The 113,655-nt window shown below is 61.0% G+C and carries 105 protein-coding genes, 2 tRNA genes and 1 pseudogene; 48 read left to right on the top strand and 60 right to left on the bottom strand.

Features of this window, described 5'->3' with window-relative positions:
* Positions 1-118: 118 nt before the first annotated feature.
* Genes BM321_RS13625 through BM321_RS13610 form a run of 4 tightly spaced genes read left to right on the top strand, consistent with a single transcriptional unit; the run spans position 119 to position 2,322 of the window.
* Positions 119-865 carry a 2OG-Fe dioxygenase family protein gene (locus BM321_RS13625; protein WP_092330112.1) on the top strand — a complete coding sequence of 249 codons (747 nt, stop codon included), beginning with the start codon at positions 119-121 and terminating at the stop codon, positions 863-865.
* Between the two features lie 13 nt (positions 866-878).
* Positions 879-1,316, top strand: a complete 438-nt coding sequence (locus tag BM321_RS13620) for a GNAT family N-acetyltransferase (protein WP_175534928.1) — start codon at positions 879-881, stop codon at positions 1,314-1,316.
* Positions 1,313-2,026, top strand: a complete 714-nt coding sequence (locus BM321_RS13615; RefSeq protein WP_092442841.1) for an AzlC family ABC transporter permease — start codon at positions 1,313-1,315, stop codon at positions 2,024-2,026. Before BM321_RS13620 ends, BM321_RS13615 begins: the two co-directional genes overlap by 4 nt.
* Entirely contained in the window at positions 2,005-2,322 is a 318-nt protein-coding gene (locus tag BM321_RS13610) for an AzlD domain-containing protein (RefSeq protein WP_072409143.1), read from the top strand. The genes BM321_RS13615 and BM321_RS13610 overlap by 22 nt, the downstream gene beginning before the upstream one ends.
* On the opposite strand, the gene BM321_RS13605 is transcribed toward BM321_RS13610, so the two are convergent.
* On the bottom strand, positions 2,239-3,165 hold the full coding sequence (locus BM321_RS13605) for a LysR family transcriptional regulator (RefSeq protein WP_092442840.1): 927 nt from the start codon (positions 3,163-3,165) through the stop codon (positions 2,239-2,241). The two genes, BM321_RS13610 and BM321_RS13605, sit on opposite strands and share 84 nt — an antisense overlap.
* Before the next feature lie 333 nt (positions 3,166-3,498).
* On the opposite strand from BM321_RS13605, the gene BM321_RS13600 reads away from it, so the two are divergent.
* A complete protein-coding gene (locus tag BM321_RS13600) occupies positions 3,499-3,909 on the top strand; it encodes an MbcA/ParS/Xre antitoxin family protein (protein WP_072409138.1) in 411 nt (136 codons plus the stop codon).
* Positions 3,909-4,586, top strand: a complete 678-nt coding sequence (locus BM321_RS13595) for an RES family NAD+ phosphorylase (RefSeq protein WP_092330132.1) — start codon at positions 3,909-3,911, stop codon at positions 4,584-4,586. The genes BM321_RS13600 and BM321_RS13595 overlap by 1 nt, the downstream gene beginning before the upstream one ends.
* A 56-nt stretch (positions 4,587-4,642) precedes the next feature.
* Here BM321_RS13595 and BM321_RS13590 read toward each other — a convergent pair whose 3' ends face one another.
* The 16 genes from BM321_RS13590 to vapB all read right to left on the bottom strand — a co-directional run bounded on the left by BM321_RS13590 (position 4,643) and on the right by vapB (position 17,812).
* Positions 4,643-6,250 (bottom strand): methyl-accepting chemotaxis protein, encoded by a 1,608-nt coding sequence (locus tag BM321_RS13590; RefSeq protein ID WP_092442839.1) that lies wholly within the window; start codon positions 6,248-6,250, stop codon positions 4,643-4,645.
* 279 nt (positions 6,251-6,529) lie between these two features.
* Complete coding sequence (locus tag BM321_RS13585; protein WP_092442838.1) at positions 6,530-7,435, bottom strand: LysR family transcriptional regulator; 906 nt, start codon at positions 7,433-7,435, stop codon at positions 6,530-6,532.
* A gap of 6 nt (positions 7,436-7,441) precedes the next feature.
* Entirely contained in the window at positions 7,442-8,644 is a 1,203-nt protein-coding gene (locus BM321_RS13580) for a low temperature requirement protein A (protein ID WP_092442837.1), read from the bottom strand.
* 74 nt (positions 8,645-8,718) lie between these two features.
* Positions 8,719-9,492: an SDR family oxidoreductase gene (locus tag BM321_RS13575; protein ID WP_092334259.1), complete on the bottom strand. Its 774-nt coding sequence runs from the start codon at positions 9,490-9,492 to the stop codon at positions 8,719-8,721.
* A gap of 212 nt (positions 9,493-9,704) precedes the next feature.
* A complete protein-coding gene (locus BM321_RS30890) occupies positions 9,705-10,058 on the bottom strand; it encodes an Abi family protein (protein ID WP_256573433.1) in 354 nt (117 codons plus the stop codon).
* Positions 9,988-10,404 (bottom strand): Abi family protein, encoded by a 417-nt coding sequence (locus BM321_RS30885; RefSeq protein WP_256573431.1) that lies wholly within the window; start codon positions 10,402-10,404, stop codon positions 9,988-9,990. Before BM321_RS30885 ends, BM321_RS30890 begins: the two co-directional genes overlap by 71 nt.
* A 269-nt stretch (positions 10,405-10,673) precedes the next feature.
* A tRNA-Thr gene (locus BM321_RS13565) sits at positions 10,674-10,749 on the bottom strand.
* Between the two features lie 75 nt (positions 10,750-10,824).
* Entirely contained in the window at positions 10,825-11,649 is an 825-nt protein-coding gene (locus tag BM321_RS13560; protein WP_092442836.1) for an FkbM family methyltransferase, read from the bottom strand.
* A gap of 331 nt (positions 11,650-11,980) precedes the next feature.
* The gene (locus BM321_RS13555) at positions 11,981-13,213 is read right to left on the bottom strand and encodes a methyltransferase (protein ID WP_092442835.1); all 1,233 of its coding nucleotides are present in this window, start codon (positions 13,211-13,213) and stop codon (positions 11,981-11,983) included.
* A complete protein-coding gene (locus BM321_RS13550; RefSeq protein WP_092333570.1) occupies positions 13,194-13,883 on the bottom strand; it encodes an ABC transporter permease in 690 nt (229 codons plus the stop codon). The genes BM321_RS13555 and BM321_RS13550 overlap by 20 nt, the downstream gene beginning before the upstream one ends.
* Complete coding sequence (locus tag BM321_RS13545; protein WP_092442834.1) at positions 13,880-14,575, bottom strand: ABC transporter permease; 696 nt, start codon at positions 14,573-14,575, stop codon at positions 13,880-13,882. Before BM321_RS13545 ends, BM321_RS13550 begins: the two co-directional genes overlap by 4 nt.
* 78 nt (positions 14,576-14,653) lie before the next feature.
* The gene (locus BM321_RS13540; protein WP_092442833.1) at positions 14,654-15,406 is read right to left on the bottom strand and encodes an ABC transporter substrate-binding protein; all 753 of its coding nucleotides are present in this window, start codon (positions 15,404-15,406) and stop codon (positions 14,654-14,656) included.
* Positions 15,407-15,419: 13 nt separating this feature from the next.
* Positions 15,420-16,193, bottom strand: coding sequence for an ABC transporter ATP-binding protein (locus BM321_RS13535; protein WP_014336086.1), 774 nt, complete (start codon positions 16,191-16,193; stop codon positions 15,420-15,422).
* A gap of 301 nt (positions 16,194-16,494) precedes the next feature.
* Positions 16,495-16,995: a hypothetical protein gene (locus tag BM321_RS13530; protein ID WP_092442832.1), complete on the bottom strand. Its 501-nt coding sequence runs from the start codon at positions 16,993-16,995 to the stop codon at positions 16,495-16,497.
* Between the two features lie 167 nt (positions 16,996-17,162).
* Positions 17,163-17,582 (bottom strand): type II toxin-antitoxin system tRNA(fMet)-specific endonuclease VapC, encoded by a 420-nt coding sequence (vapC, locus tag BM321_RS13525; RefSeq protein WP_092333576.1) that lies wholly within the window; start codon positions 17,580-17,582, stop codon positions 17,163-17,165.
* The gene (gene vapB / locus BM321_RS13520) at positions 17,582-17,812 is read right to left on the bottom strand and encodes a type II toxin-antitoxin system VapB family antitoxin (protein ID WP_092333578.1); all 231 of its coding nucleotides are present in this window, start codon (positions 17,810-17,812) and stop codon (positions 17,582-17,584) included. The genes vapC and vapB overlap by 1 nt, the downstream gene beginning before the upstream one ends.
* A 183-nt stretch (positions 17,813-17,995) precedes the next feature.
* On the opposite strand from vapB, the gene BM321_RS13515 reads away from it, so the two are divergent.
* The gene (locus BM321_RS13515) at positions 17,996-18,445 is read left to right on the top strand and encodes a hypothetical protein (RefSeq protein ID WP_092442831.1); all 450 of its coding nucleotides are present in this window, start codon (positions 17,996-17,998) and stop codon (positions 18,443-18,445) included.
* Between the two features lie 8 nt (positions 18,446-18,453).
* On the opposite strand, the gene BM321_RS13510 is transcribed toward BM321_RS13515, so the two are convergent.
* From BM321_RS13510 to BM321_RS13470, 9 genes are all read right to left on the bottom strand, one after another.
* The gene (locus tag BM321_RS13510) at positions 18,454-18,900 is read right to left on the bottom strand and encodes a hypothetical protein (RefSeq protein ID WP_092333582.1); all 447 of its coding nucleotides are present in this window, start codon (positions 18,898-18,900) and stop codon (positions 18,454-18,456) included.
* Between the two features lie 40 nt (positions 18,901-18,940).
* Positions 18,941-21,175: an ATP-binding protein gene (locus BM321_RS13505; RefSeq protein WP_092442830.1), complete on the bottom strand. Its 2,235-nt coding sequence runs from the start codon at positions 21,173-21,175 to the stop codon at positions 18,941-18,943.
* The gene (locus tag BM321_RS13500; RefSeq protein ID WP_092442829.1) at positions 21,172-21,777 is read right to left on the bottom strand and encodes a biliverdin-producing heme oxygenase; all 606 of its coding nucleotides are present in this window, start codon (positions 21,775-21,777) and stop codon (positions 21,172-21,174) included. Before BM321_RS13500 ends, BM321_RS13505 begins: the two co-directional genes overlap by 4 nt.
* A 74-nt stretch (positions 21,778-21,851) precedes the next feature.
* Positions 21,852-22,913: a PDDEXK nuclease domain-containing protein gene (locus BM321_RS13495; protein ID WP_092442828.1), complete on the bottom strand. Its 1,062-nt coding sequence runs from the start codon at positions 22,911-22,913 to the stop codon at positions 21,852-21,854.
* Between the two features lie 191 nt (positions 22,914-23,104).
* Positions 23,105-23,512, bottom strand: a complete 408-nt coding sequence (locus BM321_RS13490; protein ID WP_092442827.1) for a hypothetical protein — start codon at positions 23,510-23,512, stop codon at positions 23,105-23,107.
* Positions 23,513-23,673: 161 nt separating this feature from the next.
* Positions 23,674-23,749, bottom strand: a tRNA-Phe gene (locus BM321_RS13485).
* A 102-nt stretch (positions 23,750-23,851) separates the two neighbouring features.
* The gene (locus tag BM321_RS13480; protein ID WP_092201180.1) at positions 23,852-24,124 is read right to left on the bottom strand and encodes an oxidative damage protection protein; all 273 of its coding nucleotides are present in this window, start codon (positions 24,122-24,124) and stop codon (positions 23,852-23,854) included.
* Positions 24,121-25,188 carry an A/G-specific adenine glycosylase gene (mutY, locus tag BM321_RS13475; protein WP_072409095.1) on the bottom strand — a complete coding sequence of 356 codons (1,068 nt, stop codon included), beginning with the start codon at positions 25,186-25,188 and terminating at the stop codon, positions 24,121-24,123. Before mutY ends, BM321_RS13480 begins: the two co-directional genes overlap by 4 nt.
* Positions 25,185-27,410: an AsmA family protein gene (locus BM321_RS13470; RefSeq protein WP_092442826.1), complete on the bottom strand. Its 2,226-nt coding sequence runs from the start codon at positions 27,408-27,410 to the stop codon at positions 25,185-25,187. Before BM321_RS13470 ends, mutY begins: the two co-directional genes overlap by 4 nt.
* Positions 27,411-27,829: 419 nt before the next feature.
* Between BM321_RS13470 and BM321_RS13465 the strand changes: the two genes are divergently transcribed.
* The 6 genes from BM321_RS13465 to hisF all read left to right on the top strand — a co-directional run bounded on the left by BM321_RS13465 (position 27,830) and on the right by hisF (position 32,833).
* On the top strand, positions 27,830-29,491 hold the full coding sequence (locus BM321_RS13465; RefSeq protein WP_092442825.1) for an OFA family MFS transporter: 1,662 nt from the start codon (positions 27,830-27,832) through the stop codon (positions 29,489-29,491).
* Between the two features lie 296 nt (positions 29,492-29,787).
* Positions 29,788-30,381, top strand: coding sequence for an imidazoleglycerol-phosphate dehydratase HisB (gene hisB, locus BM321_RS13460; protein WP_003186751.1), 594 nt, complete (start codon positions 29,788-29,790; stop codon positions 30,379-30,381).
* Positions 30,381-31,019: an imidazole glycerol phosphate synthase subunit HisH gene (gene hisH, locus BM321_RS13455; protein WP_092442824.1), complete on the top strand. Its 639-nt coding sequence runs from the start codon at positions 30,381-30,383 to the stop codon at positions 31,017-31,019. Before hisB ends, hisH begins: the two co-directional genes overlap by 1 nt.
* The gene (locus BM321_RS13450; protein WP_092201172.1) at positions 31,019-31,273 is read left to right on the top strand and encodes a DUF2164 domain-containing protein; all 255 of its coding nucleotides are present in this window, start codon (positions 31,019-31,021) and stop codon (positions 31,271-31,273) included. Before hisH ends, BM321_RS13450 begins: the two co-directional genes overlap by 1 nt.
* A 42-nt stretch (positions 31,274-31,315) precedes the next feature.
* Positions 31,316-32,053 carry a 1-(5-phosphoribosyl)-5-[(5-phosphoribosylamino)methylideneamino]imidazole-4-carboxamide isomerase gene (gene hisA / locus BM321_RS13445; RefSeq protein ID WP_060739613.1) on the top strand — a complete coding sequence of 246 codons (738 nt, stop codon included), beginning with the start codon at positions 31,316-31,318 and terminating at the stop codon, positions 32,051-32,053.
* A 9-nt stretch (positions 32,054-32,062) separates the two neighbouring features.
* The gene (gene hisF, locus BM321_RS13440; protein WP_092333596.1) at positions 32,063-32,833 is read left to right on the top strand and encodes an imidazole glycerol phosphate synthase subunit HisF; all 771 of its coding nucleotides are present in this window, start codon (positions 32,063-32,065) and stop codon (positions 32,831-32,833) included.
* A gap of 29 nt (positions 32,834-32,862) precedes the next feature.
* Here hisF and BM321_RS13435 read toward each other — a convergent pair whose 3' ends face one another.
* Positions 32,863-34,374: a trypsin-like serine peptidase gene (locus BM321_RS13435; protein ID WP_092442823.1), complete on the bottom strand. Its 1,512-nt coding sequence runs from the start codon at positions 34,372-34,374 to the stop codon at positions 32,863-32,865.
* A gap of 215 nt (positions 34,375-34,589) precedes the next feature.
* Between BM321_RS13435 and BM321_RS13430 the strand changes: the two genes are divergently transcribed.
* Positions 34,590-35,336 (top strand): substrate-binding periplasmic protein, encoded by a 747-nt coding sequence (locus BM321_RS13430; RefSeq protein ID WP_092442822.1) that lies wholly within the window; start codon positions 34,590-34,592, stop codon positions 35,334-35,336.
* 329 nt (positions 35,337-35,665) lie between these two features.
* On the opposite strand, the gene BM321_RS13425 is transcribed toward BM321_RS13430, so the two are convergent.
* The 4 genes from BM321_RS13425 to gpmI all read right to left on the bottom strand — a co-directional run bounded on the left by BM321_RS13425 (position 35,666) and on the right by gpmI (position 40,832).
* Entirely contained in the window at positions 35,666-36,445 is a 780-nt protein-coding gene (locus tag BM321_RS13425; RefSeq protein ID WP_092442821.1) for a divergent polysaccharide deacetylase family protein, read from the bottom strand.
* 1 nt (position 36,446) lies between these two features.
* Complete coding sequence (locus BM321_RS13420; protein WP_092442820.1) at positions 36,447-37,763, bottom strand: S41 family peptidase; 1,317 nt, start codon at positions 37,761-37,763, stop codon at positions 36,447-36,449.
* Between the two features lie 32 nt (positions 37,764-37,795).
* Positions 37,796-39,088 carry a murein hydrolase activator EnvC family protein gene (locus BM321_RS13415; protein ID WP_060739609.1) on the bottom strand — a complete coding sequence of 431 codons (1,293 nt, stop codon included), beginning with the start codon at positions 39,086-39,088 and terminating at the stop codon, positions 37,796-37,798.
* Between the two features lie 214 nt (positions 39,089-39,302).
* Positions 39,303-40,832: a 2,3-bisphosphoglycerate-independent phosphoglycerate mutase gene (gpmI, locus tag BM321_RS13410; protein ID WP_092201163.1), complete on the bottom strand. Its 1,530-nt coding sequence runs from the start codon at positions 40,830-40,832 to the stop codon at positions 39,303-39,305.
* Positions 40,833-40,984: 152 nt separating this feature from the next.
* On the opposite strand from gpmI, the gene BM321_RS13405 reads away from it, so the two are divergent.
* From BM321_RS13405 to secB, 3 genes are read left to right on the top strand one after another with little or no spacing between them, the layout of a single operon-like run.
* Entirely contained in the window at positions 40,985-41,398 is a 414-nt protein-coding gene (locus tag BM321_RS13405; RefSeq protein ID WP_092201161.1) for a rhodanese-like domain-containing protein, read from the top strand.
* A 2-nt stretch (positions 41,399-41,400) separates the two neighbouring features.
* Positions 41,401-41,655 carry a glutaredoxin 3 gene (gene grxC / locus BM321_RS13400; protein ID WP_092333608.1) on the top strand — a complete coding sequence of 85 codons (255 nt, stop codon included), beginning with the start codon at positions 41,401-41,403 and terminating at the stop codon, positions 41,653-41,655.
* Between the two features lie 39 nt (positions 41,656-41,694).
* A complete protein-coding gene (gene secB / locus BM321_RS13395) occupies positions 41,695-42,177 on the top strand; it encodes a protein-export chaperone SecB (RefSeq protein WP_060739605.1) in 483 nt (160 codons plus the stop codon).
* 159 nt (positions 42,178-42,336) lie between these two features.
* Here secB and BM321_RS13385 read toward each other — a convergent pair whose 3' ends face one another.
* Positions 42,337-42,792, bottom strand: a complete 456-nt coding sequence (locus BM321_RS13385; protein WP_092442819.1) for a tRNA (cytidine(34)-2'-O)-methyltransferase — start codon at positions 42,790-42,792, stop codon at positions 42,337-42,339.
* Between BM321_RS13385 and BM321_RS13380 the strand changes: the two genes are divergently transcribed.
* The gene (locus BM321_RS13380) at positions 42,791-43,231 is read left to right on the top strand and encodes a hypothetical protein (protein ID WP_092442818.1); all 441 of its coding nucleotides are present in this window, start codon (positions 42,791-42,793) and stop codon (positions 43,229-43,231) included. The genes BM321_RS13385 and BM321_RS13380 overlap by 2 nt on opposite strands.
* A 553-nt stretch (positions 43,232-43,784) precedes the next feature.
* Here BM321_RS13380 and ntrC read toward each other — a convergent pair.
* From ntrC to glnA, 6 genes are all read right to left on the bottom strand, one after another.
* Positions 43,785-45,221 carry a nitrogen regulation protein NR(I) gene (gene ntrC, locus BM321_RS13375; RefSeq protein WP_060739603.1) on the bottom strand — a complete coding sequence of 479 codons (1,437 nt, stop codon included), beginning with the start codon at positions 45,219-45,221 and terminating at the stop codon, positions 43,785-43,787.
* A complete protein-coding gene (gene glnL, locus BM321_RS13370) occupies positions 45,218-46,303 on the bottom strand; it encodes a nitrogen regulation protein NR(II) (RefSeq protein ID WP_014336111.1) in 1,086 nt (361 codons plus the stop codon). Before glnL ends, ntrC begins: the two co-directional genes overlap by 4 nt.
* 253 nt (positions 46,304-46,556) lie before the next feature.
* Positions 46,557-47,180 (bottom strand): DUF4124 domain-containing protein, encoded by a 624-nt coding sequence (locus BM321_RS13365; RefSeq protein ID WP_092442817.1) that lies wholly within the window; start codon positions 47,178-47,180, stop codon positions 46,557-46,559.
* Entirely contained in the window at positions 47,177-47,695 is a 519-nt protein-coding gene (locus BM321_RS13360; protein ID WP_092442816.1) for a DUF4124 domain-containing protein, read from the bottom strand. The genes BM321_RS13365 and BM321_RS13360 overlap by 4 nt, the downstream gene beginning before the upstream one ends.
* Positions 47,696-47,894: 199 nt before the next feature.
* Positions 47,895-48,458, bottom strand: coding sequence for a chorismate mutase (locus BM321_RS13355; RefSeq protein ID WP_092442815.1), 564 nt, complete (start codon positions 48,456-48,458; stop codon positions 47,895-47,897).
* Between the two features lie 120 nt (positions 48,459-48,578).
* A complete protein-coding gene (glnA, locus tag BM321_RS13350; RefSeq protein ID WP_092253219.1) occupies positions 48,579-49,985 on the bottom strand; it encodes a type I glutamate--ammonia ligase in 1,407 nt (468 codons plus the stop codon).
* 328 nt (positions 49,986-50,313) lie between these two features.
* On the opposite strand from glnA, the gene thiI reads away from it, so the two are divergent.
* Together thiI and typA are read left to right on the top strand one after the other, a co-directional pair.
* Positions 50,314-51,768: a tRNA uracil 4-sulfurtransferase ThiI gene (gene thiI, locus BM321_RS13340; protein WP_092333622.1), complete on the top strand. Its 1,455-nt coding sequence runs from the start codon at positions 50,314-50,316 to the stop codon at positions 51,766-51,768.
* Between the two features lie 138 nt (positions 51,769-51,906).
* Complete coding sequence (gene typA / locus BM321_RS13335; RefSeq protein WP_072407441.1) at positions 51,907-53,727, top strand: translational GTPase TypA; 1,821 nt, start codon at positions 51,907-51,909, stop codon at positions 53,725-53,727.
* 224 nt (positions 53,728-53,951) lie between these two features.
* Here the strand turns inward: typA and BM321_RS13330 are convergent, their stop codons facing one another.
* Positions 53,952-54,389 (bottom strand): YkgJ family cysteine cluster protein, encoded by a 438-nt coding sequence (locus BM321_RS13330; RefSeq protein ID WP_092442814.1) that lies wholly within the window; start codon positions 54,387-54,389, stop codon positions 53,952-53,954.
* A gap of 251 nt (positions 54,390-54,640) precedes the next feature.
* On the opposite strand from BM321_RS13330, the gene BM321_RS13325 reads away from it, so the two are divergent.
* The 5 genes from BM321_RS13325 (at position 54,641) to BM321_RS13305 (ending at position 64,229) form a co-directional block, all read left to right on the top strand.
* Positions 54,641-57,091, top strand: a complete 2,451-nt coding sequence (locus BM321_RS13325) for a glycogen/starch/alpha-glucan phosphorylase (protein WP_092442813.1) — start codon at positions 54,641-54,643, stop codon at positions 57,089-57,091.
* A 289-nt stretch (positions 57,092-57,380) separates the two neighbouring features.
* Positions 57,381-61,004 carry a DUF2339 domain-containing protein gene (locus BM321_RS13320; protein ID WP_092442812.1) on the top strand — a complete coding sequence of 1,208 codons (3,624 nt, stop codon included), beginning with the start codon at positions 57,381-57,383 and terminating at the stop codon, positions 61,002-61,004.
* A complete protein-coding gene (locus tag BM321_RS13315) occupies positions 61,001-62,383 on the top strand; it encodes a DUF3999 domain-containing protein (RefSeq protein ID WP_092442811.1) in 1,383 nt (460 codons plus the stop codon). Before BM321_RS13320 ends, BM321_RS13315 begins: the two co-directional genes overlap by 4 nt.
* 235 nt (positions 62,384-62,618) lie before the next feature.
* Positions 62,619-63,629, top strand: a complete 1,011-nt coding sequence (locus tag BM321_RS13310) for a class 1 fructose-bisphosphatase (protein ID WP_092173410.1) — start codon at positions 62,619-62,621, stop codon at positions 63,627-63,629.
* Positions 63,630-63,632: 3 nt separating this feature from the next.
* Complete coding sequence (locus tag BM321_RS13305) at positions 63,633-64,229, top strand: DUF924 family protein (protein WP_092333630.1); 597 nt, start codon at positions 63,633-63,635, stop codon at positions 64,227-64,229.
* Between the two features lie 113 nt (positions 64,230-64,342).
* Here the strand turns inward: BM321_RS13305 and BM321_RS13300 are convergent, their stop codons facing one another.
* Positions 64,343-66,235 (bottom strand): methyl-accepting chemotaxis protein, encoded by a 1,893-nt coding sequence (locus tag BM321_RS13300; protein ID WP_218190452.1) that lies wholly within the window; start codon positions 66,233-66,235, stop codon positions 64,343-64,345.
* A 283-nt stretch (positions 66,236-66,518) separates the two neighbouring features.
* Between BM321_RS13300 and BM321_RS13295 the strand changes: the two genes are divergently transcribed.
* Positions 66,519-66,773: a hypothetical protein gene (locus BM321_RS13295; protein WP_003186715.1), complete on the top strand. Its 255-nt coding sequence runs from the start codon at positions 66,519-66,521 to the stop codon at positions 66,771-66,773.
* Positions 66,774-66,804: 31 nt separating this feature from the next.
* Positions 66,805-67,374 carry a lipocalin family protein gene (locus BM321_RS13290; RefSeq protein ID WP_092201136.1) on the top strand — a complete coding sequence of 190 codons (570 nt, stop codon included), beginning with the start codon at positions 66,805-66,807 and terminating at the stop codon, positions 67,372-67,374.
* A gap of 120 nt (positions 67,375-67,494) precedes the next feature.
* Here the strand turns inward: BM321_RS13290 and BM321_RS13285 are convergent, their stop codons facing one another.
* Positions 67,495-68,859, bottom strand: coding sequence for a formimidoylglutamate deiminase (locus tag BM321_RS13285; protein WP_092442809.1), 1,365 nt, complete (start codon positions 68,857-68,859; stop codon positions 67,495-67,497).
* A gap of 143 nt (positions 68,860-69,002) precedes the next feature.
* Here BM321_RS13285 and hutC point away from each other — a divergent pair, with 143 nt between their 5' ends.
* The 17 genes from hutC to mdoH all read left to right on the top strand — a co-directional run bounded on the left by hutC (position 69,003) and on the right by mdoH (position 90,670).
* The gene (hutC, locus tag BM321_RS13280) at positions 69,003-69,713 is read left to right on the top strand and encodes a histidine utilization repressor (RefSeq protein ID WP_170842365.1); all 711 of its coding nucleotides are present in this window, start codon (positions 69,003-69,005) and stop codon (positions 69,711-69,713) included.
* Positions 69,710-70,279 carry a HutD/Ves family protein gene (locus BM321_RS13275; protein WP_092442808.1) on the top strand — a complete coding sequence of 190 codons (570 nt, stop codon included), beginning with the start codon at positions 69,710-69,712 and terminating at the stop codon, positions 70,277-70,279. The genes hutC and BM321_RS13275 overlap by 4 nt, the downstream gene beginning before the upstream one ends.
* A 396-nt stretch (positions 70,280-70,675) precedes the next feature.
* The gene (hutU, locus tag BM321_RS13270) at positions 70,676-72,364 is read left to right on the top strand and encodes a urocanate hydratase (protein WP_039592729.1); all 1,689 of its coding nucleotides are present in this window, start codon (positions 70,676-70,678) and stop codon (positions 72,362-72,364) included.
* A 151-nt stretch (positions 72,365-72,515) separates the two neighbouring features.
* Positions 72,516-73,982 (top strand): purine-cytosine permease family protein, encoded by a 1,467-nt coding sequence (locus BM321_RS13265; RefSeq protein WP_092442807.1) that lies wholly within the window; start codon positions 72,516-72,518, stop codon positions 73,980-73,982.
* A 70-nt stretch (positions 73,983-74,052) separates the two neighbouring features.
* The gene (locus tag BM321_RS13260) at positions 74,053-75,021 is read left to right on the top strand and encodes an ABC transporter substrate-binding protein (protein WP_092328775.1); all 969 of its coding nucleotides are present in this window, start codon (positions 74,053-74,055) and stop codon (positions 75,019-75,021) included.
* 71 nt (positions 75,022-75,092) lie between these two features.
* Positions 75,093-75,944, top strand: a complete 852-nt coding sequence (locus tag BM321_RS13255; RefSeq protein WP_003196893.1) for an ABC transporter permease — start codon at positions 75,093-75,095, stop codon at positions 75,942-75,944.
* The gene (locus BM321_RS13250; protein ID WP_092442806.1) at positions 75,941-76,771 is read left to right on the top strand and encodes a quaternary amine ABC transporter ATP-binding protein; all 831 of its coding nucleotides are present in this window, start codon (positions 75,941-75,943) and stop codon (positions 76,769-76,771) included. Before BM321_RS13255 ends, BM321_RS13250 begins: the two co-directional genes overlap by 4 nt.
* Before the next feature lie 170 nt (positions 76,772-76,941).
* On the top strand, positions 76,942-78,465 hold the full coding sequence (gene hutH / locus BM321_RS13245; RefSeq protein ID WP_092442805.1) for a histidine ammonia-lyase: 1,524 nt from the start codon (positions 76,942-76,944) through the stop codon (positions 78,463-78,465).
* A gap of 128 nt (positions 78,466-78,593) precedes the next feature.
* Positions 78,594-80,126 (top strand): histidine ammonia-lyase, encoded by a 1,533-nt coding sequence (gene hutH / locus BM321_RS13240; RefSeq protein WP_092442804.1) that lies wholly within the window; start codon positions 78,594-78,596, stop codon positions 80,124-80,126.
* Between the two features lie 110 nt (positions 80,127-80,236).
* A complete protein-coding gene (hutI, locus tag BM321_RS13235; protein WP_092328785.1) occupies positions 80,237-81,439 on the top strand; it encodes an imidazolonepropionase in 1,203 nt (400 codons plus the stop codon).
* 10 nt (positions 81,440-81,449) lie between these two features.
* Positions 81,450-82,253, top strand: coding sequence for an N-formylglutamate deformylase (gene hutG / locus BM321_RS13230; RefSeq protein WP_092328787.1), 804 nt, complete (start codon positions 81,450-81,452; stop codon positions 82,251-82,253).
* A 246-nt stretch (positions 82,254-82,499) separates the two neighbouring features.
* On the top strand, positions 82,500-83,447 hold the full coding sequence (locus tag BM321_RS13225) for a choline ABC transporter substrate-binding protein (protein ID WP_092328792.1): 948 nt from the start codon (positions 82,500-82,502) through the stop codon (positions 83,445-83,447).
* Positions 83,448-83,591: 144 nt separating this feature from the next.
* Entirely contained in the window at positions 83,592-84,503 is a 912-nt protein-coding gene (locus BM321_RS13220; protein ID WP_256573430.1) for an alpha/beta hydrolase, read from the top strand.
* Between the two features lie 105 nt (positions 84,504-84,608).
* Complete coding sequence (gene pip / locus BM321_RS13215) at positions 84,609-85,580, top strand: prolyl aminopeptidase (protein WP_072407409.1); 972 nt, start codon at positions 84,609-84,611, stop codon at positions 85,578-85,580.
* The gene (gene dtd / locus BM321_RS13210; RefSeq protein ID WP_092201114.1) at positions 85,577-86,014 is read left to right on the top strand and encodes a D-aminoacyl-tRNA deacylase; all 438 of its coding nucleotides are present in this window, start codon (positions 85,577-85,579) and stop codon (positions 86,012-86,014) included. The genes pip and dtd overlap by 4 nt, the downstream gene beginning before the upstream one ends.
* 320 nt (positions 86,015-86,334) lie before the next feature.
* Positions 86,335-88,107 (top strand): glucan biosynthesis protein G, encoded by a 1,773-nt coding sequence (locus BM321_RS13205; protein ID WP_092442875.1) that lies wholly within the window; start codon positions 86,335-86,337, stop codon positions 88,105-88,107.
* Positions 88,100-90,670 carry a glucans biosynthesis glucosyltransferase MdoH gene (mdoH, locus tag BM321_RS13200; protein ID WP_092442802.1) on the top strand — a complete coding sequence of 857 codons (2,571 nt, stop codon included), beginning with the start codon at positions 88,100-88,102 and terminating at the stop codon, positions 90,668-90,670. Before BM321_RS13205 ends, mdoH begins: the two co-directional genes overlap by 8 nt.
* Before the next feature lie 91 nt (positions 90,671-90,761).
* On the opposite strand, the gene BM321_RS13195 is transcribed toward mdoH, so the two are convergent.
* Positions 90,762-91,688 (bottom strand): CgnE/CgnB domain-containing protein, encoded by a 927-nt coding sequence (locus BM321_RS13195; protein WP_092442801.1) that lies wholly within the window; start codon positions 91,686-91,688, stop codon positions 90,762-90,764.
* Between the two features lie 431 nt (positions 91,689-92,119).
* Between BM321_RS13195 and BM321_RS13190 the strand changes: the two genes are divergently transcribed.
* A complete protein-coding gene (locus BM321_RS13190; RefSeq protein WP_092442800.1) occupies positions 92,120-93,268 on the top strand; it encodes a PheS-related mystery ligase SrmL in 1,149 nt (382 codons plus the stop codon).
* A gap of 126 nt (positions 93,269-93,394) precedes the next feature.
* On the opposite strand, the gene BM321_RS13185 is transcribed toward BM321_RS13190, so the two are convergent.
* The 11 genes and pseudogenes from BM321_RS13185 to ubiE all read right to left on the bottom strand — a co-directional run bounded on the left by BM321_RS13185 (position 93,395) and on the right by ubiE (position 102,997).
* Positions 93,395-93,736, bottom strand: coding sequence for a DUF6124 family protein (locus BM321_RS13185; protein WP_092328803.1), 342 nt, complete (start codon positions 93,734-93,736; stop codon positions 93,395-93,397).
* Between the two features lie 1,172 nt (positions 93,737-94,908).
* Complete coding sequence (locus BM321_RS13180) at positions 94,909-96,825, bottom strand: methyl-accepting chemotaxis protein (protein WP_092442799.1); 1,917 nt, start codon at positions 96,823-96,825, stop codon at positions 94,909-94,911.
* 131 nt (positions 96,826-96,956) lie between these two features.
* On the bottom strand, positions 96,957-97,664 hold the full coding sequence (locus BM321_RS13175; RefSeq protein WP_092442798.1) for a 16S rRNA (uracil(1498)-N(3))-methyltransferase: 708 nt from the start codon (positions 97,662-97,664) through the stop codon (positions 96,957-96,959).
* Positions 97,661-98,458 carry a twin-arginine translocase subunit TatC gene (tatC, locus tag BM321_RS13170; protein WP_092203302.1) on the bottom strand — a complete coding sequence of 266 codons (798 nt, stop codon included), beginning with the start codon at positions 98,456-98,458 and terminating at the stop codon, positions 97,661-97,663. Before tatC ends, BM321_RS13175 begins: the two co-directional genes overlap by 4 nt.
* Positions 98,455-98,874, bottom strand: coding sequence for a Sec-independent protein translocase protein TatB (gene tatB, locus BM321_RS13165; RefSeq protein ID WP_092328811.1), 420 nt, complete (start codon positions 98,872-98,874; stop codon positions 98,455-98,457). Before tatB ends, tatC begins: the two co-directional genes overlap by 4 nt.
* Positions 98,875-98,884: 10 nt before the next feature.
* Positions 98,885-99,172 (bottom strand): twin-arginine translocase TatA/TatE family subunit, encoded by a 288-nt coding sequence (locus tag BM321_RS13160; protein ID WP_092442797.1) that lies wholly within the window; start codon positions 99,170-99,172, stop codon positions 98,885-98,887.
* Between the two features lie 24 nt (positions 99,173-99,196).
* Complete coding sequence (locus BM321_RS13155; RefSeq protein ID WP_003186671.1) at positions 99,197-99,529, bottom strand: phosphoribosyl-ATP diphosphatase; 333 nt, start codon at positions 99,527-99,529, stop codon at positions 99,197-99,199.
* Positions 99,522-99,920 (bottom strand): phosphoribosyl-AMP cyclohydrolase, encoded by a 399-nt coding sequence (gene hisI / locus BM321_RS13150; protein WP_003196931.1) that lies wholly within the window; start codon positions 99,918-99,920, stop codon positions 99,522-99,524. Before hisI ends, BM321_RS13155 begins: the two co-directional genes overlap by 8 nt.
* An 81-nt stretch (positions 99,921-100,001) precedes the next feature.
* Positions 100,002-101,606, bottom strand: coding sequence for a ubiquinone biosynthesis regulatory protein kinase UbiB (gene ubiB, locus BM321_RS13145; protein ID WP_092203308.1), 1,605 nt, complete (start codon positions 101,604-101,606; stop codon positions 100,002-100,004).
* Positions 101,603-102,227, bottom strand: a pseudogene (locus tag BM321_RS13140) (SCP2 domain-containing protein). Before BM321_RS13140 ends, ubiB begins: the two are co-directional and overlap by 4 nt.
* The gene (gene ubiE, locus BM321_RS13135; RefSeq protein WP_092442795.1) at positions 102,227-102,997 is read right to left on the bottom strand and encodes a bifunctional demethylmenaquinone methyltransferase/2-methoxy-6-polyprenyl-1,4-benzoquinol methylase UbiE; all 771 of its coding nucleotides are present in this window, start codon (positions 102,995-102,997) and stop codon (positions 102,227-102,229) included. The pseudogene BM321_RS13140 and the gene ubiE overlap by 1 nt, the downstream one beginning before the upstream one ends.
* A gap of 155 nt (positions 102,998-103,152) precedes the next feature.
* On the opposite strand from ubiE, the gene BM321_RS13130 reads away from it, so the two are divergent.
* From BM321_RS13130 to BM321_RS13120, 3 genes are all read left to right on the top strand, one after another.
* A complete protein-coding gene (locus BM321_RS13130; protein ID WP_060739573.1) occupies positions 103,153-103,428 on the top strand; it encodes a polyhydroxyalkanoic acid system family protein in 276 nt (91 codons plus the stop codon).
* A gap of 266 nt (positions 103,429-103,694) precedes the next feature.
* The gene (locus BM321_RS13125) at positions 103,695-104,117 is read left to right on the top strand and encodes a phasin family protein (protein WP_060739572.1); all 423 of its coding nucleotides are present in this window, start codon (positions 103,695-103,697) and stop codon (positions 104,115-104,117) included.
* A 10-nt stretch (positions 104,118-104,127) separates the two neighbouring features.
* The gene (locus tag BM321_RS13120) at positions 104,128-105,027 is read left to right on the top strand and encodes a phasin family protein (protein ID WP_092442794.1); all 900 of its coding nucleotides are present in this window, start codon (positions 104,128-104,130) and stop codon (positions 105,025-105,027) included.
* Positions 105,028-105,234: 207 nt separating this feature from the next.
* Here BM321_RS13120 and BM321_RS13115 read toward each other — a convergent pair whose 3' ends face one another.
* The 7 genes from BM321_RS13115 to hslV form a co-directional block, all read right to left on the bottom strand.
* The gene (locus tag BM321_RS13115; protein WP_092253156.1) at positions 105,235-105,855 is read right to left on the bottom strand and encodes a TetR/AcrR family transcriptional regulator; all 621 of its coding nucleotides are present in this window, start codon (positions 105,853-105,855) and stop codon (positions 105,235-105,237) included.
* 60 nt (positions 105,856-105,915) lie between these two features.
* Positions 105,916-107,598 carry a class II poly(R)-hydroxyalkanoic acid synthase gene (gene phaC / locus BM321_RS13110; protein ID WP_092328827.1) on the bottom strand — a complete coding sequence of 561 codons (1,683 nt, stop codon included), beginning with the start codon at positions 107,596-107,598 and terminating at the stop codon, positions 105,916-105,918.
* Positions 107,599-107,711: 113 nt separating this feature from the next.
* Positions 107,712-108,569, bottom strand: coding sequence for a poly(3-hydroxyalkanoate) depolymerase (gene phaZ / locus BM321_RS13105; RefSeq protein WP_003186648.1), 858 nt, complete (start codon positions 108,567-108,569; stop codon positions 107,712-107,714).
* Positions 108,570-108,782: 213 nt separating this feature from the next.
* Complete coding sequence (phaC, locus tag BM321_RS13100; protein ID WP_060739568.1) at positions 108,783-110,462, bottom strand: class II poly(R)-hydroxyalkanoic acid synthase; 1,680 nt, start codon at positions 110,460-110,462, stop codon at positions 108,783-108,785.
* A gap of 278 nt (positions 110,463-110,740) precedes the next feature.
* Positions 110,741-111,118: a gamma-butyrobetaine hydroxylase family protein gene (locus tag BM321_RS13095; RefSeq protein ID WP_060739567.1), complete on the bottom strand. Its 378-nt coding sequence runs from the start codon at positions 111,116-111,118 to the stop codon at positions 110,741-110,743.
* A 168-nt stretch (positions 111,119-111,286) separates the two neighbouring features.
* Positions 111,287-112,624 (bottom strand): ATP-dependent protease ATPase subunit HslU, encoded by a 1,338-nt coding sequence (hslU, locus tag BM321_RS13090; protein WP_072407360.1) that lies wholly within the window; start codon positions 112,622-112,624, stop codon positions 111,287-111,289.
* Positions 112,625-112,674: 50 nt separating this feature from the next.
* Positions 112,675-113,205 (bottom strand): ATP-dependent protease subunit HslV, encoded by a 531-nt coding sequence (hslV, locus tag BM321_RS13085; RefSeq protein ID WP_092442793.1) that lies wholly within the window; start codon positions 113,203-113,205, stop codon positions 112,675-112,677.
* Positions 113,206-113,655: the final 450 nt, after the last annotated feature.

The raw sequence follows: 113,655 nt of genomic DNA, 5'->3' as shown, positions 1-113,655 counted from the left end.
TCATGCAACGTTGCCCTCCGTTTCAAGCGTCGCTTGAAATGCCTCAAATACTTTCTCATGGACGTAAATCCTGCACCTACTAGATTAGGCCGCTCAATGCAGTGGAGACCTATGAAAAATGATCGTTCTGAACAGGGAAGTGGGCGAAGCGCTGAGACGTGACAAATACGTCAACGTTCGCGGTGGGGACTTCAACCTCTACGGTCATTTCGGCGACTTTGTCCGGCTGACCAAAAGCTGGGAAAACATGGAGCCCGACAGTTACTACGGCCAGGCCGAGTCAGGCATGCGTTTTCGCCGCTACAGCGATTTCGAATACAACCCCACGACCCGAGAGCTCAAGCAGCTCGAACACCGGGCCTACGTTCAGTCCAAGGCCAACAACAGCTATGTCGGCGGGCTGGAGCGTCACTTCCAGGACTTCTCCAACGAAGTGATCAATTCGCCGGTGATGCGCAGCCTGATCGACACGGACTTCGAGGTGTACAAGAACGTCCTGCCCCAGGACTTGCACGATCAAATCTGGCAATGCCAGATCCATCAGATCCGCATCGAGATCAAGCCGGGCAAACAACTGGAAATCACCCCCGAAGGGATCCACTGCGACGGCTATCCGTTCAGCGGCGTGCACTTCTGGGGGCGCCAGAATGTGGCGGGTGCGGAGAGCCGTTTGTACAGCGCCCAGGAAGAGCAGCTGGCGGCGACGACTTACGAGGACATTCTCGACACCACGTTCTTCCTGGACCGCGACATGCGCCACTACGTGACCCCGGCGCGCAACACCCATAAGCATGACATGGCCTACCGGCAGATCCTGGCCATTTCCTTCTCGCGGCCCGGGACCGCTTTCGACATTGTTCGCTGAACGGCTCGAACCCATGGACGACCCGACGCAGCAAGTCCTATTGCGCCGGGCCATGGTCCGGGACGCCGAGCGACTGGAGCGGTTCTTTCGCGGTTTCGACGAAGTGTCGTTCTGCGAATGGCAGGATGCCCGCTTCCTGCGCGGTGTGTTGTTGCAGGACACCACCACCGCGTACCTGGCCATCGATGCGAGCGGTGACGTGGTGGGCGCGGTGATCGGCGGCATGCTCGGTACCCGTGGCACGATCAATCACTTGGCGGTCAGCCCGCAGCATCGCACCAAAGGCCTGGGCCAGCGCCTGGTCGAGGCCGCCTCGGCTGACATGAAGCGGGTGGGCGTGCTGCGCATGTTCCTTTTCGTCGACGATGCTAATCTGGCCGGCAAGCGTTTCTGGGCCGCCCAGGGGTTCTGTGAGCCCCGGGGTGAAATCACCTTTGAGAGGGATTTATGAACAAGACTTCCAGCCAGCCGCTGGCGGTCGAACCACAAGCCTCGCGTACCTTTGCTGAAGCCAGTCCGGTGGTAGCGGGTTATTTCACGGTTTCGTTTGTGTTCGGTCTGATGGCGGTCAACGCCGGGCTGCCCCTGTGGTTGCCGGTGGCGATGTGCCTGTTCGTCTACGCGGGGGCTTCGCAATTCGCGGCGCTGGCATTGATTTCCAGCGGTGCGTCACTGACCACCATCGTGCTCACCACGTTCCTGATCAATGCCCGGCACATGCTGATGTCGGTCTACATGGCCAAGGCCCTGCGTGCGCTGGGCCTCAGTCGTTTCGAACGCTGGTGCTACGCGGCAGGGTTGACGGACGAGTCATTCGCTTTCCACAGCGTCAAGCTCGGCAGCGGGGCGCCGGTGAGCGTGCGCTACCTGGTCGGTTTCAACCTGTTCTGCCATACGTCCTGGGTGCTCGGTGGCTTGCTGGGCGCGGTGTGTGCGCAATACGCGGCGCACCTCATCAAATACCAGCTCGACTATGCGCTGACCGCGATGATGCTCTATGTATTGGTTTCGTTGTGCGACACCCGCAACAAACTGATCGCGGCCCTGGCGGCCGTCGTCTGCATGGGCGGGCTGAGCCTGCTGGGCAGCTCGCCGTTCAATGTCTTCATCGCCACGTTCTTTGGCTGCGGGGTGGGCGTATGCCTGACCAAACGTTCCTGATCCTGGTCGTGGTCCTGATGATGGCCGTGACCTTTCTGCCACGTGCCCTGCCGTTGCAGGTCAATACCGAACACTGGCCACCCTTCGTCGCCCGTGCCCTGGAATACCTGCCAGTGGCGATCGTCGCTGCCATCAGCCTGACCCCGCTCTTGATCAAGGACCAGCAGATACAACTCGACCGCCCTGAGTTTTATGCCGCGATTCCGACGCTGTTATGTGCGTATTTCAGTCGCAACCTGTTTCTCAGTGTGGCGCTGGGCACGGCGGCGTATATCGCGCTCGGTTCGTTCCTGTAGCGTCAGGTCCACCACATCGTGCAGCGCCTGGCCAGGCAACTCTGGATTGTTCACCGCCAGGCGGACCTCGAGGAAATCCTCGAAGTCCGGGAAAATCGCCAGGCCGTTGCGCAGCGCCGCCTCCCGGGACACCAGCCCCAGGCCGTCGAGCTGCGTGATCAACGACAATGTCAGCGTCTCACTGCAGGAATACACCATGCGCTGGCTCGACCCGTATTCACCCAGGCCAGCGTCGAGAAAACGCAGGAAACTGTGGGAATACGGACATTCTTCTGCCGGACGCACCTGAAACTTGTCACCGAGCAGGCCCAGGGAGTCGTCTTCGTCGCCACAATGGGCACCGACCACCTGCACCTGCACATCCGGCATAGCGATGCTGGTAAAACCGCCCGGTTGCTGCCCGATCAGGATCGCCAGGTCAAAATCTTCGTTCCTGAGCTTGCTCAGGTTCTCCATCGACTCGGCGTAGCTGAATTCCAATTGATACTGGGGGAACACGGCGATCAATCGATCGATCATCCGCCGGTTGAACTCCGCCGGCAGGGTGGTATTGAGCGCCACTCTGAGCGTGCGCTGTCGCGGTGTCTTGAGTGCCGCGACTTTTTCCTCCAATTGCCGGGTGGCAATCAGCACCTGATCCATGAAGGGGGTCAGTTCCGAGCCCTGGCTCGTCAACGTCAGGCCCTTGTTCGAGCGCCGGAACAACCGGAAACCGAACTGCTCCTCGACTTTGTTCAACTGCGCCGCCAACGCCTGCACTGTGAGGCACGAATGCTCGGCCGCTGCCGACAACGAGCCGGTCTGCACGATACGCATGAGGTTGCGTAGGGTTCTGCTATCCATGAGGTAATGCCCTCTGCTTAAGTGGGCTCGCTATTGTTGTGCACCTGGGCCGGCCAAGTGACCCTGCCGGCTATCATCATGCACCTTGTCACGCTTGTCGCGATTTTGTGCCGAAAAGCGCCGGGAGGCGATGGTTGGAGCTTATGCGGGATTTGGGGATTTTGCCCAGCAAGACCCGTTGGCGGGAAGTTAATTACGTTTGGCGACCTGGGAAGCCATGCCGAATTGTTCAAATAGCGTATCGATGGAGTCCATTTGCGAATAAAAACTTAAAAATAATCCATATGTGTACTATCCTCTCAGCACCAACCCGCTAAAAAGGAGCCCAAACCCATGGCGACTTCCTCCATCACCCTCAACGCGCAGCAGCAATTGGATTCCCCGGATGCGGGGCGAGTCGCGTTGAAGTTTTTCTTCAACCTCATGGCGCTCTGGGGCTGCAGCGTCGAGCAGCAGCGCACCTTGTTGGGCAAGGTGGGCAACACGACCTTCTACAAGTACAAACAGTTGCCGGAGAACGTGAGGCTGCCTCGCGATACGCTGGAGCGCATTTCCTACCTCATGGGTATCCACAAGGCGCTGAGCATCATCTTCAGCAATAACCGGGACCGTGCCTATCAGTGGGTCAGCAGCCCGAATACCGCGGCACCGTTCAACGGCCAGTCGGCGCTGTCCTACATGTTGACCGGGCGGGTGGTGGACATCGCCGATGTGCGGCGATACCTGGACGGAGTGCGCGGTTAATGATGCCACCCCTGGCGGACCCGCAATGGAAACGGGCCTATCGGATCGTCAACAGCAGCTTCCCACCGATTTCGCTGTTCGAAGACGTACTCGACCCTGAAGACCTGCCCACGGCCTACGCCCTGGAAGCGCTGACCAACGATCGGCTGATGGAACAGGCCGGCGTGCTGTCCCGGGTCCGCCCCGAGGACCGCGTTTCCGGGCCCGGCTCCTCGCCGGTGATGGCGGCGTTTACCCACATCGGCAAAAGCAGCCGCTTCAGCGACGGCACCTTCGGTGTCTACTACGCCGCCAGCAGCCAGGAAGCCGCCATCGCCGAGACCTGTTACCACCAGGCGCGATTCCTCGGGGCGACCAACGAGCCAGACCTGGAGTTGACCATGCGCACCTACGTCAACAAGGTCGTCAAACCCCTGCACGACATTCGCCACGACTACCCCCACCTCCACAACCCGGACCCTACGGCCTACGGCCCATCCCAGGTGTTCGCCCGGCAATTGCGTGAAACCTTGTCCTGGGGGCTGCTGTACAACAGCGTCCGCCTGCCCGGCCACGAATGCGTGGCCGCGTTTCGCCCGCCGGCGGTTTCGATTCCGGTGCAAGGCAAGCATATTCGCTACGTCTGGAGTGCCCAGAAGCGGGAGATTTCGTTTGTGTTCGAGGTGAGTCAGGTGTGAGTTGCCATTGACCCGGCTGTGACAAGGGGCTGCAACAGCCCCCTGGCCGGGTCGGATCAAATCTTGAACCGCTGCACCGACGACTGCATCGATCCCGCCGCATCATTCAACTGATCGGCGGTGTGTTGCAGATTGTGGATGGAAAGCGTGTTTTCTCGCGATTGGGCAGCAATCGACTCCACCCGCTGAGCCATCTCATCACTGGCCTTCGACTGTTCGGCAATGGTCTGGGAAATTTCCTCCACCACTTCGGCCGCATGCCGGGCGCCAGTGAGGATTTCGCTGATGGACACCCCGGCCTGCTGGGCCAGGTTGACGCCTTCGTCCACGCGGCTGACACACGCCTGCATGTTCGCCACCGCGTCCCGTGCGCTGGACTGGATGCGCTCGATCATCGCGGTGATTTCCTGGGTGGACTGGGTGGTGCGCGCCGCCAGGTTGCGCACTTCGTCGGCCACCACCGCAAAACCGCGGCCCGCCTCGCCGGCGCGGGCGGCTTCGATGGCGGCATTGAGGGCCAGCAGGTTGGTTTGCTCGGCGATGCTCTTGATCACTTGGATAATGGAATGAATGTCCTCGGACGAGGCGTCCAGCGCGGTGATCTTGCTGGAGGACTGGTTGACCACCTCGGCGATCCGGTTCATGCCTTCCACCACCCCGAGAATCACCTGGCCGCCGCTGCTCGCCAATTGTTCGGACTGCGCCGAAATCGTCCGGGCGCTGTCGGCGTGCTGATGGATCTGGCTGATGTTCGCCATCATCTGTTCCATGCTGGCCGCCATGCTGGTCGCGCTCTGGGCCTGCTGGTCGGCGCTGGACACAATCTGCCGCGCCGTATCGCCCAGGTTCCGGGACGTGCCATGCAACTCGTCGCTCTGGCCGCGGATCGTGGCGATCATTTGCCGCAGATTGGTCTGCATCTGCTCGATCACGCCTTGTAGCTGGCCCAGCTCATCTTTGCTTTGGGCCCCCATCGACCGCTGCAGATCCCCTTGGGAAATCGCCTGGGTATTGAGGATGATCTTGTTCAGCGGCGTAAGCACCGCCTTGAGCAGGCTCCACGACAACAGCGCCAACGCCACGCAGGTGGCCAGCAACGTCCCGACCAGCCAACCCTGCGAGCTTTGAATGCTGCCGTCCTGGAGTTCGCGGGACGTCTGCGCCTGGTTTTCGATCAGCTCACTCACTGCCTCGTTGCGCTCCTCCAACGCCGAAAACGCCCCGTCGAACTCCGCCCGTAGCGCGCGACCGTCCTGAGCCCCGCTCAGCGCCTTGCCAATCACTTGCTTGGCTTTATCGATATAGGTTTCGACCTGTGGCTTGAGCTCGCCAATCGACTTGGCAATATCCTGCGGCAACTTCGCCTCGGCATTTTCGGCGATGACCTTGCGCATCCGCTGCGTATGTTCGTCGAATGACTCCAGTACCTCCTTCGCCCCCTGGGCATCCCCCGGCGTTACCAGCAGGGCGGCTAGCACATCGGCACGAATGGCGTCGTGCATCATGTCCGCCTCCATGTGCTTGCGCATGGCGGAAATACTGGTCTCGTTCTGCACCAGGGCCTCGGTCATGGAGTGATAACCCCACAGCCCAATACCGCCGAGCAGCAACGCAAAGGAAAGACTGACCAACCCCGAGCCTATGACCTTGGTGCGGATCTTCATCGCTTACTGCTCCTGGAGCGGGAGAATTCTGGAAAAGTGTAGTCGAGCGCGAACGGAGCCTTGCGGTATTCCATGCGCTTATATGAGGTATCGGCGGGGGATTTGATTAGATGAATATGTCGCAAACTGTTTGCGACAGGGGCAGGGTGGAGGGAAAACAGCTCTTTCAGAAATCCTACCAACTTATTGCCGTCAATAATTGTGTTCTGTCCCCAAACCCGTGGCGAGGGAGCTTGCTCCCGCTGGGCTGAAGCAGCCCCCCAATCGAAACGGCCTAACCTATTTCTGCAGATACGGCGCCATCAAGTCGGCAAACCATTCGATAAACGCACTGAGGCGCCGAGAGCGTTGGCGACGATCCGGATACAGCACAGACACGGTCATTGGCGGCGGCCTGTAAGCGGCCAGCACTTCCACCAGCTCGCCGCTATCCAGTAAATGCTGCACATCGAACAACGGTACCTGAATCAAACCGAGCCCTGTGCAGCACGCGGCGATATAGCTTTCAGCATTATTGACCACCAGGCGACTGGGCAGCGGCAACGACTGCAGGGCGCCGTCGAGACAATATTCCCACTGAGCCTCCTGCACGCCCGACCCTGACACATAGCCGACGCATACGTGTCGCACCTGCAATTCGGCAGGCTCGGTGGGAACGCCAAACTCGGCCAGGTAGGCGGGGCTGGCACAGTTGATCAGCAACACCTGCCCCAACGGTTTCACTACTAGGCTGCTGCTCTGCGGCGTGCCAAAACGAATCACACAATCGACGCCCTCCTGCACCAGGTCTATCGCCCGGTCGGTGGAACCCAGGCCCAGTTGCAGGCGCGGATAACGCTGGAGAAATTCGGGCAGAGCGGGAATGAGTAGGCGCCGGGCGATACGGCTGGGCACATCGACTTCCAGGCGCCCCATCACCTGCTCTTGATGGGTGTGAAACATTTGGTCGATCTCATCGATTTCGACCATCACCTGGCGCGCGCGCTTCAGTAACTGGCTGCCGTCGGTGGTCAACGACACCTTGCGCGTGGTGCGGTGCAACAAACGTGTTCCGGCATTGGCTTCCAATTGTTGAATGGCCGCCGATACCGTGGCGCGCGGCAGTTTCAGCAGGCGTGCGGCCTGGATGAAACTCCCGAGCTCAGCCACCTGAACGAAAACGCGGTACTGCTCGATGCGGTCCATGGACTATCAGTTCCCGATGACGGCGTTAGCCTGTTTCGCTCGAAGCCGGCGCACCACCCGCCATTCCACGAAACTGACGATCAACAACACCACGGTGGTCAACGTGCCCACCATCAGTAAGTCGGTCAAAAACGCAATCGGCGCCAGCGCCAGCAATAGCACGATGCCGGCCAGGTGCGATTTGGCGACCACCTGATACACCTCGCGTTTGTACAACAGGCTGGCGAATAGAAAGATCATGGGCCCCAGCAGTAGGGTCACGACGTAGGTCGTGTTCATGTGCTTGTCGGGGTGGGCCATGACCAGATCATTGCCGACGGCTGTGGCAATGATGCCGGCCACCAGCACCGCATGAATGTAATGAAAGTTAGCGCCGGTGCGCCCAGGGTCCTTGGAGTGGGTAACGCAATGAGTGGCGTCTTTGCTCGCGGTGCCGAAGTACAACCACCACATCGCCAGGGTGCCCAGTAAGGTCACCCATAACCCCGCCAACACGGGAATCTCCCAGTGCTCGGTTTCGGCGAGCACCGCGCCGCTGGCCAGTAGCGTTTCGCCCAGGGCGACGATCACAAACAGCTGGCAACGCTCGGCCAGATGCGCACCCTCGATGGTCCAGTCAATGGTGCTCGACCGTCCCAGCCCTGGTAGCGCAAAACCGAACATGGGCGATACGTACTCACACAGTACCGCGATTAGCCATAGGCCGATACGCCACGGCCCCTCCATAAACGCGCCTACCAACCAGAACGTCGCGGCAATCACTACCCAGCCGAGCATGCGCTTGAAGTTCGGTGCCAGCGCGTGTTCAGCAGGCAAATGCAGCACGATAAAGACGGTACGGCCTACCTGAATCGCCATATAGGCCAGCGCAAACACCAAGCCTCGCTCGCCAAAGGCTTCAGGAATGCTCGCCGCCATCAGCAAGGCAGGAAACATCAGGGCGAAGATCAGGCCGCGTATCCTCGGCGTTTCCGGGTTAAACCAGTTGGTGACCCAGCAGGTGTATTGCCAGCCAAGCCATACCGCGAACCACAGGATAAGGTTCTCCATCACGCCGACCAAGGTCAGGTGATGGAGCAGGCCGTGGCTGAGTTGGGTCACGGCGAAAACATAGACGAGGTCGAACAACAACTCCTCGAACGTCACCCGTGCGTGGTGACCATCACGGTGGCGAAGTAACGGGTGAGGTGCAGGCTGATTGGCACTCATAACAACCCCATGGCCTGGTTTGTCGGGAAAAGTGTCAACGCGACATTGCGGGGTTGCAATCGTTTTTTCGTCCGTTACTTGGTGGTGTAACCGCCGTTGATCAAAATCGTTTGTCCCGTCACCCACCAGCCATCACTCACCAAGTTGCGAATAAACGGCACCACATCCTCGATATCAGTCAGGCCCGTGCGCGAGAACGGCGAAAGCGCCGCGGCGGTCTTATGATAGTTCACCGCATCCTGACCTTCGGCCGGATAGAAAAACGGTGTATCCATCGGGCCAGGGCCTACGGCCGTCACTGAAATACCACGGGCGCCGAGTTCCTTCGCCGCCGCCCGGGTGAACTGCTCCACCGGTGCTTTGCTACCAGCATACGCCGCGTAGAACGGCGTGAACGCGCCGAGCAGCGAGGTAACGATGGTGCAGATCTTTCCGTTGTCGTTGAGGTGCTTGCCGGCTTCCTTGAGGAAGAAAAACGCGGTTTTGGAGTTAACCGCCATCATCTCGTCGTATTCAGCTTCGGTGATCTCGGCCATAGGCTTTTTCAACACCTTGCCCACAGTGTTGATAGCAATATCCGGACGCCCGACTGCGGCCACGGCATCGCTGAACAGCTTTTCTACGGCACCGGCGGTGGTCAAATCTGCCTGCAACGCCACAGCGTTGGTACCCAGCGCCTCGAGAGCCGCCACGGTAGCGTTGGCATCGCCCAGGCTGGAGGCGCTGTTGTAATGCACCACCACAGCCTTGGCACCGTGTTGGGCGAGATCGCGGGCGAGCAAACCTCCGAGATTTTTCACTCCGCCGGCGATCAGTACGACCTTGCCGTTGATTGAATGTTTGGACATGACAACGCTCCTTGGGCTGGGAAAGGCAGGACCCAGTCTAGAGGTGCCGCGGGCAAAGATAAGCACACGGAAGCTGGATGCACTGTTCAGCATTTTCAGCCAATCAGCATGAAGTTGAAGCACGGTTGGCCTTCAAGATCGATGGGGACAGAGCACGGTTTTTGGCTAGAGTGATCGAACAGGAAACTAACCGCAGTCTGTTTCTAACTTCCTTACGCTAGACACCATTGCTGCTGACGTTTCCAATCATTTGGAAATCCCATGAGCCTCAAATAATCCAGTTCCTGCCGATCCATGATTTCGGCCAGGCGAAACTTCCAGTAACTGTCTGGGCTGATCAAGTCGGTTAGGTAGGCCAGCATCGTCAATACGACGTATAGCCGCTGTTTGGGCTGAGGTCGGTCGGCGGGAGCCGTTGGGATGGCCCATTCTTTAGGTAAGGATGGTCGAATCGAGAGCTCTCGGTTCCATAGCCGTGAGTGGTGAGCACAGCAGTTACGAATGAAGGTCAACGTGTGTAGCCAAGAAGCTAATACTTCGAATGGCAGGCTGAACCTGGTGGCGATAGCTTTCTTGTCGGCGCTTGTGCCTATGGCATTGAAGAGGGTAGATACCATTGCTGATAGTCGCTCGTATGGCGACTTCGACACGTTCGATAGCATCCATGATGATGCGCCGCAACGAACCATCGAAGCGGTAGATGTCGACGATTGCCTTCAGTGTGCTGCCGGGCTTGAAAGTATGTTCAGGGTCTGGCTCCTGAAAGGGGCGCATGTAGGGACTCAGGCGAAACAGCGTGACCACTTCGAGAAAACGCATGGCCCGATCATCGTTGGTGATGTGCAAGCCTCGTTGTTTTAGCAGTTCCAATTGCTGTTCTACGCTGAGGGCCGGTTTGTCGAAGGGCCTCATGTAGTTTTCTCCAGGCAAAAAAAAACCGCACGATTTGAGCTTGCTGACTGGGTCAACCTAGGCTTGGCGGGTGTGTTGGGGTGCATTATAGGTAGGTGTAAGAGACCGTCAACGTTGCACTGACGTGGAATTGTAACGAGTAGACGCGCGAGCAAAGCTTGGTCTGTGGGTGCTGATAAGGCGGTGCTGGTCTTTATCCAGCTTCTAGGAGGTTTAGACCTTCCAGAAACAACAAAGCCCTCGCATTTCTGCGAGGGCTTTGTTTTGTATGGTGCCGGCACCAGGAGTCGAACCCGGGACCTACTGATTACAAGTCAGTTGCTCTACCAACTGAGCTATACCGGCGTGTGGGCGACGATTATAGCGATTGGGTGCGTTCTGTAAACCCCTGAATTCTGACTATTTTTGCGCAGGTCCGGCTTAGGCGCGGTGCAGCAGGTTGCGCAGTTTGTTCAGGGCTCGCCAGGTGCGGCTGTTTTGGATGGCGTGGAGTTGGGCTTCGGCCTGTTCGGCGCGTTGCAGGGCGGCGCTGAGTTGTTGATCGGTTTCGTCGATGGGGTGGCTGAATTTGTGGCCTTTGCAGAGTTGGAAGCCGTCGAGGTTGCACGGTGGGATGTCGAAGGCGGGCTTGAGGGCCAGGTGTTCTTCGGCGAGGTAGTAGGTGTTGATGCCGTCGAACAGGATGGACTGGTAGCCGGCGTCGATGACCAGGTGCTCCCAGGTCTGGTCGCGGGCCCACGGGGTTTCGATGAGGATGATCCAGGGGCGCCAGCGGCTGAAGTCCATGCCGCGCAGCACGGTTTCTTCGTGGCCTTCGACGTCGATTTTCAGGAAGTGGATGGGGCGGTCCTGGGCGTATTGCTCGCAAATGGAGGCCAGGGTGCGGGACTGGACGGTCTGGTTGCGCACGTCCATGCCGGCGTCGCGATGCTGTTGGGCGACGCTGGCTTCCACCGTGGACAGGCCCGTGTCGGCGATGGTGTAGAAGGTCAGGCTTTCGGCGTTTTCACCGGCCACGCATTGCAGGTTGGTGTCGTGGGGGCGTTGTTGACAGAGGGCGTCGTAGTAGGCCGGCACCGGTTCGATGTTGATGCCACGCCAGCCGCGGTCGTAAAACGCTCGGGTGACCGAGTCATCTGTCGGATGGTTGGCGCCGACGTCGAGGTAAAAGCCGTTTTCCACCGATTGAAGGGCGCGCCACAGGCGTATGTCTTCGAAGTTTTGTGCGTAGGAAATGAACGTCACGGCCAGTCCTTGAGTGTGTCGGCATTGTGTCAATCACGATACGTGGGGCTGTTGTATAGCACGGGCGCGGCGGGCGCAATTGTGGGCGCGGGGCGGTACTGAATTCGGCGGTTATGTCGTTTTGCTTGGACGCTTATGCACAACGGGCGCGATGAGGCGCAAGGCATCTTGCAATTTTGTGACCGCTTTCGCGTTTCGTCGCAAATGCCTGTTTTCATGGTTTTTTATCCATATGAACAAAAAATGACCAATGCTGATTGGGTCAGGAAATCACGGATTTCTTGGATTCGGGTTTATTTCATCAACAGAGTTATCCACAGGCTGTTCCGCCTCAGTGATGCTCTGCCAGCAACAGCAGGTTGCGCGGCGTCAGTGGAGTTTCGCAGAAGGTGCCGAGGCGAACGTCGTAGCCTTTTTGTGTGAGGAAAAGCGCCCGGTCCAGCACCAGCCAAAGCTCCAGCGGTCGTCGGAAAAGACCTCGCAGCAACTCCAGGTTGCGCACCTCGGCCAGGCGCTGATGGCCCGCTGCCTCCAGGGCGACCCAATCAGGCGTGCCGACTGTGGATAAGTCTTTCAGGGCTGCCAAATCGGTGCAGTACTGGGCGAAGGATTTTTCCAGCCATGCGCTGGGGAGTGACGGCGTGGGCAAGTACTCGTTGCACCCTCTGAGTTGCCGTTGCAGCAAGTCGAAGCCCAGACGCCAGGCCATGGAGTGGTCCCGCTGCCTTCTGACGCGCGCGCCAGCGGTGACGGTTTCGGTCAGCGGCAGGCTGAGATCGTCGAGCGACAGCTGTAGGGCGGAGCTCTTGGCGGCGTCGGACAGCGCTTGATAGCGCTCGGTGTTGATGCGGTTGTAACAGCACGGTGCGATAGCCAGTTGTGCACAGCCAACGGCGCTGGCCAGCTGCATCAAGCGCACATGCAGGTCGCCACAGGCGTGCAGGGCTACGGGAGTGTGTTCGGGGTGGAGCATCTGGGCGGTGTCCGCCGCTAGCACGTCTTGTTGCAGGTGCGTGGCGGCCAGGTGATGGCGCTGACTCAGTTGTTGGCCGCTGGCCACCAGTGCGGGGTCGTATTCCAGGCAAGTCAGTTGTTGTTGGTCGTGCAACAGGCGTCGACCGAGGTGACCTTTGCCGGCGCACCAATCCAGCCAGTGGGTCGGCTGGCTGGTGAAGTGCAGGCGGCTGGCGAAGGCTTCGATCTGCCGCCATTTGCGCCCGGGTACGTCGACGTTCAGGCGATGGCTTGGCGCTTCGAGTGTGCTGGCAGGCAATTCTGCGACAGCGCTCAATGTACGAGAGATAGCGGCCAATTCCGGGAACGGCGCGGGCGGGTCTTCCATCAACCACGGCTGATGATGATCATTTTCCGCCGCTTCCAGCGAACGCTGGCGTAGCCATCGGGCCAGTTCCGGGTGGGACGTTTCCCAAGGCAGTTGCAGGTGGGTGAACGGACGTGGTTTCCATAGCGCCTGGTGCGTGATGAGAAAAGCGTCCAGCGCCGTGAAGCGGGCGAGCAATGCCTCGCCCGTCAGCACGCCGCTGTCAGCGCCCTTGGCAGGCATCGACGCGCAACCAGCGCTCCAGCTGCTTGAAGCCTTGCACCAACAGGAAGGACATCAGCAGGTAGAACATGCCAGCCGCGAAGAAGATCTCCACTGGCAGGTAGGTCCGGGCAATGATGGTGCGGGCCATGCCGGTGAGTTCCAGCAGGGTCACGGTGCTCGCCAGGGCGCTGGCCTTGAGCATCAGGATCACTTCGTTGCTGTAGGCCGGCAAGCCGATGCGCGCCGCGCGGGGCAGCATGATGTAGAACAATGCCTTGGGCCGCGACATGCCCAGGGCCCGTGCGGCTTCGACCTCGCCCTTCGGGATGGCCTGGATCGCGCCGCGCAGGATTTCGGCGATGTAGGCGGCGGTGTGCAGGGTCATGGTGACCGTGGCGCACCAGAACGGGTCCCGCAGGTACGGCCACAGCGCGCTGCTGCGCACGGCCTCGAACTGCGCCAGGCCGTAGTAGACCAAAAACAGCTGGACCAACAGCGGCGTGCCACGGAAAAAGAAGATGTAGGCGTAGGGCAATGCCCGCACCTGCCACAGGCGCGAAGAGCGGGCGATGCCCAGCGGAATCGCCAGCAGCAGCCCGGCGATCACGGCGATGGCCACCAGCTCCAGGGTCAGTGTCGCGCCCTGGGCCAGCTTCGGCAGCCACTTGATGATGACGTCCCAGTTCATTGGGTGCTCCTGGCAAATCCACGGGCGGCGCGTCGTTCCAGCAGGTGCATGCCGATCATGGCGAGCACCGTCAGCCCCAGGTACATGAACGCTGCGACCATATAGAAGGTGAACGGTTGCTTGGACACGGTCACGCCAATCTGTGCGTGGCGCATGATTTCTTCAAGGCCGATCACCGAGACCAGCGCGGTGTCCTTCATCAGGATCATGAACAGGTTGCCCAGGCCCGGCAGGGCGATGCGCCACATCTGCGGCATGATCAGTCGGGTGAAGATCCGCCACTTCGACAGGCCCAGGGCGACGCCGGCCTCACGGTGGCCCTTGGGAATCGCCAGGATCGCGCCGCGAAACACTTCCGTGGCGTAGGCGCCAAAGCACAGGCCCAGGGCAATGACACCGGCGGCGAAGGCGTTGAGGGCAAGGTCAGGCATGCCCAGGTACTCGCCCAGCGCACGCATCAGGTTGACGGTACCGAAGTAGATCAACAGCACCCAGAGCAATTCCGGAATGCCACGAACCAGTGTCGAGTAAGTGCCGCCAAGCCATTGCAATGGCTTGTACGGCGAGGTCTTGGCCAAGGCGCCGAGCAGGCCGAGCACCAGCCCCAGGCAGAGGGCCGAGAGTGCCAGTTTGACGGTCATCAGTGCGCCAGCGGCGAGCGCCGGGCCGAATCCGTAGAGATCGATCATCATGGGTGTGTGTTCATATCGCGGCAGGCTTTGCTAAGGGCCGGCGCTGCAGTGCAACAGCGTCGGCCAGGCACGTCAGCATCAATAGATGCTGAACGGGAAGTACTTGTCGTTGATCTTTTTATAGGTACCGTCGGCAACGATTTCTTTCAGCGCGGTGTTTAGCTTTTCGCGCAGCGGATCACCCTTGCGTACCGCGATACCGATCTTGTCACTTTCCACCAGAGGCTCGCCCTTGAATTCGTAAGCACGGCCGGCCTCGGTTTTCAGCCAGTCATAGTTGACGTATTTGTCCGCCAGGATCGCATCGACGCGGCCAGAGGTCAGGTCCAGATAAGCGTTTTCCTGCGTGTCGTAGAGCTTGGTGGTGATGTCGCTACCTAGTTCGTCTTCCAGCCAGGTGCCGGCCAGGGTCGCCCGTTGTGCGCCGATGACCTTGCCTTTGAGCGAGTCCTTATCGGTCTTGAACTCGGCGCTTTTAGGCGCGATGAACTGCAGTTTGTTGGAGTAGTACGGGTCGGTGAAATCCACCGCCTGCTTGCGTTCCTCGGTGATCGACAGCGAGGAAATCAGGAAGTCGAATTTCTTGGCGTTCAGGGCCGGGATGATGCCGTCCCAATCGGAGGTGACGACTTCGCACTCGACTTTCATCTTGGCGCACAGGGCGTCGCCGATGTCTTTATCGAACCCCACGACCTGGCCGCTGGCGTCCTTGTTGTTGAACGGCGGATAGGCCGCTTCGATGCCCATCTTCAGTTTATCGGCCGCCATGGTGTTGGCCGAGAACACCAGGCTGACGGCTGCTGCCAGGAGGAATTTCTTGTAGGTCTGCATCTGTACTGCTCCGTTAGCGGTTGCTGGACATGAATTGTTTGCAGCGCGCCGAAAGCGGGTTTTCGAAGACCTGCTGTGGCGATCCTTGCTCCTCGACCAGGCCTTGATGAAGGAACACGACTTCGCTGGAAACCTGACGGGCGAAGCCCATTTCATGGGTGACCAGCAGCATGGTGCGTCCTTCTTCGGCCAGGGCGCGGATCACACTAAGTACTTCCTGGACCATTTCCGGGTCAAGAGCGGAGGTGGGTTCGTCGAACAGAATCACCTTGGGCTGCATTGCCAGGGTGCGGGCGATGGCGGCGCGTTGCTGCTGGCCGCCCGACAGTTCGGCCGGGTAGGCGTGGCGCTTGTCGGCGATGCCGACCTTGGCCAGCAGCGCTTCGGCCACTTCGACGGCTTCGGCCTTGCTTTGGCCGAGCACCCGGCGCGGGGCTTCGATGATGTTATCGAGCACGCTCATGTGCGGCCAAAGGTTGAAGTTCTGAAACACAAAACCGATCTCGCTGCGCAGGCGGTTGATCTGTTTGCCGTCGGCGGCCACCAGTTCACCGTTTTTCGCGGCCTTGAGCTTGAGCTCTTCGCCGGCCACCAGGATCTGGCCCTGGTTGGGATTTTCCAGCAGGTTGATGCAGCGCAGGAACGTGGACTTGCCGGACCCGGAGGATCCGAGGATCGAGATCACATCGCCGTCGCGGGCGGTCAGCGAGACGCCTTTGAGCACCTCCAGCTGTCCGTAGCGTTTGTGCAGGTTGCGGATTTCAAGCGCGGGCGTGGCCTGGGCCATGTGCGGTCCTCATGGTGTGTGCTCCCTTGCTGTTGGCTGCCTTCCTTGGCGAGGCGGCCAAGCTAGCATGCGTCCGAATGACAGCCAACAGCGCTTTGGCTGGTAAACCGGGGATGTGTGACAGGTTGTCGCATCGGCACAGCAGTCTGTCGCGCCATCAACAACCGAACGGCCGTTTGAACCCTGTTTACCGGTGAAAAGCCCGGGGAGTCGCGTGAAAAAAGGCGCGATGGTGCCAGCTTTGGGCGGGGGTTGGAAGGGTTAACCGGATGAGCGTTGCCGCGATCAAAAGTCTGTTGGATTACTCGGGAGCATCCTCGAGATCCCACAGTATTTTGAGAACCTCTTTGAAGCTGGCTCGTGCAATTTCGAAATCCGCCTGTACTTCAGGGCTGTGAAGCCAACGCTCCGCTGCTTCTTGATCGATATCGTCAGCCCACCTTCTATAAGCAATCAGGGTATTTTCGACCAGATTTTGGGCTGCCGTGGCTTCGTTTTCGGCATTTTCACGATTCAGAAGCTCGGGCTGTTCATTCGTCATCACAAGGATTAATCCGAGCATCCTGACCATCATATCAATACGTCCCGACTCTTCTTCGGCGTCTTGCATCTCATAGAATAGCGACAAGAAGTCTCTTGGGCGCTCTGCGAATTCGTCCTGCAGGGCATCCAGGGAGTACGGATCTTCGTACTCGGGAAGATCAAACGCGACGGCAGCAGGCTTTGTACGACTGGCGCGTAGTTGCTTGGCTTTCGTTTTTGCACGCTTGGCGCGTTTTTGTTGCTTGTTCGCGGAGGCCATGGGTGTGGGTCCGTCATTTTGTTGAAAAAATAGTCGTGAAATCTGTGGGAGCGAGCTTGCTCGCGATGGCGGTAGAGAAGCCTACAAAGATGAGGGGGGATGGCCTCATCGCGCGCTACTTCCACAGGAGCCTCGATGGAGCGGTTTTTTAACTTCAAGCCCCGAAGTTATAACCCTGGCGTCGTCGCTGTGGTCCAGTCCTCGATGCGCAGGCCCGGGACTCTTTCAAATTCCCTTCGATTGTTGGTCACTACGATCAGCCCGCGAGAACGGGCATGGCCTGCGATCATTTGGTCGTAAGGACCGATCGGCTTGCCAATTTTTGCCAACTCGGCTCGGATCATTCCGGTATGCGCTGCGCCTTCATAATCAAAAGGTAAAACTTCAAGCCGGGCACAGAACCCTTCTATGACCGCAAGATTCTTCTCAGGGGCAGAGGATTTTTCCGCGCCATCAATAAGCTCCATCAGCGTCACGGCGCTAATAGAAAGCTGGCCGTGATGAAGGTTGAAAGCTTCTCTGACTGTCTGCGGTTTGTTCTTGATAGTAAATATACAAATGTTGGTATCTAGCATGAACTTGATCATTAGAAGGGCTCGCGCTCCTGATCGGCAGGCTGTTCACGCTCAGCCATAAAATCTGCTGTTACGGAGTCTCCATCGAACCAGCTATCCCACGCTTCGCCGGCTGGTGTGATGATGCGTGCTCTTCCTATGGCAATCACGTCTACACGCTTTACATCGTTTGGCATCGCAACTGCTTTGGGTAGCCGGACGGCCTGGCTGCGATTGCTCATGAAAAGGGTGGTTTGTTCCATGCGCAGTTCCCTCTAGGAAATTCAAACTGAAGCATAGAATCATGCAGGGATATGTCAATGGGATATACGGTGCTGCGATGAATGGTTTCCGATGCCATTCATCGCTAATAGATCTAAACCTTGCCGCGTAATCAAAATCAAAAGAGAACTCATGAGCTGTTTCCAGTACTTGGAGTCCTCGCCATGAAGCATAACCATTACTTTCTGCTGCCCTTCCTTCTGTTCAGCGCGCTGTTGTTCCCGATCATGCTCAACGCCACGAACCTGGCCCCGGTAGACAGTGCCGGCGTGCAGGTCCAGCCACAGCAACAGAACGACATCGCTTATCTGTCCGGCGGTATCGGCGAGGACGAAGCCCGGGCCATCGGGCAGGCCCATGGCTATAACCTGCACATGACCTTCGCGATAGGTCCGGAAAACAAATACGTCCCGGATGTGGACGTCACCGTGCAGAACGCATCGGGACAAACATTGCTGACGCTCAGCGATGTGGGGCCGCTGGTTTATGTGCAACTGCCGCCGGGCAAGTACAACGTGGTGGCGACGCGCAACGGGGAGGCGCGACGCGACACTGCTGAGGTAGGCAGCGGGGCCGCGCGCAACCTGGTGTTCCATTGGAACAGTGACGAATAGCGACCCGCTTATTCGCTGGCGGGTGCTTCCATCGACTGGCGATAGCGGTCCAGCGCTTCGCTGAAGTCCTTGATGAACTCCGGAGTACTGAGCCAGCGCTGCGCCGTCTCGCGGTCCATGTCATCGACCCACATCCGGTAGTCCACCAGCATGTCGGCGGCCAGGTTGGTCGCCGCCATGCTTTCGTTTTCAGCATTTTTCAAGTCGAGCAGGCCTGGGCGTTCGATGATCATCTCGCTCAGGGACGTAAGCAGCGTATCGAGCATTTCACTGCGGCTGACGGCCTCGGCTTCGCGCAGCTTGGCGAACAGTTCCAGCACGTAGACCGGTGGCTGGGCGGTGGCGTGGGCCGGATCGCCATACATCGGGATCGATTTGCGCCCGCTCATGCGGATTTGCTTGGCTTTGTCTTTGGCGCGCTTGGCGCGTTTTTGCTGTTTGTTCAGTGAGGCCATTGGGCTTCGGTTTCCAATTCGTTAGGGGGCGGTGCCCGGCTCAGTCGATTTTCGGCACGGTAAAGCGGAATTCGCTGCCCTGGCCTGGCTGGCTTTCGGCATGCAGTTTACCGCCATGGGCCTGGACAATCCCCTTGGAAATGTACAACCCCAGCCCGGTGCCGTTCGGGTTGCCCTCCTTGGTCGTCCAGTAGCGCTCGAAAACATGAGGCAACTGCTCTGGCGCAATCCCTTCACCGGTGTCGCGGACGCTGAATACGATCTCGTTCCCGACGGACATCGCACTGATGCCCACGGAGCCCTGCTGCGGGGTGAACTTGATGGCGTTGCCGATCAGGTTGGACAGCACCTGGAATAGCCGCTCGGGGTCGGCATTGATCCTCAGGTTCGGTTCGGCCTGGAAGGAGATGTCGATGGCCTTGGCAGTGGCCAGCGGCGTCAGCAGCGAGCAGGCGTCTTCGAAGATCTGGCTGACGTCCATCGGCTGGGGATTGATGGTGTAGCGCCCGGCGTCGATGCGCGAGGTGTCGAGCAGGTCCTCCAGCAGGGCATTCATGCGGCTGGTAGCCTGTTGCATGGTGTCGATGGCTGAGGCGATACGCTTGGAGCTGTGGGAACCGTCGGAGCTGAAGGCCTTTTGCATCATGCCGCACAGCATGGAAATGACCGTCATCGGGCTGCGCAGGTCATGGGACACCACGGCCACCAGTTCATCGCGGGCCTGCACGGCCAGGCGCTCCTTGTGCACCTGGCGGGCCAGGTCGTTTTCCAAGGCCGAGCGCCGCAAGTCGTTGGCGGCGAACAGATCGCCATGGGTCCATTTGGTACTGATGCCGGCCATTTCGACTTTCCAGATCTCGAAAGACGTCCGGGGCCGCAGGCGCAGCCCGGTCTCGTGGCTTTCCAGGTCCAGGGGTTTCTGTGGGTCGCCGCTCCATTGGAGGGTTTGCTTGACCTCGGGGCGGAACCACAGCACGCCGTTTTCCACAGGCTTGGGCAAGTGGATCGCCAGTACGCCGCTCGCCACGTCCTGATATGCCTGGGCCGCAGGGAACACGCTGCTCAGGTTGTGGTGAGAGAACACCGGCTTGCCGGTTTCCAGGATCCATTTGTGCAGCTCGCGGATCTGCTCCGGCTCCGGGCACTGGCCATGGCGGTGCAGTTTGTTGTCCTCGAGAATCGCGACGCCACTGGCGCCGGTCAGCTCCATGAGGCGTCGCGGCTCGTGGGACAAACCATCGAAGACGTTGTCGCTGGACTCGGCCATCATCGCGGCGAGGACCTTGAGGTCTTCCAGCTTGGCGTCCCGTTGCCGAGTCAGTTCCAGGGCTTGCATGGCGCTGATCTGCAATGACAGCACCTGGCCGATGGTCTGGCAGGCCATGCGCATTTCATGGGGCACCAGCAGTGGTTGGCGATTGCCGCAACTGATCAGCCCCCACAAGCGTTCGCCCTCCATCAACGAGATGCTCATGGACGACAGCACGCCCATGTTTTTCATGTACTGGCGGTGGATCGGCGAGACGCTGCGCAGTGTGGCAAAACTCAGGTCCAGAGGCGCCTGGGTGTCGGGCCGCAACTCCGGAATCAGCGGCACCGGCGTGTAGTCGGCGTTGGGGATGATCCGTAGCCAGTTGATGCGATACAGCTCGCGCGCCTGTTCGGGAATATCCGACGCCGGGAAAAACAGGCCCTTGTAGAGCTCCATCGACGGCGCGCTGGCCTCGGCAATCACTTGGCCGTGGCCTTCTTCCTCGAAGCGATAGATCAGCACCCGGTCGTAACCGGTCATGGCCTGGATTTCTCGCACACTGATTTCGTACAGGGCCTGGAGGGTTTTCGCACTTTGCAGGCGTTGCAACATGCGGCCCATGTTGGCCTCGCCGCTGACCCCTTCGGGGCGATAGTCGCTCAGGTGCTGTTCCAATTCGATTATCAGGGCGCCCTGATGGCGATGCACCAGGGCGTCGAAGCGTTGCTGGTTCACGACAATGGCCACGGGCGCGTTGTCGCTTTCCGGGGCGGCGCGACAGGCGATGAGGATCGCCTCGGCCTGTTCCAGTCCCAACAGGGCGTCGAGTGTCTGGCCCAGCAGTCTGTGGGGATCCTGCGCCATCAATTGCAACACGTTGGCGCTGACCTGACGGATCACGAAATCGGGCTCGGACAGCATCAGCAACACGCCATGAGGCTGGATGGTCCCGGGAAAGCGAATCGGTTCGTCTGCGCAATTGGCCAGCAGTTCTTCGAAGGCTTCCTGGTTTTCCGTGTTCATAACAATACCTTTTGGCTGTCCAGCCAGTGTTCAAAATGAGAGAACGTCGCCTTGGCAGCGTGTGTGACTTCGAACACCTGGGCCTCGCCAAGGTTCCTGTCGTCCAGGTATTGGAGGAAATCCTTCCAGCGTCGGCCAGTGAGTTCGCCATACACGTTGAGGAAGGCTGCTCCGCTAGCGGCGTCCAGTCCGAGCTTCTCGGCCACCCTGCGCCGCAGGATCTGCCCCCCAAGCGTTGCACCTTCCAGCACATAGGACACGCCGAGTGCGGCGGCACGGGAGTCGATCAGCGGTAACGCCTGGCAGGTGGGCAGCGCGTCGATAGCGGCCTCTTCCAGGCCCAGTGCCGTGAGATCCGCCCGCAGCACCGGAAGTTTGATCCGTAGGGATTGGTCCAGCCCGGTCGGCGTTAGTGCAAGTACATGAAGACGTTGTTCCAACGGTTGATAGAAACCGTAGTAGGCCGCCATCAGTCGCCGATACAGGTCGAAGTCCAGCTGTTCGGAGAAAAACGGCAGGCGTTTTTCCAAGGCGATGTGCAGTTCAGCGGTTTCGGTCCGCAATGCCTGGATCAGAGAAGGGTAGGGAGCGGCCGATGACATGCAGGATAGAGTTCTTTGACTGGAGCGTTGCTGAAAGAAACGCATAAATCTTACATGGGTTTTTGGGTATGCAGTCATCGGGTGTCGGCCCTCATATCCTCAAGTCGCTGCGCCTCAAGTCGCGCGCGTTCGCGATCCAGCTCATTGCACAGCTCTTCTTCCGAGGGGAGCACCAGCTTGTATTGGCTGGCGAACAATTGTTCATTGCCCTGCAATACGGAGTAACGCACCACCGATTCGTCTTTCTGGGCGCACAGAATGATGCCGACGGTGGGTTTGTCATCGGGGCCGCGCTTGAGGTCGTCGTAGAGGCGCACATACATGTCCATCTGCCCGATGTCCTGATGGCTCAGCTCGCCACGCTTCAGGTCGACGATTACAAAACACTTGAGCAGATAGTTGTAGAAGACCAGGTCGAGGTAGAAGTCTTTGCTTTCGGTACTGATGCGTTGCTGGCGGGCGATGAAGGCGAAGCCCTTGCCCAACTCAAGCAGGAATCCCTGTAATTGGTCAATCAGGGCCTGTTCCAGTTCTGTTTCCAGAAGAGTGCCGGCATTGGGCAGCCCGAGAAACTCCAGCACCACCGGATCCCTGACGATATCCCTGGGGCCGAGGTTCAGTTCCTTGAGATTGACGAGGGCCTCCTGCTCCACCGCCGGCCTGTCGCGGCTGGCCAGCAGGCGTTCGTAATAGAAGGTACCGATCTGGCGTTCCAGGGCGCGGGTGGACCAGTTTTGCGTTGCGGCTTCGTTCATATACCAATGACGTGCATTGTCATTTTCAACACGGAGTAGCAGGCGATAGTGGGTCCAACTCAATTCGTGACGCAGTGCGTCACACATTGGAAATGCCTGATAAAAAAGTCGCATATAGCGCAGATTAGACGCATCAAACCCCTTCCCAAACCGCGCCGTCAGCACGTTCGCCAGTGACGGCAGCAGACGTTTTCCATAAGCCGCCCGTTCGGCGCCTCCTTGTTCGAACTCAATGATATGTCGCCCGATCTGCCAGCATGTCTGCACCTGCAGAGTATCGACGGCGCGCAAGACCTTCTGGCGTGCCTGCTGGATCAATTGGCCGAGTTCACTGATCAGTGGGGCGAGCTGCGGGTCGTCTTGAGGTGAAATTGAAGTCATCGATGTGTCCAGCCATTGAGAGGGGGCGGACCCAAAGCATGCTCCAGAGGAAGTTTTGATGATGCAGGACCGGGCTGATTGGCCCGGAGGAAAAAAAGCTGATTCATGCAGGACGGATTTGACGCCGCCCTATGGCGATTGCCCCTGGCTTGTAGGAGCTATCCCAGGGGGTTGTCGTCCGGGAATGACGGTCAGATCGAGCCTTGGGCCAGTGCCTGGGACGCAGCCACATAATCGGCCTGGAATGGCTTGCTTTCCACCCAGTCCAGCGCGGTCTGCTCATCCACGCCCGTGGTCAGACGGCGGTATTCGATCAATGCGGTAATGATGAAGTCGGTCGCTTCTTCCTCACCTTCCTGTTCCAGCACCAGCGCCAGCAGGGGATGGCCCAGGAACGCTTCGCACAGCGCCTTCTGGCTGACCTTTTCGGCGGCACTCATGATTTGGAACAGCTCCGTCAGGTCCACGGTTTCCAGATCGATGCGCTCGTCGTTCGGGTCCAGGAAATCATTCGGCGCAGCAGCACGCCGAGTGCGGTTCTGCTTGGCTTTCGCCTTGGCGCGCTGGCTGCGCTTGTGCTGTTTGTTCGCCGATGACATGGTCGGATTCCTGATGGATAAGGCCATCTATCCTACAGCCTCAACGCCGACGCTTCGAATCTCAATCCACTATGAAGAGCGTGACCCCCGATGAAGTGGAGAAAGGAAACGCCGGGCAATAAAAAACCCCGATCAATTGCTTGATCGGGGTTTTCGGTATTTGGTGCCCAGAGACGGAATCGAACCGCCGACACGGGGATTTTCAATCCCCTGCTCTACCGACTGAGCTATCTGGGCAACGGGGCGCATTAAACGGGTTTTTCAGGGGGGCGTCAAGCAAGTTTTCAAAAAATATTTAACTATTACCGTCGCTTACGATTCGCCCCCGCGCTGAACAGCTCATTCGGATGGCGGTACGTAGCCTTCGGCCTTGGCGTAATCTTCGCCGGAAAAGTACTTGTCCATCTCGCCCTGAAGGTATTTGCGATCTTCGGCGTTCATCATGTTCAGGCGTTTTTCATTGATCAGCAGGGTCTGGTGTTTCTGCCAGTCGGCCCAGGCCTTGGCCGAAACATTGTCGTAGATGTCCTGGCCCTTGGCCCCTGGGAACGGCGCACGTTCCAGGCCTTCCAGTTCTTCTTTGTACTTGCGGCACATGATGGTGCGGGTCATTGCAACTCTCCTGCGTTCATTACGGCGGCCGCGCGTTCGAGCAAGGTTTTGACCGGGGCGGCAAGGCCCAGGCGCGGCGGGGTGGCGAGGTTATACCAGAGCCAGTCGGCCTCGGCCACGTGATGGCCGGTTTCCCGGACCCGGACCAGCCAGGGTTCGATCGCCAACTGGAAGTGACTGAAGGTATGCACCAGGCCTGGCATCTCGTGTTGGCTACCCAGTTCCAGCGAGTGTTGCAGGGCCAGGTGTTGCAGGTCGTCGAGGTCGTCGAGTTCCGGCAGGCTCCACAGCCCGCCCCATAGCCCGGTGGAAGGGCGACGGTAAAGCAGGATCGCGCCTTCGTGGTTGGCCAGCATTGGCATCAAGGTGCGCTTTTTCGGCACCTCTTTACGAGGCTTGGGAATCGGGTAGCGGGTTTCCAGGCCCAGCATATGAGCCTCGCAGCCCTGTTTCAGTGGGCAGAGCAGGCAACTGGGCTTGCTGCGGGTACAGAGTGTGGCGCCCAGGTCCATCATCGCCTGGGTGTAGGCGTTGACCCGGTCTTGCGGCGTGAAGCGCTCGGCGGTGGCCCACAGCTGTTTCGCCACCTTGGGTTCGCCCGGGTAGCCTTCCTGGGCGGTGAAGCGCGCCAGCACCCGCTTGACGTTGCCATCGAGGATCGGCGCCCGCAGGCCCATGCTGATGCTGGCGATGGCGCCGGCGGTGGACAGGCCGATCCCCGGCAACTCGGTGAGTTTTTCCACGTCCCGGGGGAATTCGCCGCCGTACTGCTCGACGACGATTTTCGCGGTTTTCTGCAAGTTGCGCGCGCGGGTGTAATAACCCAGCCCGGTCCACAGGTGCAGCACTTCGTCCTCCGGCGCGGCGGCCAGGGCTTGAACGGTGGGCAGCGAGGCCATGAACCGGTCGAAGTAGTTGAGCACGGTACTGACCTGGGTCTGTTGCAGCATGATTTCTGAGACCCACACCCGATAAGGGGTGATGTCTTGCTGCCAAGGCAAATCGTGGCGACCGTGGCGGTCGAACCAGTCCAGTACGGCGGTGGAAAATTGCTCGGCTCTCATCGCTTGAACAGCCCCTTGAGCGCGTCTTTCAGCTCGGGACTGACCTTGTCGCCGAGCTTCTCCTCGATCTTGTCGCCGAGGCGGTCGCCGGCCAGTTTCGCCGCGACCTTGCCCAGCCCGTCGTTGTCCAGGCGGCAGGCCTTCGCCCCCAGCTCCAGGGGACCGCGGCAGCGTAATGGCCATTCGACGTCGACGTAGCGTTCGTTGACCTGGCAGGCCGGGTCGGGCATGTCGCTCTTGTCGCCTTCGACGATGACGCCGACGCGGTAATCCATGCCCAGCACCCGCAGGTCGATATCGCCGTTGCCGTTGACGGTCATGCCGGGGACGCGGACTTTCAGGTCCGGGTTGTGGGCGACGCCGTTGGTGAAGGTGAGATTGCCGTTGAGTTGCTGGAACGGCGTGTCCTTGCCCCGGGGTTCGCCGCTGAGGGACTTGCGGTTGAGGGTGGCGATGCCTTTGCACAATTGCTGTTCGAGGTTGGCATTGAGCAGCACGCCATCGTTGATGACGAACCCGGCGTTGCCGTTGAGGCTGTCGATCAGGGCCTTCTGGCTATTACCGGTGGCGGTGATCGCACTGTTGACGGTGACCAGGCCTTTGACTGGCGGATTCTTGCCCTGGCTTTCGATGATCTTCTCGGCAGGGACCCGGTTGATGCGGGTTTGCAGGCTCAGCAGCGGGGTAGGTTGGCGCACGTCCAGGGTGCCCTTGGTTTCGAAGTTGCCGCTGTACAGATCGCCCCGCAGGTTCTCCAGGGTCAGCAGGCCGCCCAGGCCGGTGGCCTTGAGCGCGGCGTTCTGGATCGGCAGTTTATCCAGGGTCAGTTGCCCGAAGGTCAGGTCGGCATCGAGGTCCAGCTTGCTCAGGCGCTCCACCGGAAACAGTCGGTCGTTGCTCCAGGCACCCTGGGTCGGAGCACTCGGCAACGGTGTGCTGCCTGCACCAGCCATGGCGCTGGCTTCGGTATTGCTGACTTCGGCCTCGCGAGCCGCCTTGGAGCTGTCGGCTTCGGCGGATTTTGGCGGCAGGTAGCGGTCGACGTTGAACGTGTCGGCCTTGAGCTGCACGCGCAGGGCCTGCTTGGCAAAGTCTTCCACGGCGATACGACCGCTGAAGTTGCTGTCGTCGAGCTTCAGGTTGATGTCGTTGAATTCGACGCTGGTCGGCGTGCCGGCAATGCGGCTGGCCAGTTCGACCTTGCTCAGGCTGCCTTCGGCCATGGCCGGCAGCGTCTGGCCGATGCTGTCGACGAAGTTCGCCAGGTCGAACTGGGCAATCGACAGGCCGCCATTCAATTGTGGGGTCTTGTCGAGGTCGTTGACCTTCAGTTCACCCAATGCGCGCAGCTGGTTGAGGGACAGCTTGATGCCGGTCCATTCGGCGACGTTGGCTGCCTTGTCCAGGAACAGCTGGCCTTGGGCCGCGAAGTTCAGTGACTTGCCCTGCAAGGGGTCGCCCGTGGCTTCGCCGGACAGTTTCAGGTCTTCGAACTTGTAGCGCTGCAAGGCGCGTTCGTAGCGCAGTTCGCCGGTGACCTCGGTGCGCACGCGCACGGCCGGTTGGTTGCTGGACAGGAACGCGGTCAGGGTAACCGGGATGTTGGTGGAGTCGTGGACCGGGCCGGTGCTCAGCTGGATGCTTTCGGCGGTGAACAGCTTGCCGGTCCGCTCGTCGGTGTATTCGACCCGGGCGTTGTTCACCGTCAGGCTGTCGATGTCCAGGCGGGTCGGCTGGGCCGGTTTTTCCGCCGGGGCACTGGTGGTGGGAGCGGACGGTTCCGTCGTCGCTGGCGCGTTCGCCGTCGTCGCCGAGGCCGGCACCTTGCCGATGTCCTCCCAGTTACCATGGCCGTTCTTGTCACGGTTGAGCCGCAGGTTCAGGCCTTCGACACGCACATCGCTCATCTGCACTTCCCGGCGCAGCAGTGGGAGCACCCGGACCGAAAGACCGAGCATCTGCAGGTCGGCGAAAGGTTGGGTCGGATTGGCCAGGGTCGCGACGCTGGCATCGTGCAATTCCAGACCCAGCCATGGAAACAGGCTCCAGCCGATATCGCCATTGAGGGTCAGCTCGATGTGGGCCTTGTCGCGGGCTATCTGGCGGATCTCTTCCTTATAGTCGTTGGGATCGAACAGGTGGGTCAGGGCAAAGCCCAGGGCCACGATGATCAGCAACAGCCCGAGAAGTACCAGACCCAGGATTTTGCCGAACGCTTTCATGGGCGAATCCTTGTAGGTTGAGTTCAAAATTTAGCCTGGGAGTATAACGCTGTGGATTGCCGGTGCGTTGGGCGATCGCTTTTCGATCCTTCGTCGCCAGCCAGGCCATTGCTGTCCCGGCGCTCTGGTTTGCAGGCGCACGCCGGGACCAGTTTGCAGGCATGGCTGAAAAATAAACCGTTCGCCCCCTACAGAAAGCGAACAATAGTGCGATAAGACAGATGACACGAAAAAGGTGATATCACTTTGATTCTTCTGTTCGCGATCAAATGATAATCTTTGTCCGTTCGTCCGCCCTTCTGCGACTTGATGTCGCACACTATGGAGCTTCACCGGAAAATACAGCCATGCCGGCGTGCAATGAAGGCTGAGGGTGACGCTGTGGCTGACGGACCATTCCAATAACTGGGGGATACACAATGAGCACGAGCATCACGGCGGGCGGCGTCGCCGACCAGCCTGCGTTCCTCTCCAAGGAACGCATCATCGCCAAGCCCGGTTTCAACCGGTGGTTGGTTCCACCGGCCGCACTGGCCATTCACCTGTGCATCGGCATGGCCTACGGCTTCTCGGTGTTCTGGCTGCCACTGTCCAAGGCCTTGGGTATCACCAAGCCTGTGGCTTGTGCACAGGATATGAGTTTCATCTCGCAAGTCTTTTCGTCCCAATGTGACTGGCCGATCTCGATGCTCGGCTGGATCTACACCCTGTTCTTCATCTTCCTGGGTTGCTCGGCAGCCATCTGGGGTGGCTGGCTGGAACACGCCGGGCCACGCAAGGCCGGCGTCGTATCGGCCCTGTGCTGGTGCGGTGGCCTGCTGATTTCTGCGCTGGGTATCTATACCCATCAGATCTGGCTGATGTGGGTCGGTTCCGGGGTGATCGGTGGTATCGGCCTGGGCCTGGGCTATATCTCCCCGGTGTCGACCCTGATCAAGTGGTTCCCGGACAAGCGCGGCATGGCGACCGGCATGGCGATCATGGGCTTCGGCGGTGGTGCGATGGTCGGTGCTCCGCTGGCCGCGGCGCTGATGAACCATTTCGCTTCGCCGACGGGCGTGGGCGTATGGCAGAGCTTCCTGGTCATGGCCGCGATCTACTTCGTGTTCATGATCGGTGGCGCCTTGTCGTACCGCGTCCCGCCGACCGGCTGGAAGCCTGAAGGCTGGACCCCGGCGCCGAAGAAAGCCGCGAACGCGATGATCACCCATCGCCATGTCCACGTGAACGTGGCCTGGAAAACCCCGCAATTCCGTCTGGTATGGCTGGTGCTGTGCCTGAACGTATCGGCCGGTATCGGCATCCTGGGCATGGCTTCGCCTCTGTTGCAGGAAGTGTTCGGTGGCAAGTTGCTCGGCAACGACCTGCCGTTCGGCCAGCTGGACGCTACGCAACTGGGCCAGATCGCGGCCATCGCGGCCGGCTTCACCGGTCTGTTGAGCTTGTTCAACATCGGCGGTCGGTTCTTCTGGGCGTCCTTCTCGGATTACCTGGGTCGTAAAAACACCTATTTCGTGTTCTTCGCCCTGGGCTTTGCCCTGTACGCGCTGATCCCGAACCTGGGTCACCTGGGCAGCGTCGCGCTATTCGTGGCGGCCTTCTGCATCATCCTGTCGATGTACGGCGGCGGTTTCGCCACCGTGCCGGCCTACCTGGCGGACCTGTTCGGTACGCAAATGGTCGGTGCAATCCACGGTCGCCTGCTGACCGCCTGGGCTGCGGCGGGCGTGCTGGGTCCGGTGTTGGTGAACTACCTGCGTGAATATCAACTGAGCATCGGCGTTGAACGCGCCGCGGCCTATGACATCACCTTGTACATCCTCGCTGGCCTGCTGGTGCTGGGCTTCCTGTGCAACCTGATGGTCCGTCCGGTCGCCGACAAGTACTTCATGACCGACGCCGAACTGGCCGCCGAACAGGCGCTGGGCCACGACAAGGGTGCCGACAGCACCACGTCGCTGGAGTGGAAAGCCGCGCCGGGCACCAAGCTCATGGCGATCGCCGCCTGGCTGGTGGTGGGCATTCCGTTGGCGTGGGGTGTGTGGGTGACCCTGCAGAAGACGGCGGTGCTGTTCCGCTAAGACCGTTGCCCTGACCCATCGGCCAGGGCAACCCTTGTGGGAGCGGGCTTGTGTGGGAGCGAGCTTGCTCGCGATGAGGGTATGTCAGTCGACATCATGGTTGGCTGACCCACCGCCATCGCGAGCAAGCTCGCTCCCACAGTCGTTTTGGGTGATGGCAAAGGCTTGTATGGACATGTCTATCACCGACAGCCCGGGATTCAGCCCGTCAGTGATGTCACCTCTTGTGTTTCTGTTTGCCGCTCGCGCCCCTATAATGGCTGCCTTTTTCGCCCAATGATTTTGCGGAGCTGGTGATGGCCGAACGTAAGGCGTCTGTCGAGCGCGACACTCTGGAAACCCAGATCAAAGCCTCGATCAACCTGGATGGCACCGGAAAGGCCCGGTTTGATATCGGCGTGCCTTTTCTTGAGCACATGCTGGACCAGATCGCCCGTCACGGGCTGATCGACCTGGACATCGTCAGCAAGGGCGACCTGCATATCGACGACCACCATACGGTGGAAGACGTGGGTATCACCTTGGGCCAGGCCTTTACCAAAGCCATCGGCGACAAGAAGGGCATCCGTCGCTACGGCCATGCCTACGTGCCGCTCGATGAAGCGCTGTCGCGGGTGGTCATCGACTTCTCCGGCCGCCCGGGCCTGCAGATGCACGTGCCGTATACCCGTGCCACCGTCGGCGGTTTCGACGTCGACCTGTTCCAGGAATTCTTCCAGGGCTTCGTCAACCACGCCAACGTGACCCTGCACATCGACAACCTGCGCGGGCACAACACCCACCACCAGATCGAAACCGTGTTCAAAGCTTTCGGCCGCGCGCTGCGCATGGCCGTCGAGCTCGATGACCGCATGGCCGGCCAGATGCCTTCCACCAAGGGCGTCCTGTAATGCAGACGGTCGCGGTTATCGACTACGGCATGGGCAACCTGCACTCGGTGGCCAAGGCCCTCGAGCACGTGGGCGCCGGCAAGGTGCTGATCACCAGCGATGCCGACGTGATTCGCGAAGCCGACCGGGTGGTGTTCCCCGGCGTCGGCGCGATTCGTGATTGCATGGCCGAGATTCGTCGCCTGGGCTTCGACAAACTGGTGCACGAAGTCAGCCTGGATCGTCCGTTCCTCGGCATTTGCGTGGGCATGCAGGCCTTGCTCGACCGCAGCGAAGAGAACGACGGTGTCGATTGCATCTCGCTGTTCCCGGGCCAGGTGAAGTTCTTTGGCAAGGACCTGCACGAAGACGGCGAGCACTTGAAGGTCCCGCACATGGGCTGGAACGAAGTGAAGCAGACGGTGGATCACCCGCTGTGGCACAACATTCCGGACCTGGCGCGCTTCTATTTCGTGCACAGCTACTACATCGCCGCCGGCAATGCACGGCAGGTGGTGGGCAGCGGTCACTATGGCGTCGATTTCGCCGCGGCCCTGGCCGATGGTTCGCGCTTCGCCGTGCAGTTCCACCCGGAGAAGAGCCATACCCATGGCCTGCAACTGTTGCAGAACTTCGCGGCGTGGGACGGGCGCTGGTAATGGCCCGCAAGAAACCGCCGATCCTCACCCTCACGCCCGAGCAGGAGAGTGAAGCGAACCGCAAGATCCAGCGGTTCATGGAGGAGCGTTTCGAACTGGACCTGGGTTCGTTCGAAGCGGCGGAAATTCTTGACCTGTTTACCCGCGAAATTGCGCCGCACTATTACAACAGGGCGATTTTCGATGTGCAGACGCACCTTAAAGAAAGGTTCGACAGCATTGAAAGCGACTTGTGGGCGCTCGAGAAAAATTGATTTTCGAGCCAAGCTGAATATTCGTATTTGAAGGTTTGCCAGATGCTGATTATCCCCGCTATCGATCTCAAGGACGGCGCTTGCGTACGTCTGCGTCAGGGCCGCATGGAAGACTCCACGGTGTTTTCCGATGACCCGGTGAGCATGGCCGCCAAGTGGGTGGAGGGTGGCTGCCGTCGCCTGCATCTGGTCGACCTCAATGGCGCCTTCGAAGGGCAGCCGGTCAATGGCGAGGTGGTGACGGCCATTGCCAAGCGCTATCCGAACCTGCCGATCCAGATCGGCGGCGGCATTCGCTCGCTGGAAACCATCGAGCACTACGTCAAGGCCGGCGTGAGCTACGTGATCATCGGCACCAAGGCGGTGAAGGAGCCTGAGTTCGTTGCCGAAGCGTGCCGCGCGTTCCCGGGCAAGGTCATCGTTGGCCTCGACGCCAAGGACGGTTTTGTCGCCACCGACGGTTGGGCCGAAGTCAGCACCGTGCAGGTGATCGACCTGGCCAAGCGTTTCGAAGCCGACGGCGTGTCTGCCATCGTCTACACCGACATCGCCAAAGACGGCATGATGCAGGGCTGCAATGTCCCGTTCACCGCCGCCCTGGCTGCCGCCACCAAGATTCCGGTGATCGCCTCCGGTGGCATCCACAACCTGGGTGACATCAAGGCACTGCTCGACGCCAAGGCGCCGGGCATCATCGGAGCGATCACCGGTCGCGCGATCTACGAAGGCACCCTGGACGTCGCCGAGGCCCAGGCCTTCTGCGACTCCTACAAAGGCTGAGGACTCACCATGGCGCTGGCCAAACGCATCATCCCTTGCCTGGACGTGGACAACGGCCGGGTGGTCAAGGGTGTGAAGTTCGAGAACATCCGTGACGCCGGCGACCCGGTGGAAATCGCCCGTCGCTACGACGAACAGGGTGCGGACGAGATCACCTTCCTCGACATCACGGCCAGCGTCGACGGCCGCGATACCACCCTGCACACCGTCGAGCGCATGGCCAGCCAGGTGTTCATCCCGCTGACCGTGGGCGGTGGCGTGCGCACCGTGCAGGACATCCGCAACCTGCTCAATGCCGGTGCGGACAAGGTGTCCATCAACACCGCGGCAGTGTTCAACCCGGAATTTGTCGGCGAAGCGGCCCAGCACTTCGGCTCGCAGTGCATTGTCGTGGCCATCGATGCCAAGAAAGTCTCCGGCCCGGGCGAAACCCCGCGTTGGGAAATCTTCACCCACGGCGGTCGCAAGCCCACGGGCCTGGACGCCGTCGAATGGGCGAAGAAGATGGAAGGCCTGGGCGCCGGTGAAATCCTGCTGACCAGCATGGACCAGGACGGCATGAAAAACGGCTTCGACCTGGGCGTCACCCGCGCCATCAGCGATGCCCTGGGCATTCCGGTGATCGCTTCCGGCGGTGTCGGCAACTTGCAGCACCTGGCCGACGGTATCATCGAGGGGCACGCCAGCGCGGTCCTGGCGGCGAGCATCTTCCACTTCGGCGAGTACACCGTGCCGGAGGCCAAGGCCTACATGGCCCAGCGTGGGATTGTCATTCGCTGAGCCGGCGCCGACAAAGCCGGTGCCTTGAATCAGGAAGCCGCCGGAGCGGCATCTCGCGAGCCTGTCGTGGGCTTCAAGATGTCGATCCTCGGTTCGGATGCCTGTCCTGATTTGTCGTAGGCGATCGTGCAGAGTTTCACCGGCAGTTTTGCATCGTCAAACCGGAGCTCCAGGTAGGTGTGGGTTGCGTATTCGGCGTCCTTCGAGCAATCCGTGCTCTCTACCGGACCGAACTTGACGGCGTAGCTCTCATGTTTTTCGGTACGAGCCAACTCAACGGTGACGCCGGTGGTGATCGATAAATCGGGTTGCGCCGTGGGAATGTCATCCAGGATTTCCACCGGGAGAGACAGGCTGTTCTTGATGAGTCCGAATTCAGCGCCTTGGGCGGCGGAATCGACACCGAGGATGCATAGGAAATAGAAACCGGGCCGGTTACCGATCTCGGAATTTATGAAACTGTCGTCGGCACTGATCGCATCACTGTAGTGGTGGCCGCTTTCGCACTCCTTTGCGGTGCGGACGGTTTTATAGCGATAAAACGCCGTGTTGATGGAAAATCGGTAATCCCAAGTTGGAATGTGCACCGTGCCGTCGTCTCTTTTCTTCAGCTTCCTGTACCTTGCCGGAGCATCCGAGTCAGCGCTCACGGTAAAGGCCGGATAGAGCGAGCAAGATGCAGACGCGTCGCTGGCCAGATGGCCTCGTATGAAGCAGCCATTGAGAAGAACCGTGGGGTTCCCGTATATATTTTCCGAAATCGCCTTGTAGCTATCGCCTATTCGCGTGCAGGGCGCGTCTTCGTCGCATGGAACCAGGCCGGCAGTCAGGTTGCCGGTGCCTATCACGCCGATGATCTCGTTTGAATAGCGATCGAGAATGGGCCCTCCTGAACTGCCTCCCGCTATGTCCTGGCAGCGAGTCATCAAGTTACTTCGCCATACCCATGGGCCTTCAATGATTTCCTGGGCGGGTTGCAAGGTGCAGGCGGCCATGCGCAACGTGGCATTCTCGAAACCGAGCGGGGCGCTCACAACCAAGACATCAGTGTCGTAGGCCGGTTTTTGCCGGGCCAGTTCCAATGGCTGTATCCCTTCGCTGATGAGTTCCTGAAGGCTGGTGGCCAACTCGACGATGGCCAGATCAACACCTTGCATGCTGCGCCACGCGACTTTTTTCAGGGAATAGGTTTTGAATTGGGCCGTGTCGGCAAAGTAATCGAACTGCATGATTCCGCTCACCGGCTTATCGGTCACGATGTTGCCATTGCCCTTTTCGATACAGTGTCCCGAGGTGATTACATAGGCAGGGGTTGGTCCGGTTACCGAGGGTTCACGCGTGTCGAGAAGCGTAGCGGTACAGGAGCCGTTGATGTAAAGGCGCCCGATACCTCGCCAGTGGTTGTGTGATCCATCGGCATTTTCAAGGACCTTCGAGGCCGTGAAGTTCTGCATGTTTTCGCCGTAATCCAGGGGTTGTGCGATAGCGTTTGGAGCCTGCGAGTAAAGCGCGCCAACCAGCAGGAAAGAGAGTGTTCTCATCGGATAATGTCTCTGATTAATTGAATGGAACCGGCAACGGCCGGGGTTTTCAATTAATCAGTCGCAGGCGTGCGGATGGCGGTAATTAGTTACCTCAGTTGCAACCTCACGAACTTCTATTCTGAGGAGTCGAAGCGTCACGAAAGTAACGGGCGGTGGACATGTTTGCAGGCCCAAGGCACTCTTGGGTACACCATGGATTGCGGTAGCCCGACATGCTCAAACGCCTCGTTCTTGCCTTTGCCGGTGCCACGTTGCTGCTCGCAGGCACTGTCCGTGCCGCTGATACATCGCTGGTGTTGCTGACGGAAAACTTCCCCCCGTACAACATGGCCAAGAACGGCAAGAACTTCGCCCAGGACGAGAACATCCATGGCATTGCCGTGGACATCGTCCGCGAAATATTCAAGCGCGCCGATATCTCCTACAGCCTGACGCTACGTTTCCCCTGGGAGCGCATCTACAAACTCGCCCTGGAAAATCCGGGTTACGGTGTGTTTGTCATGGCGCGGTTGCCGGAGCGTGAAAAGCTTTTCAAATGGGTTGGCCCCATCGGTCCGGACGACTGGATCATGCTCGCCAAGGCCGACAGCAAGATCGCGCTCGACTCGCTGGAGCAGGCGCGTCAATACAAGATCGGTGCCTACAAGGGCGACGCAATCGCCGAGACGCTGGCCAAGCAGGGGCTCAAGCCGATTGTCGTGTTGCGCGATCAGGACAACGCCAGGAAACTGGTCAACGGCCAGATCGACCTGTGGGCCACCGGGGACCCGGCCGGGCGTTACCTGGCGCGCCAGGAAGGGGTGAACGATCTCAAGACCGTGCTGCGCTTCAACAGTGCCGAGCTGTACCTGGCCTTGAACAAGGACGTGCCCGATGACGTGGTCGCCCGGCTTCAGGCTGCCTTGGATGAGCTCCGCAAGGAAGGGGCGGTGGACGCGATCATGGCGCGGTATCTCTGACCCCTGGAACAAACCTGTGGGAGCGAGCTTGCTCGCGAAAGCGGTGGGTCAGCTTGCAGAAGATGTTGGATGTGCCGCCGTCATCGCGAGCAAGCTCGCTCCCACAGGGGGGCGCTGTAAGCACCAATCTTGTGCCCGATGCAGAACCGTTGTGGGAGCGAGCTTGCTCGCGAAAGCGGTGGGTCAGCTTGCAGAGATGTTGGATGTGTCGCCGTCATCGCGAGCAAGCTCGCTCCCACAGGGGATCTGCTGTGAACGCCAACCTTGTGCCCGATGCAGAACCGTTGCGGGAGCGAGCCTGCTCGCGATGGCGGCGACGCGGTCGTCGCCTACCGATAAACCCCATCCTTCCCATGCCCAGCCATCGCCCGATTGCTGCGCAGGCTGATCATCGACTTGATGTCGATCCATTCGATGCCCTGGGCCTTGAGCTTGGGTAGCTCGCGCTCGAGTACCGCCAGGGTCTGCGGATAGGGATGGCCGATCATCACGGCCGAGCCTTGTCGGCGGGCCAGGTCGATGGCGGTTTGCAGCTGTTGGGCGATGGCGGTTTCGGTGCGCTCGTCGTCCAGGAACACATCCCGCGACACACTGGCGAGGCCGATCTTTTGCGCTTCGGCGGCGGCGACGGTCTGGGCGCTGGTGCGGCTGTCGACAAAAAACTTGTGGCGTTGCTGCAAGTTCGCCATCAGCCACGCCATGGCCTCGGGCTGGGCGGTCATGCGGCTGCCCATGTGGTTGTTGATCCCGCTGGTGTAGGGCACGGCGGCGAACGCGGCGTCGAGGCGCTTGCCCAGTTCTTCGATGGACAGGTCCGGATGCCAGGCGAACGGCCCGGTGGCCGGGTCCATGGGCATGTGCAGCATGACCAGCTTGCCGGCGCGATGGGCTTCGCGGGCGAATTCGGCGGCGTGGGGTGTGTCGGGCATGATCGCGGTGGTGACCGGCCCGGGGAGGGCCAGCACCCGACGGTCCCGAGGCAGGTTTTGCCCCAGGTCGTCGATGATCAGGCTCAGGTACGCCTTGTGGGGCGAAGAGGGCGTGGCGGGCGCCGCGTTAACGGCCCCCGCCAGCAGGCACAGCAGGAAGAAGGTGAAACGCAGGCCCATCTCAGCGGCCGGACGTGATGTTCAACCCTTTGAGCAAGCTCAAGGCCTGGGCCAACTGATAGTCGTCATCCTGGGGCATTGGCTTGGCCTTGGCGCCGGAACCGGTCGGTTTGTCGGCGCCGCCGTTGCCGTTGCCCAGGTGCCCTTGCAGGTCGGCTTCCTTGAAGTACTCGCTGTCCTGCTCGTTGGTGATCTTGGCCTTGCGCACTTCGATGTCCGGGACAATGCCCTGGGCCTGGATGGAACGGCCGTTGGGCGTGAAGTACAGCGCGGTGGTGATCTTCAGGGCGCGGTCGTTGTTCAGTGGCAACACGGTCTGTACCGAACCCTTGCCGAAACTGGTGGTGCCCATGACCACACCGCGCTTCTGGTCCTGCAGGGCGCCGGCGACAATTTCCGAAGCCGACGCGCTGCCGCCGTTGATCAGCACCACCAGTGGCACGGCTTCGCTCAAGTCGTTGCCAGTGGCCGAGAAGCGCAACTCGGAATTGGCGATGCGGCCCTTGGTGTAGACGATCAGGCCCTTGGTGATGAAGTGATCCACCACTTCCACGGCTGATTGCAGCACGCCGCCGGGGTTGTTGCGCAGGTCCAGGACCAGGCCGTTGAGTTTCTTGCCGTTGTCCTTGCGCATCTTGGCCAGGGCCTTGGCGACTTCTTCGCCGGTCTTGACCTGGAACTGGGTGATGCGGATGTAGCCGTAGCCCGACTCCAGCAACTGGCTTTTCACGCTCTTGACCTGGATGACCGCCCGCGTGAGGGTCACGTCGAACGGTGTGCCACCGTCGCGTACCAGGGTCAGGGTGATCTTCTGGCCGATCTTGCCGCGCATCTTGTCCACGGCTTCGCTCATGCTCTGGCCGCGGGTCGGCTGGCCGTTGATCTTGACTATGAAGTCACCGGCCTGGATGCCGGCCTTGGAAGCAGGCGTGTCGTCGATTGGCGAGACCACCTTGACGAAGCCGTCTTCGCTGCCGACCTCGATGCCCAGGCCGCCAAACTCGCCGCTGGTGCTTTCCTGCAGCTCGGCGAAATCTTCCGGGCCCAGGTATGCCGAGTGCGGGTCAAGGTTGCTGAGCATGCCCTTGATGGCGTTCTCCAGCAGCATCTTGTCATCTACCGGTTCCACGTAGGCGGCCTTGATCCGGTCCATGACCTCGGCAAAGGTGCGCAGTTCGTCCAGCGGCAGCGGCGCCTTGGTGGTTGCGGCGGTTGCGGCGGGGACTGACGGGGCCGGTTCGGCGGCGAAAGCCAGGGGGGCACCGATCACGAGGGCGATCGTCAGGGCCAGCGAGGTAAGGCGGGACAAATGCAGCATGTCGAACGAACTCCTTAATAGGATGGGCGCGCTTATCCTTGCGCACGACACCATTGGGCCGGGTCACTGGGGCGACCCTGCTGACGAATAGCGAAATACAGTGCTGGCGTATCCTGCCCGCCACTGTTACCGACCGTGGAGATGGACTCTCCGGCCTTGACCACGTCGCCCGCCGACTTGAGCAGCGTCTGGTTGTGGCCGTACAGGCTCAAGTAACCGTTGCCGTGATCGAGGATCACCAGCAGGCCGGCACCGCGCAACCAGTCGGCGAATACCACGCGCCCGCCATGCACGGCATGTACCTGGCTGCCGGCCGAGGCGCTGATCATTACCCCGTCCCACTTGGTGCGGGTGTCGTCGCCGCGGGTTTCACCGAAGCGCGCAAGCAATCGACCATTGACTGGCCATGGAAGTTTGCCTCGGGCTGAAGCAAAAGCGCCGCCAAAGGTTTCGCCGTCACTGGAAACCAGTGCGCCGGGGCTGGATTTTGCCGGTTTGCGCGGTGCATCGCCGGCATCCGCGTCGGCCTGGGCTTCACGCAAACGCTTTTTTTCGGCTTCCTGCTGGGCGATCAGCGCTTTCTGGCGCGCTTCTTCCGCCTCTCGGGCCTGGCGGGCCAGGGTCTCTTCGATGGTTTTCAACACATTGGCCAGTTCGGCCTGGTCCTGCTCGCGGGCCTTGAGCTTGCTGTCGCGGGCCTTCACGTCGTCATTGAGCTTGGCCAGGGCCACCTGGCGTTCCTTGCGAACCTTCTCGAGTTCTTCGCGCTGGGTGTCGAGGCTGCTTTTCTGCACCAGCAACTGGGCCTGCTGCAGCTCGATGTCTTTTTCGACATTGGCCAGCTGGCGCAAGGTTTCATTGAAACTCTTGAGTTGTTCCAGGCGTGCCTGGCTCAGGTAATCGTAATACGTGAGGGTCCGGGCGAATTTCTCGGGGTTTTGCTGGTTGAGCAGCAGCTTGAGGTATTCCTGGCGGCCGTTCTGGTAGGCGGCCCGGGCCTGGATGGCGATCAGCTTTTGCTGTTCAGTGCGTGCGCTCTGGAGTTTTTTTTTCTCTCCATCGAGCCGCTGCAGCTCGGATTCGCTTTTCTTCAGTTCCTTTTGCAGGGCGTCGACCTGCTTCTCCAGCTTGCCCATCTCGGTTTCAGTGCCGCGCAGGTCTTTCTGCACGCTGGATTTTTCTTCCTGCAACTTGCCCAGCAGCTTTTTCAGCTCGGCAATGTCCTGGCGCGTGGCTTCCAACTGCTGTTGGGTTTGCGCGCGCTCGTCGGCAAAGGCCGGTTGGAGCAAGCAGGTCAGAACGAGGGCTATCAGGACGCGAAGCATAGAGGCGGGCGACACCAGGGAAAGGGACGGCCTAGTATGCCCGGCCCACGCTGCAAAAAAAACGCCCATTTGGGGCTGTGTGATAACTGGCCCGAAAAACACCAAGAACCCATGTGGGAGCGAGCTTGCTCGCGATGGCGGTGCATCAGTCAACATCAAGGTTGGCTGATCCGGCGCTATCGCGAGCAAGCTCGCTCCCACAGGGTTTGCGGAATCAGACCAGGATCGAAGTGCCGGTCATTTCCGCCGGTTTCTCCATCCCCAGCAGCATCAGCATGGTCGGCGCCACGTCAGCCAGCACGCCACCTTCGCGAACCTTGAAGTCACGCTTGCCGACATAGATGAACGGCACCGGCTCGGTGGTGTGAGCGGTGTGGGCTTGGCCGGTGGATTCGTCGGACATCTGCTCGACGTTGCCGTGGTCGGCCGTGATCAGTGCTTCGCCGCCGACCTTTTCCAAGGCCTCGACGATGCGGCCAACGCAGGTGTCCAGGCATTCCACGGCCTTGACCGCCGCTTCGAATATGCCGCTGTGGCCCACCATGTCGCCGTTGGCGTAGTTGACCACGATCACGTCGTAACGCTGGTTTTCAATGGCGTCGACGATACGGTCGGTCACTTCCGGTGCGCTCATCTCCGGTTGCAGGTCGTAGGTGGCGACTTTCGGCGAAGGGATCAGGATGCGTTCTTCGCCCGGGAAGGGCTCTTCACGGCCACCGGAGAAAAAGAACGTCACGTGGGCGTACTTTTCGGTCTCGGCGATGCGCAGTTGGGTCTTGCCGTTTTTCGCCAGGTAGTCGCCCAGCACGTTTTCCAGGCTCCCGGCGGCGAAGGCCGAAGGCGCGGGAATGCTGGCGGCGTATTGGGTCAGCATCACGAAACCGGCCAGTTTTGGCTGGCGGGCACGCTCGAATTCCTTGAAATCGTCTTCGACGAACACGCGGGTCAGCTCGCGGGCGCGGTCGGCACGGAAGTTCATGAACACCACGGCATCGCCGTCTTCGACTTTCACTGGTTCGCCAATGGTGGTGGCCTTGACGAATTCATCGCTTTCGCCGCGCTCGTAGGCGGCTTGCAGGCCTTCCTGGGCGGTGGCGGCATTGAATTGGGCCTTGCCGTCGACGATCAGGTTGTAGGCCTGGGCCACGCGATCCCAACGGTTGTCACGGTCCATGGCGAAGTAGCGACCGACGAGGCTGGCGATGCGCCCCTTGCCAAGGGCCTGGAACGTTGCGTCCAGCAGCTCGATCGACGACGTGGCGCTTTTCGGCGGGGTGTCGCGGCCATCGAGGAACGCGTGCAGGTAGATCTTCTCGGCACCGCGCTTGGCAGCCAGTTCGGCCATGGCGACCAGGTGGTCCTGGTGGCTGTGCACGCCACCGTCGGACAGCAGGCCCATGAAGTGCACGGCCTTGCCGGCGGCCACGGCCTTATCCACCGCGGCGCAGATGGTCGGGTTTTCGAAGAAATCGCCGTCGCGGATCGATTTGGTCACGCGGGTGAAGTCCTGGTACACCACGCGGCCTGCGCCGAGGTTCATGTGGCCGACTTCGGAGTTGCCCATCTGCCCGTCCGGCAGGCCGACGTCCATGCCGCTGCCGGAGATCAGGCCGTTGGGCACGGTGGCCCACAGGCGGTCCAGCACAGGCTTGTTGGCCGAATACACGGCGTTGGATTCGTGGCTGTCACTGTGACCGAAGCCGTCGAGAATCATCAGGACCAAAGGTTTAGGCGTGGTAGTCATGGAATCCACTCGTGGCGGGTTAAAAGAAGACGATGGAAAAGGGACGGGCAGTTTAAAGGTAAGTTCCGGCGGCGTCACCGCCGGGCGGGGTTTGGCCGGCCTTGCGTGCTGTGTATACTGGCCGACATTTTAACGCCCTGGAACCTCCTTCGATGGTTGCTCACCTGATTCAATTTGCCACTAACCACTACATTCTCGTCGGTATCTTCGTCGTGCTGCTGGCGTTGCTGGTTGCCCACACGATGCAGGGCGGCGGTCGCAGCCTGAGCACTGGCGAGCTGACCGCACTGGTCAACAAGGATGCCGGCGTGGTGGTGGACATCCGCCCGAGCAAGGATTACGCCGCCGGTCACATTGTCGGGGCGGTGAACATTCCCCAGGACAAACTGATGGCGCGGATCGGCGAGCTGGAAAAACACAAGGCCAAGACGCTGATCCTGGTGGACGCACAAGGCCAGCACGCCGGCACCCACGCCCGTGAGCTGATGAAGTCCGGTTTCACCGCCGCCAAGCTGTCCGGCGGCGTTGCCAGCTGGAAAGCCGACAATCTGCCCCTGGTGAAGTGAAAATGCCCCACGTTGTTGTCTATTCCAGCGATTACTGCCCCTATTGCTCCAGAGCCAAGTTCCTGCTCCAGAACAAAGGCGTGGCCTTCGAGGAGATCAAGGTCGACGGCAAGCCGCAACTGCGCGCCGAAATGACCCAGAAGGCCGGGCGTTCGTCCGTGCCGCAGATCTGGATCGGCAGCACCCACGTGGGCGGTTGCGACGATCTGTATGCCCTGGAGCGCGCTGGCAAGCTCGACGCGCTGCTCAAGGCCTGAATTTCCCACTAAAGAACCTGAAAGTAAGAAGGATCTGCGATGACTGACCAACAGAACACAGCTGCCAGCGAAGAAGAAGCCGCACCGCAATTCTCCTTGCAGCGCATTTATGTACGTGACCTGTCCTTCGAAGCCCCGAAAAGCCCGGCGATCTTTCGCCAGCAGTGGGAGCCGAGCGTAGGCCTGGACCTGAACACCCGTCAGAAAGCCCTGGAAGATGACTTCCACGAAGTGGTGCTGACCTTGTCGGTCACCGTCAAGAACGGTGACGAAGTGGCGTTCATCGCTGAAGTGCAACAGGCCGGGATCTTCCTGATCAAGAACCTGGATGCCCCTTCGATGAGCCACACCCTGGGCGCGTTCTGCCCGAACATCCTGTTCCCTTACGCCCGGGAAACCCTGGACAGCCTGGTGACCCGCGGCTCGTTCCCGGCCCTGATGCTGGCGCCGGTGAACTTCGATGCCCTGTATGCGCAAGAACTGCAGCGCATGCAACAAGAAGGTGGCGCGACCGTTCAGTAAGCGTCCACTGCCAGGCATAGCGCTCGACGGCCAGGCACAAAACCTGTGGGAGCGAGCTTGCTCGCGATAGCAGTGCACCAGTCAACATTAAAGTCGGCTGATCCACCGCCATCGCGAGCAAGCTCGCTCCCACAGGTGTTTCTGGCTGACAGGAAAGGCTCAGGCGAACCCGTTCTGCCGCCACGCCTCATAAACCGCCACCGCCACGGTGTTGGACAGGTTCAGGCTGCGGCAGCCTTCGCGCATTGGCAGGCGCAGGCGTTGCCCGGCGGGCAGGGCGTCCAGTATGTCGGCCGGCAGGCCACGACTTTCCGGGCCGAACAGGAACGCATCACCGGCGACGAAGCTGGCGTCATGGAACGGCCGCGAACCCTTGGTGGTAAAGGCGAACAGACGCGGATGCCCGAGGCTTTCCAGACAACTGGCGAGGTCGGCGTGACGCTGCAAGGTGGCATACTCGTGATAGTCGAGGCCGGCTCGGCGCAGGCGCTTGTCGTCCATGTCGAAGCCCAGCGGTTCGATCAAATGCAGGTGGCAGCCGCTGTTGGCGCACAGCCTGATGACGTTGCCGGTATTCGGCGGAATTTCCGGTTGAAAAAGGATGACGTGAAACATGCACGGCTCCGCAGATAAAGATGAGCGGCATTCTACGCCGCAAACCGACCGACGTTCGAAGCTAATGCCTCGGGTGATGGGCTCTTTGGCGATTGTCGGCATGATGGTCGGGCTGATGATCGGGCGCCTGACCACGCCCGACCCGAGCGCCTTGCAACAGATCGAGGTGACAGACGGAACGCTGGTGGCCTGGTTCAACAACGAACCCAAGCTCCATGGAGAAATTGTCGACGGCTCAGTGGCGCTGCTGTTCCAGGCAGAAGGCCGGCCGCAGAAGGGCCAGCTCAAGCTCAACGGCAAGGATGTGAACTGGCGGGTGCGTTTGAGTGACGAGGGGTTGTTGCTGACGCTGGTGGCGGCGCGTCCATTGCGAGGGGAGTGGACCGGCAGCGAGGTGGATGATCGCTGGCGGCTGGAGGTCCGTCTCCAGGAGCAATAAAAGAGGGAATCCCCGGCCTGCCTGTACCAAGGTCCCCAAAACGGGAGGGCTCGCGCTAAGCGCATAGCCCTGGGTGTAAAGAAGGGAAACCTTGACCTGCCTGTATCAAGGCCCCCAAAACAGTGGGCTCGCTGAGCCCGGTATAAAATGGGGATTCCCCGGCCTGCCTGTACCAAGGTCCCCGAAACTGGGTAGTGATCTAGCTATTGCAGGGGGCGTGCCAGTTTTAAATTATTTGTCACAAAAAACGCTTTCTGTAACGCAAAAGCCCCGTATTCCGGGGCTTTTGCTTTTGTTTGTGTGGTTTTTTCGAGCTGGGCCGATTGGTTTTGGCGGGTGGTGCATGTGCAATTGCGGTTCGCAGTGCATTGATGCGGTGCATGAAGCCTTTAAAAGCATCGCGAGCAAGCTCGCTCCCACAGGATGGACCGCCCCCCAAAAAAAGTTGGACACCAATCTGACTTTTGGGGGCAGTCCAGGAATTGCATTTCCCTTGTGGGAGCGAGCTTGCTCGCGATTGGGCCTTCAAATTCAGCGAAGGGCTAAAGACCGATCAGCCCTCATCCCCGTCATCATCATCCCCACCATCGACCTTCATCCCCAATTCCTTGATCTTGCGGGTCAAGGTATTGCGGCCCCAGCCCAGCAGCACGGCGGCGTCGCGGCGGCGGCCGGCGGTGTGCTTGAGGGCGGTTTCGATCATGATCCGCTCGAAGGCCGGTACCGCGCTGTCCAACAGGCTCGACTGACCGCGGGCCAGGGCCTGGTCGGCCCACTGGCGCAGGGCTTGCTCCCAGTTAGTCACGGGGGCCGAATCCTGCGGCAGGCTCAGCAGTTCCGGCGGCAGGTCGCTGATGTGCACTTCGCGACCTGAGGCCATCACCGTTATCCAGCGGCAGGTGTTCTCCAACTGGCGCACGTTGCCGGGCCACGGCAGGTTCTTGAGGTATTCCTCGGTTTCGCTCTTGAGCAACTTGGGCTCGACCGCCAGTTCCTGGGCCGCGCGGCTGAGGAAGTGCCGGGCCAGGGTCGGGATGTCTTCGCGACGATCCGCCAGGCGCGGGATATGAATGCGGATGACGTTCAGGCGGTGGAACAAGTCCTCACGGAATTTGCCGGCGTGAACCAGGGTTTCCAGGTTCTGGTGGGTCGCGGCGATGATGCGCACGTCCACTTTCACCGGGGTATGGCCGCCGACCCGATAGAACTCGCCATCGGCCAGCACGCGCAGCAAGCGGGTCTGGGTGTCGGCCGGCATGTCGCCGATTTCATCGAGGAACAACGTGCCGCCATCGGCTTGCTCGAAGCGCCCGCGCCGCAGGTTGGCCGCGCCGGTGAAGGCGCCTTTTTCGTGGCCGAACAGCTCGGACTCCATCAAGTCCTTGGGAATGGCCGCCATGTTCAGCGCGATGAACGGCGACGCCGCCCGTGGGCTGTGGCGGTGCAGGGCGTGGGCCACCAGTTCCTTGCCGGTGCCCGACTCGCCGTTGATCAGCACAGTGATGTTGGAGTGGCTCAAGCGCCCGATGGCGCGAAAAACTTCCTGCATCGCCGGCGCTTCGCCGATGATTTCCGGGGTGCGGGCCAGGGCCGGCACCTCTTCCATACCCTGTTGTTCCTGGGCGTGCTGGTTGGCGCGCTTGACCAGCGATACGGCTTCGTCGACGTCAAATGGCTTGGGCAGGTATTCAAAAGCGCCGCCCTGATAGGACGCCACGGCGCTGTCCAGGTCGGAATGGGCGGTCATGATGATCACCGGCAGCCGCGGATGCTGCTCGCGAATCCGCGCCAACAGGTCCAGGCCGCTGGCGCCGGGCATGCGGATGTCGGAGATGATGACGTCCGGTTGCTGACGCGCCAGGCGACTCATCACCCCATCGGCGCTGTCGAAGCTCTGGGTGGTCATGCCTTCCTGTTGCAAGGCTTTTTCCAGGACCCAACGGATAGAACGGTCGTCATCGACGATCCACACGGTTTCACTACGGCTCATGTCGATGTGGCTCCTTGTTCCAGTGGCAGGAAGATCGAGAAAGTGGTGTGGCCGGGGTGGCTTTCACATTCGATCAAGCCCTGATGCTGACTGATGATGTTCTGGGTAATGGCCAGGCCCAGCCCGGTACCGTCCGGGCGGCCGCTGACCATGGGAAAAAAGATGGTTTCCTGCAGTTCGGCAGGGATGCCCGGGCCGTTGTCGATGATTTCGATCTTGGTCACCAGGCGATGGCGCACGTGGCCGATGGTGAACTGGCGCATGGCGCGGGTACGCAGGCTGATGCGACCCAGGCGCAGTTCGTTCTGGCTGCTGATGGCCTGCATCGCGTTGCGTACGATGTTCAGTACCGCCTGGATCATCTGCTCGCGGTCGATCAGGACGTCGGGAATGCTCGGGTCATAGTCGCGCACCAAAGTGATGCAACCCTGGCTTTCCGCTTCCACCAGGCTGCTGACGCGCTCAAGCACTTCATGGACGTTGCACATCGCCAGGGACGGCAGCTTGTTCGAGCCGAGCATGCGGTCCACCAGGTTCCGCAGGCGGTCGGCTTCCTCGATGATGACGTTGGTGTAGTCCTTGAGACTTTCTTCCGGCAGTTCGCGGGCGAGCAACTGTGCCGCGCCACGTATTCCGCCGAGAGGGTTCTTGATCTCGTGGGCCAGGCCGCGTACCAGCATCTTGCTGGTTTCCTGCTTGGACAACTGCGCCTCCTCCTTGGTGATGCGCAGCAAGCGATCACGTGGGTGGACTTCCAGCAGCAGCAAGGTGGCGCCGTTATTCAGGATCGGCGTGACCGCATAATCCACGGTCAGGGTCTGGCCGGTCAGGGCGGTGAGCATCGCCTCGCGCTTGGTGAACGGGTGCGCCTGCTCCACCGCTTGGCGCAGGGAATTGAGCGCTTCGGTGGATTCGGTGAACAACTCGCTGATGAACTGCCCGTGGCTGCGCTGGCCGCTGACGGCCAGGAGCATCTCCGCCGCCGGGTTCATGTACTCCAGACGCAGTTCGGCGTCCAGCAGGATGGTCGCGGTGGTGAGGTTGTCGAGCAGCAAGCGGTGTAGTGCGTCGCTAATGGTCATCAGGACCTCTTTTGGAGCGTAGCAACTCGGGACCGGTCCCAAATTGCGCGCGCGATTAATGCGCTGTCACAAGGAAAATGCAAAAACCAAACCAAGGCTCCGAAAAGAAGCGTTTAGAGCCTCAAAAGGGTGTTTTTCGCTCGCTTGCGTGGCGTTCTGCCAGCTTTTTCGGGTACTTTCGAACCAAAATGGGTGTTGGGGCTGGGTAGCGTGCAAGCTATTGCACCAATATAGTGCGATAGCCTGGGCGGCGTTAGAAGAACGGCAAGATGCTGCTTTTTTCTTCTTCAGGCTTTTCGGCGAGAGGGCACTCGGGGCGTTGACCGTAATCGGCCGTGGCACAGGGCTTGATGCGGCGCTTCTGCGCCAGGGACATGCGCTGCATGTGGAAGGGCTGGTTGGCGGTGCGTTCGACGATACGGTCCTGCTCGTCGAGGATTTCGACCGCCAGGTGATGAGTGCCTCGATCGATGTCGTTCAAGGCGAATACCGGGCTCGGTCCCGGCGCGCCCGTTGGTTTGCCGTCGAGCAACAGGCGGTAGCGGTGGCCTTTTTTCAGGCCCGGTTCGCTGGTCACACTGACGATCAATTCGCCTGCGGTGCTGCGTATCGTCGCGTCCGGCTCGGGAATCAACAGTCTGAGCATTTCGTAATGAAACAACGGTTCGGGCCGGGCTTGGGTCGCGGGCGCCGAGGCTGTACCCGTGGGCGGTGCCGGCATCCGGTTGCCAGGCGGCAGTGGGACTTTCTTTGCGTTGCCGGGGCGCGGCTGATCGGTGAACACGCGATTGCCCTGGGCATCGATGTAGGTGTAGATCTGCGCCACGCCGGGCATCGCCGTCAGCGCCAGGCCCAGCGCGAGCAGCCAGCGGATCATGGCTGGTGTACCCGTTGGACGGTGAAGGTGACGGTTTCGCTTTGCTGCACCAGGTTGTCGCCGTCGATGACTTGAACCGCCAGGCTGTGCTCGCCCCGGTCGATATTCACCAATTGCAGGCGCGGCACGTTGCTCGGCTGGCCGTAGGGCTGGCCGTCCAGCAGCAGTTGGAACAGATGCGGGCTGCGCAGGCGCGGTTGAGCGTGCACACCAACGGTGAAGGTGCCGTTGTTGGCGCGCAGGGCCTCGTCGTTGGGGATGTCGGTCAGTTCCAGGGTTTCGTAGGCATCGCGCGGCTTTTCGCTGTTGGCGGGAGGCGTCGGTGTGCCCGGGCTGGCCGGAGACTGGCGTTCGATGCTGTTGAGCGGTGGCAAATCCACCGTCTGGGCCGGGACGCCTTGGGGCGGCTGGTTGCTGTAGGCGGTATTGCCTTCGGCGTCGGTGTACTTGTAGATCTGCGCGACGGCGGGCAGTGCCAGCAGCGACAACAGGATGATTGAAAAACCGCGCCCCATAAAATCGACCGAAAACTGAAAGTGTTGAGTTGCAGCATAGGTCAGGGGAGAGGGTTGGCCCAAGTTGTTATGTGTTGGGCCATGACCTGTCCTGTGGGTGCGAGCTTGCTCGCGATGAGGCCGGCACATCCAGCATCCCTGTGCCTGACACTCCGCCATCGCGAGCAAGCTCGCTCCCACAGGGGGAGGGGGTGCTGACTTAAGCTTTTGGGGAGATACACAACTCTGCGGTCGCGCGGATCAGGGCGAGCCGGTGCACCGGGTGCTGCTTGTTGTGGTGGGTGGCACGGGCCAGCCATTGCGGGCACTGCGGATCGGTGCGGTAGGGGGCGAAGTCGGCCAGTTGTTGCAGCAGGCGTTTTTGCAGGCGATCGAGCTGCGGGCGGATCTGCCCCACCAGGTCCGGGCGCGGGAGGTCCGGGGCCTTGCCGTCCAGGGCCCAGTCGGACAAGTTGATGTACTGCACCATTTTGTTGGCTTCTATCTGGGCGGCAAAAAACGCTTCCACGGTTTCGCCGCTCAGTTTGTAGGCCGGTGCCTGGGCGACGGCGGCGGCGATGACTTCACGCTCGCGCTGACGGTCCTCTACGGGTTTGCCACTGTCCCATTTACTCAGCGCCACTTGATCGGCGATGGCCAGGCGTTCGCCAATGGCGTTAAGCAGCGGGGTCAGGGCCTCGGGGGCGGGAGTCGAGGCGGCTGCGGCGGTGGAGGCCAGCAGCGCGGCAGACAGGGCAAGGCAGAGCTTGAAGCGCAAGGTCATGGGCAGTCTCGTCTTCTAGGGGGAGCGACGGGGCATCATGCACGTAACCGGCGCCCATAAAAAAGGCCTCCCGAAGGAGGCCTCTCTTTGTTTCACGCCGTACATGACGGCGCTACCGGATCAGCAGCTGTAGTACAGCTCATATTCCAGTGGGTGTACGAAGGTGCGAACCTTGATTTCTTCTTCGCTTTTCAGCGCGATGTAAGCGTCGATGAAGTCATCGCTGAATACGCCGCCTTTGGTCAGGAACGCACGGCCCTTGTCCAGCTCTTCCAGGGCTTCTTTCAGGCTGCCACACACCTGTGGGATTTCCTTGGCCTCTTCAGGCGGCAGGTCATACAGGTTTTTGTCAGCGGCATCGCCAGGGTGGATCTTGTTCTGGATACCGTCCAGGCCAGCCATCATCAGTGCAGCGAAGGCCAGGTACGGGTTGGCAGCCGGATCCGGGAAGCGTGCTTCGATACGGCGGGCTTTAGGGCTGTTCACGTAAGGAATACGGATCGAGGCGGAACGGTTGCGAGCCGAGTAGGCCAGCATGACCGGTGCTTCGAAGCCTGGTACCAGACGCTTGTAGGAGTTGGTCGACGGGTTGGTGAAGCCGTTCAGGGCCTTACCGTGTTTGATGATGCCGCCGATGAAGTACAGGGCGGTGTCCGACAGGCCGGCATAGCCTTCGCCTGCGAAGGTGTTCTTGCCGTCCTTGGAGATCGACATGTGAACGTGCATGCCCGAACCGTTGTCGCCGTACAGAGGCTTCGGCATGAAGGTCGCGGTGCGGCCGTAAGCGTCAGCAACGTTGTGTACGCAGTACTTCAGGGTCTGGACTTCGTCAGCCTTCTTGACCAGCGTGTTGAATTTCACGCCGATTTCGTTCTGGCCGGCAGTCGCCACTTCGTGGTGGTGAACTTCGACGGTCTGGCCCATCTCTTCCAGTGCGTTGCACATGGAGGTACGGATTTCGTGGTCGTGGTCGAACGGTGGAACCGGGAAGTAGCCGCCTTTGATGCCTGGACGGTGGCCTTTGTTGCCGCCTTCCACGTCCTGGTCGGACATCCACGAGCCTTGCTCGGAGAAGATCTTGAACATGGAGCCGGAGATGTCGGACTTGAACTTGACCGAGTCGAAGATGAAGAACTCAGGCTCAGGGCCGAAGAAAGCAGTGTCGCCGATACCGGTGGACTTCAGGTATTCCTCGGCGCGGTGGGCGATGGCGCGTGGGTCGCGGTCATAGCCTTGCATGGTCGAAGGTTCGATGATGTCGCAGACCAGGATCAGGGTCGGCTCTTCGGTGAACGGGTCCAGGACGGCGGTTTCGTCGTCCGGCATCAGGATCATGTCGGAGGCTTCGATGCCCTTCCAGCCAGAGATGGAGGAGCCGTCGAACATTTTCCCGATTTCAAAGAATTCGTCGTCCATCGCATCACGGGCCGGCATGGTCACGTGATGTTGAGTACCTTTGGTGTCAGTGAAGCGCAGATCAATCCACTTGACGTCATGATCTTTGATGAGTTGAACCGACTTCGACATATGTCCTCCGGGTGGCTTCGGGCGGGTAGTGGAGTGCCCTTAGATATGGGTGATGCCGGCGCGAATACTCTGCCATGGCAACCTGCCTCACAAGGGAGCAATTTGCATGCCAGTGCCCCAGCATGGGTTTTTTGCACCAAATCCACGCTTTTAAAGGCGTAAATCAAAGATTGTCAGACAATAACGCACTGCAATGTGGCGTCTACAATTGATAATGACCTGTTTTGGTGCGTGTAAAACCATCTGCACATTAACTGGTTAAACCTTGAGCAATTTCCGCTATAATCCGCGCCCCCCTTTTTCGGCTGGCCGTTCGCGCGCTGTTTTCATGAAACTAATCGTAAAAGTCTTCCCCGAGATCACCATCAAGAGCCGCCCGGTACGGATGCGTTTCATCCGCCAGTTGGCCAAGAACATCCGTGCCGTGCTCCGAGACCTGGATCCGGCCGTGGTGGTGAATGGCGTGTGGGACAACCTCGAACTGGAAACCCGTGTCAGCGAACCCAAGCTCCTGAAGGAAATGACCGAGCGCCTGAGTTGCATGCCGGGCATCGCGCATTTTTTGCAAGTCGATGAATACCCGCTGGGGGATTTCGACGACATCCTCGCCAAGTGCATGCTTCATTATGGTGACGCACTGGCCGGCAAGATCTTTTCGGTGCGTTGCAAGCGCGCCGGCAAGCACGCGTTCAGCTCGATGGATGTGGAGAAGTTCGTCGGCAGCCAGTTGCGCCGGCAATGCGGCGCGGCCGGTATTTCGTTGAAAGACCCGGAAATCGAAGTGCGCATCGAAATTCGCGACCAGCGGCTGTTCGTGATCCACAGCCAGCACAACAGCATCGGCGGGTATCCGCTGGGTTCGCTGGAGCAGACCCTGGTGCTGATGTCCGGTGGCTTCGACTCCACGGTGGCCGCCTACCAGATCATGCGTCGCGGGTTGATGAGCCATTTCTGCTTCTTCAACCTCGGCGGGCGTGCCCATGAACTGGGCGTGATGGAAGTGGCGCACTTCATCTGGAAGAAGTACGGCAGCTCCCAACGCGTGTTATTTGTGAGTGTGCCGTTCGAGGAAGTCCTGGGCGAGATTCTCGGCAAAGTCGATAACAGTCATATGGGCGTCATTTTGAAGCGTATGATGTTGCGCGCCGCTTCACGAATTGCCGACCGCCTGCAAATCGATGCACTGGTGACCGGCGAGGCGATCTCCCAAGTGTCGAGCCAGACGTTGCCGAACCTGTCGGTGATCGACTGCGTGACCGAGAAGCTGGTCTTGCGTCCACTGATCGCCAGCCACAAGCAGGACATCATCGACCAGGCCAACGCAATCGGCACCGCCGAGTTTGCCCGGCACATGCCGGAATACTGCGGCGTCATCTCGGTCAATCCGAAGACGGCGGCCAAGCGCGGGCGGGTGGAGCACGAAGAGAAAGAATTCGACATGGCGGTGCTCGAGCGAGCGCTCGAAAACGCCAGGCTGGTGCCGATCGATCGCGTCATCGACGAATTGGGCCAGGACATCAAGATTGAAGAAGTCGGCGAAGCGCTGGCCGGTCAGATCATCATCGACATCCGCCACCCGGATGACGCTGAAGACGACCCGCTGAGTGTCGCCGGCATCGAGGTAAAAACGATGCCGTTCTATGCCGTGAACGCGCGTTTCAAGGAACTGGACCCTACTCGCCAGTACCTGCTGTATTGCGACAAAGGCGTGATGAGTCGCCTGCATGCCCACCATTTGCTCAGTGAGGGGCATGCCAATGTGCGCGTTTATCGACCGAGCTAAGTGCCCGGGGCTGTTTGCCTGTGGCCTGCGTCACCGGCCCCCCGACGCCGCCGACAGGCTGTAACGGCTTTGTCGGACTCAACGTAAATCGCTGCCACGACCTGTCAGCACACCGAATCCTCTGATCGAGATACACAAGTGATCGAAAATCTACGCAACATCGCCATCATTGCTCACGTTGACCATGGTAAGACCACCCTGGTAGACAAACTCTTGCGTCAATCCGGCACCCTGGAGCGCAACGAGCTCAACGACGAGCGCGTGATGGACTCCAACGACCAGGAAAAAGAGCGCGGTATTACCATCCTGGCGAAAAACACCGCCATCAACTGGAACGGCTACCACATCAACATCGTGGACACCCCGGGCCACGCCGACTTCGGTGGTGAAGTAGAGCGCGTGATGTCGATGGTCGACTCCGTGCTGCTGCTGGTTGACGCTCAAGACGGCCCTATGCCGCAAACCCGTTTCGTGACCAAGAAGGCGTTCGAAGCCGGCCTGCGTCCGATCGTGGTCATCAACAAGGTCGACCGTCCAGGCGCGCGTCCGGACTGGGTTCTGGACCAGATCTTCGACCTGTTCGACAACCTGGGTGCCACCGAAGAACAGCTGGACTTCAAAGTCGTCTACGCCTCGGCCCTGAACGGCATTGCCGGTCTGGACCACACCGCCATGGCTGAAGACATGACCCCGCTGTACCAGTCGATCGTCGACGACGTACCGGCGCCGAAAGTCGACCGTGACGGTCCGTTCCAGATGCAGATCTCGGCACTGGACTACAACAGCTTCCTGGGTGTGATCGGCGTTGGCCGTATCGCCCGTGGTCGCATCAAGCCGAACACCCCGGTGGTTGCCATCGACGCCGACGGCAAGAAGCGCAACGGTCGTATCCTCAAGCTGATGGGTCACCACGGCCTGCACCGCATCGACGTTGAAGAAGCAGCGGCCGGCGACATCGTCTGCGTCAGCGGCTTCGAGCAACTGTTCATCTCCGACACCCTGTGCGACCCACTGAACGTCGAAGCGATGAAGCCGTTGACCGTCGACGAGCCAACCGTTTCCATGACCTTCCAGGTCAACGACTCGCCATTCTGCGGTAAAGAAGGCAAGTTCGTGACCAGCCGTAACATCAAGGAACGCCTGGACAAAGAGCTGCTCTACAACGTTGCCCTGCGCGTTGAAGAAGGCGACTCGGCCGACAAGTTCAAGGTGTCCGGCCGTGGTGAGCTGCACCTCTCGGTACTGATCGAAACCATGCGTCGCGAAGGCTTCGAAATGGGCGTGGGTCGTCCTGAAGTGATCATCCGCATGGTTGACGGCGTCAAGCACGAACCGTACGAAAACGTGACCATCGACCTGCCGGAAGAATCCCAGGGCGCGATCATGGAGCAGATGGGCCTGCGTAAAGGCGACCTGACCAACATGGTTCCGGATGGCAAGGGCCGTGTGCGCCTTGAGTACAACATCCCGGCCCGTGGCCTGATCGGTTTCCGTAACGAGTTCCTGACCCTGACCTCCGGTGGCGGCATCCTGACCTCGATCTTCGATCGTTACGACGTGATGAAGTCCGGCGACATGTCCGGCCGTCAGAACGGCGTGCTGGTATCGGTTGCGACCGGCAAGGCCCTGACCTACTCGCTGGAAACCCTGCAAGCGCGCGGCAAGCTGTTCGTCGAGCACGGCCAGGATATCTACGAAGGTCAAATCGTCGGCCTGAACAGCCGCGACAACGACCTGGGCGTGAACCCGACCAAAGGCAAGAAGCTCGACAACATGCGTGCTTCGGGCAAGGACGAAACCATCGCCCTGGTTCCGCCGGTCAAGTTCACCCTGGAGCAAGCGCTGGAGTTCGTGCAGGAAGACGAACTGTGTGAAGTGACGCCTAAGTCGATTCGCCTGCGTAAGAAAATCCTTGGCGAAAGCGAGCGTACCCGCGCTGCCAAGAAAAGCGGCAACTGAGTTTCGACTTAGTTAGTAGCTGAAAAAAACGCCCCTGATTGTGAGATCAGGGGCGTTTTTTTATGCCTGGAAGTGTGTAGCGCCTGTCAGGGCCCTATCGCGAGCAAGCTCGCTCCCACAGTGGATTTGCAGTGGACACGGACTTTGTGTCCGACAGGAATTCCCTGTGGGAGCGAGCTTGCTCGCGATGGCGTCGGCTCAGGCACCGCTAAACCAGCTGCCGATCAGAATTTGTCCAACGTCCGCGGATTCCGCTCGCGCTCCACTTCCTTGGGCTTGTAGGCGCAATACCCCGGCCGTGGCCCAATCCGCGGATGGTTGCGGCAGGTGTCCGGACGCTTCTCGTAAATGGTGCACAACCGGCTCTTGCGGTCCAGATAAAGGCAATCGTTGTTGCTCATGCGCTGGAGCGTGAAAATTTCCGACTTCTGGTTGTAGCGCTCGACGATCCCTTCCTTTTGCAGGCGCTTGGCGATGTTCTTCGGCGGGTCGCCCAGTTCGAACTCATCGACGATGCCGATGCGGATCAGGTCCTTTATCTTGGCTTCCACCGGCAGTGTGCAGCAGCTCGACACGCAGGAACCGCACATCGGGGCGGAGTACTTGGCCCAGGTATCGAGTCGGTCGATCTCCGCGGCGGCGATCAGGTCGGGCTTCATCATCACGGTTTACCAGCATGCATCAGGGCGCGCGATCATACCGGGACTGGTGAAATTTTGAACGACCATCCGCCAGTTTTTTTTCATCCCGGCCAAACCCGCCCGGATCGGCACGGCCCCTGCATTCATTCGCTTATCCGGCAATTCTCTGACGACGATTCTCCGCCACAGGGAAAAACCACCGAACCAGAGCCTGTGCCGTCTGTCAGACCGACTAGGCTCAGACAATTCCATGCTCGTTCGAGGTCTCATCAATGACTCAAGAACCACTTGTTCGCGAAGCCGAAGTCGCTGCTTTTCGCGATGCCGTGTTGACCAAACTCACTTACGCCGTCGGCAAGGACCCGGATCATGCGTTTGATCACGATTGGTTCGAAGCCATTGCCCTGGCCGCCCGCGACCACATGGTCGAACACTGGATGGACCACACGCGGCAGATCTACCGCAAGGGCCAGAAGCGCGTCTATTACCTCTCCCTGGAATTCCTCATCGGGCGCTTGCTCTACGACAGCCTGAGCAATCTCGGCCTGCTGGACACCGCGCGCGAGGCCCTGACCGAGCTGGGCGTGGACCTGGAGCGCATCCGCCTGCTCGAACCCGATGCGGCGCTGGGCAACGGTGGCCTTGGCCGCTTGGCGGCGTGTTTCATGGAAAGCATGTCCACCCTGGGCATCGCCGGCCATGGCTACGGGATTCGTTATGAGCACGGCCTGTTTCGCCAGGCCATCGTCGACGGCTGGCAGCAGGAGCAGACCGAGCATTGGCTGGATTTTGGCAACCCGTGGGAGTTCGAACGGCCAGAGGTGGTCTACCCGATCGGCTTTGGCGGCAGCGTCGAGACCGTCACCGACGACACCGGCAAGACCCGGCAAGTCTGGTCCCCGGCCGAAACCGTGCGGGCCATTGCCTATGACACCCCGGTGGTGGGCTGGCGCGGTGCCAGCGTCAACACCCTGCGCCTGTGGCGTGCCCGGGCCGTGGAAGACCTGCACCTGGAACGCTTCAACGCCGGCGACCACTTGGGCGCGGTGGCGGAAGTGGCCCGGGCCGAAAGTATTTCCCGCGTGCTGTACCCGGCCGACAGCACCGAAGCCGGCCAGGAACTGCGCCTGCGCCAGGAATATTTCTTTGTCGCCGCCTCGTTGCAGGACTTGCTGCGCCGCCATCGCAACATGCACACCTCGGTACTGACCCTGGGCGATCACGCGGCGATCCAGCTCAACGACACGCACCCGTCCATCGCCGTGGCCGAGCTGATGCGGCAACTGGTGGACGTCTATGACGTGGCCTGGGATGCGGCCTGGCAGATCACCCAGGACACGCTGTCCTACACCAACCACACGCTGCTGCCCGAAGCCCTGGAGACCTGGCCGGTGGGGCTGATGGAGCGCATGTTGCCCCGGCACATGCAGATCATCTACCTGATCAACGCCCAGCACATCGATTCGCTGCGGGCCAAAGGCGTGCACGATTTCGATGTGCTGCGCTCGGTTTCGCTGATCGAAGAGGACAACGGCCGCCGGGTGCGCATGGGTAACCTGGCGTTTCTCGGTTCCCACAGCGTCAACGGCGTGTCCGGGTTGCACACCCAACTGATGCGCAGCACGGTGTTCTCCGAGCTGCACAAACTCTATCCGGATCGGATCAACAACAAGACCAACGGCATCACCTTCCGCCGCTGGTTGTTCCAGGCCAACGCCGAATTGACCTCGATGATGGTCGACGCCCTCGGCCCGAGCGTGCTCGACAACCCCGAGGAACGCTTGATCGAACTGGAGCCGTTCGCCGATAAACCGGCGTTCCGCAAACAGTTCGCCGAGCAGCGCCTGCACAGCAAGAAAGCCCTGGCTTACCTGATCCATGAACGACTGGGCATTGCCGTGAACCCGGCGGCGATGTTCGACGTGCAGGTCAAGCGGATCCACGAATACAAGCGCCAGTTGCTCAACCTGATGCACACCGTGGCGCTGTACCAGGCGATTCGCGCCGAGCCGGAAGTGGATTGGGTGCCGCGGGTAAAAATCTTCGCCGGCAAGGCCGCCGCCAGTTACCACCAGGCCAAGCTGATCATCAAGTTGACCAACGACATCGCCCGAGTGGTGAACAACGACCCGACCGTGCGTGGTCTGCTCAAAGTGGTGTTCCTGCCCAACTACAACGTCAGCCTGGCCGAAAGCATCATTCCGGCGGCGGACCTGTCTGAGCAGATTTCCACGGCCGGCTTCGAAGCGTCGGGCACCAGCAACATGAAGTTCGGCCTCAATGGCGCGCTGACCATCGGTACCATGGACGGCGCGAACGTGGAGATGCATGAGCGCGTCGGTGGCGAGCACATGTTCATTTTCGGCCTGACGGCTGAGCAAGTGGAAGCGCGCAAGCAAAACGGCGAGTTCAGCGCTGCGCCGGACATCGCCGCCTCCCATCGCCTGAACGATGTCTTGCAGGCGATACGGGGCGGGGTGTTCTCGCCGGATGATCCGATGCGCTACGCCGGGCTTGTCGACTCGCTGGTGGACTATGACCGCTTCCTGGTCTGTGCCGACTTCGACTCGTACTGGAACGCCCAGGCCAAGGTCGAAGAGCGTTGGCACGACGACAAGCAGTGGTGGCGTTCGGCGGTGCTCAACACCGCGCGCATGGGCTGGTTCTCCTCGGACCGGACCATCCGTGAATACGCCACCGACATCTGGAAAGCCCTGGAGTAGCATTTGCTGCAAGAAATGTGAGCGAAGCCCAACGGCGGTTGGGCTTCGTCGATATACTAGGCGCCAGTTTCGCCGGGCGGTGTGGCCGGACTCAGCAATTGGCAGCGCCAACATTCCAATGTGGGAGCGAGCTTGCTCGCGATCGCGGTGTATCAGTCAACCTTAAGGTGTCTGTCATGCCGCTATCGCGAGCAAGCTCGCTCCCACAGGGTTTGGGGGGCTACTAGACTGATCCAGGCATCGCATCACCCTGGTTACGCCCGCAATGGGCCGCTTAGGGATATCAACCATGCAATGGATCTTGACGTTGTTGGGCCTGGCACTCGGCTGGGTGGTGGACGAGTCGTTCGCCGATGCGCTGATAGGCGCACTGGTGGGGCTTGGCATCGCCCAGGCGTTTCGATTGGGGCGCCTGGGTGTCCAGGCGGCCAAGCAACAGATCTTGTTGCAAGAGGCCCAGCAGAGCTTACTCACGTTGGAGGGCCGCCTGGCGGTACTCGAACGCGGCAAGGTGGCCGAACCGAGTGATCCGGCCCCCGCGCCCGAGGTTGTCGTGTCCCAGGCCGCAAAGCCCGCAACGCGCACCGAACCGGAGCTCGTCTGGGAATTGCCGCCAGACCTCGAACCCGCTCCCGCGATGGCCACCCAGGCCAGCCAGCCGTTGCCCGATGACATTTGGAAGCCCGCGCCAGAGACGTCCAGCCGGCGTGCCGAGCGCGATTTTGCCCCTCTGCCCCTGGAGCCGATGGTGGCGGAGCCGGCGGCCCCGCGTGGTCCGAATCTGTTCGACCGCGCCCTCACCGGTGCGCGCAACTGGCTGTTCGGCGGCAATACCGTGCTGCGGGTCGGTGTGGTGCTGTTGTTCCTCGGCCTGGCGTTCCTACTGCGCTATGCCACCGAAGGCATGGTGGTGCCGATCGAGCTGCGTTACGCCGGCGTCGCGGCCAGTGCGCTGGGCCTGTTGGGCCTGGGTTGGTGGTTGCGCCAGCGTAACAACAGTTATGCACTGATGCTCCAGGGCACCGGGATCGCCGTGTTGTACCTGACGGTGTTCGCCGCCATGCGCCTGCATCCGTTGCTCGATTCCAAGGCGGCCCTGGGCTTGCTGGTGGCGGTGACGGTGTTCTCGGCGATCCTGGCGGTGACCCAGAATGCCCTGGGCCTGGCCGCGGCGGCGGCACTGGGCGGGTTTGCCGCACCGATCCTGACCTCTACCGGCAGCGGCAACCACGTCGCGCTGTTCAGCTATTTCATCCTGCTCAATGCCGGCATTCTCGCGATAGCCTGGTTCAAGGCCTGGCGCCTGCTCAACCTGATCGGTTTTGTCGGCACCTTCGGCATCGGTTTCGCCTGGGGCCTGCGTTCCTACACGTCAGAGCTGCTCTGGAGCACCGAGCCGTTCCTGATCCTGTTCTTCCTCATCTACCTGGCGATTGGCTTGCTGTTCACCCGCCGCAAGCTGCTGGAAATGAGCGATGTGCCTGAAGATGGTAGCCGCGACGCGTTGTTGCGCTGGTCGGCGCGCAAGGGCGATTACGTCGACGGCAGCATGCTGTTCGGCCCGCCGTTGGTGGGCTTCGGCTTGCAGTTGGCGTTGGTGCAGCACCTGGAGTTTGCCGCTGCCTTCAGCGCCTTGGCCCTGGGCATGATCTACATGGGCCTGGCGCGGTTATTGATGGGCGGCCGCGCCCTGCTGTTGGCGGAAACCTGTCTGGCCCTGGGGGTGATTTTTGCCAGCCTGGCAATCCCCTTGGGGCTCGACGCCCGTTGGACCGCGGCGGCCTGGGCCGTGGAAGGCGCGGGGATCTTCTGGCTGGGCCTGCGCCAGCAACGACCTTTCGCACGAGCCTTTGCTTTGTTGCTGCAATTGGGTTCGGCGCTGGCCTTCCTCAGCGAATTGCGATCTGGCGAAGGCAGCCTGCTCGACGGCTCACCGTTGGGCGCGCTGATGCTCGGCGGCGCGTTGCTGTTCACGTTCTACCAACTGCGCAAGGCAGCCCCTGAACACACTGCGGCTTGGGAGCGCCAAGGCCTGCCGGTGCTGGCGGTGCTGGGCTTGGGTTTCCTCTATCTGCTGGCACCGTTGTTCTTCTTTACCCACGGCACGGCCATCGCCTGGGCCCTGGCCGGATTGGCGACGTTGTGGGTCGGCCTGCGCCTGCAATCGCGCAGCTTCCTGTTCACGGCGTTCGCGGTGCAATTGCTCGGCGGCGCACTGTTCCTGTTGCGCCTGCAAGGCGCCGAGGGCGATTCGGCGGCGGTGTTCAGCGCGGGCTGGAGCGGTTTGCTCAGTGCTTCTCTGATCGGTCTGGCGTTGATCGGTGGCATGTTGCTGGCGGCGCGCGACGACATGGTGCGCAACGATGTCCGGTTGCTGCGCGGCTTGTCGGTGGTGCTGCTGGCGGGGCTGGTGCTGATCAACCTCGCGGTGCTGTTCGTCCTGCCCTGGCAAACGGCGAGCGGGGTGTGGGCGGCCAGTGGCCTGTTGATCATCTGGCTGAGCCTGTACCTGAAACAGCGCGTGAGCTTTGTCTTCGGCCTGTTGTTGCAACTGCTGGGCGGTGCGGCATTCCTGACGGCGGGGCCGGCGCTGTTGGGGCCGCTCAATGCCGAGGATCTGCGGCCCCTGGCCCATAGCGGCTTCTGGACGCCGCTGGTCCTGGGGCTGGCGGCGCTGGTGGGCGCGTGGCGCCTGCAACGGGCGCACGCTGCGCAGGAGCTGGACGCCTTGAGCTTGCAGCGCCTGTCCGAGCTGTTGCTGATCTGGGGCGCGGGTTGGTGGGCGCTGGCGTGGGTCAGCGAAGTGCTGCGTTTTGCTCCGGCGAACCTGCAAGGCAGCTTGCTGTTGTTGGTTGCGGCCATCAGCGTGGCGGTGTGGAGCGTTTTGTCGCTGCGGTTGAAATGGCCGGCGCTGGGGCTGCTGTGCACCTTGTTGATCCCGGCGGCGGGCTGCGTACTGGTGGCGACGGGGCACAGCCACTATCACCCGGCCGCGAATTTCGGCTGGCTGGCCTGGCTGGCGGTATTCGCCGTGCATTTCCTCTCGCTCAAGCGCCTGGCGCCGATGCTGCCGGCCCGGGCGCGCAGTACGGCCCACGTACTCGGTTGCTGGTTGCTGATGGCGGTGTTGATGCTGGAGTTGCGTTACGGCCTGCTGTTGCTGTCCGAGCAGTACAACGCTTGGCGCTGGCTGGCCTGGGCGATCCTGCCAGGTCTTTATCTGGTGCTGATGGCCACGCCGCGTCCCTTGCCATGGCCGGTTTCGGCACAACCCCGGGAATATCGTGTCTATGCGGCGGCGCCCATGGCGCTGTTGATGCTCGGTTGGTTCTGGCTGACCAACACCTTCAGTGATGGCAACTCAGAGCCCCTGCCTTATGTGCCGTTGCTCAATCCCTTGGAACTGGGCCTGCTGTTCGCCTTGTTCGGTATCTATGTGTGGGCTCGCAACGCCGTGGAGCAATCGACGAACGGCTGGAGTCGCGTCGGGCACGTCGCCCAGTTGATCGCCGGTGTGTCGCTGTTCGCGTTCTTCACCGCCCTGGTGATGCGCACGGCCCACCAGTGGATGGGGGTGCCCTACGAGCTGGACGCGCTGCTCGAGTCGATGTTCGTGCAGGCCGGGTTGTCCATTGTCTGGACCTTGATCGCCCTGGGCCTGATGATCGGTGGGCATCTGCGCCATCGCCGTGAAGTGTGGCTGATCGGTGCGGCGTTGATCGCCGTGGTCGTGGCCAAGCTGTTCTTTGTCGAATTGAGTAACCGTGGCGGTCTGGCGCGGATCGTGTCGTTCATCGGCGTGGGTGTATTGCTATTGGTGGTGGGCTACTTCGCGCCGCTGCCGCCCAAGCGCCCGGAGACGGTCGCCCAGGATGAGCCGCCTATGCCTGTCAGTGAGGGAGTGTCATCTTGAGTCGCAAGTTGAATCGGATCGGGCTGGGCGTGGTCGGATTGTGGGTGGCGTTGTCGGTTACGGCCCAGGAGCAACCGGCGGATTTCGCCCATCAAGTGCCGTTGGCCCTGAGCGGCGAAGGGCCGTGGTATCGCCTGCCGTTGCCACTGGACGTGCAGCTGCAGGCGCGGCAGACCGACCTGAGCGACCTGCGCGTCTTCAACGCCGCCGGGCAGGCCCAGGCCTACGCCTTGGTGCGCGAGTCGGCCCAGAGCCAGGAAAACCGCACCCTTACCGACGTGAAGTGGTTCCCGCTCTACAACGCCGCTGATGACCACGAGCGCGCGCCCAGCGTACGTGTGCAGTCGAACGCCAATGGCACGCTGGTGGAAGTCCAGCCATCGAGTCGGCTCGAAGCGGGGGAGGAGGAGCTGCGCGGTTGGTTGCTGGATGCCAGCGCGATCAAGGCACCGTTGCAGCAGTTGATCCTCGACTGGACCAGCGAGCGCGACGGCTTCCAGCGGTTCACCATCGAAGCCAGTGACGACTTGCAGCACTGGCAATCCTGGGGTGAAGGCCAGGTGGCGCGCTTGACCTTTGCCGATGAGCGGGTCGAGCAGCATGAAGTGAACCTGCCGGGGCAACCGGCGCGCTATCTGCGGTTGCTGTGGGATTCGCCGTCCTCCGCGCCGGTGCTGACCTCGGCCCAGCTGCACAGCGCCAGCCGCGAAAGCCTGCCGTTGCCGCTGGTCTGGTCGCAACCGTTGGCCGGCAGCACGACGAAGGCCGGTGAGTACACCTGGCAGTTGCCCATGGGGCTGAACATCGAGCAAGTGCAGGTCGAACTGAGTCAGGCCAACAGCCTGGCGCCGGTGACCCTGGCCGGTCGCCGTGAAAGCAGCCATCCGTGGCAGCCGCTGGGCAGTGGCTTGCTCTATCGCCTGACCCAGAACGGCCAGGATGTGCTGCAAAACCAATTGCAACTGTCCGGCCAGACCGTGCAGCAATTGAAACTGACCGTGGACGAGCGTGGCGGCGGCCTGGGAACCGAAGCCCCGGCCCTGCGCTTTGCCGTGCGCCCGACCCAGGTGGTGTTCCTGGCGCGGGGCGAAGGGCCCTACAGCCTGGCGTTGGGCAGCGCGACAGTCAAAGCGGCCAACTTGCCATTGAGCACGCTGGTGCCCGATTACAAACCGTCGCGCCTGGCGACGCTGGGGACGGCGACGGTGAACGGCGCGGCCACGTCGACGCCGGCGGCGACCCCTGCAACCGCAAGCGCGCCTGCGACGGTCGATACCAACTGGAAGAAAATCGGCCTGTGGGCGGTGTTGCTGCTGAGCGTGCTGTTCCTCGCGGCGATGGCGTTCAGCCTGCTTCGCAAGCCGCCGGTCAAGAGCTGAGGTGCGTTCATCGCGAGCAAGCTCGCTCCCACAATAGACCGCGTTCGTCGAAACAACTCGGTCAACTGTGGGAGCGAGCTTGCTCGCGATGGCGTCCTCTCAATCGACAGAAATATCCAAGCGAGCCGCCACCCCGTGAACTCAATCCTCCATTCTCCGTCTCATAGGAGGAATTAAGTCCCGACTCGCGCTAAACTGCGCTGGTTTTTCCGCCCCCTATTCTTCGGAGCCGTCCATGTCCCGCGTTACCTTGAGTCGCTATTTGATTGAGCAGACCCGCAGCAACAATACCCCTGCCGATCTGCGCTTTTTGATCGAAGTGGTGGCGCGTGCGTGCAAGGAAATCAGCCACGCCGTCTCCAAAGGCGCGTTGGGTGGTGTCCTGGGCAGCATGGGCACCGAAAACGTGCAGGGTGAAGTGCAGAAGAAGCTCGACGTGCTGTCCAACGAAATCCTGCTCGAAGCCAACGAATGGGGTGGTCACCTGGCCGGCATGGCGTCCGAGGAAATGGACAATGCCTACCAGATCCCGGGCAAATACCCCAAGGGTGCCTACCTGCTGGTGTTCGACCCACTGGACGGTTCGTCGAACATCGACATCAACGCGCCGGTCGGCACCATCTTCTCGGTACTGCGCTGCCCGAACGAGTACCTGAGCCAGAACGAAGCCCTGAATGAAAAGGCCTTCCTGCAGCCGGGCACCGAGCAGGTCGCCGCCGGTTATGCCATCTACGGCCCCCAGACCATGCTGGTGCTGACCCTGGGCGACGGCGTCAAGGGCTTCACCCTGGACCGCGAGATGGGCAGCTTCGTCCTGACCCATGAAGACATCACCATTCCTGAATCCACCCAGGAATTCGCCATCAACATGTCCAACCAGCGTCACTGGGAAGCCCCGGTAAAACGCTACGTCGAAGAGCTGCTGGCAGGCGAAGAAGGCCCGCTGAAGAAGAACTACAACATGCGCTGGGTCGCCGCGATGGTTGCCGACGTGCACCGGATCCTGACCCGTGGCGGCTTGTTCATGTACCCGCGCGACAGCCGCGAGCCGTCCAAGCCGGGCAAGCTGCGCCTGATGTACGAAGCCAACCCGATGTCGTTCCTGGTGGAGCAGGCGGGCGGCGCTTCCACCGACGGTCACCAGCGCATCCTCGATATCAAGCCTGAAGGTCTGCACCAGCGCGTGGCCGTGTTCCTTGGTTCGAAGGAAGAAGTGGCCCGCGCCACGGCCTACCACAAGGAATAAATCATGGCCGAGCCCTGGCAGCCGTTGCTCGATTGGTGGTTTGGTGCAGCCCAGACACCGGACGAAATAGCGGCCGACAAGGGCAAGCTGTGGTTCGGCAAAGGCCATGATCGCCAGGCGCAAGAGCGCTTCGGCGATCGGGTTGAGCAGGCACTGGCCGGCGGATTGACCGACTGGGCGCAACGCCCGGAAGGTTGGCTGGCCCTGGTGCTACTGCTCGATCAACTCCCGCGGATGATCTTTCGCGACACCCCCAAGGCTTTTTCCGGCGACCTGCGTGCCCAAGCGCTGGTGGCCCAGGGCATGGCGGCGGGTTTCGACCGGCAACTCAAGCCGATCCAGCGCGTCTTCATCTACCTGGTACTCGAACACTGCGAAAACCTGGCGGTGCAGAACGAAGCCGTGTCGCGGTTCATCGACCTGGTCCGAGAGCAACCGGAGGCGGAACGGGCGGTGTTTGAAGACAACCTGGATTATGCCGAGCGGCATCAGAAGATCATTGCGCGGTTTGGACGGTTTCCCCATCGCAACGCGGTGTTGGGGCGCGAGTCCACGGCTGAGGAAATTGAATTTTTGAACAGGCCTGGGTCCAGGTTCTGATTCTTTCGATGTAGCTGATGCCGCCATCGCGAGCAAGCTCGCTCCCACATTGATGACTTCGAACGCGGTCAACTGTGGGAGCGAGCTTGCTCGCGATAGGGACCTTGAAGACGCTAGATCCGGAAACTACCCACCAACTGCTTCAACCGCGCCGCCTGCTGCTCGAGGTCGGCACAGGCGCGCAAGGTGGCTTGCAGGTTTTCCACGCCTTCCTGGTTCAGGGTATTGATCTCGGTGATGTCGACGTTGATCGACTCCACCACGGCGGTCTGCTCTTCAGTGGCGGTCGCCACGGATTGGTTCATGCCGTCGATTTCACCGATACGCTGGGTCACGCTGCCCAGTCGCTCGCCGGCCTGGTTGGCAATGCCGACGCTGCTTTCGCTCTGGCGCTGGCTATCGGTCATGGTCAGCACCGCTTCCCGTGCGCCGACTTGCAGCTCTTCGATCATCTTCTGCACTTGCTGCGCCGAGTCCTGGGTGCGGTGCGCCAGGTTGCGCACTTCATCGGCCACCACCGCGAAACCGCGCCCGGCATCACCGGCCCGGGCCGCTTCGATGGCGGCGTTGAGGGCGAGCAGGTTGGTCTGCTGGGAAATGCTGGTGATCACCTCGAGGATCTGGCCGATGTTCACTGTGCTGCTGTTCAGGGTTTCGATGTTGCCGCACGAATCGCTGATCTTGGCCGACAACTGCTGCATGGCCGCAATGGTTTTATCCACCACGTGCTGGCCGTCTACGGCCAGGTTGCGGGCCTCGCTGGAATGTTGCGAGGCGAGGGCGGCGTTCTGGGCGATTTCCTGGGCAGCGGCGCCAAGCTGGTTGATGGCCGCGGCCACGCTGCTGGTGCGTGATGCCTGCTGGTCGGAATTGAACATCGACGAGTTGGACGCACTGACCACGCGCAAGGCGACTTCGTTGACCTGGCCGGTGGCCGAGGCCACTTCGCGGATCGAGGTGTGGATGCGTTCGACAAAGCGGTTGAACGACGTGCCCAGTGCGCCGAATTCGTCATGGCCGTGAATGACCAGGCGGCGAGTCAGGTCGCCTTCGCCTTCGGCGATGTCATGCATGGCGCGGCCCATGGTCAGCAGCGGTTGCATCAGCACGCGGATCAACATGCCCAGCAGGGCGATGATGAACACCACCGCGATGACCATGGCGATCAGCGCTGACGTACGGAACTCACTGAGCATCGCCAGCGCGGTGTCCTTGTCGAGCACCAGCGCCACGTACCAGTCGGTGCCCGGCACGCCGTTGACGCGGGTGAAGGAGATGAATTGGGTCTTGCCGTCGAGGTCGACTTCCTTCACCCCCGGGCTGATTTGCGGCGCGCCGTTGGGGTAGGCCTCGGCCAGGGTCTTGAGCACGCGCTTGCTGTCGGGATGGATCAGGATCTTGCCGTCGGCGCTGACGATGAACGCGTGGCCGTGGCCGCCGAAGTTCAGCGAGTTGATAATGGCGCTGACGCTGGACAGGTCGATGTCCGCACCGGCCACGCCAATCATCTGCCCCTGGCGCTGTACCGGCGTGGCGACGGTGATCACCAGCTTGCCCGACGAGGCGGCGATGTACGGTTCGGTGACGATGGTTTGCTGTGCGCTGTTGGCGGCCTTGTACCAGCCACGGGCGCGCGGGTCGTAGTCGGCGGCGCGATTGCCGGCCGGTACCGAGAACATCACGCCGTCAGTGCCGCCGAAATAGCTGAGCTGGAAGTTGCCGGTGTACGCCGGCAGGCCCACGGCGCGCTTGAGGCTGTCGGCATTGTTGCCGTCCACGGCGATCTGCTGGGCCAGCGACTGCAGCAATTGGATACGGCCGTCGACCCACGTCTGGATGTTACGGCTGGTCAGGTTGCCGAGTTCCTGCATGGAGGTCTCGGTGCTGGCGTGCAGGCTCTGGCTTTGCCGATAGTCGTTGAACAGGATGAAACAGGCGAATGCAACGGCCACCACGAGGGCGGCAGCCAGCAAGATCTTGTGGCTGAATTTCATGTTTCTGGTCATTAAGAACACTACCGCGGAGGGACGGGTCAGGAAGGGCTGTCAATTTGCCATAGCGCAGAATTTTGCGCTGTGACTTTTATCGGCGTAAAAGCCCGGCCCATCAGGCGCCAGGGGCTCAGTCCCGACGAAAGGTACGACGGCGTCACAAACCGGGTGATTCATCGATGAAACACCTCTGCACAGCCAATAAATACTAGGGGTGTCAGGGAACCAGATAGGGGTTTTCTCTTCTAAGGATCAGGTTGGCACCCTGCCACCTCCCTTCCGTTCCAGGAGTTACACCATGTCGCTGCGATCTATCGCTCTGCTGTTTATGTGCGTCGTGTTGACCGCATGCAGCAAGGTCAACCAGGAAAACTATTCGAAACTGTCGGCTGGCATGCCCAAGGCCGAAGTCGAAACGTTGCTGGGGAAACCGACCGATTGCTCAGGCGCACTCGGCATGTCCAGCTGTACCTGGGGCGACCAGAAAAGCTTTATCAGCGTGCAGTACGCCGGTGACAAAGTGTTGATGTTTTCCGGCCAAGGCCTGAAGTAAACCGAGGCCAGAGGCCTGCGGGAGAAAAATAATGATGCGGTTAGTGTTTGTGCTTTTGGCTGGCCTGGTATTGGCCGGCTGCGCCACTTCTGGCGTGGATCCGTTGGCGCCCAAGACGGTCAACAGCGTCAACCTCAAGCGTTACCAAGGGACCTGGTATGAGTTGGCCCGTCTACCCATGTATTTCCAGCGCAATTGCGCGCAATCGGAAGCTCACTACCTCCTCAAGCCAGACGGCAATGTGGGTGTGCTCAATCGCTGCCTGACCTCGGACTGGCAGTGGGAGGAGGCCAGGGGCACGGCCACGCCGCAGGTGCCGGGCAAGACCGACAAGCTCTGGGTCGAGTTCGACAACTGGTTTTCACGGATCGTGCCAGGCGTGGCGAAAGGGCAATACTGGGTGCTGTACGTCAGCGATGACTACAAGACCGCCATCGTCGGCGACCCGAGCCGCCGCTACATGTGGCTGCTGTCCCGCACACCGACCGTCAATAGCGTCGTGCGCGAGGAGCTGCTGAGCAAGGCGCGCCAGCAGGGCTACGACACGACACGACTGATCTGGCGCGCGTCGGATCGGCAGATGGCCAAGACTTCGAATTGATCGGCTGCTGAGAACCCATGTGGGAGCGAGCTTGCTCGCGATGACGGACTTTCAGCCAACTTCAGTGTTGAATGTGAAGGCCTCATCGCGAGCAAGCTCGCTCCCACAGATTTGATAGGGTCAGTCTAGAAGTTCGCGCAATACCTGGGTAAACGCCCGGGCGCTTTCCTCTTCGCCGGCATGACGCCCATCACGCACAACCCACCGTCCACCGACCATCACATCCCGCACCTGACGATCGCCGCCGGCAAACAACCAGCGATTGAGAATCCCGTCGCCATTGGCCGTGGCCAGGTACGGATCGTTGCCGTCGAGCACCAGCCAGTCGGCGCGCTTGCCGATGTCGAGGGCGCCGACCGGTTGCCCCAGGGCCTGGGCGCCGCCTTCCAATGCCGCGTCGAACAAGGTGCGGCCGACTATCGGCTGATCCGCCCGATACAAGCGGTTACGCCGTTGGTCACGCAGGCGCTGGCCATATTCCAGCCAGCGCAGTTCTTCGACCACGCTCAAGGACACATGGCTGTCGGAACCGATACCCAGGCGCCCGCCCTGGGCGAGGAAATCCACGGCCGGGAAAATGCCGTCCCCCAGGTTGGCTTCGGTGGTCAGGCACAGGCCGGCAATCGCCCGGCTCTTGGCCATGAGGCTGACTTCCTGGGCGTTGGCATGGGTGGCATGCACCAGGCACCAGCGCTGGTCGACTTCGGTGTGTTCGTACAGCCATTGCAGCGGGCGGGCGCCGCTCCAGCTCAGGCAGTCATCGACCTCCTTCTGCTGCTCGGCGATGTGGATGTGCACCGGGCAATCACGGTCGCTGGCGGCCAGCACGTCCTGGATCTGCCCCGGTGTCACGGCGCGCAGCGAGTGGAAACACAAGCCCAGGGCCTGGGACGGTTGCCCGGCCAGGATCGGTTGCAAGCGTGACTGAAGCTTCAGGTAGTTTTCGGTGCTGTTGATGAACCGGCGCTGCCCGTCATTGGGCGCCTGGCCGCCAAAACCGGAATGGCTGTAGAGCACCGGTAGCAGCGTCAGGCCGATGCCGGCGGCGCTGGCGGCGTGGCTGATGCGCAGGGCCAGCTCCGCCGGGTCGGCGTAGGGCGCGCCGTCGGTGTCATGGTGCACGTAATGGAATTCGGCGACCGAGGTGTAGCCTGCCTTGAGCATTTCGATGTACAGCTGGCGGGCGATGATGCCGAGTTGATCCGGGCTGATTTTTCCGACGAGGCGGTACATCAAGTCGCGCCAGGTCCAGAAACTGTCGTTGGGATTGCCCGCCACTTCCGCCAGCCCGGCCATCGCCCGTTGAAAGGCATGGGAGTGCAGGTTCGGCATGCCCGGCAGCAGCGCACCGCCCAGCCGTTCGGCGCCGTCTGCGTGGGAACCGGCCTGAATATGGGTCAGGACGCCCTGGGCATCGACCTCAAGACGTACATCATGGGCCCATCCACTAGGCAGCAGCGCGCGTTCGGCAAAGAAGGCGGACATGGTTCAACCTCATCGTGCTTAATTTGTATATACATATACAGACGTTTGCCTGGCCGGTAAACTCCGGCAAGCTAGCAACCTTATTCGCAGAACAGGGAACCGCCGTGCCGACTCCGCCTGCCAAACCGCCGCTGGCCGCACACATGGGTGACAGTCCGGCGCCCTTGTACGCCCGCGTCAAACAGATGATCACCCAGCAGATCGACAGTGGAAACTGGCCGCCGCATTACCGCGTGCCGTCGGAAAGCGAGCTGGTCAGCCAGTTGGGCTTCAGTCGCATGACCATCAACCGTGCCCTGCGGGAAATGACCGCCGACGGCCTGTTGGTGCGCATGCAGGGGGTCGGTACGTTCGTGGCCGAGCCCAAGAGCCAATCCGCGTTGTTTGAAGTGCATAACATCGCCGACGAAATCGCCTCCCGTGGTCATCGCCACACCTGCAAGGTCATCACCCTGGAAGAAGAGGCGGCCGGTTCCGAGCGAGCCCTGGCCCTGGACATGCGTGAAGGCCAGAAGGTGTTCCACTCGCTGATCGTGCATTTCGAGAACGACATCCCAGTGCAAATCGAGGACCGTTTCGTCAACGCACTGGTGGCGCCGGACTACCTCAAGCAGGACTTCACCTTGCAGACGCCCTACGCCTATCTGAACCAGGTCGCGCCGCTGACCGAGGGTGAGCATGTGGTCGAGGCGATTCTGGCCGAGCCGAGCGAGTGCAAATTGCTGCAGATCGAGCGAGGCGAGCCGTGCCTGTTGATCCGCCGCCGCACCTGGTCCGGGCGCCAGCCGGTGACCGCCGCGCGCCTGATCCATCCGGGTTCCCGTCACAGTCTGGAAGGGCGCTTTCATAAATGAGCCAGTTGAAGGTTTTACGCGCTGCCGATTACCCACGCATGCCGTGGAAAAACGGTGGCGGCAGCACTGAGGAAATCACTCGCGATGCCGGCACTGGCCTGGACGGCTTCGGCTGGCGCCTGTCGATTGCCGACATTGCCGAGTCGGGTGGTTTTTCCACATTTGCCGGTTACGAGCGGATCATCAGCGTCTTGCAGGGAGACGGCATGACGCTGAACGTCGATGGCCAGGCCACGCGACCTTTGCATCCGCTGGACCCCTTTGCCTTCAGCGGCGAGAGCCATGTGCATTGCACCTTGCTGGGCGGCCCCATTCGGGATTTCAACCTGATCTATGCACCGCAGCGTTACCGCGCGCGATTGCAGTGGGTGGGGGGACAGCAACGATTTTTCAGCGAAGCGGAGACATTGCTGGTGTTCAGCGCGGCCCCGGGATTGACCATCAAGATTGGTGAGTCCGCCGTTGTCCTGGGCCTCTACGACTGCATGCAGTTGAGCGGTAACACCGGGCTGCTGGACATCACCAGCCACGGCCAATGCTGTGTGATCGAACTGACGGCTCGCTGATTTCAGCTTCTTGAGTACCCTGTGGGAGCAAGCCTTGCTCCCACAGATAAAATCCCTCGCCACAAAGTGTCTGCCTGCTGTTTCTTCTGTGCACCAACTTGTTACTGAATGCCCCAGCGTGGCGCAGCCCCGTACTTTCGTAACCTGCCTGCCTTCTTCATAAATCCCTCCTTCAGAAATTTCATCTGGCTCTCAAACCGCTCAATCGCGGGCCTTTCAGCCAATCCTCAAGTCATCCTGCAAGCGTGTGCTCAACAAGTTGGCCGCTTGATTGCATATGCTTGTACATACAAGTAAAGACGTATGCGTATGAGTCACCGATCTTCTACGCAACGTTCGCTAAATCGCTGCCCACTGCCCGGGCTGGTCTGGATTGATCGCTGAGGAGTTTTTGCTGTGACCGACGCTACCCGCAAACCCGAAAAATACCGTGACGTTGAAATCCGCGCCCCTCGCGGTAACACGCTGACCGCCAAAAGCTGGCTGACTGAAGCGCCGCTGCGCATGCTGATGAACAACCTCGACCCGGAAGTGGCCGAGAACCCCAAGGAACTGGTGGTCTACGGTGGCATCGGCCGCGCGGCGCGCAATTGGGAGTGCTACGACAAGATCGTCGAAAGCCTGACCAACCTGAACGACGACGAAACCCTGCTGGTGCAATCCGGCAAGCCGGTGGGCGTGTTCAAGACCCACAGCAACGCCCCTCGCGTCCTGATCGCCAACTCCAACCTGGTGCCGCACTGGGCCAGTTGGGAGCACTTCAACGAACTCGACGCCAAGGGCCTGGCCATGTACGGCCAGATGACTGCTGGCAGCTGGATCTACATCGGCAGCCAGGGCATCGTCCAAGGTACGTATGAAACCTTCGTCGAGGCCGGTCGCCAGCACTACGACTCCAACCTCAAGGGCCGTTGGGTGCTGACCGCCGGCCTGGGTGGCATGGGCGGTGCACAACCCCTGGCCGCGACCCTGGCCGGTGCGTGCTCGCTTAACATCGAGTGCCAGCAGGTCAGTATCGATTTCCGCCTGAAGACCCGCTACGTCGACGAGCAAGCCAAAGACCTCGACGACGCCCTGGCGCGCATCGAGAAATACACTGCCGAAGGCAAGGCGATTTCCATCGCGCTGTGTGGGAACGCTGCCGAAATCCTGCCGGAAATGGTCCGCCGTGGTGTGCGCCCGGACATGGTCACCGACCAGACCAGCGCCCATGATCCCCTCAACGGCTACCTGCCGGCTGGCTGGACCTGGGACGAATACCGTGCCCGCGCCAAGACCGAGCCCGCTGCCGTGGTGAAGGCCGCCAAGCAATCGATGGCCGTCCACGTCAAAGCCATGCTCGCCTTCCAGAAAATGGGCGTGCCGACCTTCGACTACGGCAACAACATCCGCCAGATGGCCCAGGAAGAGGGCGTCGAAAATGCCTTCGACTTCCCTGGTTTCGTCCCGGCGTATATCCGCCCGCTGTTCTGCCGTGGCATCGGCCCGTTCCGTTGGGCTGCGCTGTCCGGCGACCCCCAGGACATCTACAAGACCGACGCCAAGGTCAAGGAACTGATCCCCGACGACGCTCACCTGCACAACTGGCTGGACATGGCCCGCGAGCGCATCAGCTTCCAGGGCTTGCCGGCACGTATCTGCTGGGTCGGCCTGGGCCAGCGCGCCAAGTTGGGCCTGGCCTTCAACGAGATGGTGCGCAGCGGCGAATTGTCGGCGCCGATCGTCATCGGTCGCGACCACCTGGACTCCGGTTCCGTGGCCAGCCCGAACCGTGAAACCGAATCCATGCAGGACGGCTCCGACGCCGTTTCCGACTGGCCGCTGCTCAACGCCTTGCTCAACACCGCCAGCGGCGCGACCTGGGTGTCGCTGCACCACGGTGGCGGCGTCGGCATGGGCTTCTCCCAGCATTCGGGCATGGTGATCGTCTGCGACGGTACCGACGAAGCGGCCGAACGTATTGCTCGCGTACTGCACAACGACCCGGGCACCGGGGTGATGCGCCATGCCGATGCCGGTTACCAGATCGCCATCGATTGCGCCAAGGAACAGGGGCTGAACTTGCCGATGATCACCGGCAAATAACCCCGGCCCTTGTGGGAGCGAGCTTGCTCGCGATGGCGTCATCAGATTCGACACAGGCATCGGCTGATACACCGCTATCGCGAGCAAGCTCGCTCCCACATAGAAAAGCAGTACCAGCATCACCCCCAAAACAATCCACAGAGGTTGAACCATGGCTGTCACCAGCACACGCGCAAGCAGCAAACCGTTGATCGAGAAGCGCTCGATCGACTACATCCCGGAAGCGGAGAGACACGGTCGGCTGTTGAGCCAGTTCACCCTCTGGATGGGGGCCAACCTGCAAATCACTGCCATCGTCACCGGTGCATTGGCGGTGGTGCTGGGCGGTGATGTGTTCTGGTCGTTGATCGGCTTGCTGATCGGCCAAGTGCTCGGCGGTGGGGTCATGGCCTTGCATGCCGCGCAAGGGCCCAAGCTTGGCCTGCCGCAGATGATCTCCAGCCGGGTGCAGTTCGGTGTGTATGGCGCGGCCATCCCGATCGTGCTGGTGTGCCTGATGTACCTGGGTTTCACCGCGACGGGCACCGTGCTTTCCGGCCAGGCGCTGGGACAACTGTTCAGCGTCAGTGACAGTGCCGGTATCCTCATGTTCGCCAGCGTCATCGTGCTGGTTACGGTGCTTGGGTATCGGGTGATTCACTTCATTGGCCGCGTCGCCAGCATCATTGGCGTGATTGCCTTCGTTTACCTGTTCGCTCGCCTGATCAGCCAGACGGACGTTGGCGCACTTCTGCAAATCCGCCATTTTAGCTGGAGCAGTTTCCTGCTGGCGGTGTCGCTCGCGGCCTCCTGGCAGATCGCCTTCGGCCCCTATGTGGCTGACTATTCGCGTTACCTGCCGAGCAAGACGTCGTCGGTGAAAACCTTTTTCGCCGCAGGCGCCGGTTCGGTCATCGGCGCGCAGGTGGCGATGATCCTCGGCGTGTTTGCCGCCGCCTCGGCCAATGGGCAGTTCGCCGGTCACGAAGTGGCCTACATCGTGGGCCTGGGCGGTACCGGCGCCACCGCTGCGCTGCTGTACTTCAGCATCGCGTTCGGCAAGGTCACCATCTCTACGCTGAACTCCTACGGCAGCTTCATGTGCATTGCCACCATCATCAGCGGTTTCCGGGGCCACCTGAACGTCACGCGCTTGCAGCGTCTGGTCTTCGTGCTGGTTATCGTCGGCGCCGCGACCCTGATCGCGCTGCTCGGCCAGCACTCGTTCCTCGGTGCGTTCAAGTCTTTCATCCTGTTCTTGCTGGCGTTCTTTACCCCTTGGAGCGCGATCAACCTGGTGGACTACTACTGCATCACGCGCGAGCGCTATGACGTGCCGGCCCTGGCCGATCCGAACGGCCGCTACGGTCGTTGGAACGCCTTGGGTATCAGCGTCTATGTCTTCGGTGTACTGGTTCAACTGCCGTTCATCGCCACCAAGTTCTATACCGGTCCGCTGGTGGGAGCCATGGGCGGCGTGGATATCTCCTGGATCATCGGCCTGGTGGTCCCGGCGGCGCTGTATTACGTCCTCGCCAAAAAGTGGCACAGCGCAGTACCCGATCAATTGATCCTGCCGCTCGAGCAGGACGCGGTTGACGCACAACCGAGCAGGGCGGGCCGCATTCAAGCGGTCTGATGGGACGTTGACAGGGCTGGATGCCTCTTGACTGCCGTAAGCCAATCCAACTGATTAGGAGCGTCACATAATGAAGTCGAACAAGACCCTGCTGACCACATTGCTTTCCTTGGGCCTGTTGGCCAGCGCTGGCGCCACGCAAGCGGCGGGTTGGTGTGAGTCGGGCAAACCGGTGAAGTTCGCCGGCCTGAACTGGGAAAGCGCCATGCTGCTGACCGACGTCCTGCAAGTGGTGCTGGAAAAAGGCTACGACTGCAAGACCGACAGCCTGCCGGGCAACTCCATCACCATGGAAAACGCCCTGAGCAGCAACGACATCCAGGTGTTCGCCGAAGAGTGGGTCGGCCGCAGCGAGGTGTGGAACAAGGCCGAGAAGGCCGGCAAGGTGGTCGGCGTCGGCGCGCCGGTGGTGGGCGCCATCGAAGGTTGGTATGTGCCGCGCTACGTGGTTGAAGGCGACGCCAAGCGCAAGCTCGAAGCCAAGGCTCCTGGCCTGAAGAACATTGCCGACCTGGGCCAGTACGCCGCCGTGTTCAAGGACCCGGAAGAGCCGTCCAAGGGCCGTTTCTACAACTGTCCGGCCGGTTGGACCTGTGAGCTGGACAACAGCGAAATGCTGAAAAGCTACGGCTTGGAAAAAACCTACACCAACTTCCGTCCAGGCACCGGCCCGGCACTGGATGCGGCGGTGTTGTCGAGCTACAAGCGTGGCGAGCCGATCCTGTTCTACTACTGGTCGCCTACGCCGCTGATGGGCCAGGTGGACCTGGTGAAACTGGAAGAAAAACCCGGCGTGGATAAAAGCGTGAGCATCAAGGTCGGCTTGTCCAAGACCTTCCACGACGAAGCCCCGGAGCTGGTGGCGGTGCTGGAAAAGGTCAACCTGCCGATCGATATCCTGAACCAGAACCTCGGGCGCATGGCCAAAGATCGGATCGAGTCGCCGAAACTGGCGAAGATCTTCCTGAAGGAACATCCTGAAGTCTGGCACGCCTGGGTCAGTGCAGACGCTGCCAAGAAAATCGACGCGGCTCTGTAGGTCGAATCCTTCCCGGCCAACCGTGGGGCTGGCCGGGACGTTCACCGCATCCACTTGATCGAGAGTCTCTTATGTTTCCCGAAAGCTTTACCTTCTCCATCGCCGATTGGGTCAACGGTTGGGTCGACTCCCTGGTGACCAACTATGGCGATGTGTTCCGGCACATCTCCGACACCCTGCTGTGGGCCATCGTCAACCTCGAAGGCCTGTTGCGCATGGCGCCCTGGTGGCTGATGCTGGCCATCGTCGGCGGCATTGCCTGGCACGCCACCCGCAAGGTCGTGGCCACGGCAGTCATCGTCGGCCTGTTGTTCCTGGTGGGTGCGGTAGGCCTGTGGGACAAGCTGATGCAGACCCTCGCCCTGATGCTGGTGGCGACGCTGATCTCGGTGTTGATCGGCATTCCCCTGGGCATTCTTTCGGCACGCAGCAACCGCCTGCGTTCGGTGCTGATGCCGTTGCTGGACATCATGCAGACCATGCCGAGCTTCGTGTACCTGATTCCGGTATTGATGCTGTTCGGCCTGGGCAAGGTCCCGGCGATTTTCGCCACGGTGATCTATGCCGCGCCGCCATTGATCCGCCTGACCGACCTGGGCATCCGCCAGGTGGACGGCGAAGTGATGGAAGCCATCAACGCCTTCGGCGCCAACCGCTGGCAGCAGCTGTTCGGCGTACAACTGCCCCTGGCCCTGCCAAGCATCATGGCGGGGATCAACCAGACCACCATGATGGCCCTGTCGATGGTGGTCATCGCCTCGATGATCGGTGCCCGTGGCCTGGGCGAAGACGTGCTGGTGGGTATCCAGACCCTCAACGTCGGCCGTGGCCTGGAAGCCGGGTTGGCCATCGTGATTCTCGCCGTGGTCATCGACCGCATTACCCAGGCCTATGGTCGTCCTCGGCATGAGGTGAGCAAATGAGCAACGCAGCCATCAGCAAGATCGAAGTCAAGAACGTCTTCAAGATTTTCGGCAGTCGCTCCAAGGAAGCCCTGGCGCTGATCCACCAGAACAAGACCAAGGACCAGGTGTTGGCCGAGACCGGTTGCGTGGTCGGCGTGAACGACTTGTCGCTGAGCATTGGCACCGGCGAGATCTTCGTGATCATGGGCCTGTCCGGTTCTGGCAAGTCCACCCTGGTGCGCCATTTCAACCGGCTGATCGACCCCACCAGTGGCGCGATCCTGGTGGACGGCGAAGACATCCTGAAACTGGACATGGACGCCCTGCGCGAATTTCGCCGGCACAAGATCAGCATGGTGTTCCAGAGCTTCGGCCTGCTGCCCCACAAGAGCGTGCTGGACAACGTCGCCTATGGCTTGAAAGTGCGCGGCGAGAGCAAGCAGGTGTGCGCCGAGCGGGCGCTGCACTGGATCGACACCGTGGGCCTGAAGGGTTACGAGAACAAATACCCGCACCAGCTCTCCGGTGGCATGCGCCAGCGCGTTGGCCTGGCCCGGGCCTTGGCGGCGGACACCGACATCATCCTGATGGACGAAGCCTTCAGCGCCCTCGACCCGCTGATCCGCGCGGAAATGCAGGACCAGTTGCTGGAGCTGCAGAAGACCCTGCACAAGACCATCGTTTTCATCACCCACGACCTCGACGAGGCCGTGCGCATCGGCAACCGCATTGCGATCCTCAAGGACGGCAAGCTGATCCAGGTCGGCACGCCCCGGGAGATCCTGCATTCGCCGGCAGATGAGTATGTCGATCGGTTTGTGCAGCGCAGGGCCGCGGTGGTTTGAAGGGTTTGTGGTGGCAGGGCTGGCCTCATCGCGAGCAAGCTCGCTCCCACAATGGGATCTCTTTTACCCGCACATTTTGTGTCCAAAGGAAATCCCTGTGGGAGCGAGCTTGCTCGCGATAGGGCCGGCCCAGCTGCATCAATATTCAAGTTGTACAGACGAGGTTGAGGATGTCCCAGGCTGAAAAAATCGTAATCACCGGCGCTCCGTTGCGCTGGCAGGACGTCGTCGCCGTCGCCCGCTTCGGTGCCGAGCTCGAGCTGTCGGCCCAGACCTGGGCGCGGATCGACAATGCCCAGGCCATCGTCCAGCGCATCGTCGAAAGCGGCGAGCGCGCCTACGGCGTCAATACCGGCCTGGGGGCCTTGTGCAATGTCTCGCTCAAGGACGAACAACTCAGCCAACTGTCACGCAACACCCTGCTCAGCCATGCCTGTGGCGTCGGCGCGCCGCTGACGGATGAACAGACTCGGGCGATCCTCTGCGCCGCCATCCTCAACTACAGCCAGGGCAAGTCCGGCATCCATCGCCGGGTGGTCGAGGCGTTGCTGGCGTTGCTCAATCGCGGTATCACGCCGCAAGTGCCGTCCCAGGGTTCGGTGGGCTACCTGACCCACATGGCCCACATCGGCATCGCGCTGCTGGGCGTTGGTCAGGTCAGCTATCGCGGACAAATAGTCCCGGCGCAACAGGCCTTGGCCGCCGAGGGTTTGCAACCGGTGCAACTGGGGGCCAAGGACGGTTTGTGCCTGGTCAACGGCACGCCGTGCATGACCGGCCTCAGTTGCCTGGCCCTGGCCGATGCGACGCGGCTGGTGCAATGGGCCGATGTGATCGGCGCCATGAGCTTCGAGGCCCAGCGCGGCCAGATAGCCGCGTTCGATGCCGAGATCATCGCCCTCAAGCCGCACCCGGGCATGCAGCAGGTCGGGAGCAATTTGCGGGCCTTGCTCGACGGCAGCGAGATCATCGCCGCGAGCCTGGGCATTCGCACCCAGGATGCCTTGAGCATCCGCTCGATCCCCCAGGTGCACGGTGCGGCTCGCGATCAATTGGTCCACGCCCGGCACCAGATCGAAACCGAACTCAACGCGGTCACCGATAACCCGCTGTTGCTGGGTACGCCGGAAAACTTCCGGGTCATGTCCCAGGCCAACCCCCACGGCCAATCGGTGGCCTTGGCGGCGGACTTGCTGGCGATTGCCATGGCCGAAATCGGCTCCATCGCCGAGCGTCGCCTCGACCGCCTGATCAACCCCCACGTCAGTGGCCTGCCAGCGTTCCTGGTGGCCAATCCCGGTGTGAACTCGGGGATGATGATCGTGCAATACGTCGCCGCGTCGCTGTGCGCGGAGAACAAGCAACTGGCGCAACCGGCGGTGCTGGACAATTTCGTCACCTCCGGTTTGCAGGAAGACCACCTGAGCATGGGCACCAACGCCGCCCTGAAGCTGCACCGGGCGCTGGAAAACTGCACGCAGATCCTCGCCATCGAGTACCTGCTGGCAGCCCAGGCTTTTGAGTTTCTCAAGGCCCAGCGTTTCGGCGCCGGCACCGACATCGCCTGGAAACTGTTGCGCGAGCGCGTGCCGGCTTACGACCAGGACCGCTGGCTGGCGCCGGACATCGCCAGTGCCGCCGGGTTGCTCAAGGATCCCTTTGTGCTGCACAACGCTTTACCTGATTTGAATTGATCGAAAAACGCCAGCGTGCCAAGACACCCATTGCCCACAAGGCCTCGCCCAAAGCGAAGGTGACGGATAACGGAACATTCCGGAGCGACTGGCGGGTGAAAAAACAAAACTCTCAAAAGGAGCAATACATGACTGCCTTAAACCTGATTCCCGGCCAATTGAGCCTGGCTCAATTGCGTGACATCTATCAGCAACCGGTGACCTTGAGCCTCGACGCCAGTGCGTCGGCGCAGATCGAGGCCAGCGTCGCCTGCGTCGAGCAGATCCTGGCCGAGAACCGCACCGCCTACGGCATCAACACCGGTTTTGGCTTGCTGGCCTCGACCCGCATCGCCAGCGAGGACCTGGAAAACCTGCAACGCTCCCTGGTGCTGTCCCATGCCGCCGGCGTGGGCGAGCCGATCAGCGATGCGCTGGTGCGCTTGGTCATGGTGCTCAAGGTCAACAGCCTGAGCCGGGGCTTTTCCGGCATCCGTCGGCAGGTGATCGATGCGCTGATTGCGCTGATCAATGCCGAGGTCTACCCGCACATTCCGCTTAAAGGTTCGGTCGGTGCGTCCGGTGACCTGGCGCCGCTGGCCCACATGTCCCTGGTGCTGCTGGGTGAAGGCAAGGCCCGCTACAAGGGCGAATGGCTGCCGGCCGTCGAGGCGCTGAAAGTCGCCGGTCTCGCGCCGCTGACCCTGGCCGCCAAGGAAGGCCTGGCGCTGCTCAACGGCACCCAGGTCTCCACTGCGTTTGCCCTGCGTGGCCTGTTCGAAGGCGAAGACCTGTTTGCCGGTGCCCTGGCCCTGGGCAGCCTGACGGTGGAAGCGGTGCTTGGCTCGCGTTCGCCATTCGATGCGCGCATCCATGCCGCTCGCGGCCAGAAAGGCCAGATCGATGCTGCCGCCGCTTACCGTGACCTGCTGGGCGAGCGCAGCGAAGTCTCCGACTCGCACCAGAACTGCGACAAGGTCCAGGACCCGTACTCCCTGCGTTGCCAACCGCAAGTGATGGGCGCCTGCCTGACCCAGTTCCGCCAGGCCGCCGAAGTGCTGGTGATCGAAGCGAACGCCGTGTCGGATAACCCGCTGGTGTTCGCCGCCGAGGGTGACGTGATTTCCGGGGGCAACTTCCACGCCGAACCGGTGGCGATGGCCGCCGACAACATGGCCTTGGCGATTGCCGAAATCGGCTCCCTGAGCGAACGGCGGATTTCGTTGATGATGGACAAGCACATGTCGCAGTTGCCGCCGTTCCTGGTGGCCAATGGCGGGGTGAACTCAGGCTTCATGATCGCCCAGGTCACCGCGGCGGCCCTGGCCAGTGAAAACAAGGCGCTGTCCCACCCCCATTCGGTGGACAGCCTGCCGACCTCGGCCAACCAGGAAGACCACGTCTCCATGGCCCCGGCCGCCGGCAAGCGCCTGTGGGAAATGGCCGAGAACACCCGTGGGATTCTGGCGGTGGAATGGCTCGCGGCATGCCAGGGGCTGGACCTGCGCGGCGGTTTGAAGACCTCCGCCAAACTGGAGCGGGCCCGTGGTCTGTTGCGTGCACAAGTGCCGTTTTATGAAAAGGATCGCTTCTTTGCGCCGGACATCAATGCCGCCAGTGAGTTGCTGGCGAGTCGGTGCCTGAACGAATTGGTCACGGTGCAGTTGTTGCCGAGCCTGTAAGGGCCTCATCGCGAGCAAGCTCGCTCCCACAGGGGTTTTGAGTGCATCGGAAATCCTTGTGGGAGCGAGCTTGCTCGCGATTCGATTTTGAACGCGACGAGGAAACCGGGATGAAAACCCTCTGGCAAAACTGCCACGCCGCCACCATGGCCCAGGGCGTCTACTCGATCATCGAAGACGCCGCCATCGTCACCCAGGGCGAGCACATTCAATGGATCGGCCCGCGTGCCGAATTGCCGACGGGGGACTACCCGGCGGTCACCGACCTCAAGGGCGCCTGGGTCACGCCGGGGTTGATCGACTGCCACACCCACACGGTATTTGGCGGCAACCGCAGCGGTGAGTTCGAACAGCGCCTGCAAGGCGTCAGCTACGCCGAAATCGCGGCGGCTGGCGGTGGCATCGCCAGTACCGTGCGCGCCACCCGCGCCGCCAGTGAAGACGAACTGTTCGCCAGCGCCGCCAGACGCCTGAAAAGCCTGATGCGCGATGGCGTGACCACGGTGGAAATCAAGTCCGGCTACGGCCTGGACCTGGCCAGTGAACGCAAAATCCTGCGGGTCATCCGTCGCCTCGGTGACGCATTGCCGGTCAGTGTGCGCAGTACGTGCCTGGCGGCCCACGCCTTGCCACCGGAGTACAAGGATCGCGCCGATGACTACATCGAACACATCTGCACCGAGATGCTGCCGGCTCTGGCGGCCGAGGGGCTGGTGGACGCGGTGGATGCCTTTTGCGAATACCTGGCGTTTTCCCCGGCGCAGGTCGAGCGGGTGTTTATCACCGCGCAACAATTAGGGTTGCCGGTGAAGCTGCACGCCGAACAATTGTCGTCTCTGCACGGTTCCAGCCTGGCGGCGCGTTACCAGGCGCTGTCGGCGGATCACCTGGAGTTCATGACCGAGGACGACGCCAAGGCCATGGCCGCTTCCGGCACCGTGGCGGTGTTGCTACCGGGGGCGTTTTATTTCCTGCGGGAAACCCAACTGCCGCCCATGGATGCCCTGCGCAAGCACGGGGTGAAAATCGCCGTGGCCAGCGACCTCAATCCCGGCACCTCGCCGGCGCTGTCGCTGCGCTTGATGTTGAACATGGCCTGCACCTGTTTCCGCATGACCCCGGAAGAAGCCCTGGCAGGGGCGACGATTCATGCGGCCCAGGCCTTGGGGATGGCCGCCACCCACGGTTCGCTGGAAGTCGGCAAGGTCGCGGATTTTGTCGCCTGGCACATCGACCGCCCGGCCGACCTGGCGTACTGGCTCGGTGGCGATCTGGAAAAACGCGTCGTGCGTCACGGCGTTGAAATCGATTGAGGAGAATGTTGTGGAGAAGGTCCTGAATTTCAAGCAAGGGCGCGTGCCGCTGTTGGTCAGCATGCCCCACGCCGGCCTGCGCCTGACCCCGGCGGTAAAGGCCGGGTTGATTCCCGAAGCCCAGAGCCTGCCGGACACCGACTGGCACATTCCCAAGCTCTATGAGTTCGCCAATGAGCTGGGCGCCAGCATCCTGGCCGCCGAGTATTCACGGTTCGTCGTCGACCTGAATCGCCCCTCCGATGACAAACCGATGTACGTCGGCGCCACCACCGGTTTGTACCCGGCGACGCTGTTCGATGGCGTGCCGTTGTTTCGCGAAGGGCTGGAACCGTCGGCCGAGGAACGGGCGACGTATCTGCAGCAGGTCTGGATGCCGTACCACCAAGCGCTGCGGCAGGAACTGGTGCGGCTCAAGGCCGAGTTCGGCTACGCCTTGCTGTTCGACGCCCACTCGATCCGTTCGGTGATCCCGCACCTGTTCGACGGCAAGCTGCCGGACTTCAACCTCGGTACGTTCAACGGTGCCAGTTGCGACCCGACCCTGGCCAGCCAGCTCGAAGCCATCTGCGCCCGCCACGGCCAGTTCACCCATGTGCTCAACGGGCGTTTCAAGGGCGGACACATCACGCGGCACTACGGCAACCCGGCCGAAGACATCCACGCGGTGCAACTGGAACTGTGCCAGAGTACCTACATGGAAGAATTCGAACCGTTCAACTACCGCCCGGATCTGGCGGCGCCGACCCAGGTGGTGCTCAAGGAATTGCTGGAAGGTTTCCTGGCGTGGGGACAGCAGGTTTACAAACACTGACCTGTGGCGAGGGAGCTTGCTCCCGCTCGAGTGCGTAGCGCTCGTGAAATTTTGCGGGCCGCTGCGCAGCCCAGCGGGAGCAAGCTCCCTCGCCACAAAAGCATTTCATGCCTCCCTACCTGTCGCCACCGTGCAAAACCGAGTCGCCACAGTTCATCTTGACCCCCTCGACGCTGCGTAATGTTCCGGTCATGGTGCGCCAAGACACCGCCCTACAATAATCCGCTGCCGCACGAGACCCTCGCGATGAAAAGACTGTTCAAACGCTGTCTGTCGTTCCTCTGCGGTACCGTTCTACTCAGCACCGGGGCGATGGCCGCCGAGCCTGCGTCCTGCCAGACCGTGCGCATGGGCGTGGTCAACTGGACCGATGTGATCGCCACCAGCGGCATGGCCGATGTACTGCTCACCGGCCTGGGCTACGACAGCAAGCAGACCAGTGCCGTGCAACAGATCATCTTCGCCGGCATCCGCGACAAGCGGCTCGACATCTTCCTGGGGTATTGGAAGCCGGCGATGGACAAGAACATCGCCCCGTTCCTGGCGGCCAACCAGGTGAAGGTACTGGACAAACCAAGCCTGGCCGACGCCCAGGCCACATTGGCCGTACCGGATTACGTGGCGGCGGCGGGGCTCAAGACCTTTGCCGACATCGCCCGGTTCAAGGATCAGCTTGGCGGCAAGATCTACGGCATCGAGCCGGGCAGCGGCGCCAACACCACCATCAAGACCATGATCGAGACCAACCACTTCGGCCTCAAGGACTTCAAGCTGATCGAATCCGGTGAAGCAGGCATGTTGGCGGCGGTACAGCGGGCGGTGAACCGCAAGGAGTTCGTGGTCTTCGTCGGCTGGACCCCGCACCCGATGAACATCAACATGAACATCACGTACCTGACCGGCAGCGAGGACGTCTATGGTCCGAACGAAGGCGCCGCGACCGTGTCCACCGTGACCGCGCCGGACTACGCCCAGCGTTGCCCGAATGTGAGCCGGCTGTTGGAAAACCTCACCTTCACCGCTGCCCAGGAGAGTCAGTTGATGGTGCCGATCATGGAGCGCAAGACACCCCAGGACGTCGCCCGCCAGTGGCTGCGCGAGCACCCCGAGGATCTTCAGCGCTGGCTGGCGGGTGTCACGAGCTTCGATGGCAAGGATGGCGTGGCGGCGGTGCAGGCCAGTCTCAAGAACTGAGGCAGTTTTCCGGGCACTGATAACCCCTGTGGCGAGGGAGCTTGCTCCCGCTTGAGTGCGCAGCGCTCACAAGATTCTTGGGGCGGCTGCGCCACCCAGCGGGAGCAAGCTCCCTCGCCACAAAAGCCTTCGAGCCACACCACGATGACCTACCCACTCTCCCAGGCAATGTCAGCCTTCATCGACAAAACCCTGAGCTTCACCAGCGCGGACGACAGCCTCGTCGGTTCGCGCCAGGCCTACAGCCAGATGTGCCGGGCGTTCACTGCGCCTTGCCCGCCGACGCTGGCCATCGAGGATTTCGAACTGGCCGGCGTGGTGGTGCGGGCCTATTACCCGCAATGTGCGGCACCGCTCGCCGGCTGGCCATGCATGCTTTACCTGCACGGTGGCGGCTGGGTCGTGGGGGACCTGGATTCCCATGACTTCATCTGCATGGAGCTGGCCGCTGAGCTGGGCGCGTTGGTGGTGGCGGTGGATTACCGGCTGGCCCCGGAGCATCCGTTTCCGGCCGGTTTCGACGATTGCCTCGCGGTGTGGCGCCACTTGGCGGACGCCCCGTTTGCCATCGACCCCCGTCGTCGGCTGGTGCTCGGTGACAGCGCCGGCGGCAATCTCGCCGCCGCGTTATGCCTGGCCTTGCGCGATGCCGGGCAACCGTTGCCCCGGGCCCAGGTCTTGATTTATCCGGCGCTCGGTGGCCCCGCGGATCTGCCCTCGCGTCACGAGTGCTTCGATGCCCCGCTCCTGAGCAGTCGCGACCTGGAGCGCTATGAGGCGCTGTACCTGGGTGGCGCTCGTCCCTCGCCTTATGCCATGCCGTTACTCGCCGACAACCTGGACGGCTTGCCGCCGGCGCTGGTTGCCGTCGCGCAATGGGATCCACTGCGCGACGACGGCATCCTTTATTGCGAGCGGCTGAACGCCGCAGGGAGGGACGCCGTGCTGTATGTCGGCAACGGGCTGGTCCACGGTTGCCTGCGTGGCCGGGGCCAGGTGCCGGAGGTCGATCGGATGTATCGCGCGCTGCTGGCGTACCTGGCTGACATGCTTTGACTGCGCAGGGGACATGCTCATTAAGGTCATTCGGGTTTATGATGCCGGACGGCAGACTAAATAGAAGTCCCTACAGGGATGACTCGACCCCTTACGGAGCGCGCAATGCAGACTTTGTACCCGCAGATCAAACCCCATGCCCGGCACGATCTGGCTGTCGATGACACCCACACGCTCTATGTCGATGAAAGCGGTTCCCCAGAAGGCCTGCCAGTGGTGTTCATTCACGGCGGCCCGGGTGCCGGCTGCGATGCGCAGAGCCGTCGCTACTTCGATCCGAACCTGTACCGCATCGTCACCTTCGACCAGCGCGGTTGCGGTCGGTCCACCCCCCACGCCAGCCTGGAAAACAACACCACCTGGGATCTGGTCGAAGACCTGGAGCGTATCCGCAAGCACCTGGGTATCGACAAATGGGTGCTGTTCGGCGGTTCCTGGGGGTCGACCCTGGCCCTGGCGTACGCCCAGACCCATCCGGAGCGGGTGCATGGCCTGATCTTGCGTGGGATCTTTCTCTGCCGTCCGCAGGAAATCGAGTGGTTCTATCAGGCCGGCGCCAGTCGCCTGTTTCCCGACTACTGGCAGGACTACATCGCACCGATCCCGTTGGACGAGCGTGACGACCTGCTCAGCGCTTTCCACAAGCGCCTGACCGGCAACGACCAGATCGCCCAGATGCACGCGGCCAAGGCCTGGTCTACCTGGGAAGGTCGTACCGCCACCCTGCGTCCGAACCCGCTGGTGGTCGATCGCTTTTCCGAGCCGCAGCGGGCGCTGTCGATCGCCCGGATCGAATGTCACTACTTCACCAACAACGCTTTCCTCGAGCCCAACCAGTTGATTCGCGACATGGGTAAGATCGCCCATCTGCCAGGCGTCATCGTGCACGGCCGCTACGACGTCATCTGCCCATTGGACAATGCCTGGGAGCTGCATCAGAACTGGCCCAACAGCGAACTGCAGGTGATCCGCGACGCCGGCCACGCCGCCTCGGAGCCGGGGATTACCGACGCGTTGGTGCGCGCCGCCGCGCAGATGGCCCGGCGCCTGCTCGACTTGCCGCCCGAAGAAGCATGAAGGGGCTGTTGCAACGGGTGCGCGGCGCCCGGGTCGAGGTGGCAGGCGAGATCGTCGGGGCCGTGGACCAGGGCTTGCTGGTGCTGGTGGCTGTCGAGCCCGGGGACACCCGGGCCAGCGCCGACAAACTCCTGCACAAGCTGCTTAACTATCGAGTGTTCAGCGACGCCGAGGGCAAGATGAACCTGTCCTTGGCGGATGTCGGTGGTGGGTTGCTGCTGGTGTCGCAATTCACCTTGGCGGCGGACACCAAGAGCGGTCTGCGCCCGAGTTTTTCCACGGCTGCGCCTCCGGCCCTGGGCGAAGAATTGTTCAACTATTTGCTGAGTCAGGCGAAACAGGTGCATGGCACTGTGGCATCGGGTAGATTCGGCGCCGACATGCAGGTTCATCTGGTCAATGATGGCCCGGTAACCTTCCTGCTACAGTCCTGAAAGCGTTAGAAACATCTTTTCGGTTCTGTTTCGAGGTAAAGCGGTGAGTTTTCTCGATAAATACTTTGCTACCCCTGATGCGTTGTCACGCGGGCTACTAGATAATCGCGCGCTACGGGGGATCAGCGTTCGCTGGTCCATTTGACTTAGGTAGAGAGTTGTCCTGGACCGTTTGGGGAATCATTTTGCCCCGTCGGAGTCGGAACAATGCTCGCCAACTTGGCAAGAGTGGTCAGCAGGAGCGGTTTTTCAGCGCCGTTACCGTGCAGATACTTTATCTGGCCGTTGGTTTTTTGATCAGTTTTCGGCGAGGGTTGCTCGTGATTGTTAGTCCCTGTAATGCACCAAAAATGACGGCCAAACGGTTGAGAAGCGCCCTGGTAACGGGCTCGGCCCTGTTGTGCCTGTTCGGCGCGGGCCAACTGTGGGCATTCAGCCTGGATGATGTATCGGCGAAGGCACAAGAATTGGCCGGGCAGAAGTTCGAAGCCCCGCGCAGCAATTTGCCGAACGAATTCCGCGAAATGAAATTCGCCGATTATCAGAAAATTCGTTTCCGCACCGAAAAAGCTGAATGGGCCGACCAGAAGACCCCGTTCCGGCTGTCCTTCTATCACCAGGGCATGCATTTCGACACACCGGTGAAGATCAACGAAATCACCGCGACCACCGTCGACGAGATCAAGTACGACCCGACGCGTTTCGATTTCGGCGACGTGAAGTTCGATCCCAAGGCCACCGAACAGCTGGGCTACGCCGGCTTCCGCGTGTTGTACCCGATCAACAAGGCCGACAAGCAAGACGAAATCATGACCATGCTGGGCGCGAGTTATTTCCGCGTCATCGGCAAGGGCCAGGTCTACGGCTTGTCCGCTCGTGGCATGGCCATCGACACCGCGCTGCCGTCCGGTGAGGAGTTCCCACGCTTTCGCGAGTTCTGGATCCAGCGTCCGAAACCGACCGACAAGCACCTGGTGATCTTCGCCCTGCTGGATTCGCCACGGGCCACTGGCGCCTATCGCCTGATCGTGCGTCCGGGCACCGACACCGTTGTCGACGTGAAATCACGGGTGTTCCTGCGTGATCGTGTCAACAAGCTGGGCATCGCCCCGTTGACCAGCATGTTCCTGTTCGGCGCCAACCAGCCTTCCAAGGTGCTGAACTACCGTCGTGAACTCCACGATTCCAGCGGCCTGTCCATCCATGCCGGCAACGGCGAGTGGATCTGGCGTCCGCTGAACAACCCGAAACACCTGGCCGTGAGCAACTTCTCGGTAGAAAACCCGCGTGGTTTCGGCCTGCTGCAACGTGGTCGTGACTTCAGCCACTACGAAGACCTGGATGACCGTTACGAAAAACGTCCAAGCGCCTGGATCGAACCGAAAGGCGACTGGGGCAAAGGGACTGTCGATCTGGTTGAAATCCCGACCGCCGACGAAACCAACGACAACATCGTTGCGTTCTGGAGCCCGGAAAAGCTGCCCGAGCCAGGCCAGCCGCTGGACTTCGCCTACCGTCTGCACTGGACCCTCGACGAAGCCAACCTGCACTCGCCAGACAGCGCCTGGGTCAAGCAGACCCTGCGTTCGACCGGTGACGTGAAGCAGTCCAACCTGATCCGTCAACCGGACGGCAGCGTGGCTTACCTGGTGGATTTCGAAGGGCCGTCCCTGCAAGCGCTGCCTGAAGAGGCCGAGGTGCGTAGCCAGGTGAGCGTTGGCGACAACGCCGAGATCGTCGAGAACAGCGTGCGCTACAACCCTGAAACCAAGGGCTGGCGCCTGACGCTGCGCCTGAAGATCAAGGACCCGAGCAAAGCGACCGAGATGCGTGCCGCATTGGTCAGGCCGCTTGTCCCTGTCGAGCTGCCAGCCACCACGCATTCCGTGACCACGCTGGCCAAGGCCGACAAGGTCGCCAAGCAGCAGAGCGAAAAAGAGCAAGCCAACGAGCAGGCCGGCGAGCCGAAAGAGGCCAAGGCCGTCAAGTCGTCCGCCGCCGCTGCCGAGCCGACCCCAACCCCACAGGAACCGGAGCAGACTGAGCAAGTCCTGACCGAGACCTGGAGCTACCAGTTGCCTGCCGATGAGTAATACGTCCGTACAACCAGAATCTCTGAGTGAGTATCTGGCCCATTTGCCGATGACCGACGAGCAGCGCGCCGAGCTGGCGGGCTGCACGTCATTCAGCGAATTGCACAAGCGCCTGGCTTCTTCGACATTCGACGCGCCCAACGAGGCGGCGCAAGCCTCGGTGGGCCGTCGCCTGACGCTGAGCACTGCCGAGGAACTCGAGGACGCCGAAATGCTGGCCCTCGATGCCAACGGCCGGGTGTGCTTGAAGGCGACGCCGCCGATTCGCCGCACCAAGGTCGTGCCGGAACCGTGGCGCACCAATATCCTGGTGCGCGGTTGGCGGCGCCTGACCGGGCGTACCAACCCGCCGAAGCCGCCCAAGGATGAGCGCGTGCTGCCTCATGCGCGCTGGCGTACCGTGGGGTCGATCCGCCGCTACATCCTGCTGATCCTGATGCTCGGCCAGACCATCGTTGCCGGTTGGTACATGAAAGGCATCATGCCGTACCAGGGCTGGTCGCTGGTGGATCTGGACGAAGTCTTGCACCAACCGCTGCTGCAGACGGCCACGCAAGTGCTGCCGTATGCGTTGCAGACCAGCATCCTGATTCTGTTCGGGATCCTGTTCTGCTGGGTGTCGGCGGGTTTCTGGACGGCGCTGATGGGCTTTCTCGAATTGCTCACCGGCCATGACAAGTACCGCATCTCCGGCGCCAGCGCTGGCAACGAGCCCATTCCCAAGGACGCCCGCACTGCGCTGGTGATGCCGATCTGCAACGAAGACGTGCCGCGGGTATTCGCCGGTTTGCGCGCGACCTTCGAGTCGGTGGCCGCCACCGGCGACCTGGATCACTTCGACTTCTTCGTGCTCAGCGACAGTAACGAAACCGATATCTGCGTGGCCGAACAGCAGGCCTGGCTGGATGTCTGCCGTGAAACCGGGGGCTTCGGCAAGATTTTCTACCGCCGTCGTCGCCGTCGCGTGAAACGCAAGAGCGGCAACCTCGACGACTTCTGCCGTCGTTGGGGCAGCGACTACAAGTACATGGTCGTGCTCGACGCGGACTCGGTGATGAGCGGCGAATGCCTGACCAGCCTGGTCCGGCTGATGGAAGCCACGCCGGACGCCGGCATCATCCAGACCGCGCCGCGGGCCTCGGGCATGGACACGCTGTATGCGCGCATGCAGCAGTTCGCCACCCGGGTGTATGGTCCGTTGTTCACTGCCGGTCTGCACTTCTGGCAGTTGGGCGAATCCCATTATTGGGGGCACAACGCGATCATCCGCATGAAGCCGTTCATCGATCACTGCGCCTTGGCGCCGTTGCCGGGTAAAGGCGCGTTCTCCGGCGCGATCCTGTCCCACGACTTCGTCGAAGCCGCGTTGATGCGTCGTGCCGGCTGGGGCGTGTGGATTGCCTATGACCTGCCGGGCAGCTACGAAGAACTGCCACCGAACCTGCTGGACGAACTCAAGCGTGACCGTCGCTGGTGCCACGGCAACCTGATGAACTTCCGGCTGTTCCTGGTCAAGGGCATGCACCCGGTGCACCGTGCGGTGTTCCTGACCGGCGTGATGTCCTACCTGTCGGCGCCGCTGTGGTTCTTCTTCCTGGTGCTGTCCACCGCGCTGCTGGCGGTGAACACATTGATGGAGCCGCAGTACTTCCTCGAGCCACGCCAGCTTTATCCGTTGTGGCCGCAATGGCATCCGGAGAAGGCCATCGCCCTGTTCTCGACGACCATCGTGCTGCTGTTCCTGCCCAAGCTCTTGAGCATCGTGCTGATATGGGCGAAAGGGGCGAAGGCGTTCGGTGGCAAGTTCAAGGTGACGTTGTCCATGCTGCTGGAGATGCTGTTCTCCATGTTGCTGGCGCCGGTGCGGATGATCTTCCACACCCGCTTCGTGCTCGCCGCTTTCCTGGGCTGGGCCGCGACCTGGAACTCGCCCAAGCGGGACGATGACTCCACGCCATGGAGCGAAGCGGTCAAGCGCCACGGCCCGCAGACTTTGCTGGGCTTCTTCTGGGCCTTGCTGGTGATCTGGTTGAACCCGAGCTTCCTTTGGTGGCTGGTGCCGATCGTGGGTTCGCTGATGCTGTCGATCCCGGTGTCGGTGATCTCCAGCCGCGTGGGCCTGGGCTTGAAGTCCCGTGATGAAAGCCTGTTCCTGATCCCTGAGGAATACGCACCGCCGCAGGAGCTGCTGTCGACTGACCAGTACACCCATGAGAACCGTTGGCATGCACTGAACGACGGTTTCATCCGGGCGGTGGTCGATCCACAGCAGAACGCCTTGGCGTATGCGCTGGCGACCTCGCGTCACGGCAAGGCCGAGCCGATCGAATGGCTGCGGGTCGAACGCGTTCGTCACGCCCTGAAAGTCGGCCCTGCCGGTCTCAGCAATGCCGAGCGGCTGGCCCTGCTGAGCGACCCGGTGGCCTTGTCTCGCCTGCATGAGCAGGTCTGGAGCGAGGCGCACCCCGAGTGGCTGGCGGCATGGCGTGAGTCGGTCAAGGCCGACCCTCATGCACCGCTGCTACCGCTACAGCCGGTGAGCGTGCAGCCTCAAGTGGCCTGATACGCAAAAAGCCCCGCTTCTGAAAGGAAGCGGGGCTTTTTGTTGGCCTAAGGATTTGTACGTGGGACTTCCGGATTTCGAGTGACTAGCGTTATTGAACAACTGGAGTGACATTGACGTCTGGACTGAGGAAGTCAATGTGAAAGCCGCTGGAACCATCCCCGATAGCCAAGTGGACACCGTTGATGCCCTCATTCATTTGAGAGTTCACCTTGTAATCTATGCAGGCTGCTATTTCTTCGTTGACGCCGATGGCGAATTCGGTGAGTCCGAGTCCTCGAGCCCCGGCAGCTAATTTCAATGTTTCGATATGCTCCTCGTTGTCGGCTTGTAAAGACGTGACCTTGTTTTCCACGACTGTCAGAAATCCTCCCGCCTTGGCTAGCGAGTCTGATAACAGTGCAAGCCTGGCTCGAATGTTCTTGGGTAATTGTGGGTTGGTTTTTCTTAATACCGTTAAGATTCCAGAAATCTTAAGTTTTCCGTTCAAACAGAACGGGCAGCGTTCATGAATATTCATGTGGGCATAGTGCACTTCGAAAAATTCGGCTGCTGAGTGTATGAAGTTCTCTGAAATATCCTCCTCTATCAAAGCGTAGGGCTCAGCCTGGCGGTTGAGTGTGACCTTTCCGAAAGTGTCTTCGCCTGATAGGAGAAATGAGTCATGGGAGTTAAGCATGTTTAAAAAGAAACGCTGTCTTTCTAACGCTCTTCTGAAATCGCTGTTAAGCAGTAAGCGTAAACCGTAGTTCGCGCTACTGAAAGACGGATCGAAGACCTGTGCTGCGCAGAAAACGCTCTTCTTGACTGGAGTGGCCTTGGCAATCTCCAACGTGAGCCTGGCCGCGTTGTCGCTGAACGAGAAAATTATGCTATTTCGAGGAAGAGTACTGAGCTCGTGAATGTGCGCAGTGTTTAATCCTTGATGACTGCATTCATCAAGGAATTCCTGTGAGTCTGCAATGACCCAGAATTCTTCCTCTCCAAAAAGTGTGTGGATACTGGTCATGGATGACATGGATTGCTCCTGGGTAGGCGGACGGCATCTACAATGCCGTCCGCTGGTTAGCGGAAGTCAGTCCTCCGTATAGGCCCAAGCCAATGGAGCCCATCCAAAGTTTTCAGGGCCAGAGGTCATGCGACTCAGTTTTTCTGATGTATCTATTTGCTGTTCCATGTTTACCCTCCTTTTTATTGGGAATCCCTTTGTCGAACAAGGGAGGTTGTATTAATCCAAGTATTTCTAATGTTTGGAATAGGTCTTTTTGAGTTTTTTAGAATGGATTGTGCTGTTTTTTGTTTGTTGGCTGCGAAGAGGTTATTTGTGTGGGAAGTGTCTGTAGCAGTTTTCTGAAATTTAAGTAAATGACCCGCTGGCGTTGTTTGGGTGGTCTAGTGTTGATAGGTTTTATTGCTGTTCGTTTGATGTTTTAAACTAAGGGGTCGGAAATGGCAGGTACAAAAAAATATTTGTCTGATGCAGCTCTCCAGCAGGCGCTGTCCGTAACAGACCTGACAGAAACACATACACCCGTCCACGCGGTTCGGCTGATGGTCGATGAGATTGTCGAGGGATTGATTCGTAACGGCTGGCCTCGGGCACGTATTCAGACTGGCCCGCGTATCGTGTCTGCCGAAGAAAACTATGGGCTACTGGGCTATGACCCGGCAGAGATCACCTTGGGCAGTGAACACACGCGCTGGGTGAGCGAACATTCGCTATTGCGCACGCAAACTACCAGCCAGATTCCCGTCGCCCTTCAACTGGCTGCTCAAGAGCGCAAGACGGGGGAAATGATCCTGCTCGCCGCTCCGGGCATCACATTTCGCCGCGACAGTCGGGATAGGTGGCATTGCGCCGAACCGCATCAAATGGATGTTTGGGTTCTGGGCGATCCAGAACTTTCGGATCGTGAGCATCTGTTGCGTCTGGTCGGCGATATTCTCGGCGCCGCGGTACCCGATAAGCCTTGGGTCTACAGCGACAGCCCGCATCACTACACCGAGGGTGGAATCGAAGTGAATGTATTGAACGACGGCGCCAATGTTGAAGTACTCGAATGCGGCCTCATCGCTACTTCGCTACTGAGGCGATTAAAAATTGATCCTCGGAGCCATGGTGGACTAGCGTTGGGAATGGGCCTGGATCGGTTGACGATGCTACGCAAGGGCATTCCAGATATCCGTTTGTTGCGAGACTCTAACGAACGAGTGCAGGCTCAAATGCAAGATCTGCGGCCATGGAGCGCCGTTTCGCGCTTGCCTTCGATTTCTCGAGATATTTCGGTGGCGGTGTCTCCTGGATTGAGCGAGGAGGTGCTGACGGAGAGGATGCTTCAGGCGGCCGGGGACTGTTCTGTCTGGATCGAGGAAATGCAGATCAAAGGACGTTGGGTTTCATCTGAATTGCCGCCCCAGGCTATTGAGCGGCTTGGCCTTCTGGCCGATCAGGAGAATGTTCTACTGCGCGTCGTACTGCGTGATTGTTCTCGGTCAATAACGACTGCGGAGGCCAATGCTTTGTATGAAAGGATTCAGTCGGCGTTGCACGAAGGCGCTCCGGGGGCAGGATACCGAATGGACTTGACGGTACGTTAATGCACTCGCCAATCGTGCTGGTTCCGTCTCCCAGATAAATCAAAATAGCCCCGCCTTTGAAAGAACGCGGGGCTTTTTGTTGGGCGAGTTTTTTATCTGTGGTCCTGAGTTTTGCGGCGATGTTGGTCAGTGCTGCGGGTTGACGTTATCCAACAGTCGATTCGCCAACAAACCACTCAGTTCGATCAGTTGCAGGATGCCGAGGGCAACATGGCGTCGTGAGCCTTTCAGGTCGAACGCAAGGTCGCTGACCATGGCATCGGCTGAGGCGAGGGTTTCGCTGAGGTTGGCCAGCAGGCTTTCGGTGTCGATGCCGTCGACGATGGTGAAGAGCTGGCCTGGCGACGGTTTATTCTCGGATTTGGCCTGTTTGGGGTTCAGGTAGTAATCGAGCGCGCGATCAGAGGCTTCCTGGAGTTTCTTGGGGTCTGTTTCTGGTTCGGGTGGGTTGGGTGTGACCTTGTGCATGGTTGACGCTCCTAGGGTAGTGGAGCCGCCAGATATCGCTGCTAAACGAGAATGGTGGCGACTGTACGCGGGTTAGCAGACCGGGACCCTAGAACCCGGCAGACCCGAAGGTCTCCCACGCACAACCGCCATGGCATAGATGCGCAAGCGTTGAAGCCTGCTCATGCATGTGGAGAGCGTACGTCTAGGATGTCCAGGCTGCTAAACCCGATCGCTGAACTGACAGCGACCCGCAAACGTTAAAGCCCAGGCCCAAGGCGCACAAGCCGGCGGATTCTGGCGTAGTTGTAGGCAATGGCGCAAGGCTTCGTAGCCTTGGGATGACGGATTGTGGGGGTGGGGATTTTTGTGTGTATATCCGTTATTTGGGTAACGGCTGCTTAGGGTTCCGCCCTTACGGCGGGTCACTTTTGAGAAGCGCAAAAGTAACCAAAACGCTTTATGCCCCACCACTCGGCACCTCGCCTAGGCTCGGTGTGCCCGAACGCAGGCATTGCTCCGTGGGCCCGCCGCGAAGGGCCATCCATGGCCCAGCGCGGCTATCCCGGCATCCATGCCGGGATGCCCACTCCACAATGCCTGCGTTCGGCCAGCGTGGTTAACGGGGCGCCGAGATCAACGTCCGACGCGAGGCGGCCTGATAGCCGACCTGATTCACCCGGTCGTACTCCGATCCAATGTGGGAGCGAGCTTGCTCGCGAAGACGGCGGTACATTCAGCATGGATGCAAGCAGACCCACCGCTATCGCGAGCAAGCTCGGCTCCCACCGGGCTTGGCGGTGGACACTGATCCTATAAACGACCAAAAACCTGTGTGGGAGCAAAGCTTGCTCGCGAGGCGGGCTGATAGCCGACCTGGTTCACCCAGTCGTACTCCGATCCAATTGTGGGAGCGAGCCTGCTCGCGAAGACGGCGGCACATTCAGCATTGATGCAAGCAGACCCACCGCCATCGCGAGCAAGCTCGGCTCCCACAGGGCTCGGCGGTGGACGCTGATCCTATGAACGACCAAAAATCTGTGTGGGAGCAAAGCTTGCTCGCGAGGCGGCGGTACATTCAGCATTGATGCAAACAAACCCACCGCTATCGCGAGCAAGCTCGGCTCTCACAGGGCTCGGCGGTGTGCGTGAATACTGTGTGCCCTGAAGAGCACGGGTATCCCCACGCCAAGTTAAACCCGGAACCGTCCCACCAACGTCTGCAAATGAACCCCCAACCGCGCCAGCTCGGCACTGGAGGCCGCAGTTTCTTCACTGGACGACGCTGTCTGCTCCGACACATCACGCACATTCAGTACGCTACGGTTGATCTCCTCAGCCACCGCACTCTGTTGCTCGGCCGCGGCTGCGATCTGCTGGTTCATCGATTGGATCGCCGAAACCGTGCGAGTAATGTTCTCCAGCGAGCCTCCCGCGCGGCGGGTCAGTTCGACGCTGCTGTCGGTCAGGCTGCGGCTGTTGTCCATGATGGTCGCGACCTGTTCGGTGCCGCTTTGCAGGCCAACAATCAGTTCTGCGATTTCTTCGGTGGACTTCTGGGTGCGCTGGGCCAGGCTGCGGACTTCATCGGCCACCACGGCGAAGCCTCGTCCTGCCTCGCCGGCACGGGCTGCCTCGATGGCGGCGTTGAGCGCCAGCAGGTTGGTCTGCTGGGCCACGGACTTGATCACGTCCAGGACGCTGCCGATCTTGTCGCTTTCGCGCTTCAACTCCCCCATGGCGGCGGTGGAATTGCCTACTTCCTTGGCCAGCCGCTCGATCTGGGCAATGGCCTCGCCCACCACTTTGTCACCTTCGCGGGCCTGTTGGTCGGCTGCGACGGCGGCTTCGGAGGCTTCCTCGGCGTTGCGCGCGACTTCCTGCACTGTGGCGGTCATTTCGTGCATGGCGGTGGCGACCTGATCGGTTTCCACTTTCTGGCTATTGACCCCGGCGCTGGTCTGCTCGGTCACGGCCGAGAGCTGTTCGGCAGCGCTGGAGATCTGGGTCACACCTTCGCTGATGCCACCGATCAATTGCCGCAGGCCGACGGTCATGCTTTGCATGGCGCGTTGCAGTTGGCCGAGTTCGTCGCGGCGCTCGGAGGTGAGGTTGTGGGTCAGGTCGCCGGCAGCCACGCGTTCGGCAACTTTCAAGGTCTCGCCGAGCGGGCCGACGATCTGCCGGGTGATGAACAGGGCAGCGATCACACCGAACAGCAGCGCCAGCGTGGCGGCTACGACCAGCAGCGTCTTGGCTTGGGCAACGTCGTGGTCACGCACGGCTGTCTGGGACACGGTCAGTTTCTGGCTGGAATCGATCAGAATCTGGCCCTGCTCAGTCATACGCTGGAGTGCGGCGGCGTTTTCGATTTGTGAATCACGGAACTGGGCGACCGCCGCGCGGTACAGATTGAACGAGTCGCTGGCCTGCTGCAGGTTGGCGGCGTGTTCCTGGGGCAATTCGTCTGGCAGGCGCGCGAGCAGTTTGAGGACGTTGTCGATGGCCTCGAGGGCGGGTTGCTGGGCTTCGCTCTTGCCGCTGTAGGTGTAGCCGCGAACCTGGTAGCGGGCCTGCTGGATGGCCTTGCTCAGGGTGACCACGCTGTTGAACGGGGTGACGTCGCCCGCTTGCAGCATCAACTTTTCAACTTCGGCGACGCGGGCCACGGCGTTGTCGGCGCTGGCGCCGAGTTTGCTGCGTGCATCTTCGCGGCTGACGGTAGCGCGGGTCATCTGGGCGAAGGCGCCTTTGTATTCGGCGACGGCGGCCAGTTGCTTGTCGATCAACGCGACGTCGGCCGGCTGTTCGATCGACTCGCGAGCGGTTTTCAGCCCGGCCTCGAGCTTGCCAAGCAGATCGTTGACCGCTTGCGGTCCTTTCTCGCCCCGCGTGGTGTTGTAGTCGATGCTGGCCAGGTTCAAGTCTTTGCTCAAGTCATTGAGACTGGCAATGAACCCCAGTTTATCGCCCCGGCTGATGACATTGCTCAGGCCGGACCAGCCGGTGAATGCGATCATCAAGGTGAGGAACAACACCAAGCCGAAGCCTGCGCCGAGTTTGCGATTGACGCTTACATTTCCCAGACCCTGGGCAAGCCACCGGAACATGCTGATACTCCCTTGGAGCGTTGAATTGGTTTTATGGGATCTGTATCGGCAGCGTTGGCGGGATCTGTAGAAAATAGGCGCTGGGGGCTCCCTCGCCATAAGGATCATGTGCCTGTGTGGGTGTTGCCGGGTCAGAACAACCGGGCAAGCAGTGCCGTAACCGCGGTCTCGACCCGCAGGATTCGCTCGCCCAGTTGCACCGGTTGCAGGCCGGCCTTGCCCAGCAGGTCGATCTCGTAGGGAATCCAACCGCCTTCGGGGCCGATGGCCAGGGTCACCGGTTCTGTCAGCGCTCGCGGGCAGGGCGGGTGGTTGCCAGGGTGGCCGACCAGGCCGAGGGTGCCGTTGGCGATGGCCGGCAGGCGGTCCTCGACGAAGGGTTTGAAGCGTTTCTCGATAACAACCTCAGGCAGTACGCTGTCCCGGGCTTGCTCCAGCCCCAGGATCAATTGCTCACGAATGGCCTCGGGCTCGAGGAACGGTGTCTGCCAGAAACTTTTTTCCACGCGATAGCTGTTGACCAGCACCACTCGCGGCACACCCATGGTGGCGATGGTCTGGAAGACCCTGCGAAGCATTTTCGGACGCGGCAGCGCCAGCACCAGGGTCAGTGGCAACTTGGCCGGTGGCGGCTGGTCGAGGGTCACTTGCAGTTCAGCCTCGCGAGCTTCCAGGCGCAGCACCTGGGCCGAGCCCATCAACCCACCGATGCGCCCGACCCGCAGGCTGTCACCGACGGCACTGCGATGGACTTCCTGCATATGGGTCAACCGGCGATCGCTCAGGATGACGCGGTCAGGCCCGATGAAATCGGCCTCTTCGAGCAGCAGCAGGTTCACGCTTGGGTCGCTGGCGGCTGGTCGTTGTGGTCATCGACCGGCTGGTCCTCGGGTTCTTCTTCCCGACGCTTGCGCACCAGGCTGCCGAACAGGATGCCGATCTCGAACAGCAGCCACATCGGCACCGCCAGCAGGGTCTGGGAGAAAATGTCCGGCGGGGTCAGGATCATGCCGACCACGAAGCAGCCGATGATCACGTAGGGACGGATCTTCTTCAGGTAGGCCACGTCGACCACGCCGATCCACACCAGCAGCACCACGGCCACGGGGATTTCGAACGCCACGCCGAAGGCGAAGAACAGCGTCATGACGAAATCCAGGTAGCTGCTGATGTCGGTCATCATCTCCACGCCCGCCGGGGTGGCGGCGGCGAAGAACTTGAAGATCAGCGGGAACACCAGGTAATAGGCGAAAGCCATGCCGGTGTAGAACAGCAGGATGCTGGACACCAGCAGCGGCACGGCGATGCGCTTTTCATGCTTGTACAGGCCCGGTGCGATGAAGCCCCAGATCTGGTGGAGGATCACCGGGATCGCCAGGAACAGCGAGACCATCATCGTCAGCTTCAATGGCGTCAGGAACGGCGACGACACGTCGGTGGCGATCATTGTCGCGCCTACTGGCAGGTACTGGCGCAGTGGCGTGGAGACGAAGGTGTAGATCTGCTGGGTGAAGGAAAACAGCCCGGCGAAGATGATGAACACCGACGCGACGCAACGCAGCAGGCGGGTGCGCAACTCGGTGAGGTGCGATACCAGCGGCATCGGCTGGTCGTTTTCAGGAATATCGCTCATGGGGCTCGCGGCGGCAAAGTAGGATCGTTAGGCGCAGGGACAGCTGGGGGCGCTGTGTCCGCGACCGTCGGTGTCACTGGCGCCGGTTCAGCCACCGGCGCGCCACCTTCTGGCACTTGGGGAGCCACCGTCGGCTCGGCCTCAGGCTGAACTGGCGTCGGTTCCTGCTGGGTGGGCGTGAAGATTTTCCGCGCCTCCTGCTCCAGGGACAGAATGTGTTCGTTGTGCAGTTGCCGACGGATGTCGTCGGCACCGATTTCACGTTCAACTTCCTGTTTGATCGCATTGAAGCTGCGCTTCAGGCGCCCGATCCAGAGGCCGGCGGTGCGCGCAGCACCCGGCAGGCGCTCGGGGCCCAGTACCAGCAGGGCGACGAGGCCGACGAGCAGCAGTTCAGTGAAGCTGATCCCAAACATTAGTCAGTGCTCACGAGTCTTTACGGATGGGCTCTTCGACTTTTTGGGCCTGCACATCGATGGTATTCGGCGCATTCACAGGCTGAGTGGCCTGTGGATGTACCGGTTGGGTCGGTTGTGCGGGCTGAGCCTGGTTTGTCGTCGGATCGGCCGGTTTCTCGTCATCGTTCATGGCCTTGCGAAAACCCTTGATCGACTCGCCGACATCGGTGCCGAGGTTCTTCAGTTTCTTGGTGCCGAACACCAGCACCACGACGATCAGGATGACGACCCAGTGTTTCCAGTCAAAGATACCCATGTGGCTACTCCTCTCAAAAATGGATCAGGCGGACGGGCGCGAGGCTTTCTCGACGTGCCCGGACAGACCGAAGCGACGGTCCAGTTCATCCAGTACGGCCTGCGGATGCTGCCCCAGTTGGGCCAGCATGACCAGGCTGTGGAACCACAGGTCGGCGGTCTCGTAGATCACGTCGCTGCAGTCGCCGCTGATGGCGGCGTCCTTGGCAGCGATGATGGTCTCGACGGATTCTTCGCCGACTTTTTCCAGAATCTTGTTCAAGCCCTTGTGGTACAGGCTGGCGACATAGGAGCTGTCGGCCGCGGCGCCCTTGCGCTCTTCCAGCACCTGGGCCAGGCGGGTCAGGGTGTCACTCATGGGTATGTCCTGAATAAATGGCATGCGGGTCCTTGAGCACCGGGTCGACGGTTTTCCAATCGCCGTTCTCGAAGACGCGATAGAAGCAGCTTTGACGGCCGGTGTGGCAAGCAATCTCACCGACTTGCTCGACCATCAGGATGATGACGTCGCCGTCGCAATCCAGGCGCATCTCATGCAGGTGCTGTACATGCCCGGACTCTTCACCCTTGCGCCACAGCTTGCCACGGGAACGTGACCAATAGATGGCTCGGTTCTCGGCGGCGGTCAGGGCCAGTGCCTCACGGTTCATCCAGGCCATCATCAATACGCGCCCGGTCTTGTGGTCCTGGGCGATGGCCGGCACCAGGCCGTCAGCGTCCCACTTGATCTCGTCCTGCCAGTTTTTCATCGTTGACTCCGACCATGGGCCGCGCACCTGACGTCGGCGGGCCCAGCGTTGAAACAGTGTGCCAGCGCGAATCGGTGCTGGCTATCGGCGAACGACCAGATACAGACCGACCGCCATCATGATACCGGCCGGCCAGTGACCCAGTTCGCTCAACGGCCCGCCGGTCGCCAGCACCGCGCCGCCGCCCAGGTGAGCCGCGCCAAGCAGGCGCAACAGCCAGTCGTCCTTGCGTCGGTGCCACGGTGGCGCCGGGTCGTGGGCGTGGGGTTGGGACATGCGTTCGAGCAGGTCGCGGGTCATGTTGGCCAGGTGCGGAATCTGCTCGAACTGGCTCTGCACGTTGCCCAGCAAGGCGCGCGGGCTGACGCGCTCGCGCATCCAGCGTTCGAGGAACGGTTGGGCGGTGTTCCACAGGTCGAGGTCCGGGTACAGCTGGCGACCGAGGCCTTCGATGTTCAACAGGGTTTTCTGCAACAGCACCAACTGGGGCTGGACCTCCATGTTGAAGCGTCGCGCGGTCTGGAACAGGCGCATCAGAACCTGGCCGAAGGAAATATCTTTTAACGGTTTTTCGAAGATCGGTTCGCACACGGTTCGGATCGCCGCTTCGAATTCGTTGAGCTTGGTCTCGGCCGGCACCCAGCCCGAATCGATATGCAGTTGGGCGACACGGCGGTAATCACGCTTGAAGAAGGCGAACAGGTTGCGGGCCAGGTAGTCCTGGTCCTCGGGGGTCAGGCTGCCGACGATGCCGCAGTCGATGGCGATGTATTGCGGGCTCCACGGTTGCACGGTGCTGACGAAAATGTTGCCCGGGTGCATGTCGGCGTGGAAGAAACTGTCGCGGAACACCTGGGTGAAGAAGATTTCCACGCCGCGCTCGGCCAGCAGTTTCATGTCGGTGCGCTGGTCGGCCAGGGTCGCCAGGTCGGTGACCTGGATGCCGTAGATGCGCTCCATCACCAGTACTTTCGGTCGGCACCAGTCCCAATAGACCTGCGGCACATAGAGCAGCGGCGAACCTTCGAAGTTGCGGCGCAGCTGGCTGGCGTTGGCGGCCTCGCGCAGCAGGTCGAGTTCGTCGTAGATGGTTTTTTCGTAGTCCTGGACCACGTCCACCGGGTGCAGCAGGCGGGCATCGGCCGACAACCGTTCGGCGGCGCGGGCGAGGATGAACAGCCACGCCAGGTCCTGGGCGATGATGGGCTTGAGGCCCGGGCGGATGACCTTGACCACCACCTCTTCGCCGCTCTTGAGCTGGGCGGCGTGCACCTGGGCCACGGAGGCCGAAGCCAGGGGCTCGACGTCGAAACGGCTGAACACTTCGCTGATCTTCTTGCCCAGTTGTTCCTCGATCAGCGCCACCGACAGCTTGGAATCGAACGGCGGCACGCGGTCTTGCAACAGCATCAGTTCATCGGCTATGTCTTCGGGCAGCAGGTCGCGCCGGGTCGAGAGGATCTGCCCGAACTTGATGAAGATCGGTCCCAGGTCCTGCAAGGCCAGGCGCAGGCGCGCGCCACGCGTCAGGTCCAGGGTTCGTCGGGGGAACCAGCGCCACGGCAGCACGAAGCGCAGCGCCAGGAGAAACCAGGGCAGCGGCAGGGCGAACAGCAGGTCATCGAGGCGGTAGCGGATCACGACGCGCTGGATGCGCAACAAACGGCGGACGGCAAGCAGCTTCATGCGTTATCGCTTGGTTTCAAGGGATCGGGAAAGGCGCTCGAAACGCGCCTCGAGACGTTCCAGGTCAAGCTTGACCTGGTCCAGTTCATCAAAACGGGCCTGGGCCTCGCGTTGGCCTACGAGGGTACGCGATTCTTCGGCCAGGTATTCACTCAGATTCTGTCCCAGGCTGGCGAAGCCCTGGCGATACCAGCGGCGGCGACTGTGCAGATGGCCGCTGAGCAACTGGGTCGCCACCGGGCCGATCCAGCGGGACACTTCGTATTCCCAGTCCAGTTCCAGGTCCTGGAGAATCGCCGCCAGTTCCAGCAGCACGCCACTGTCGCCGTCGAGTTCGACTTCGGGGCTGTGCAGCACCGCGGTCTTGTCCTTGCCCAGGGCCAGGTTCAGCAGGCTCGAGGCCGGGGCGCGCAGGGTGCAATCCGCCTCGGCTTCCCAGTGGGCGGCGAGCATCAGGCCTTCGTCGCTGGGCAGGATGAACAACTGCAACGCCGGGTTGCGGCAGTCGACGGCGATCACCTTGCCGCTCAAGTGCGCCAGGCGCGCGAGCGCCGTGCTGTCCAGGCGCAGCACCCGGTTGATGCCGAGTTCGACGCTGGCGAGCAGGCCGGTGAGCAACATCAGGGCTTGATACCGCGGTGCAGGGCGACGATGCCCGCGGTCATGTTGTGGTAGGTCACGCGGTCGAAACCGGCTTCGACCATCATCGACTTCAGGGTTTCCTGGTTCGGGTGCATGCGGATCGATTCGGCCAGGTAGCGATAGCTTTCCGAGTCATTGGTGATCAGCTTGCCCATCAGCGGCATGAAGGCGAACGAGTAGGCGTCATAGGCCTTGGACATCAGCGCGTTGGTCGGCTTGGAGAACTCCAGCACCAGCAGGCGGCCGCCGGGCTTGAGCACGCGCAGCATCGAGCGCAGGGCGTCTTCCTTGTGGGTGACGTTGCGCAGGCCGAAGGCGATGGTCACGCAGTCGAAATGGTTGTCGGGGAACGGCAGCTTTTCGGCATCGGCCTGGACGAACTCGACATTGCCGGCCACCCCCAGGTCCAGCAGGCGGTCGCGGCCGACCTTGAGCATGGACTCGTTGATGTCGGCCAGCACCACCTGGCCGGTCGGCCCGACGATGTGGGAAAACTTCTTCGTCAGGTCGCCCGTGCCGCCAGCGATGTCCAGCACACGATTGCCGCTGCGCACGCCCGACAGCTCGATCGCGAAACGCTTCCACAGGCGGTGCATGCCGCCCGAGAGCAGGTCGTTCATCAAGTCGTATTTGGCGGCTACCGAGTGGAAAACCTCAGCGACTTTTTCCGCTTTCTGGCTTTCCGGCACGTTCTTGAAGCCGAAGTGAGTGGTGGGTTCGGCATCGCTGCTTTTGCGCTGATCAGTCATATCGCGGTCACCAAAAAAGAATGCGGGACATTCTAATCCCGGTGGAGGGCTTTGTCTTGGCAAGGCTGAAGGTAAGATGGGCCACCGCCGGGACGTTTTGACGCAGCCAGGGTCTGAAACGTTCAGGCAAGTCCCGATAAAACAGGAGTCACCCGATGGCCCGTATAACTGTTGAGCGTGCCCATGGCCTGGGCAAGGAAGCGGCGCGAGAGAAGGCCGACAAGCTGGCGCAGAAGTTGTCCGACAGCTATGGCCTGGAGCCGCAGTGGGTAGGCGACACCCTGAAACTCAAGCGTTCCGGGGTCAAGGGCGAAGTGCATGTGGGCGAGGATTCGATCCGCGTCGACGTGGAGCTGGGCATGTTGATGTCGGCCATGAGCGGCACGATCAAGACGGAAATTGAAAAGGCGTTGGATAAGGCGTTGGCCTGATCGACCAAAAGGGAGGTGAACGCAAAGCTGAAATTCCCCACCCCACCCTGTGGGAGCGAGCTTGCTCGCGATTGCATTGTTTCAGTCACATCAAGGTTGGCTGACACTCCGCCATCGCGAGCAAGCTCGCTCCCACCGGGATAGTCATCGCCCTCCGGTTTTGTGTCAGTTGTTAGGGTGCCGTTTCTAATTATTGTCACTACTTTGTGCCTGAGCCCGTCCATGTGCGGGCAGTTCCTCAAACCTTTTTTCGAGTGAGGTGCACCATGGCCAAAGTTATTCTGAAGAAAAAAACCGACGTTGAATCTTCCACGCTCAGCGACGTGAAAACGTACGCGCGCAAGATCTGGCTGGCTGGCCTGGGCGCCTACACGAAGGTCGGCCAGGAAGGCAGCGGGTACTTCCAGGAGTTGGTTAAGGCTGGCGAAGTTATTGAAACCAAAGGCAAAAAGAAAATTGCCGGGAAACTTGAAGCGGCCAACAGCGAATTGATTGAAGCCAAGAGTGACGTCAATACTTTCAAGGCCCGGGTTGAAGTACAACTCGATAAAGTCGAGAAGGTATTCGATGCGCGTGTTGCAAGTGCCTTGAATCGTATCGGCATTCCGTCTAAACATGACGTTGAGACACTCTCTGCTAAGCTCGATGAGCTTACAGCATTGCTCGAACGTGTCGCGCGTAAACATTAAGGAGAACGGGATGGCTGGCAAAAAGATCACAGAAAAAGAGGGCAGCTCGTGGGCCGGGAAGATTGAAAAATATTCCCGCAAAATCTGGCTTGCTGGTTTAGGCGTGTACTCGAAGATCGACACTGACGGCAGCAAGCTCTTCGAGTCCCTGGTTAAGGACGGCGAAAAGGCCGAAAAACTCACCAAGACGGCAGTCGGCAAACAAGTCGATGCCGCCAAGGACTCTGCCGAGTCCGCCAAGTCGCGCATCGGCGGCGTGAAGGATCGGGCACTGGGTAAATGGGACGAACTGGAAGGGGCTTTCGACAAGCGCCTGAACAGCGCGATCTCGCGCCTGGGCGTGCCGAGCCGTAATGAAGTCAAGGCGCTGCACAGCAAGGTCGACACCCTGACCAAGCAGATCGAAAAACTCACCGGCGCCAAAGTCGCACCCGTGGCGACCAAGACGGCGGCGGCCAAACCGGCCGCTAAAACGGCAGCCAAACCACTGGCCAAGGCTGCGGCAAAACCCGCCGCCAAACCAGCGGTGAAAGCAGCGGCCAAGCCCGCGGCTAAAACCGCTGCGGCCAAACCTGCTGCCAAGACGACGGCCAAGCCGGTAGCGGCGAAAGCGGCCGCCAAGCCCGCCGCCAAACCGGCTGCCAAGCCAGCGACCAAGACTGCTGCAGCCAAACCCGCAGCGGCCAAGCCTGCAGCCAAGCCAGCGGCAAAAGCGGCGGCCAAACCCGCCGCGGCGAAAAAGCCTGCCGTGAAAAAAACGGCCGCGCCAAAAGCCGCCGCGCCCAAGGCGCCAACCGCGGCCGCCAAACCGGCAACCCCGGCGAGCACGACGAACTCCGTCGCCGCTCCGACTCCGGTCGCCACTCCAGCACCATCGGCGACTCCAACGACGCCTTCCACCCAGTCCTGATTCTGCGGGACATGCAAAAACGCCCGGCCTGTGAAGGTCGGGCGTTTTTGTTTGTACGCAGGTCAATCTCAAACCTTGAAATCACCCGGAAAACAATGTGGGAGCGAGCTTGCTCGCGATAGCGGTGGGTCAGCAGTATTGATCTTGACTGATACACCGCAATCGCGAGCAAGCTCGCTCCCACAATGGATCTTCCACTGCTGGTCGTCAGTCATGCTCTTCCAGGTACCGCAACGCCAGCCGCTCCGTCGCCACCTTGGTCGCGGGCGGCAGGTGCGGCGCCACCAGCATCATGATCTGGTAGACCACCAGTCGAACCTCGCCCTCGCGGTCCAGGATCCGCTGGTAGTCCAGGGAGAACAGCAACGTCATGGTGATCTGCTCCACCAGTTGCCCGAGGGCCTGGGTATCGCTGACCAGCAAATCCTGGGCCTTGAGCTGCGCCAGCAGTGAGGCGAGGGTTCGCTTCAGGGCGTTGAGCAGTTGACGGATGCCCTTGGCCAGCTTCGGCAGGCGCCCGGCCAGGTTCGACAGGTCCTGGAACAGAAACCGGTACTGGGCCAGGCGCTCGACGATCAAGTGCAGGAACAGCCAGTAGTCTTCCGGCGCCAACTGCGCATCCGCCGGTGGGTCCAGCAGCGGTGCCAGTTCGCTCTGGAAGCGCTCGAACAACCCGAGGATCAGCGGTTCCTTGCCATGGAAGTGGTAGTAGAGGTTGCCTGGGCTGATGCCCATTTCGTTGGCGATTTCCATCGTGGATACGTTCGGTTCGCCCTTTTCGTTGAATAATTGCAGGGCACATTCAAGGATGCGGTCGCGGGTTTTCATCCGGTCTTCTTAATGATCGAGTCGTGCCACGGCCAATCGCCTGGCTGTGGGGTGGGGGCTTCAGCGCACGCGAACATAGGTGCCGGGGGCGGCGTCCAGAGGCGGGTAGTTCGCGTTGCCCAAGGTCATCTGGGTTTCGTGCTGGGCGCCGGAGCGTTCCTGGATCCAGCCCAGCCATTGCGTCCACCAACTTCCTTCGACGTGGGCGGCATCGTAGTACCAGGCCCGTGGGTCGCTGCTCATTTTTGCGCTTTCGATGTAGTTGGCCTTGGGATTGCCCGGCGGGTTGAGAATGCTCTGGACATGGCCACTGTTGGAAAGCACGAAGCGTTTGTCGCCACCGAGCAACAGCGTCGAGCGATAGACGGCGTCCCAGGGCGTGATGTGGTCGTTGATGCCGGCCACGCTGAAGCTGTCCACCGTCACTTTCTGCAGGTCGATGGGCGTGCCGCACACTTCCAGGCCGCCGGGGTGGGTCAGTGGGTTGTGCTTGAAGAAGTCCAACAGATCGCCGTGGTAAGCCGCCGGCAGCCGGGTGCAGTCGTTGTTCCAGTAGAGGATGTCGAAAGCCGGCGGCTCTTTGCCCAGCAGGTAGTTGTTGATGAAGTAGGTCCAGATCAGGTCGTTGGGACGCATCCAGGCGAACACCCGGGCCATGTCGCGGCCATCGAGAACGCCCTTCTGGTAGGAGCGGCGCTTGGCGGCCTCGAGGGCCTGCTCGTCGATGAACAGCGTGGCCGGGCTGTCGATTTGGCTGTCCAGCAGGCTCACCAGGTAGGTGGCGCTGGCGACTCGGCGCAACTGGCGCTTGGCTTGCAGGTGGCCTTGCAGGGCGGCGATGGTCATGCCACCGGCACAGGCGCCCATCAGGTTGACCTCACGGGCGCCCGTGATCGCCCGGCAGACGTTCATGGCCTCCTCCGTGGCCTCGACATAGCTGGACAGGCCCCATTCGCGGTGGCGTACGTCAGGGTTGCGCCAACTGATGATGAATACCTGCAAACCGTTTTTCAGGGCGTACTGGACGAAGCTGTTGGAGGGGCTGAGGTCGAAAATGTAGAACTTGTTGATCTGTGGCGGCACGATCAGCAATGGCTTGGCGTATTGCTTTTCGCTCATGGGCCGGTACTGGATCAGTTCGAGCAATTCGTTGCGAAACACCACCGCGCCGGGTGTGGTCGCCAGGGTCTTGCCGACTTCAAAGGCATGGGGCGTGGTTTGGCGCGGCAAGCCGTCGTTGTGCAGTAGGTCGTCCACCAGGTGGCTGATGCCTCGAACCAGGCTGGCGCCGCCGGAGTTGAACAGCTCCTTGACCGCCAGTGGGTTGAGCAAGGTATTGGACGGCGATACGGCGTCGTTGAGCAGAGTGAAGGCGAAGTGGGCGCGGGCGCGGTCATCCTGGCTCATGTCGCTTTCGTCAATCCAGCTCTTGACCTGTTTTTGCCAGCTCAGGTAGGCCTGCAGGCTGCGGCGGTAAAACGGGTTGAGCTGCCAGGTGGGGTCGGCGAAGCGCGGGTCGTTGGGGTTGGTGGGGTGCAGGGTTTCGCCCAGCAACACACGGCCCAATTGACCACCCAGTTTCAACGCATGCCGGGCGCTGTGCATCGGGTTGCGCAAGCCGTGTGTGGCCACGCTGCGCAAAGTGGACAGCAGGTCCCTGCCGCGCAGGCCGGTGACCGCACTTTGTGCGTTGATGAAACTGGCAGGGGCGGGCATGGAACCCTTCGCCGGTTTGTCGCGCATGAGTCAACTCCTTCGTCATCAGGCTAAAAACAAACACACCGAACCAGACAACATAGTCGCTGTTTCGGGTCGTTGCGCGATCAGGCGTCCTGCCAGGCGCTAATGGGCGGGTTTCAGCCGCCGCCCAGCGGCGAGGGATGCGGATGCATCACGGCACGCTGACGTTCTTCCTCCAAAAATTTCATGATGATCGGCGCCACCGCCTCGGCCCGGGTGATCAGGAACAGATGGCCGTCATCGATGATGTGCAATTGGGCGTTGGGGATGCGCCAGGCCAGCATGCGCATGTTGATCAGGGGAATCAGCGGGTCGTCATCGCCAGCCAGCACCAGCGTCGGCTGGTGGATCTTGTGCAGCCAATGGATGCTGGTCCAGCCGAGGCCGGCGAACAATTGCCAGTAATAACCGAGCTTGCCCGCCGAACGAACCTTGGCCGCGTGGCTGGCCGCCAGGCTCGGGTCCCGGCGGAACGAACCGCCATAGATCAGCGGTGCGATACGCATCACATGGGAAGGCTGAACGTAGCGCCGGGGGCTGGCCATCATCCACAGCACCTTCGGTTTGCCCGGCACCATCACCGCCCCGGCAGCCGTGGCCGCCAGCACCAGCTTCTTGCAGCGCTCCGGGTAGTCGTAGGCAAACTGCTGGGCCAGGGCACCCCCCCAGGACACGCCGATCACGTTGACCTGCCCGTAGTCGAGGTAGTCGAGCATCCGCGCGGTGAGCTTGGCCAGGCCCGGAAAGCGATACGGCCGGTTGGGCGTCGATGAACCACCGACGCCGGGCACGTCAAAGGCGATGACTTCCAGGTCCGGGTCCAGGGCCTGGATGAACGGGAACACCAGCTCGAGGTTGGCGCCGATGCCGTTGAAAATCAGCAAGGGCGTCAAGTGAGGCTTGCCGGGACGTACCGCGGTGCGCAAGGTCTGGCCATCCAGATCGACGGTACGGAAGATGTACGGTTGCGGCATGCTTCAAGCCCTGTCAGGTGAATCGCTGTCGTTCATGTAGCCCGTCCCTGTGGGAGCGAGCTTGCTCGCGATGAGGGCATCACAGCCAGCATCGCTGTCGCCTGATACACCGTCATCGCGAGCAAGCTCGCTCCCACCGGGGGGTTACCAGCGTGTCGGCTGCCGGGGTGTTTTCGTGAGCAAGCCCACGCCTCGGCAGACGAGTTGTCTTGTCTAGCGCTCATGCACATAGGTGCCGGGCGCCGCTTCACCGGCCGGGTAGGCCTTGTTGCCCAGCACGGTAGGGGCTTTTTTCAGTTTGCCCGAGCGCTCGGCCTGCCAGGCTTGCCAGTGCAGCCACCAGGAGTCGGTGTGCTTGGTTGAATTCTCCTGCCAGTCTTCGGCCTTGGCCGGCATGTCATCACTGGTCATATAGCGCGACTTGGGGTTGCCTGGCGGGTTGAGGATGCTCTGGATATGGCCGCTGCTCGACAGCACGAACTCCACCTTGCCGCCAAACAACTGCGCCGACTTGTAGCAGGACTTCCATGGTGTGATGTGGTCGTTGGTGCCGGCCAGGGAGAAGATGTCGGCGGTGACCTGCTTGAGATCGATGGGCGTGCCGCACACTTCCAGTGCGTTGGGGCGGATCAGTGGATTGTTCTTGAACATTTCGATGAGGTCGCCGTGGAACGCCGCCGGCAGCCGCGTGGTGTCGTTGTTCCAGAACAGGATGTCGAACACGGGCGGTTCGTTGCCCAACAGGTAATTGTTGACCCAGTAGTTCCAGATCAGGTCGTTGGGGCGCATCCAGGCGAAGACCTTGGCCATGTCGCGGCCTTCGAGTACGCCGGCCTGGTAGGAGTGGCGCTTGGCCGCTTCGAGGGTCTGTTCGTCGACGAACAGCGCCACGTCGGTGTCCAGGGTGGTGTCGAGCACGCTCACCAACAAGGTCAGGGCGTTGACCTTTTTCTCGCCGAGGGCGGCGTAATGGCCCAGCAGCGCGGTGCAGGTGATGCCGCCCGAGCAGGCGCCGAGCATGTTCACGTCCTTGCTGCCGGTGATGGCCGTGACCACATCCACCGCTTCCTTGAGCGCCTCGATGTAGGTCGACAGGCCCCACTCGCGCTGCTCCTTGGTGGGGTTGCGCCAGCTGACGATGAAGGTCTGCACGTTGCTGCGCAGGCAGAAGCGCGCCAGGCTCTTGTCCGGGCTCAGGTCGAACACATAGAACTTGTTGATCTGTGGCGGTACCACCAGCAGCGGTCGCTCGTGGACCTGCTCGGTGATAGGCCGGTACTGGATCAGCTCCAGCACGTCGTTGCGAAACACCACGGCGCCTTCGGTCACGCCCAGGCTCTTGCCGACCTCGAACGCGCCCATGTTCACCTGGCTCGGCATTCCGCCGTTGTGCACCAGGTCCTTGGCCAGGTGGGACAGGCCGTCCAGCAGGCTCTTGCCGCCGGTCTCGAAGAAGCGCTTGACCGCCGCCGGGTTGGCCGCCGAATTGGTCGGGGCCATGGCTTCGGTCATCAGGTTGATCACGAAATGCCCGCGACTGATGTCCGCGGGCGAGAGGCTGCTGTCGTCGATCCAGGCGTGCAGTTCCTTGCGCCACGCCAGGTAGGTTTGCAGGTAGCGTTTGTAGAGCGGGTTCTGGCTCCACGCCGGGTCGGCGAAACGACGGTCGTCGCCGGCCGGTTGCAGTTCGGATTTGCCGAACAGGACATTCTTGAGTTCGACGCTGAAATGGGCGACATGCTTGACGCTGTGCAGCGGTTGCCTGATGGCCTGCTTCAGCACCATGCGGGCAGAGGCCAGCAGGTCTTTCCTGCGCAAGCCGACGACGGGATTCAACCCCAGGGTGTTTTCCGAGGCCTGGTACTTCAGGTCATCGTTGTTCTTGTTGCTCATCTACGACGCTCCATTGTCCTTCAGACGAGTACCCGGTTGGTGCCATGAAGCCACACATCCGATACCAGGTACGCTGCTCGGGTGACCATTAATTCCGCATCGAGGGCCAATGAGGAAACGTATGCCAGGAACTCGCCGGTTCCTTTGCAGGGAACTTGCCAGCTCCATTGGTTACCCGAGTTTAATTTTTTTCGCAAGCAGGCCAGTCATTGACGTTGCTGCGCGGGCATTCAAGCAGATGAGTCTAGAAAAATCGCCCTAAAGCGCCAGCCCGTGAGCTAGAGCATCAGCTTGACGACGGACGCGTTCGGATCGCGGGTTTTTCCGGCGGCCTTGAGTTCGCCAAGATAATCGTTCCACAGGTCTTGCTGGCGCACCGCCAACTGGTAGAGATAGTCCCAGGTGAACAATCCGCTGTCGTGGCCGTCGTCGAAGGTCAGTTTCAGTGCGTACTGGCCGGCCGGTTCGACCTTGGTCAGGGCAACGTTGAGCTTGCCGTATTGCAGGATGGGTTTGCCATGGCCCTGGACCTCGGCGGAAGGCGAGTGCACCCGCAGGAATTCGGCGGGCAGGTGGTACTCCTCGTCCGGCGCGTATTTGAGCGTCAGGGTCTTGGAGGCTTTGTGCAGGTTGATGGCGGTGGGGAGTTTGGTCATGGGCTGTGATCCGTCTCTGAAGGATGCCTTGATCTGCAAAAACGACACGGCCCATGTGGGAGCGAGCTTGCTCGCGATGAGGGGTTGACAGTCAACACATGGGTTGAATGTTATGCCGCCATCGCGAGCAAGCTCGCTCCCACAGGTACCGGGAAATTTGTCGGTGGGTTACAGGATATACCGCGACAGGTCTTCGTTCTGCGCCAATTCACCCAAGTGGCTGTTGACGTACTCGGCGTCGATGAGGATCGGCGCTTCGTTGTGGGCGCTGGCCAGGTCGCCGGCGCTGAACGACACTTCCTCGAGCAAGCGTTCGAGCAGCGTGTGCAGGCGACGGGCACCGATGTTCTCGGTCTTCTCGTTGACCTGCCAGGCGATCTGGGCCAGGCGCTTGATGCCTTCTGGCGTGAACTCGATGCTCAGGCCTTCGGTCTTGAGCAGCGCGCAATACTGCTCGGTCAGGGACGCATGGGGCTCGCTGAGGATGCGTTCGAAGTCTTCCGGCGTCAGCGCCTTGAGTTCGACACGGATCGGCAGGCGACCTTGCAGCTCCGGCACCAGGTCGCTCGGCTTGCTCAGGTGGAACGCGCCGGAGGCGATGAACAGGATGTGGTCGGTCTTGACCATGCCCAGCTTGGTGTTGACCGTGCAGCCCTCGATCAGCGGCAGCAGGTCGCGTTGTACACCTTCGCGGGACACATCGGCGCCACCGACGTTGCCGCGCTTGGCGACCTTGTCGATTTCGTCGATGAACACGATGCCATGCTGTTCGACCGCTTCCAGGGCCTTGGCCTTCAATTCTTCTTCGTTGACCAGGCGGCCGGCTTCTTCGTCGCGCACCAGCTTCAGCGCTTCCTTGACCTTGAGCTTGCGGCTTTTCTTCTTGCCCTTGCCCATGTTGGCGAACAGGCTCTGCAACTGGTTGGTCATTTCTTCCATGCCCGGCGGCGCGGAAATGTCGACGCCGGCCATTTCGGCCACTTCGATCTCGATTTCCTTGTCGTCCAACTGGCCTTCGCGCAGGCGCTTGCGGAACAGCTGACGGGTGTTGGTGTCCTGGGTCGCGGCGGCGTCGGCGTTGAAGCCCATGCGCGCCGGTGGCAGCAGGGCGTCGAGGATGCGCTCTTCGGCGGCGTCTTCGGCGCGGTGGCGGACCTTGGTGATTTCCTGTTCGCGCAACAGCTTGATGGCGGCATCGGCCAGGTCACGGATGATCGACTCGACGTCGCGGCCGACATACCCGACTTCGGTGAACTTGGTGGCTTCGACCTTGATGAACGGCGCGTTGGCGAGCTTGGCCAGGCGCCGGGCGATTTCGGTCTTGCCGACACCGGTCGGGCCGATCATCAGGATGTTCTTGGGGGTCACTTCGACGCGCAGCTCTTCGGGCAGTTGCATCCGGCGCCAGCGGTTACGCAGGGCGATGGCGACGGCGCGCTTGGCATCGTCCTGGCCGATGATATGGCGGTTGAGTTCGTGGACGATTTCGCGGGGAGTCATGGACATAATAATTGGCGGTCCTCAAGCAAGAATGAGCCGGTGCGCAGGTGGCAGGCTTATTCGGCGAGGTCCTGCTCCTCAATGGTCTGGGTGTGGTTGGTGAAGACGCAGATGTCGCCGGCGATGCCCAAGGCAGTCTCGACGATCTCACGGGCCGACAGGTCGGTTTTTTTCAGCAGGGCGCTGGCCGCGGCCTGGGCGTAGGCACCGCCGGACCCCATGGCGATCAAGCCATCCTCGGGCTCAACGACGTCGCCGTTGCCGGTGATGATCAGCGAGGCGTCCTTGTTGGCGACCGCGAGCATGGCTTCGAGGCGGCTCAGGGAGCGGTCGGTCCGCCATTCCTTGGCCAGCTCCACGGCGGCGCGGACCAGATGGCCCTGGTGTTTTTCAAGCTGGACTTCGAATCGTTCGAACAGGGTGAAAGCATCGGCGGTGGCGCCGGCGAACCCGGCGATGACCTCGCCGCGATACAGGCGGCGGACTTTCTTCGCGTTGCCTTTCATCACGGTGTTGCCCAGTGAAACCTGGCCGTCGCCGCCCATGACGACTTTGCCATGACGGCGGACTGAAACGATGGTGGTCAAGGGAGAGTCTCCACGCAGCGGGGCGAAAATGCCCGGATGGAACTCATATGGGGGTGGCGTGGGGTTTTTCAACTGCGGGGTGGGGGAGGGGACGAGCGGCATCTGGCCGTTTGTGTCAAAGAAATGCTCTGTGGCGAGGGAGATCCCGCCGCGTCTTCGACGCTGCGCTGTCGCGCAGCAAACAGGGATCCCTCTACAGTTGAAGAACGCGCGCGGGGCAAAGGCCGTAACCAGCACTGGTGTGACAGCACCCGAGAGGGAGAGTGGCCTGCACGGTATCGGCGTGGAGTCGTTGATGGCACGGCCAGGCCGTGACCTCGTATAAGAGAGTGAATCCTTTCGCCACCGTGTACCCCGCGCGCGTCATTCAATCCTGCGAGGAATTGTCATGGCGCGCAAGAACCAAAAGCGTTTTGAGATTATCCATCATCACTGTGCCGGTATTGACGT

The sequence above is a fragment of the Pseudomonas sp. NFIX10 genome (assembly GCF_900111955.1).
Taxonomy (GTDB): domain Bacteria; phylum Pseudomonadota; class Gammaproteobacteria; order Pseudomonadales; family Pseudomonadaceae; genus Aquipseudomonas; species Aquipseudomonas fluorescens_AA.
The sequence above is the reverse complement of the archived record's forward strand: the minus strand, read 5'-3'. Positions and strand labels throughout refer to the sequence as shown.

Coding starts and splice junctions, on each gene's coding strand:
- BM321_RS13585 (WP_092442838.1), bottom strand. CDS start 7,435: ATGGACCGCATCGAGCAGTACCGCGTTTTCGTTCAGGTGGCTGAGCTC.
- hisI (WP_003196931.1), bottom strand. CDS start 99,920: ATGAAAAACTGGCAGGACGAGATCAAGTGGGACGCTGACGGCCTGGTG.
- BM321_RS13505 (WP_092442830.1), bottom strand. CDS start 21,175: ATGAACACGGAAAACCAGGAAGCCTTCGAAGAACTGCTGGCCAATTGC.
- BM321_RS13115 (WP_092253156.1), bottom strand. CDS start 105,855: ATGAAAACCCGCGACCGCATCCTTGAATGTGCCCTGCAATTATTCAAC.
- BM321_RS13575 (WP_092334259.1), bottom strand. CDS start 9,492: ATGTCCAAACATTCAATCAACGGCAAGGTCGTACTGATCGCCGGCGGA.
- BM321_RS13325 (WP_092442813.1), top strand. CDS start 54,641: ATGACTCAAGAACCACTTGTTCGCGAAGCCGAAGTCGCTGCTTTTCGC.
- BM321_RS13290 (WP_092201136.1), top strand. CDS start 66,805: ATGATGCGGTTAGTGTTTGTGCTTTTGGCTGGCCTGGTATTGGCCGGC.
- BM321_RS13220 (WP_256573430.1), top strand. CDS start 83,592: ATGACCTACCCACTCTCCCAGGCAATGTCAGCCTTCATCGACAAAACC.
- tatC (WP_092203302.1), bottom strand. CDS start 98,458: ATGAGCGATATTCCTGAAAACGACCAGCCGATGCCGCTGGTATCGCAC.
- BM321_RS13365 (WP_092442817.1), bottom strand. CDS start 47,180: ATGATCCGCTGGCTGCTCGCGCTGGGCCTGGCGCTGACGGCGATGCCC.
- BM321_RS13405 (WP_092201161.1), top strand. CDS start 40,985: ATGGTTGCTCACCTGATTCAATTTGCCACTAACCACTACATTCTCGTC.
- BM321_RS13380 (WP_092442818.1), top strand. CDS start 42,791: ATGCACGGCTCCGCAGATAAAGATGAGCGGCATTCTACGCCGCAAACC.
- thiI (WP_092333622.1), top strand. CDS start 50,314: ATGAAACTAATCGTAAAAGTCTTCCCCGAGATCACCATCAAGAGCCGC.
- hisA (WP_060739613.1), top strand. CDS start 31,316: ATGCTGATTATCCCCGCTATCGATCTCAAGGACGGCGCTTGCGTACGT.
- BM321_RS13620 (WP_175534928.1), top strand. CDS start 879: ATGGACGACCCGACGCAGCAAGTCCTATTGCGCCGGGCCATGGTCCGG.
- BM321_RS13535 (WP_014336086.1), bottom strand. CDS start 16,193: ATGGCCCAGGCCACGCCCGCGCTTGAAATCCGCAACCTGCACAAACGC.
- BM321_RS13285 (WP_092442809.1), bottom strand. CDS start 68,859: ATGTCCGCCTTCTTTGCCGAACGCGCGCTGCTGCCTAGTGGATGGGCC.
- BM321_RS13595 (WP_092330132.1), top strand. CDS start 3,909: ATGATGCCACCCCTGGCGGACCCGCAATGGAAACGGGCCTATCGGATC.
- BM321_RS13195 (WP_092442801.1), bottom strand. CDS start 91,688: ATGTCATCCATGACCAGTATCCACACACTTTTTGGAGAGGAAGAATTC.
- BM321_RS13470 (WP_092442826.1), bottom strand. CDS start 27,410: ATGAAAGCGTTCGGCAAAATCCTGGGTCTGGTACTTCTCGGGCTGTTG.
- BM321_RS13495 (WP_092442828.1), bottom strand. CDS start 22,913: ATGACTTCAATTTCACCTCAAGACGACCCGCAGCTCGCCCCACTGATC.
- glnL (WP_014336111.1), bottom strand. CDS start 46,303: ATGACCATTAGCGACGCACTACACCGCTTGCTGCTCGACAACCTCACC.
- BM321_RS13300 (WP_218190452.1), bottom strand. CDS start 66,235: ATGACCAGAAACATGAAATTCAGCCACAAGATCTTGCTGGCTGCCGCC.
- BM321_RS13450 (WP_092201172.1), top strand. CDS start 31,019: ATGGCCCGCAAGAAACCGCCGATCCTCACCCTCACGCCCGAGCAGGAG.
- BM321_RS13265 (WP_092442807.1), top strand. CDS start 72,516: ATGGCTGTCACCAGCACACGCGCAAGCAGCAAACCGTTGATCGAGAAG.
- BM321_RS13320 (WP_092442812.1), top strand. CDS start 57,381: ATGCAATGGATCTTGACGTTGTTGGGCCTGGCACTCGGCTGGGTGGTG.
- secB (WP_060739605.1), top strand. CDS start 41,695: ATGACTGACCAACAGAACACAGCTGCCAGCGAAGAAGAAGCCGCACCG.
- BM321_RS13510 (WP_092333582.1), bottom strand. CDS start 18,900: ATGGCCTCACTGAACAAACAGCAAAAACGCGCCAAGCGCGCCAAAGAC.
- BM321_RS13120 (WP_092442794.1), top strand. CDS start 104,128: ATGGCTGGCAAAAAGATCACAGAAAAAGAGGGCAGCTCGTGGGCCGGG.
- BM321_RS13160 (WP_092442797.1), bottom strand. CDS start 99,172: ATGGGTATCTTTGACTGGAAACACTGGGTCGTCATCCTGATCGTCGTG.
- BM321_RS13435 (WP_092442823.1), bottom strand. CDS start 34,374: ATGAGAACACTCTCTTTCCTGCTGGTTGGCGCGCTTTACTCGCAGGCT.
- BM321_RS13480 (WP_092201180.1), bottom strand. CDS start 24,124: ATGACCCGCACCATCATGTGCCGCAAGTACAAAGAAGAACTGGAAGGC.
- BM321_RS13260 (WP_092328775.1), top strand. CDS start 74,053: ATGAAGTCGAACAAGACCCTGCTGACCACATTGCTTTCCTTGGGCCTG.
- BM321_RS13190 (WP_092442800.1), top strand. CDS start 92,120: ATGGCAGGTACAAAAAAATATTTGTCTGATGCAGCTCTCCAGCAGGCG.
- hutH (WP_092442804.1), top strand. CDS start 78,594: ATGACTGCCTTAAACCTGATTCCCGGCCAATTGAGCCTGGCTCAATTG.
- BM321_RS13275 (WP_092442808.1), top strand. CDS start 69,710: ATGAGCCAGTTGAAGGTTTTACGCGCTGCCGATTACCCACGCATGCCG.
- BM321_RS13465 (WP_092442825.1), top strand. CDS start 27,830: ATGAGCACGAGCATCACGGCGGGCGGCGTCGCCGACCAGCCTGCGTTC.
- hslU (WP_072407360.1), bottom strand. CDS start 112,624: ATGTCCATGACTCCCCGCGAAATCGTCCACGAACTCAACCGCCATATC.
- BM321_RS13530 (WP_092442832.1), bottom strand. CDS start 16,995: ATGGCCTCCGCGAACAAGCAACAAAAACGCGCCAAGCGTGCAAAAACG.
- vapC (WP_092333576.1), bottom strand. CDS start 17,582: ATGATCAAGTTCATGCTAGATACCAACATTTGTATATTTACTATCAAG.
- BM321_RS13545 (WP_092442834.1), bottom strand. CDS start 14,575: ATGATGATCGATCTCTACGGATTCGGCCCGGCGCTCGCCGCTGGCGCA.
- BM321_RS13615 (WP_092442841.1), top strand. CDS start 1,313: ATGAACAAGACTTCCAGCCAGCCGCTGGCGGTCGAACCACAAGCCTCG.
- BM321_RS13600 (WP_072409138.1), top strand. CDS start 3,499: ATGGCGACTTCCTCCATCACCCTCAACGCGCAGCAGCAATTGGATTCC.
- BM321_RS13430 (WP_092442822.1), top strand. CDS start 34,590: ATGCTCAAACGCCTCGTTCTTGCCTTTGCCGGTGCCACGTTGCTGCTC.
- BM321_RS13425 (WP_092442821.1), bottom strand. CDS start 36,445: ATGGGCCTGCGTTTCACCTTCTTCCTGCTGTGCCTGCTGGCGGGGGCC.
- BM321_RS13185 (WP_092328803.1), bottom strand. CDS start 93,736: ATGCACAAGGTCACACCCAACCCACCCGAACCAGAAACAGACCCCAAG.
- BM321_RS13130 (WP_060739573.1), top strand. CDS start 103,153: ATGGCCCGTATAACTGTTGAGCGTGCCCATGGCCTGGGCAAGGAAGCG.
- gpmI (WP_092201163.1), bottom strand. CDS start 40,832: ATGACTACCACGCCTAAACCTTTGGTCCTGATGATTCTCGACGGCTTC.
- BM321_RS13095 (WP_060739567.1), bottom strand. CDS start 111,118: ATGACCAAACTCCCCACCGCCATCAACCTGCACAAAGCCTCCAAGACC.
- ntrC (WP_060739603.1), bottom strand. CDS start 45,221: ATGAGCCGTAGTGAAACCGTGTGGATCGTCGATGACGACCGTTCTATC.
- BM321_RS30885 (WP_256573431.1), bottom strand. CDS start 10,404: ATGAGGCCCTTCGACAAACCGGCCCTCAGCGTAGAACAGCAATTGGAA.
- BM321_RS13295 (WP_003186715.1), top strand. CDS start 66,519: ATGTCGCTGCGATCTATCGCTCTGCTGTTTATGTGCGTCGTGTTGACC.
- BM321_RS13555 (WP_092442835.1), bottom strand. CDS start 13,213: ATGCCTGCCAAGGGCGCTGACAGCGGCGTGCTGACGGGCGAGGCATTG.
- BM321_RS13580 (WP_092442837.1), bottom strand. CDS start 8,644: ATGAGTGCCAATCAGCCTGCACCTCACCCGTTACTTCGCCACCGTGAT.
- grxC (WP_092333608.1), top strand. CDS start 41,401: ATGCCCCACGTTGTTGTCTATTCCAGCGATTACTGCCCCTATTGCTCC.
- BM321_RS13310 (WP_092173410.1), top strand. CDS start 62,619: ATGTCCCGCGTTACCTTGAGTCGCTATTTGATTGAGCAGACCCGCAGC.
- BM321_RS13610 (WP_072409143.1), top strand. CDS start 2,005: ATGCCTGACCAAACGTTCCTGATCCTGGTCGTGGTCCTGATGATGGCC.
- BM321_RS13590 (WP_092442839.1), bottom strand. CDS start 6,250: ATGAAGATCCGCACCAAGGTCATAGGCTCGGGGTTGGTCAGTCTTTCC.
- BM321_RS13540 (WP_092442833.1), bottom strand. CDS start 15,406: ATGCAGACCTACAAGAAATTCCTCCTGGCAGCAGCCGTCAGCCTGGTG.
- hisH (WP_092442824.1), top strand. CDS start 30,381: ATGCAGACGGTCGCGGTTATCGACTACGGCATGGGCAACCTGCACTCG.
- tatB (WP_092328811.1), bottom strand. CDS start 98,874: ATGTTTGGGATCAGCTTCACTGAACTGCTGCTCGTCGGCCTCGTCGCC.
- glnA (WP_092253219.1), bottom strand. CDS start 49,985: ATGTCGAAGTCGGTTCAACTCATCAAAGATCATGACGTCAAGTGGATT.
- BM321_RS13305 (WP_092333630.1), top strand. CDS start 63,633: ATGGCCGAGCCCTGGCAGCCGTTGCTCGATTGGTGGTTTGGTGCAGCC.
- BM321_RS13625 (WP_092330112.1), top strand. CDS start 119: ATGATCGTTCTGAACAGGGAAGTGGGCGAAGCGCTGAGACGTGACAAA.
- hisB (WP_003186751.1), top strand. CDS start 29,788: ATGGCCGAACGTAAGGCGTCTGTCGAGCGCGACACTCTGGAAACCCAG.
- BM321_RS13500 (WP_092442829.1), bottom strand. CDS start 21,777: ATGTCATCGGCCGCTCCCTACCCTTCTCTGATCCAGGCATTGCGGACC.
- BM321_RS13180 (WP_092442799.1), bottom strand. CDS start 96,825: ATGTTCCGGTGGCTTGCCCAGGGTCTGGGAAATGTAAGCGTCAATCGC.
- BM321_RS13605 (WP_092442840.1), bottom strand. CDS start 3,165: ATGGATAGCAGAACCCTACGCAACCTCATGCGTATCGTGCAGACCGGC.
- hutC (WP_170842365.1), top strand. CDS start 69,003: ATGGGTGACAGTCCGGCGCCCTTGTACGCCCGCGTCAAACAGATGATC.
- phaC (WP_060739568.1), bottom strand. CDS start 110,462: ATGAGCAACAAGAACAACGATGACCTGAAGTACCAGGCCTCGGAAAAC.
- BM321_RS13550 (WP_092333570.1), bottom strand. CDS start 13,883: ATGAACTGGGACGTCATCATCAAGTGGCTGCCGAAGCTGGCCCAGGGC.
- BM321_RS13225 (WP_092328792.1), top strand. CDS start 82,500: ATGAAAAGACTGTTCAAACGCTGTCTGTCGTTCCTCTGCGGTACCGTT.
- BM321_RS13250 (WP_092442806.1), top strand. CDS start 75,941: ATGAGCAACGCAGCCATCAGCAAGATCGAAGTCAAGAACGTCTTCAAG.
- BM321_RS13355 (WP_092442815.1), bottom strand. CDS start 48,458: ATGACCTTGCGCTTCAAGCTCTGCCTTGCCCTGTCTGCCGCGCTGCTG.
- mdoH (WP_092442802.1), top strand. CDS start 88,100: ATGAGTAATACGTCCGTACAACCAGAATCTCTGAGTGAGTATCTGGCC.
- hisF (WP_092333596.1), top strand. CDS start 32,063: ATGGCGCTGGCCAAACGCATCATCCCTTGCCTGGACGTGGACAACGGC.
- BM321_RS13255 (WP_003196893.1), top strand. CDS start 75,093: ATGTTTCCCGAAAGCTTTACCTTCTCCATCGCCGATTGGGTCAACGGT.
- BM321_RS13420 (WP_092442820.1), bottom strand. CDS start 37,763: ATGCTGCATTTGTCCCGCCTTACCTCGCTGGCCCTGACGATCGCCCTC.
- BM321_RS13360 (WP_092442816.1), bottom strand. CDS start 47,695: ATGGGGCGCGGTTTTTCAATCATCCTGTTGTCGCTGCTGGCACTGCCC.
- mutY (WP_072409095.1), bottom strand. CDS start 25,188: ATGAGAGCCGAGCAATTTTCCACCGCCGTACTGGACTGGTTCGACCGC.
- ubiE (WP_092442795.1), bottom strand. CDS start 102,997: ATGACTGATCAGCGCAAAAGCAGCGATGCCGAACCCACCACTCACTTC.
- vapB (WP_092333578.1), bottom strand. CDS start 17,812: ATGGAACAAACCACCCTTTTCATGAGCAATCGCAGCCAGGCCGTCCGG.
- hutI (WP_092328785.1), top strand. CDS start 80,237: ATGAAAACCCTCTGGCAAAACTGCCACGCCGCCACCATGGCCCAGGGC.
- BM321_RS13385 (WP_092442819.1), bottom strand. CDS start 42,792: ATGTTTCACGTCATCCTTTTTCAACCGGAAATTCCGCCGAATACCGGC.
- BM321_RS13490 (WP_092442827.1), bottom strand. CDS start 23,512: ATGTCATCGGCGAACAAACAGCACAAGCGCAGCCAGCGCGCCAAGGCG.
- hutH (WP_092442805.1), top strand. CDS start 76,942: ATGTCCCAGGCTGAAAAAATCGTAATCACCGGCGCTCCGTTGCGCTGG.
- BM321_RS13155 (WP_003186671.1), bottom strand. CDS start 99,529: ATGAGTGACACCCTGACCCGCCTGGCCCAGGTGCTGGAAGAGCGCAAG.
- phaC (WP_092328827.1), bottom strand. CDS start 107,598: ATGCGCGACAAACCGGCGAAGGGTTCCATGCCCGCCCCTGCCAGTTTC.
- BM321_RS13515 (WP_092442831.1), top strand. CDS start 17,996: ATGAAGCATAACCATTACTTTCTGCTGCCCTTCCTTCTGTTCAGCGCG.
- BM321_RS13330 (WP_092442814.1), bottom strand. CDS start 54,389: ATGATGAAGCCCGACCTGATCGCCGCCGCGGAGATCGACCGACTCGAT.
- phaZ (WP_003186648.1), bottom strand. CDS start 108,569: ATGCCGCAACCGTACATCTTCCGTACCGTCGATCTGGATGGCCAGACC.
- dtd (WP_092201114.1), top strand. CDS start 85,577: ATGAAGGGGCTGTTGCAACGGGTGCGCGGCGCCCGGGTCGAGGTGGCA.
- BM321_RS13125 (WP_060739572.1), top strand. CDS start 103,695: ATGGCCAAAGTTATTCTGAAGAAAAAAACCGACGTTGAATCTTCCACG.
- pip (WP_072407409.1), top strand. CDS start 84,609: ATGCAGACTTTGTACCCGCAGATCAAACCCCATGCCCGGCACGATCTG.
- BM321_RS13415 (WP_060739609.1), bottom strand. CDS start 39,088: ATGCTTCGCGTCCTGATAGCCCTCGTTCTGACCTGCTTGCTCCAACCG.
- ubiB (WP_092203308.1), bottom strand. CDS start 101,606: ATGAAGCTGCTTGCCGTCCGCCGTTTGTTGCGCATCCAGCGCGTCGTG.